This is a genomic window from Microbulbifer echini (genome assembly GCF_041447225.1).
Lineage (GTDB): Bacteria > Pseudomonadota > Gammaproteobacteria > Pseudomonadales > Cellvibrionaceae > Microbulbifer > Microbulbifer echini.
Genome location: NZ_JBGMEL010000011.1, coordinates 55717 through 169319, shown reverse-complemented (window position 1 = coordinate 169319; position 113603 = coordinate 55717). Strand labels below are relative to the sequence as shown.

The window sequence follows — 113603 nt, the reverse complement described above, 5'->3', positions numbered from 1 at the left end:
TATGGTAGAGCCCTGTACCACGATAGAAAAGAGCACCACGCCATAGGTCATGATTACCCATAGGTAGCGCAGGTCCTGCCCCTGTACAAAAGCGCTGCCCGATGGAATAGACATGGCCAGGGCCAGGGCCAGGCCGCCTTTGAGGCCGCCCCAGATTAATATTCGGTTGGTATAGGGGTGGTAGCGGCGGCGTCTTTTCAGGTACAGGAAGGGCACACACACCGCCATTACCCGAGCCAGCAATACGATGACAATACTCGCCACCATCAACAGGTAGTCCGCCGGGCGCAGGTCGATGGTGATCAGGAACAGACCCACCAATAGGAATAACAGGCCGTTGAGGAAATCCTCGGTGATATTCCAGAAGTTATCCAGTTCGTGTTGGCTCACACGGGAAAAACCCCGCTCGCGAGTAAAATTACCGATGATGATGCCGCTTACCACCATTGCCAGGGCACCCGATACCCCGAGAATATTGGCCAGGGAGAATCCGGCAGTGGGGATTACCAGGGTGAGCAAAAGCTCCAGGCTGTGGTCGTCGGTACAGCAAATCAGCCAGTGGAAAAGCCCACCGATAATCAGGCCGAGTAAAATACCACCCACAGCTTCCAGTAGGAAAAGCTCTGCTACCGCCGGAACCGTTGGCTGGCCCCCTTCGAAGGCCACAGCATAAATTACCGCGAATACCACAATACCGAAGCCATCGTTGAACAGAGATTCACCTTCCACCTGAATGGAAACCTGCTCTGGTGCCTTCAGGTTTTTCATAATGGCCAGTACTGCGATGGGGTCGGTGGGGGAGATCAGAGCGCCGAATAATAGGCAGTAGACAAAAGCCACGGGCATATTGATGAGCATCAGGAACCAATACAAAAGCGCGCCCACGACAAAGGTCGAAATCAGGGTACCGACAATGGCGAGCAGGCCAATTTCGAGCTTTTGATTGCGTAATTCTAATAGGTCGATGTGCAAACTGCCGGCGAAGAGCAGGAACCCCAGCATTCCTTTGAGCAGGATATCCTCTAGATTGAGCAGCGGAAGCAGCTGATCTGCCCAAATGCGCAGCTCCACAATCCCCAACTTACCCAGGCCGGTAACGATGAGCGACAGCGCCAGGGCGCCAGCAGTAATGGCGATGGTGGTTTGGGCACGCAGTACATACTGGTTTAGGAAGCCGAGAAAGACCGACACCGCGGCAAGAAAACAAAAGGTGTAATAGACTTCCATGCCGTGCGTGAACTCCAGAGATTAAAATTGCGGGGCTTTTCCCCGCCCTCAAAAGGAGCGGCTTGCTGCTCTTTAGTGGGCGAATTGATCGGTTGGTGAGCGTGCCGTTATTGTAGTCGCGCAGGGGCCGCCCGAATCTCCCTGACAGGGGGCTGTTCTCGGGAGTATTTTCTGGAAATAACCGCTAGTCCCCTAGATGGGGGCGCGCAATTGTAACGGCTCCTGTGTGCGGTACAACCGCATTTGTTATTTAAATCCACAACTGCCCGGCGGTGTCTGCCCAAACTGTCATTTGTTAATTTTCTGCCTGCTTTGTTCTCCATAAGCCCCACCATTTCACCACTTTGGCGCCTCCTGATACCGGTTTTCCTGCAGTTTCTACACAAGTTCCCAACTACACTGGATGCAGCTGATGATCTCCGATATTCAACAGGAAGGGGGAAGACTGTGACAACGCACCCTGTTTTATGTGACACGTCTAAATTGGTTGGGCGGGTATTGATGTCCCTGCTGTTTATTTTTGCCGGATGGAACAAAATTGGCGGTTACAAAATGACCGAGGCCTTTATGGTCTCCATGGGGATTCCAGCGCTGCTGCTACCTTTGGTCATTATTGTCGAGTTACTTGGGGGCCTGGCGATACTACTGGGCTTCTTTACCCGCTTCTCCGCGATCATACTTTTTCTCTTCTGCCTGGCCAGCGCCTGGATAGTGCACTATTCCCCCGAGGATCCGGGAGAGATGACCAGCTTTATGAAAAATATCACCATTGCCGGGGGTTATCTGATCCTCGCCTGTGCCGGCGCTGGACGCTTTAGTCTGGATCATTGGATTCGCAAAAAATAGTAGCGAACTGGGGTGTGGCGGACCACGATGGGTTGATCGGCACTCAACACACCAGTCAATACCGTATATTTCTATTAGCTTCAGGGGGCAACCTGACCGAGGACTTAGGCCAATAGCCCGGTAAAAGCACACCTATACTGGCTGGTGCCGCGCAACCGATAACAGGAGGATCACTATGAAACTCTTCTACTCACCCGGTGCCTGTTCCCTATCCCCTCATATCGTCGCCCTCGAGGCGGGTATTGATCTGGAACTATCCAGGGTCGACCTCAAGACCCATACCCTAGAAAACGGTGATGACTTCAGCCGGATCAATCCGAAGGGGTATGTGCCGACCCTACAACTGGAAGGTGGTGAGCTGCTCACGGAAGGCGTCGCGATTGTTCAGTTTCTCGCCGAACAAAAACCCAATGCGAATCTGGCACCGCCGCTGGGAACACTGGACCACTATCGGTTATTGGAGTGGCTGAATTTCCTCAGCAGCGAAGTCCATAAGTTGTTTGTGCCACTGTTCTGGAATGGCTCGGAGGAGGAAAAGAACAAGGCCCGGGAGAAAATATTGCGGCGGATGGATTACATTGATCAGCGCCTGCAGCGAGATTACCTGTTGGGGGACTCTCTGTCGGTGGCAGATGCTTATCTCTACACCATTATTCGTTGGTTGCAGGCCAAGCATTTCGATATGTCGCGTTGGCCCAAATTACAGGCGTTCCAGGAGCGTATGGAGGCGCGGCCCGCGGTGCAGCAGGCTCTGCGCAATGAAAATGGCGGTGATGCTTGACCCCGCACCTACGCATTAGCGAGGGGTGAAACGCCGGGTGACCGGTATATCTGATTCTATCGGTTTGCGCGCCTGAGCGATCACCAGTGTTGAAAACAGAGCCGCTATTGCACAGGCGAACATGGAGCCGGCGATGGGAATCAGAGTGCCCGTATGCAGGCTGCTCACCAGTCCGCCGAGTACTCCTCCAGTAATAAAAATAGTGGCGCCGTAGAGGGCGTTGGCGCTGCCACTGATTTTGGGGAAAAACTCCAAGTAGCAGGCCGCGGCATTGGGCCCAGTAATACCGATACAGCTCATTACCAACACCAGTGGCACCATCCACAGGGTTAGCTCCCTGATGCCCGTCATAGTACCCAGTAACAGCAGTCCACATCCGAGCATTTGCAGGGTAACGCCCGCAAGCAAAATGTTGCGCGGTTGAAATAGATTAAGCAGGCGGATATTGACCTGCACCATGCAGATCAAACCCAAAATGCAGGTGCCAAAAAATAAGGGAAAACGGTTGGCGCTGACGTTGAAGTAGTCCATAAACACGAAGGGTGCCGTGGTGATATAGATAAACATCGAGCCACTGACACAGGCCTGGGCGCCGAGGAACCCGAGGGCGCGGCGGTTGCGCAAAACCTGGCCGTAAGTGGAAACGAGAGTACCGAGAGGCATCAACTGGCGCCGTGCGCGAGTGAAGCGCGAGACGGTTTCCGGTAACAGTAAGCGCACCAGTACCAGCATGGCGATGGCGTACAACAGCAGGAAAACAAAAATACTCTGCCAGCCTCCCACTGCCAGCAGCAGCGAGCCGATTACCGGCGCAATCAGTGGAGCGATCAACATAATAGTGCTGATCATGGAAATAATTTTGGCGGCCTCACGGCCGCTGTGCAGGTCGCGCACGATGGCCGCGCAAATCACCGTGGCAAAGCCACCACCTACCGCCTGCAGGAAGCGCAGAATAATCAGGTGATCCACATGGTCGCTAAAGAGTATTAGTAGTGAGCTGACAATATAAATACACAGCCCAATTGTACCCACCAAGCGCCTTCCCCAGCGATCGGAGAGCGGCCCCCCGAAAAGTTGGCCCAGGGCAAAGCCCAATAAAAAACTGGACACCGAATACTGCACCCGCTCCACCTCAGTATCCAGTGCTGCGGCCATAGCGGGAATTGCCGGCAGGTAGCTGTCGATGGAGAAAGGCGTCAGAGAGACAAGGGCGGCAAGCCAAACCACCAGCCAGCGCGGTGCTTTCTGCTCAGCGGATAAAGCCGTGGTTGTCATGGAGTAGCTCTGGTGCGGCCTAGAGGAATTTAGCGGCTGTGGCTGTGTGCTGCCGGGTACTGGCCATGGTAGAGGTGCTGCGGCACATTATCCAGTACCGCAATCCCAGAAGCTTTTTTAATGCTTGTCTTCCCGCAATGTATACAGGCCCTGTTTCAGTTTTAGCAGGTGTTCCTGGAGTTCCGGCCCCTTGCGTTGAGCCACGCCGATAGCGAGTACATCGATCACTACCAGGTGGGCGATGCGGGAGGACAACGGGGTGTATATCTCGATATCCTCCTCCACATCGACTTCCAATGGGATACTGGCCTGCTGCGCCACCGGCGAACCGCTGGGGGCGAGGCCGACCACCAGGGCGCCCTGCTCTTTCGCCATACCCATGGAGCGCAACAAAGCCTTGGTGCGCCCGCTCTGGGAGATCGCCACCACCACATCGCCGGGCTCCATGGACATGGCTGACATATTCTGGATGTGATGGTCGGAGTGGGCCGCCGTGGCCAGTTGCAGGCGGAAGAATTTGTGTTGGGCATCGGCGGCAACGGCACCGGAGGCTCCGAAGCCGAAAAACTCCACGCGTTTGGAGGCCGCCATAGCGGTCACCACAGCTTCCAGGGCGCGGTCGTCGATACGGTCGCGCACCTTGAGCAGTGTATCGACGGTGGAGTCGAATACCTTGCGCTTGTACTCGGCGATGGTGTCGGTTTCGGTCACCGCGATCTGGCCAAAACTAGGGCTCGAGGCCAGCTGCTGCGCCAGATTCAACTTGAACTCCTGGAAGCCCGAGCAGCCAACGGCGCGGCAGAAACGCACCACTGTGGGTTCACTCACCTGGGCTTCAGTGGCCAGGTCGACAATTCTCATATGAATGATTTCGTCGGGATTGGCGAGAATATATTCCGCCACCTTGCGCTCAGATTTGCGCATGGATGACAGTTGTTCGCTGATTCTTTGCGTGACTTCCGCCGGTTTCACAGGACTTCCTTCTCTATGCCAGATGGCGCAGTTTAGCCGCTGCACACTCTGCTGGCGAGCGGCTTGGCGTTGTCAGATTGGGCAAAATCCTGTTTATTTACACAGGTCCTACGCTGCAGCTCTGGTACAATCTTCGCCCATGGACGTATCTCAGATTCTAGACCCCCTCAACGACGCCCAGCGCGAAGCGGTAGCCGCCGCGCCCGGCAATCAATTGGTTCTGGCCGGTGCCGGCTCGGGCAAGACCCGTGTACTGGTGCATCGCATCGCCTGGCTGATGCAGGTGGAGGGCGCCTCGCCCTACTCCATTATGGCAGTGACCTTTACCAACAAAGCGGCCCGCGAGATGCGCGCGCGTATCGAGGAGTTGCTGGGGGTGAACACCTTCGGCATGTGGGTGGGCACCTTCCACGGCCTCGCCCATCGCCTGCTCAAGGCCCACTGGCAAGAAGCCAAGTTGCCGCAGAACTTCCAGATTCTGGATTCCGACGATCAGCTGCGTTTGATCAAGCGCGTTCAGGCAGATCTGGGACTGGATGACAAAAAATGGTCGCCGCGGGAAACCCAGTGGTGGATCGGAGCGCAGAAAGACGAAGGACTGCGCCCCCAATATATCAATGCCGGCGCCGACCCCTGGCTACAGACCATGGTACGTATTTACTTCGCCTATGAAGAGGCCTGCCAGCGTGGCGGGCTGGTGGATTTTGGCGAGTTGCTGTTGCGCGCCCACGAGCTCTGGCTGAATAACGACAGTATTCTCGCCCACTATCGCCGGCGATTCCCCTTTATCCTGGTGGATGAATTCCAGGATACCAACACCATCCAATACGCCTGGTTGCGTCTGCTCGCCGGTGAGCAGTGCCATATCACCGCAGTGGGTGACGACGACCAGTCCATTTACGGCTGGCGCGGCGCCAAGATTGAGAATATCCAACACTTTTCCGCGGACCTGCGCCAAGTGCAGACGGTTCGCCTGGAGCAAAATTATCGCTCTACTTCCACCATATTGAAGGCTGCCAATGCGGTGATTGCCAATAACAGCGGCCGCCTGGGTAAGGAATTGTGGACTAAGGGGGAAGAGGGTGAGCCCATCGCCGTCTATGCGGCGTATAACGAACAGGATGAATCGCGCTTTATCGTCGAGCGAATCAATGACTGGGTGCGCGATGGCAATCGCCGTGACAGCATTGCTATCCTCTATCGCTCCAATGCCCAATCCCGGGTGCTTGAAGAGGGGCTTTTGCGCGAGCAGGTGCCCTACCGTATCTATGGTGGTCAACGTTTCTACGACCGCCTGGAAATTAAGAATGCCTTGTCTTACTTACGCTTGATTACCAACCGCGATGACGATACGGCGTTTGAGCGGGTGGTCAACACACCTACTCGCGGCATCGGAGCGCGCACGGTAGAAATGGTGCGCGCCTACGCCCGTGAGCAGGGATGCTCCCTGTGGCAGGCGGCCAAGTTGATGTTACAGCAACGGGTACTCGCTGCCCGCGCTGGCAATGCCCTGCAGGCCTTTCTAGATCTTGTGAATCAGTTGGCCGCAAATGCCGAAGACAAAGAGCTGGATGCCATCGCCGAGGACGTGATTGAGACCAGTGGCCTGTTGGAATTCCACGGCAAGGAGAAAGGTGAGAAGGGGCAGACCCGAGTGGAAAACCTCAAGGAACTGGTCAGTGCCTGTCGAGCTTTTACTGGCGTGGGTATGCCGGAGGGCGAGGAAGGTGAAGAGGAAATTCCTCTACTCAATCAGTTCCTCGACAGCGCTGCGCTCGATGCCGGCGAAGGCCAGGCGGATGAGTTTGAAGATGCCGTTCAACTCATGACCCTACACTCGGCGAAGGGCCTCGAGTTCCCTCTGGTGTTTATGGCTGGTGTGGAGGAAAACCTGTTCCCGCACAAGATGTCGGCGCAGGAGCCGGGCCGCATGGAGGAAGAGCGGCGCCTCTGCTACGTGGGCATCACCCGTGCTATGCGCAAGCTATATATTACCTACGCGGAAAACCGCCGCCTGTTTGGCAGTGAAACCTATAACAGCCCGTCTCGTTTTATTGCTGAGATTCCGGTGAATCTGGTGCATGAAGTGCGCCTCAAGACGGAGATTTCCCGACCGCTGTACCAGGCCGATTATGGCAAAGTGGGCAAGTTTTCTGATCCAGCTCCGGATTTTGATGACCTGCCGCCACTGTCTTTAGGTGGCCGTGTGGAGCATGCCAAATTCGGCGAGGGCACCGTGGTGCAGTTTGAGGGCAATGGTCCGCGCGCCCGGGTACAAGTGAACTTCGACGATGCCGGAAGTAAATGGTTGGTGGTGACTATGGCGAAGTTACAACCGCTGTAGATTTTGCCTTCTCCAATACACGAAATATATTTTAAACAAGTGAACTTACCGAGACTCCGGTTTTGCCGGAGTCTCGGAAACTATAAAAATAGTTAGCTGACATTCAGTGCGCTAAAACAATAAAAGATAATTAATAGCGATGAAAAAAATTAACTGGTATCCCGCCATTATTTTGGGGCTTCTCGCGCTGCTTGTAGTGACCTTCGCCGCGTTGGTAACCTCCCGTGCATCTCTTGGGCCCGCGCAACACTTTTCTGATAGCGGCGCTAGAGAGCTATTTGAGTGGAAACTGGTTACTACCTGGCCAAAAAATTTTCCCGGCCTCGGCCAGGCACCGGAGCGCTTTGCAAAAAATGTTGAGTTGATGTCGTCCGGTCGTCTCAAAATTAAAGTTTATGGTGCCGGTGAACTGGTGCCTGCTTTGGGTATTTTCGGAGCGGTGTCTGAAGGCGCTGCGCAGATGGGGCATGGCGCCGCCTACTATTGGAAAGGCAAGATTCCGGCCGCCCAATTTTTTACCGCGGTGCCTTTTGGTTTAAATGCCCAGGAAATGAACGGCTGGCTCCATCACGGTGGGGGACTGGAACTCTGGCAGGAAATTTATGAGCCTTTTAATTTAATACCCCTGGCCGGAGGCTCTACCGGGGTACAGATGGCTGGCTGGTTTAATAAACCGATTAACTCGGTTGAAGATCTACAGGGCTTAAAAATGCGTATTCCGGGGCTCGGTGGTGAAGTATTAAACCGGGCTGGCGGCACCGCGGTTACTATTCCCGGTGGAGAACTCTACACCGCCCTGCAGACCGGTGTCATTGATGCGACCGAGTGGGTTGGCCCATACAATGACCTTGCCTTCGGCTTCCATCAGGTTGCCGAGTACTACTATTATCCCGGCTGGCATGAGCCAGGCTCGATGATGGAATTTATTGTCAATAAAAAAGCCTTTGATCAATTGCCTGAAGACTTGCAGGTAATTGTGCGTGTGGCAGCCCGCGAAGCAAACCAGGATATGCTGGATGAGTATACCGCGCGCAATAACCGCGCCCTGCGTGAATTGGTGCAGGAACAGGGTGTAAAACTAAGGCGTCTGCCGGATGATGTGCTTTCTCATCTGAAGCAAATCAACACGCAGATCATGCAGGAAACCGCAAACCAGGATCCAGAATTCGCGCGCATCTATAAGGCCTTTAAGGACTTTGAACGGGATGTGCGGCCCTATCACCAGATCAGTGAAGAGGCTTATTACCAGGCGCGGGAGCTGGATGAAAGGGATAAGGAAGAGTAAAGAAGGGTCTGAAGGGAAACTGCTTTAAAGCCAGTTTCCCTGAACAAGTTTTATAAATAGCCTAAGGCAGCGGTCTGGTATGTCCGCTATCGTCTATTGCGACAAAGACAAACTCACCTTCGGTGACCTTCACCTGCTCACCGGAATCCACCCGTGTCAGCCACACCTCAACCATTGTTCTAATGGAAGAGCGACCCACTTCAATAGCCTCGGCATAGCAGCTGACCGTGGAGCCAACAGGTACCGGGCGTAAAAACACCATACTGCCAACTGCGACCGTGGTTACTCTGCCGCGTGCGATACTCTGGGCCAGGATTGCACCAGCCAGGTCCATCTGCGACATCAGCCAACCGGCGAATACGTCTCCCTGAGGATTGGTATCCCGTGGCATGGCCAGAGTTTGCAGGGTCAGGGTTCCTGAGGGTTGTGGATTCTCATCGAGTGCTGGGAGTGCGGACATCGGCTGCTCACAAATTGTTAGAGTTATTGATTTCCACCTGGGAAAGGTGGCGCATTCTAGCACAAATTGCGCAGTAAATAACCAGGCTCGCGCGGCAAAAAGCCACGCTTACCAGACTATTCGGACAAAGCTTTAACTACGTAATGTCCCCGGTAACCATGTGACCAGCGCTGGCCAGAGTGCCAATAGGCACAATAACAGCAACTGAATCGCGATAAATGGCGTGACACCGCGATAGATCGCCGAGGTGGCCACTGAGCTGGGGGCGACACCGCGCAGATAAAAAAGGGCAAAACCAAATGGTGGTGTGAGAAAGGAGGTCTGCAGGTTAATGGCGATCATGATACCCAACCACACGGGGTCGACGCCCATAGCCAGAAGCACTGGGCCCACAATAGGCACCACGACAAAGGTAATTTCGATAAAATCGAGGATAAAGCCGAGCAGGAATATCACCAGCATCACCAGCAGTGTTGCCCCGATAACACCGCCGGGGAGGCTGTGGAAAATACTGGTAACCAGTTCCTCGCCGCCATAACCGCGAAACACCAGGGAAAACAGCGAGGCGCCGATCAGGATTGCAAATACCATGGCACTGACCTGCAGAGTGCTCCGGCCAATCTCTCCCGCGCGACCCCAGCTCAGGGCTCTGCGGCTGTAGGCCAAGAGTGCAGCACCCAGGGCACCTACGGCGGCGGCCTCTGTGGGTGTGGCCGCACCGGTAATGATGGAACCCAGCACCACCAGCATCAAGGTAATCGGTGGAAACAAGCTGCGCAGCAGAGGCCAGATTTCAAGTGGCTCGCGTTCTGCGGGTGGGGCTAGAGCCGCTCCGCGGCGCGCCACGAATAAGAGATAAATAATGTAGGCTGCCACCAGCAATACGCCTGGAATAATGGCCCCGATAAACAGGTCGCCGACGCTGACGGGCTTGGGATTGAATATCCCCGCGGACAACTGGGCCTGCTGATAGGCGTTGGAAAGGGTATCTCCCAGCAAGACCAGGGCGATCGAGGGAGGGATGATCTGTCCCAGGGTGCCAGTGGCACAAATGGTCCCGGTGGCCAGTGTGGGTGAGTAGCCTTTTTTCAGCATGGTGGGCAGGGACATCAGGCCCATGGTCACCACCGTGGCTCCGACAATACCGGTACTGGCAGCGAGCAGTGCGCCCACCACAACGACAGAGATCGCCATACCGGCCGGTGCACCCATAAACACTTTGGTCAGATTGATGAGTAGGTCTTCGGCTATCTTGGCCCGCTCCAAAATAACCCCCATCAACACAAACAGCGGAACTGCCACCAGGGTGCCGTTTTGCATAATGCCGTAGAGCCGGTCGGGAAAGGCGCGCAGGAACTGCCCATCAAATGCGCCAAAAATAATCCCTAGACCGGCGGTAATCAGGGCAGTGCCGGCGAGGGTAAATGCCACCGGGTAACCAAACATCAGCAGTGCGCAGACGGCCGCAAACATCAGCAGTGGTATCAGCTCAATCATGCCTCGACCTCCTCTGCCTGTTTCAGCAGCTGGGGCTTGGCCGACGCCCTGGTTGCCGGGGCCGGTATTTCCATCAGCTCAAGGAGTGCGCGTATAAACTGGGCGACGCCAGCCAGGGCAAGGGTGACCGCGGCCAGGGGGATGAGGCTTTTAAGAAAGAATACGCCTGGCAGGCCGCCCGCATTGGCGCTCCCCTCATATACCGACCAGCTATTCATGGCAAATTGCCAGCTGCCAGCCAGAATAAAAGCACACACTGGCAGCAAAAACATGAGAGTACCCAAGGCGTTAACCCAGGCTCTGCCCAGGGGTTGCATCCGCCGGTAGAAGACATCCACGCGCACATGGGCATCAGTTTGCAAGGCGTAGGCCAGCCCCAGCATAAAGGCCGCACCGTGCAGATAGATAACGGATTCCTGCAGTGCTATCGAACCACTGTCGAACAGGTGACGAAGTACCACGACGCAGGATTGCAGTAGGACCATGGCCCAGGTGAACCAGGCGAGCAGGTGGCCGGTGCGACTGGATAGACTCTCCAATACACGCGCACCACGCAACAGAAATGGCATGGGGGCTTCTCTCTCTACATCTTATTGTTATCTTGTTTGTGAGCAGGTTACCGCTTTGCCCGCCCCCGCACCAGTGGAGTAAATTTTCACCTGTAACCTTTTTGTCATCTTTTATTCATAGAATCGTCATCCGTTGTTCCTAGCATCGCCGCGTGAAATAAAAAACACTCATCGGAGTTCCACATGAACAAGCAAATTCTGGCCACTTCCCTGGCGGCACTGACCCTCGCCACTTCACAGGTGGCTATGGCGGCGCGCGACTACATCAGTGTTGTCGGTTCCTCTACGGTTTACCCATTTACCACCACTGTGGCGGAGCGTTTCAGCCGTGCTACCCAGTTCAAGACCCCGGTAGTTGAGTCCACCGGTACTGGCGGTGGTATGAAGTTGTTCTGCCAGGGCGTCGGTGAAAGCACCGCGGATGTTACCGGGGCATCCCGCCGCATCAAGCAGTCTGAGCTGGAGATGTGTAAAGGCAACGGCGTCGATGTTGTGGAAGTACAGATTGGCTACGACGGCATTGTGCTGGCCAATGCCAAGAAAGCGACACCTTTCAAATTGACTCGCAAAGATATCTTCCTGGCCCTGGCCAAAGAGGTGCCGAACCCCAACGGTTCTGAAACTCTGGTGGCCAACCCTTACAAAACCTGGAAAGACGTAAACCCTGCACTGCCCAATACTAAAATCGAAGTGCTCGGCCCGCCCCCAACATCAGGTACCCGCGATGCCTTCGCTGAATTGGCGATGGAAGGTGGCTGTAAGAAGTTTGGCTGGATCAAGGCCATGAAGAAAAAAGACAAGAGCGCTTACAAGGCAATTTGTCATAACGTGCGTGAAGACGGTGCTTATGTCGAGGCCGGCGAGAACGACAACCTGATTGTGAACAAGCTAGTTGCCAACCCGAACGCTCTGGGTATCTTCGGTTTTAGCTTCCTCGACCAGAATGCAGACAAGGTTCAAGGCTCTCTGATTGAAGATCAGGCCCCGACTTTTGACTCCATTGCCGATCAGAGCTACCCGGTATCCCGCCCGCTGTTTATCTACGTGAAAAAGGCACACGCTGACGTAGTACCGGGTATCAAGCAATTCCTGGCGGAATTTACCAATGAGCGTGCCTGGGGTGATGAAGGTTACCTGGCCGACAAGGGCATGATCCCGCTGCCTACCGAGAAGCGCCAGAAAATTGCCACCGACGTGCGCAAGATGAATGCCCTGAGCAATCTCGCAGCGAAGTAGCTTTATCTTGGAGTAGTACAGTCAAAGGGAATTGACGGCCAAGCCCGAGAGGGCTTGGCCGTTCTTTATAAAAGCCAAGTGGAAACACCAGGAAAAGTCGGGATAATGCCGACATCGACATTTTTAGCACGGTAAAGTAATGCAAACCCCCACACTGTTCGCCCTTCTGCTGCTGTTGATACTAGTGGCCTACGGTACCGGCTTTAGCCGTGCACTGAGTGCTGCGCGCAGCCGCGGAGGCCTGCGCAATCTGGCTTCACTGCCCAGTTATCACGGATTATTTGCTGCGCTTTGGTGTGGCCTACCGGCGCTATTACTGCTTGGGGCTTGGCTGATTTTTGACGATGCGATTATCCGCTCTATGGTGATGCACAGTATCGCGGATAAGCCCGATACCATTGCCGGGCAGAACCTGCTCTATGCTCAAATTCAAAACCTGTCCGCTGGCCACCTGATCGGCGAAGCCTCCCCCCAATTGCAGTCTGCGGCAGAGCACCTCAATCAATTGCGCAGCAATGCAAATACACTGCAGGCCTTCTTGATTCTTGTGTTGGCAGTGGGCTTGGGGGCATTCGCATTACTGCGTTTCTCCCCGGAACTGCGCGCTCGCGAAAAAGTGGAAAAAGTCCTGCGGGTTATTCTGATTACCTGTGCCTGCGCAGCAATTTTCACCACGGTTGGTATTTTATTTTCAGTATTATTTGAGTCCCTGCGTTTCTTCCAGTCGGTACCGGTGAGTGAGTTTCTCTTCGGTCTGCACTGGAGCCCGCAGATGGCTCTGCGCGCTGATCAGGTGGGCTCCAGCGGCGCCTTCGGTGCGGTGCCGTTGTTTACCGGCACCCTAATGGTCTCTGCTATCGCCATGCTGGTGGCGGTGCCGGTGGGCCTGATGGCCGCGATCTACCTGGCAGAGTATGCCAGCAAGCGGGTGCGCAATGTCGCCAAGCCGATTATCGAAATTCTCGCCGGTGTACCCACGGTGGTGTACGGCTTTTTTGCGGCGTTGACTGTGGCCCCGTTTATTCGCGAACTGGCCACTTCTGTCGGCCTGCAGGCCTCCAGTGAAAGCGCCCTCGCCGCCGGGTTGGTGATGGGCATTATGATCATCCCGTTCGTCTCCTCCCTGTCCGACGACGTGATCAATGCGGTACCACAATCCCTGCGCGACGGCGCTCTGGGGCTCGGTTCAACCCAGTCGGAAACTGTGCGCAAAGTGGTTATTCCCGCGGCCCTGCCAGGTATTGTCGGCGGCGTGCTGCTGGCGGTGTCCCGTGCAATCGGTGAAACCATGATTGTGGTGATGGCCGCTGGTCTCGCCGCCAACCTGACCGCCAATCCCCTGGAGTCTGTCACCACCGTTACCGTTCAGATCGTGACGCTATTGGTGGGCGATCAGGAATTTGACAGTCCCAAGACCCTCGCCGCTTTTGCCCTTGGCTTGATGCTGTTTATCTCCACTCTGGTGCTGAACTTTATCGCCCTGCACGTAGTGAAAAAATACCGGGAGCAGTATGACTAACCTCACCCAGACGCAGGTTCGCGAGCGTATTGAAAAGAACCTCGCCAGCCGCCATCGCACAGAAAAGTTATTTCGCGGGCTGGGTATCGCCAGTATCGCCTTCGGTGTGCTCGCGGTTGTCATTCTGTTCAGCGATATTATCGGTAAGGGCAGTGGTGCCTTTATGCAGGCTTCGATTCAGTTGGAGGTGCATTACGACACAGAGGTGCTGGGTATTGATCAGGTCGATGATGAGAGCCTTACTTGGGCTAACTTCTCCGGTGTGATCCGCCAGGCCCTGCGTGAGCGCTTCCCCTCCGTGACTGGTCGCAGCGACAAGCGAGAACTTTACACCCTGGTTTCCTCCGGGGCGCCCTTTACCCTGCGCGATCGCCTGGCCGAAAACCCGGAATTACTCGGTAAGAGCGAGGTCGTCTGGTTTGCCGCCGATGACGATGTGGATACCTTTATCAAAAGCCTAAAGGACTCGAAAGAGGGATTCCGCGGCCGCACCTCTGACCAGAAAGCTGGCTGGATTGAGCAACTGCTGGAGACTGGTGAGCTGAAGAAACGCTTTAACACCATCTTCTTTACCAATGGGGATTCCCGCGAACCGGAACAGGCGGGTATCCGTGCGGCCCTGATGGGCTCCCTGTTTACACTCCTGGTGACCCTGGCGCTGTCCTTCCCAATTGGGGTGGCCGCAGCTATTTACCTGGAGGAGTATGCGCCTAAGAATCGTTGGACGGATCTGATTGAGGTCAATATTAACAACCTCGCAGCCGTACCTTCTATCGTTTTCGGCCTGTTGGGGCTGGCGATTTTTATTAACTTCTTTGAGTTGCCCCGTTCGGCGCCGTTGGTCGGAGGGCTAGTACTCACTCTGATGACACTGCCGACCATTATTATTTCGAGCCGCGCGGCGCTGAAGGCGGTGCCACCCTCGATTCGAGAAGCGGCTATGGGCATGGGGGCTTCGCGTATGCAGGTGGTGTTTCACCATGTGCTGCCGCTGGCGATGCCGGGCATGCTCACCGGTGCAATTATTGGTATGGCCCAGGCTCTGGGTGAGACAGCCCCATTGCTGATGATCGGCATGGTTGCCTTTATTGTCGATGTCCCCGGTGGGGTTACCGATCCGGCCACCGTGCTGCCTGTACAGATTTTCCTATGGGCGGACAGCCCGGAGCGCGCCTTTGTGGAGCGCACCTCGGCGGCGATTATGGTGCTGTTGAGTGTATTGATTTTAATGAATGCCAGCGCGGTAATGCTGCGCAAGAAACTTGAGCGCCGCTGGTAACAGAGCGCGGACAATCAGAAAGCGGGATTATTTATGAGTACCATGACCCTGGATGCCGCCGAACGCACCGAGTCGGCGCGTTCCGAGCTGACCGGTAAAAAGGTTTCAGTGAGCCAAGCCGAGGTGAGGAAAACTGTGGGCCAGCCCTTCTCTGACACCGCCAAGTTGCGCATGCGCGATGTGAATGTGTTCTATGGGGAAACCCAAGCTATTCACAACGTGAGCCTGGATATCGGCCGCAACGAAGTGGTAGCCATGATCGGCCCGTCCGGTTGTGGTAAATCCACTTTTCTGCGCTGCCTCAATCGTATGAACGACACCATTGAGGGTTGCCGGGTGGAAGGCGAACTGAGCCTGGACGGCGAGCCGATCTACGGGGCTAAGGTGGATGTGGTGCCCCTGCGTGCGCGGGTGGGGATGGTGTTTCAGAAGCCCAACCCCTTCCCCAAAACCATCTATGAGAATGTGGTCTATGGGCCCAAAATTCATGGTATTGCCAGCCGTCGTGCGGACCTGGACGAAATTGTGGAAAACAGCCTGCGTCGTGCCGGCCTCTGGAATGAGGTCAAGGATCGTCTGGATAAGCCGGGTACCGGCTTGTCCGGTGGTCAGCAGCAGCGCCTGTGTATCGCCCGTGCTATCGCGGTGAGCCCGGAAGTTATTCTGATGGATGAGCCCTGCTCCGCCCTGGACCCGATTGCCACTGCGCGTATTGAAGAGCTGATCGATGAGCTGCGTGAGAACTACACTATTGCCATTGTGACCCACTCGATGCAACAGGCGGCACGAGTCAGCCAGCGCACGGCCTACTTTCACCTGGGCCATCTTGTCGAGGTCAATGATACCGAAACCGTGTTCACCAATCCGGAGCACGAACTAACCGAAGCCTATATCACCGGCCGCTTCGGCTGAGCCAGTTTTGCTCCGAGGGATAACTATGGAAATGCACTTCGATCAGCATATTTCCCGCCAGTTCAATGAGGATCTGGAGGGTATTAAGACCGAGATGTTGGAGATGGGCGGCATGGTCGCCCGCCAAGTAGCCGACGCTGTCGACGCGCTGTCGAATGCCGACAGCCAACTGGCCGAGGAAGTCCTGCGTATCGAAGAGGAAATCGATAGGAGGGAGATGGCTCTGGATGAGCACGCGACCCTGATTATCGCCAAGCGCCAGCCCGCCGCCTCAGACCTGCGTATGGTGATGTCGGTAATACGCATCGCCCGCGACCTAGAGCGTATCGGCGATGAGGCCAGCAAGATCGCGAAAATGGCTATTGCCTTGACAGACGAGGGCACCTCACCGCGCGGTTACACAGAAATTCGTCATCTGGCTAATGCGGTGCGCAAGATGCTCAATGATGCCCTTGACGCTTATACCCGCTTCGATGTGGAATCAGCCATGCACACTCTGGCTGAGGATGAACAGGTGGATATGGACTACCGCACCGCTGTTCGCGAGCTGGTGACTTATATGATGGAAGATCCACGCAGTATCTCCCGAGTCATCAATGTTCTGTGGACTCTGCGCGCACTGGAGCGAATCGGCGATCACGCGAAGAATATTTGCGAGCAAGTGGTATATCTGGTCGAGGGCGCGGATATTCGCCACGGCCACTTGAGAAATCTAAAGCAGTCTTAAGCTTTCAAACCCGAAAAAGGTCGCACAATGCGGCCTTTTTTATTGCAGATTTGTTTTCAACAAAATGCCAGGTATCTGACTCATGAAATATATTTTCGAAGTGCAGATCAAAGCAGGCTTTACAGCGGAGGAATATGCGGAAGCCTGGGTGCAGGCGTCCCAATTGATCCAGCGGGCGCCCGGGGCCCAAGGTACGGAACTTCTACAAAAAATTGGTGACCAAAATACTCTGCTCGCTATTGCTTGTTGGCACAGCAAAGCCGAAAGAGATGCAATGCACAGTCGGCATACCGATGAAATTGATAGAATTATTCGGAGTGTTGCGCCTTTTGTTGGGATACGTCTTTTGGGTGAGTTCAATGAGTTCCGAAAAGTTATTAATAATGCATAAATGTATTTATGTTGATTTTGGTCGAGTAAAGCTGAACCTAAGCTGAATGTCTGAATTATTTTTTTCAGTAAAAGAAAAAACGGGAAACAGTATCAGAAAATATTTTATAGGTAATTTATTTTCCAATTACACTGAATTACGCCGTTCTTCATTTTTTATTCTATCCGTCCTGTTTTTTCACTCTCTTCGCCGCATAAACTTTATAAACTGACTTTGTGTAATTAGCTGTTGTTGCGTCCAAAAAAACCTTTGTTACAATCCGCATCCCAATTTGGATCCAAAGTTAACGAAGGATTTTGTAATGAGATTCAAGCTTGCAGCTCTTCCCCTAATGCTTTTCGCGGCTACTGCTGGTGCTGAGGAATACAATTCATTCACCAAAGCAAATTACTTTGATACAGAGTTTGGCGCTTCAGATGCAGATACTTTAAATTTTGAAACGATTTATTACTTTGGTGGCAAAGAAACGCTCGGTCCACTGAAAGAATTTGAATATATTAATAAGGTCAGTAACTTTTCCGCAGAATTTTCTCATGTAAACACCGGGAGCATTGACCACGACACTTTTTCCGTAGGTGGCGAATACTTTACGTCTAGTGGCTTTGTTGTTGGTGCGGGAATTGTTGACCTTTGGGAGAACAATGTAGATTATCAATCTATTGGATATCTATTTTCTCCTGATTTTTTAGTAACTTTGAAGCATATAGATTATGATAGCGACAATGAGTTTTCAGTAGATGCTCGATACAATCATCAGTTAAACTCTACGGATTACATCGGTTTTAATCTATTTGTTGATGAAGAGTTTGATACCCGCTCACTGTCTTCCAAGTACTTTACTCACTTAGGCGGTGAACAATACCTAACCGCAGAGTTGACTTATACGAACTTTGATGAATTTGATGACCACTGGAAGCTGGATTCTGAATTCTTCTTTACTCAGCGCACTTCCATCGGCTTCTCTTTCGATGAGAATGAAGTATATAAGTTGGGTATGAATCACTTCTTCAATCGCCACTTTGCTGTTGAAGCGGCTTATGTTTCCAACACGGATAGCGATGATGATTACGATATCTACCAAATTGGTATGACCGTGCAGCTGTAAGCTATACCTAGATATTGTAAAAAGGGACTACCATTGGTAGTCCCTTTTTTTCTAGCTCAGTTAGATTTGGAAAGGTTCAACTTAACCTTTTCCCGTCAGTGCCTGTATCCGGGCTTGCGCCTTAGAACCAATCTCCCCTCCCGCCCCAGCTGCAGTTTGGTAGTGTTTGAAAGCACTTTGCTTGTTTCCCTGTTTTTCGTAGACCTCCCCCAGATAGTAGTGCGCATAGGCGGTATCCAGGTAGCGCAGCGAGCGGTTTAAGTCTCTCTCCGCCGCGGTGTAGTCTTTTAACTGCGCACTGGCCATGCCGCGCTTTAACCAATGGGAAAACAGTGCTGGATTTTTTTGTACCGCACGGTCGTAGGCTTGATGCGCCTTATCGAACTGATTTTTGTGGGTGAGTAAATCCCCTTCCAGGGCGAAAAAATGAGCTTCTTTTGGCTGTTGCTTTTGGGCCTTGCGTGCCAAGTGTAATGCCGTGTCGAATTGCTTTTTGTTCGCCGCCTTTAATGCATCATCGTAATTATTGTAGGCGTCGGCATCGCGCTTCAGCTGGGCTATCGCTTTTTGATAGGCAGCGCGATTGGTGACGCCGCCCTTGGGCAGTGATTTACTGTGTTCAATATTCGCACTTACGCGAGATTGTGATGGCGGGTGGCTGGCGAAGAGGGCTTCCAGGCCATTGCTTTGACGCCCTTTGGAAAGTTCGACGAACTTGCGTTGCAGGCGCACGGCGCCCTGGGAGTCGTAACCCGCTGCGGTCATATATTTCATGCCGTATTTATCCGACTCCAGCTCGTTGCCGCGGCCGTAGCGGGCGATGTAGGCGGATCCCCCCAGTTGGCTACCGGTAGAGATCAGATCTGCATAGGCGGAATCTTTGGCGGCGACGCCTAGGACCGCAAGTCCAGCACCGAGCACCTGTTGTTGGGACATGGCAGTGGCGGAGTGGCGCGCGGCGGCATGCACTATCTCATGGCCGAGCACTGCGGCGAGTTCGGCCTCATCCTCCAGCAATACCAATAAGCCCCGGTTTATCGCGATTTTGCCTCCTGGCAGTGCCCAGGCGTTGGGCACGGAATTGTTCAGCACCACAAATTCGTAAGGGAGTTGCGGCTGGTCGGAGACCTTCGCCAATTTTTGCCCGACTCGGTTCACATATTCCTGCAAGCTGGGGTCTATGGTGTATTGGCCGCCCTGTTGCTGTTGGTTTATCGGGTATTGCTGCTGTCCTAAGTTCAACTCTTGCTGGGTTGATAGGAGGGAGAGCTGTTGCTCCCCGGTAACTGGATTAGTGACACAACCATTGAGAACTGAGGTTGCTGTCAGCGCCATAGCCGCGAAGAAAGCCTGGTTGCGCGAGATCATTGCTTGCCTCCCTGTATAATGCCGGTTATTCAACGATCACCCATTGTACACAGTCCGGGAATAGAGGTTATGACGGCACTTCAGGTAATCGAATTATTTGCAGGCAACAACCCCGATGGCGAGCCGGTGGTGGAGCGCTTACAGGTGCGTGTCAACGAGGATGACAGCTGCCAGTTGGTGCGTTCTCCTGCATTTATAAAAGGCATCGCCAGTGGCGATAGCATTAAAGTCGATAAGGATACACAGCAGTTTGAACTGGTAAAGCGTTCCGGCAATTTGGCAATCCGCATCTTTTGTCGCGGAGACAGTGCCGAACTCTCTGACCGCTTGAGCCCACAATTGGAGAAACTTGGAGGAGAGCTGGATCTGGAAGTTCCGCGTATGCTGGTATACAGCATCCATGTCAGCTGTGGTTTCGATAAGATTGAGAAGATTCTCAATAGTATCTGCGATGGGGCCAATAGCGTCTGGTACTACGGTAATGTTTATGATCCTAAGGATGGCCAGACACCGCTCAATTGGTGGCAAGACATCTTGAAACCCGAGTAGAAACAGAACGGGCCAGTAGAGTTAAAACCGGTAGCAAAGCAGCGATAAGTAAGGCATCCGATGTTAATAGTGATTTCTCCAGCCAAGACGCTGGATTATGAGAGCGATATTCCCGCGCTGGAAACTACCCAGCCGAACTTCCTCAAGGAGTCTGCCGCGTTAATTCAGGAATTGCGCGCACTGAGCCCACAACAGATCTCCAGTTTGATGAAGGTTTCCGACAAACTCGGTGTTTTGAATTACGACCGCTTTCAGACTTGGAAGCGCCCTTTCACCGATAAGAACGCACGACCGGCCCTGCTTGCCTTTAAGGGGGATGTCTATACGGGGTTGGCCGCTGAGACTATGGGGAAGCGGGATTTCAGCTATGCGCAAAAGCACTTGCGGATGCTTTCCGGACTCTACGGCCTGCTGCGCCCGCTGGACTTGATGCAGCCCTATCGCCTGGAAATGGGTACGAGGTTTGCCAATAGCCGCGGTAAGAATCTGTACGAATTTTGGGGCGAGGAGATCACAGAGGAACTCAATGAACAGCTGCACAAGTTAAAGAGCCACGAACTAGTTAACCTCGCGTCCAATGAGTATTTCAAGTCTGTTAAACCCAAGGTACTCAATGCTGAGGTGATCACGCCTCACTTTAAAGACCTAAAAAATGGCCAGTACAAAATGATCAGCTTCTTCGCCAAAAAAGCGCGGGGTATGATGAGTCGCTGGGCTATTGATCAGCGTGTAAAGAAAGCGCAGGAACTCAAGGGCTTTGATGTGGCGGGCTATCAATTCAACCCGGACATGTCGAGTGAGCGCGACTGGGTTTTCACTCGGGATGAGGCGCAATGAGCGACGCGAGCTTGCCGGATGCGCCGGCCTGTGCGCGCAATCGCGATCCAATTTTATCCCACCTGCGTCGCTTGTTGGCCAATAGCCGGCAGGTGTTGGAGGTCGGTAGCGGTACGGGCCAACATGCAGTCTATTTTGCCCCGCGCCTTCCCCATTTGATTTGGCAGACCTCGGAGCGGGCTGAGATATTGCCCGGTGTGCGCGCCTGGCTGGATAGCGAACCCGCACCAAACCTGCGTCAACCCCTGACCTTGGATGTCGATGCGGAATGGCCCGAGCTCAGTTTCGATAGTGTCTTTACCGCGAATACTTTGCACATCATGTCGCGGGAGTCTGTGCAGCTTTTTTTCCGCAAGCTGGCCAGGATACTGCAGCCCGCTGGATTACTGGTTGTGTATGGCCCCTTCAAGATAGATGGTGGCTTTATTGGGCCCACAAATGCCGATTTTGATGCGCAGCTTAAAGCGCGCAACCCAAACAGCGGTCTACGCGATCTGGAGTGGCTCGATCAACTGGCAGCTGAGGCGGGTATGTGTCGCGAAGAATTCAATTACTTGCCCGCCAACAATCAACTGGCCGTTTGGCGCAAAGATGATAATAAGGAGTGATTATGCCCGTGTGGTTTGAAGTATCTGTTGTTGTGGCATTTGCCATAGGGGCGGTGTTCTTTTTCGCTAAATACCGCGAAACCGCGGCCGCGCTACACGAGAGTGAACGTATGAAAACGCGCCTCTCCAATGACCTGAATCGCTACAAGGACGTGCCGCGCCTGCGCGCTGTGCGCGAGGCGCTGTTGGGCGCTAAGCCCCTGCCCATAGATGATGATGGCAATGAGCATCTGTTGTTGCGGGATGGCGATTTGCAGTTGCACCATTTGATTCTGCGCCGGGAGAGCACACCGGTGCACGATGAAGAAGAGGCTACTTACCTTAAAAATGGTGAGCCGGTAAAACTATCGGAGTTTGAATAGTTTCAGGGGGGAGCGGATCAGGAATCCGCCGCCATTTCCTGTACCAGTGCAGGCGTTTTTTCTAGCTTCCCGTAGGGAAAGTGCAGGGTGAAAGTACTGCCCTGGGCGGGGACGCTCTGCACACTCATCTCTGCGCCGTGGCGTATCAGCACATGCTTGACGATGGCGAGGCCCAGTCCGGTGCCACCGCTGTCCCGCGAACGACCGGGATCCACCCGGTAGAAGCGCTCCGTCAGGCGCGGAATATGAATCGGGTCTATACCGATGCCCTGATCCCGCACACTGAAGTGCCCGCCGCGATCGTCCAGCCACCAGCACAGCTGGATCTCCCCTTGTCCCGGACTGTATTTCACCGCATTTTGGGCCAGATTGGCAAAGGCGCTGTGTAATTCGCTGGCATCGCCGCGGAGGCTGCAATCCCCTTTGCAGTCCACGCTGATCTGGTGGCGATCGCCACTAAAGCTGCGCGCCTCCCGCGCAACTCGCTCTATCAATTCGCGCACATTCACAGAGACATCACCGCTTTTACGCTCTGAAGTCTCCAGTCGTGCGAGTAACAGCAGATCGTTGACCAGGATAGTCATGCGCGCGGCTTGCTCTTCCATCTGTTCCAGGGGGCGCCGCCAAGCGGGGGGCGCCATATCGCTGCTTTGCAGAGTCTCCAGATAACCCGCGATCACGGTCAGGGGGGTGCGCAGTTCATGGGAGACGTTGGCAACGAAGTCTCGGCGCATCTGCTCAAGGTTGTGTAATCGGGTGATGTCGCGGACGATCACCAGCGCTTCGTCCTTACCGTAACGGGTGACTTCCAGCTGCAGGTGTAGGGCTTCATTGCCCGGTGAGGGCAAAGTCAGTGGTTCGCGGGGGGTGCTGTCCTCGCTGTGCATATAGCTGACAAAGCCGGGATCGCGCACAAAGTTCACCAGGGATTGTCCCTGATCGCTGGATTGCAGGCCGAGCAGTTCGCCGGCGGCGGGATTCCACCAGGCCAAGTGGTCGCCATTTTCCAGTGCCACAATACCTTCGCGCAGGGCACTGGTACTGTCCTGAACCCGGCGCAGCATGACGTGTAGCTTCTGCCTTTCGCGGCGATGGCGGCGCTGCATGCGGTAGAAGTCGTCGTAGATGTCGCCCCAGATACCAAAAGCGGTGGGGGCTGGGCCGCGGCGGCCATTGGCCAACCAGCGATTGAAGCGGTGCTGTTGCAAGAGCACAGAGATCAGGTAGATAGCCAGCCCCGTAATCAGGGCGAGCGTCCACTCAGCGGTACTGAAGCCGAGGGTCAAGCAGCCCAGAGTAATGATTAAAAAGCGCGAAAATTCGCCAATACTGCGATCCAACATAGGCTTGCTGTGTTACCTGGCGGTCGTCGGGAGGGCTGAAGTCAACCCCCCGCACTCAGTACATCTTAGAAACCCGGCCTACTGTGAGTAAATGACCAAGGGTTGTCGCGAGAGTCAGTGTCGATCCTGAGGGATTGTCACACTTTTTCGACAGTTTGCACAGAAAACCGATAGCCGGTGCCGCGTACTGTTTGGATATATCGGTCGTGACCATCCAGTGCCAAAGCTTTGCGCAGACGCCGAATATGCACATCTACGGTGCGCTCCTCCACATAGACATTGCCGCCCCAGACGTGATCCAGCAACTGGGTGCGGGTATAGGCGCGCTCTTGGTGAGAGAGGAAAAAAGTTAGTAGGCGAAACTCGGTAGGACCCATCTCCACCGGCTGTCCTTTAATGGTGACTCTGTGACTCAGTGGATCGAGCAGTAATTCGCCGGCGCCGAGGGGGTCTTCCGGGGTGGCCGGACCCGCGCGGCGCAGCACCGCCTTAAGGCGTGCGACCAGCTCGCGGGGGGAGAAGGGCTTGGTGATGTAATCGTCGGCTCCTGTCTCTAACCCTTTGATTTTATTATCTTCTTCGCCTTTGGCGGTGAGCATGATAATGGGGATTGAGGTGGTCAGCTCGTCGCGCTTAAGGCGCCGAGCGAGCTCGACGCCGGATACATCGGGCAGCATCCAGTCGAGAAGAATCAGGTCTGGCTTTTCATCGATGACCAGGGCGTGGGCCTCCTGGGCGTTTTCCGCTTCCAGGCAGCGGTAATCCGCCATTTCCAGTGCCACACGCAACATATCGCGTACTGCGGTTTCGTCGTCGACAATCAGGATCGTTTTACTGTGCATTTGGCTGCCATACCCGTTCTGTTGTCAGAATTTCCCATTTATGGGCGGGGATTAAACGGGATTTATATGACAAATATATGACGGTCTCGTCTGAACCCCCAGACCGGGATCAACTCAGGACATAATGCAAAGATATTCCGGCAAACAGCGCCAACCCAACCCAATTGTTGTGGAGAAATGCCTTGAAACAGGCATCTCGGTCGCGATTGCGGATCATCCACTGTTGCTGGGCGAAAAGTACTGCTACTACAGCCATGGCCAAGTAGTAAACGGTGCTGAGGTCGAAGCGCTGACCGATCAACAGTAATGCCAGCAACACCAGCAGTTGCAGGGCCGCCGTCATGACTCTATCCATTTCGCCGAACAGGATTGCCGTGGATTTAACGCCGATTTTAAGATCATCATCCCGGTCCACCATGGCGTAAAAGGTGTCGTAACACAGGGTCCATAACAGGTTGGCGGTATAGAGCAGCCAGGCTTGGGGCGGCACGTCGCCAGTGACCGCGGCAAATGCCATAGGAATCCCCATACTGAACGCCGCCCCTAATACCACCTGTGGCAGGTGCGTATGGCGCTTGGCGAAGGGGTAGCAAAAGGCCAGTAACAATGCTGGCAGCGACAATAAAATTGTGAGCGGATTAGTCGTGAGCACCAGCAGGAAGGCTGCCAGGCTGAGCCCGCCAAATAAGCCCAGGGCCGCTTTGGGTGTGATCTGGCCGGTAGCTAAGGGGCGCGTCACGGTGCGCTTTACATGACCGTCAATCTCCCGGTCGGCGAAGTCATTCACCGCGCAGCCGGCCGCACGCATCAGGATCACCCCCAGGGTGAATACCGCAAAGAGGTGGATTCCAGGCCAGCCACCTGCGGCGAGCCACAGCGCTGCCCAAGTGGGCCACAGCAACAGCAGGGAACCGATGGGCCTATCCATGCGCGCCAGCTGCCAGTAAGGCATGGCGGCGGGCCAGCGTGTGGCGATTTGTTGGCTGATCACGGTGGCTTCTCTCTCTGTGTCGTTTATTGGTTATTGGAAACTATGGGCGGACCTTCGGGGCGGAAATGCGAGAGGAAAGCTTCGGCGACCAGCAGGGGTTTATCCCGCAGCCAGAAAGTCGAGCGGCGTCCCCAGGCACAGTTGTCCTTGTCGCAAAGCCCCTTCAGTTGCAGGTCGGTGTTACGTCGCAACTGGTTCAATTCTATCTCGCCGCGGCGGATACCTGGCTCACTGAAAAGCAGCTCGCCCAGGGGGCGGTTGTCCAGGCTGCGCAGATTGCGGGACTTCCCCTGCAAGCTGCGCAGGGGTAGGACACTGCGGGCGTAGACCCAGGGTTGGCCGCAGCCCAACAATAATACTTCCCGCACCAGGGCGCGGCTGCGGCGCTTTAAATGCAATGCATGGCACTCCTCGGGGCGAGGCAGTTGCCAGCTCTGGCCGAGCACCTGCACACTAAAGTCCCCTCCGCTTAAGTGCTTCAGCGCAGCCGTGAGTGAGCCGGTGTACGCCAGCCATGGCAGCAGGTATTGCGGTGGCTGGGGTTGGGCCGGCCCGAAGGGCTGCCCACGCCAATCACCCGCAGGTACAAATGGAGATTGGTGCAACGATAACTCCGCAGTCTGGAAAAGCCGCATTGTACCCTGCCCACTGGCGGCTGGCGCCTCCCCGTTGGATTTTTGCTCACTGGTGCGGCAATGGATATAGTGCTCCTCTGAATGAAAACAATGAATTTATAAAAGAGAAGCTTGTTATGGGGCTTACGAAGAAAATTCTTCTGGGGATGTTTGCAGGTGCTGTGCTGGGGTGCCTGATTAATTACCTAAATATGAGCCAGTTGCTTGGCGAGGGCGTAACCAGCGCCATTAACCTTTACCTGACAGGCGGTCTGTTTGACATTATCGGTCGAATTTTTATCGCCTCGCTGAAGTTGATGGTGGTGCCACTGGTACTGGTTTCCCTGATTAGTGGCGCCTGTGCCCTATCGGAGGGCAGTCGAATCGGGCCGCTGGCCGGAAAAACGGTCCTGCTCTATATGTTGACTACCGCAATCGCCATCACTTTGGCGCTGTGTTTGGCACTGATCTTTCAGCCAGGTGTTGGAGTGAGCGAGGCCGCGGCCACGGTGAACTCGAACTTCCAGCCGAAGGAATCCCCGCCCCTTTCCGAAGTGCTGGTCAATATCTTCCCTACCAATCCGGTAGCGGCTATGGCCGAGGGCAATATGTTGCAGATTATTGTGTTCGCCCTGCTGATGGGCTACGCAATCTCCCGCTGTGGCGAGTCGGGTCAGCGTATTGCCGCTTTCTTTAACGACCTCAATACGGTTGTTCTGCGCATGGTGGGGGTACTCATGGTATTTGCTCCATACGGTGTTTTCGCTCTGTTGGCAAAGACTTTTGCCCAGTTAGGACTCGATGTACTTTTACAATTGATAAAGTACTTCCTAGTGGTTTTAGGAGCTTTGCTTTTACATGCTTTGGTTGTTTATTCAGCACTTTTAAAACTTCTGAGTGGCCTCAATCCATTAGAACTGCTGAAGAAGATGCGGCCTGCGATGATATTTGCCTTTAGTACAGCTTCCTCTGGGGCAACTCTTCCGGTAACCCTGGCGACAGTGGAGAAGCGTCTTGGTGTAGATAATAAGATTGCTTCATTCACTATTCCCCTGGGCGCGACAATTAATATGGATGGCACGGCAATTATGCAGGGTGTGGCCACCGTATTTATCGCCCAGTTCTATGGCATCGATATCGGTCTAACGGGTTATCTCACTGTTATTTTGACCGCAACCCTGGCCTCCATTGGCACCGCGGGCGTACCGGGTGTGGGTCTGATTATGCTCGGTATGGTTCTGCAGCAAGTGGGGCTGCCATTAGAGGGTATCGCCATTATTATCGGGGTCGACCGCCTGCTGGATATGGTGCGCACCGCGGTGAATATCACCGGCGATGCGGTGGTGAGCAGTGTGGTGGCGAAGAGTGAGGGCGCGCTAAATGAGGAGGTTTACTATGACTCCAACTACAACAGCGTAAATGCCAATGATTCACAGAGTACGATTGGCGCCCATTGACTCCGCTCAATAGTGCCCTGCGAACAGGGCAACGCCATCAAGCCTCGGCGAAACGGGGCTTGTTTTGCAGCCAGCGTTTGATCAGCAGGCGTTGCATCTCCTGATCGAGCACCGGGGATGCGGCAATTCTCTGTACCAGTGGCAACAGCTCGGCGTCTCGCTGCAGGTCGGCGATACGGTGCTGGATTTCGCCGGTCTGGCGGGTGCCGAGAATCTCACCGGGGCCGCGCAGGCGCAGATCTTCTTCGGCGATGGCGAAGCCGTCGCTGTGCTCGCGCAGCGCCTGCAAGCGCGCGCGCCCGTTTTGCGACAGCGGCGTACCGTAGAGCAGCACGCAGTGGCTGGCGATAGAGCCGCGCCCCACCCGACCGCGCAGCTGGTGTAATTGCGCCAGGCCGAGTCGCTCCGGATTCTCGATAATCATCAGGCTGGCATTGGGTACATCAACCCCCACTTCGATTACGGTGGTGGCCACCAACAGGTCGATTTCTCCCGCCTTGAAGGCGCTCATTACCTGCTCTTTCTGCTTCCCTTTGAGGCGCCCGTGTACCAGTGCCACGCTTGCGCCTTCGAGCATCTCCGCCAATTCCTCGGCGGTGGATTCTGCCGCCTGGGCCTGCAGGCTTTCGGACTCCTCGATCAGGGTGCAGACCCAGTAGGCCTGGCGCCCCTCGGCGATGGCACTGTGCACCCTTTCCATTACCTGATCGCGCCGGTCGTTGGAGATTGCCACGGTGTTGATGGGCTGGCGCCCCGGGGGGAGCTCATCGATGATGGAGCAATCCAGGTCGGCAAAGGCCGACATGGCCAGAGTACGCGGGATAGGCGTTGCGGTCATGATGAGCTGGTGGGGTTGCAGCCTGCCGGTGACACCGCTGGCGGCGCCCTTCTCGCGCAGTTCCAGGCGCTGGCGCACGCCGAAGCGGTGTTGTTCGTCGATAACCACCAGGACCAGGTTATGGAAAACCACCTCTTCCTGAAACAGCGCATGGGTGCCCACCACCAACTGGGCTTCGCCACTGGCAATCTTTGCCAGCTGCTCGCGCCGCTCCGCAACCTTCAGGCTGCCGGTGAGCTGGGCCACCTCTACACCAAGGGGCTCGAGCCAGTTATAGAAATTGATCCTGTGCTGCTCGGCGAGAATTTCTGTGGGTGCCATAACCGCTACCTGGGCCCCCGCGCCGATGCCCTTCAGCGCCGCCATAGCGGCCACCAGGGTTTTGCCTGCACCGACATCCCCTTGTAAAAGACGCATCATAGGGGTGCTCTGGGCGAGATCTTCGGCGATTTCTTTGCAAACGCGCTGCTGCGCGCCGGTAAGTGAGAATGGCAGTCGTGAGAGAAAATCCCTCTCCAGGGACTCATTCGCGGGTAGTGCGGGTGCCGCAACCCTGGCGCTGTTGCGACGCAGCTCCAGCAGGCTTAAGTGGTGGGCGAGTAACTCTTCCAGTGCCAGGCGCTGTTGGGCTGGGTGTATGCCAGCGGCGAGTTGTTCGAGCTGGGTCCCAGCAGGGGGGGAATGCAGGTATATCAGGGCGTCTCTGAGGGGGTAGCGCAATGTCTTGGGCAATAACTCTGCGGGGAGGAGTTCGGTAACTGCTCCGCCCTGTAAAAGTTTGATGGCTTGTTGCATCAGCCCGCGCATGCGCCCCTGGCTTACCCCTTCGGTTAAGGGGTAGACCGGGGTCAGGGTTTCCTCCGTGGTCGCGTTTTCACTACCGACCACTTCGGTTTCCGGGTGGTAGAGTTCCAGCCCGGCGGCGCCGCGGCGGGCTTCGCCGAAGCAGCGAAGGCGCACACCGCGCACAAACCGATTTTTCTGTGCCGCAGAAAAATGGAAAAAACGCAGGGTGATAGAGCCGCTCATATCCTGCAGTTTCACGACCAAGCTGCGTCGGCGGCCAAAGACGATATCCGCCGCGCTCACCTCCCCCTCAATTACCGCGTCCATGCCGGCGGTCAATCCGGCAATCGGTACTACGCGTGTGCGATCCTGGTAGCGCAGAGGCAGGTGAAACAGCAGGTCCTGCAGGGAGTGGATCTGCAGCTTGGCCAGCACCTGGGCAAACTTGTCCCCCACCCCTTTGAGGGCGGTGACCGACTGATCCGCAAGACTGCTTATGGCTCGATCAGATGACACTGGCTGATAGCCTCACGCAATATATCAATAGCACGGTGGCGTGGAAAACTGGCGCGCCAGGCCAGGGCAACGGTGCGGCGTGGGCCGGGCGCAGTAAAGGGGCGAGTCTCCAGTAGACCGCTGGCGTATTGTGAGGCATTGGCTGCGGAGAAGGGTAGTACCGTGATGCCGAGCCCAGATGCCACCATGTGTCTCAGGGTCTCCAATGAGCTGCCGTCGGCCGCCGTGCGAATACCGCCACCACCACTCTCTTTCTCCATGGTTACCTGCAAATGCGGGCAGGCCTCTAGCACCTGGTCGCGGAAACAGTGGCCCTCACCGAGCAGGAGTACATTGTCTTCGGTGAGTTGTTTGGGGTCGATATGTTCATATTGGGCGAGAGGGTGTCCTGCCGGCATCAACACTACGAAGGGCTCGTCATACAGGGGCTGGGTGACGACATCGGGCTCGGTAAAAGGGAGCGCGATAATAATGGCATCCAGCTCTCCCTTGCGCAGTCGCTGGCGCAGAATTGCCGTGTACCCCTCCTCCACGTACAGGGGCATATCGGGCGCCAAGTGCTGTAACTGCGGGATAAAGTGTGGGAATAAATAGGGTCCGATGGTAAAGATGGCCCCAACCGAAAGGGGGCTCGCCAACTGGTCCCTGCCCTCGCTGGCGATATCTTTGATGGTCGCGGACTGCTCCAGGACCAATTGGGCCTGGGCCACGATACGCTCCCCCAGCGGGGTGGCCTGTACCCGGGTCTTGGAGCGTTCGAAGAGAGCTACCCCCAGCTCTTTTTCCAGCTTTTTTACCGCGATAGACAGGGTTGGTTGGCTGACGAAGCAGCGCTCGGCCGCTCGGCCAAAGTGCTGTTCCTGAGCGAGAGTAACGATATAGCGCAGTTCATTGAGAGTCATGGTAAAGACAATTAGCTGGTCTGATTTGATAGCTATTATTCATAAATAATAGCCGCTGGCCAATAGTGCGCTTGAACCTGCCTCCTAAAGCACAAAGTTGGAAAAAAATACCAATTGTGGGCGCGCATATGGGATTGAGGCGCAAAATTTTGCTATATCTTATGGGGGGCAACAGAATGGAGAAACGCCATGGGAGTTTTATCCTGGATTATTCTTGGACTGATAGCCGGCGCCTTAGCAAAATGGATTATGCCGGGTAAAGATCCCGGTGGTTGGATAGTGACCATGGTGATTGGCATTATCGGTGCCTTTATTGGCGGTTGGCTGGGTGCTCTGATCGGGTTCGGTGGACCCGTGACCGGTTTCGGGTTTGGCGACATAATAACAGCCACCATTGGTGCGATTATCTTTCTCGCTGTCTACCGCCTACTCAAACGACGCGGTAATTAGTTCAACACCAGAGAGGCAGAATGAAATGGCGAGGCACAAGTTGCCCCGCACCAGTATTCATGGATGGTTACGCCGCAATCGTTTGCGGATCAATTTTGGGGTGTCGCTCAATCCTTGAGTGAACAGGATCAGGGTTCCTCTGGCTGGGTTTCTCCAGCGGGACTCAACAGCATAAAATCAAGGGAATATGGTAATTGACGCTATCCCAGGCGTCGGATTGCCGGGAACTATATGACAGAAAAAGAGAAGCTTTGGATCCTTGGGTGTGGTGACCTCGGGGCGCGTTTGGCGCTGAATATAGATCGCAAGCAATACAGCGTGTATGGAATGCGCCGCAACCCGCTTGTAGCGCTGGCCAGTAAACGTCGCGCAGATGCGGTCAACTGGCGTCGAGGGGATGCTACCCGAGTGGGGGATATCGAGCGTTTGTTGGCGGATGGTGCAGATATTGTTCTCGCCACATTCACCCCCGATGAGCACACTCCCGGCGGTTACCAGCGCGCCTATGTGGAGACAGCTCGGGCGCTGAGTGAGGCCATTCCCCGCCTGCCGAAGCCACCGCGCCTGGTGATTTGGGCATCCTCGACCCGGGTGTATGGTCAAAGTGGTGACGATTTCCTGGATGAACAGACGCCACCCGCCCCGAGCGGTTTTCAAGGGGAGGCTCTGCTCGCGGCGGAGGATATTATCCGCTCCGCCCTACCCGCGGCGTGCATTGTGCGCTTTGCCGGAATCTATGGGCCTGGGCGCGACCGCCTACTCTCCCAGGTGCGTGCCGGGCGCTGCGCGCCGCCCCAGCCACCGCAATTCAGCAATCGTATACACGTGGATGACTGCATTGGTTTCCTGCTGCACTTGGTTGAGCGGCACAAGCAGGGCTGGGCACCAGAGCCCCTGTATATCGGTGCCGACAGCAAGCCGGTGCCCATGTATGAATTGCAGCAGTGGTTGGTTAAAGCGATGGGGTACACCAGTGCCCATTTGCGCGAAATCGTACAAACCAGTGAGCGCCGCTCGAAAAAACTCAGTAACCAGCGCATGCTCGCCAGTGGCTACCAGCTCAAATATCCCGATTACAAAGTGGGTTACAGCGCGCTGCTGGAGGCGGAGGGGTGAGAGAAAAAGCGTAGTCCGACAGAGGAGCCGGGCGCCGGCCCGGCTTTAGTTGCTGGTTAAGGCACCATGACCCCTTCGGCCTCAAATTGGGCCCCCAGTGGCAACTCTTTGACCACCACGGTGGCGCGTGCCGGGTAGGGTTCTTGAAAAAATTCTGCCATCACTTCATTAACCGCGGCAAAATTCTTGCTGTCGGTAATGTAGAGGTTGAGTTTCACAATATGCTGCAGGGAGCCATCTGCGGCCTCACAGACGGCATTAAGGTTGCGGAATACCTGATGTGCCTCATCGGCGAAGCTGCCGGAAATCATCTGCTGGGTCTTAGGGTCCAGTCCTATCTGCCCGGACAGATACACCGTATTGTTGACCTTTACCGCCTGTGAGTAGGTTCCGGCTGCCGCCGGAGCCTTGTCTGTTTTGATGATCGCGCGGTTTGGCATGAGGCACTCCATTACTTATTACTATTTGCGGAAGGAAAGCGGGTAAATATAGCCTGCTTTGCGGCAGATGACAGCAGCAGTAGAGCCGGGTAAATGTGGGTAGCTAGTTTCGGCCGGTTACGGTCGCGAGATGCGGATGACCGACGGCAGATTGCGCAGCCTTTTCATCACCCGCGCTAGGTGAACACGGCCGCTGACTTCCAGGGTCAGAGAAATCACGCTGTTGTGCGCGTCCTTCTCGTCCACGTTGATCTGTTCAATACTCGCGCCCTCTTCGGTGATACGGGTGGCCAGACGCGCGATAATGCCGCGCTCGGATTCCACTTCCACGCGCACGTCACCGAGGAACTCCCCGCGTACATCTGGCGACCAGTTCACCAGCATCAGGTTTTCCGGGTGTTCGCGGAATTCATTGGTATTGCGACAGGTATCCCGATGTACCACGACACCTTTGCCCGAGCTGATATGGCCGATAATCGTATCCCCGGGAATTGGCCGGCAGCAGCGTGCAAAGCTGATCATCATGCCCTCCTGGGCGTCGATGGTCAGCGGTGAGGAGATATTGCTCGCTTCCGCCTCTTCGCTGTGTACAGGTGCCAGCAGTTTGGCTGCGGAGAAGGCAACCTTGTTGCCTAAGCCTATCTCCTCCAGCAGTTTTTCCAGGGTTGCACACTTGGCTTCCTGCAGGCCCTGCTCAATCTGTTCTGGCGTCAGCTCTTCGAGGCGTGTATTGAACTTACCCAGGGCCTTTTCCAGCAGGCGCCGCCCGAGGGCAATGGAATCGTGGTGGCGCTGGTGCTTGAGGAAGTGGCGAATGGCGCTGCGCGCCTTGGCGGTGACGACAAAGTTGAGCCAGTTGGGATTTGGCTGGGCGTTTCTACGGGTGAGAATTTCCACTTTTTGCCCACTGGCGAGCGGTTGCGAAAGCGGTGCCAGGCGCTGGTTGATACGCACTGCAACACAGGAATTACCGATGTCTGTATGCACCGAGTAGGCGAAATCTACCGCGGTGGCGCCGGCGGGCAGGTCGACAATCTGTCCCTTGGGGGTGAAGACATAGACTTCGTCAGGGAACAGATCAATTTTGACGTTTTCGATAAACTCGAGGGAATCGCCGGCGCGCTGTTGCATCTCCAGCAGCCCCTGCACCCAGCGGCGTGCGCGTACCTGGCTGGTGCCGCCGGTGTTGATTACCTCGTCACCAGAGGCCTTGTACAGCCAGTGGGCGGCGATGCCGCTGTTGGCCATCTCGTCCATTTCCTTGGTGCGGATCTGCACTTCGATGGGTACCCCGTGCATACCCAGTAACACGGTGTGCAGCGACTGGTAGCCGTTGGATTTGGGGATGGCGACATAGTCCTTGAACTCGGAAATGACCGGCTTGTATAAGCTGTGCATCACACCGAGTACCCGGTAACAGGTGTCTACGCTATCCACAATAATGCGGAAGGCGTACACATCCATAATTTCCTTGAAGGACTTCTTCTTGGTGCGCATCTTTTGGTAGATGCTGAACAGGTGTTTCTCGCGGCCGATCACCAGGGAGCTGATGCCCTCCCGCTGCAGACGCAGTTCTATGGCGTTTTGGATTTTTTCCAGCAGCTCTTTACGATTACCGCGCGCGGCCACAAGTGCGGCGCGCAGGCGACTGGCACGCAGTGGATGGGTGGCAAAAAAGGCGCGATCTTCAAATTCGATACGCACATCGTTCATGCCCAGGCGGTGAGCGATAGGGGCGTAGATTTCCAGGGTTTCGCGGGCGATGCGCTGGCGTTTTTGCGGCTTTAGCGCGCCGAGAGTGCGCATATTGTGCAGACGATCGGCCAGTTTAACCAGAATCACGCGGATATCGCGCGCCATGGCCAGTGCCATTTTCTGGAAGTTCTCTGCCTGCTTCTCCGCGGCGCTATCGGTTTCAAACTGGGTCAGTTTGGAGACGCCGTCGACGATCTCGGCAACCTCACCACCAAACTGTTCTTCCAGCGCGGCCTTGGGTATACCGGTGTCTTCGATCACATCGTGGAGCATGGCCGCCGCCAGGCTCTCGTGATCCATATGCATGCCCGCGAGGATAGTGGCCACTGCCAATGGGTGGGTCACATAGGGCTCACCCGAACGGCGCTGTTGGCCGTCGTGGGCTTGCTCCGCATAGAAATAGGCGCGACGGACTATCTGAATTTGCTCGGGAGGCAGGTATGAGGAGAGGCGGTGGGCCAGACTATCGATGGTGTGCAATGCCGCGTGCGCCTCTCATATAACTCACAAAACTCTCAGCCAGAACGGACTGATATCAAATATCCTGGTCGGATAGATAGGCCGGAGCTGCCATTGGCGCGGGGGCCTCTTCGCGATCTGGTTGGTCGAGGATGCTCGCATCCACCAAGCCCTCCTCGATTTCGCGCAGTGCGAGTACCGTGGGCTTGTCGTTCTCTTCTGGAACCATCGGATCGTGGCCGCCGGTAGCGATCTGGCGGGCGCGCTTGCTGCCCACGATAACGAGTTCGAAGCGGTTGTCTACGTGCTCCAGGCAATCTTCAACAGTAATACGTGCCATAAACTTTCGGTTCCATTCGCTGTGCCCGGGGAGGGCGAATTCTGTTCGGAGGGCCGGTTATTTTACCGGACCGCGGAGTGTACGCAATTCGATCAACCGCCTCAATGGCGTAGCAGTGCCTGCAAGAGCGCACCGTGGCGCTTTTGTTGCTGTAGCAGGCGCTGGCGCTGGGCGGTGAAGATGGAGCGCAGTTCGGTCAAGGCTTGTTCGAAGTCGTCGTTGATGACCAGATAATCGGCTTCTACGTAGTGTGCCATTTCATCGATGGCCTGGTCCATACGGCGTTCGATGACCGTTTCATCATCCTGACCGCGGCCGGTGAGGCGATCGCGCAGGGCCTCCTGGGAAGGCGGTAAAATAAAGATACCGATGGTTTCCGGGTGCAGCCGGCGCACTTGTGCAGCGCCCTGCCAGTCGATTTCCAGGATTACATCGCGGCCGCTGGCGAGAATTTCTTCGATACTGCCCTTGGACGTTCCGTAGTAGTTATCACCATACACCTGGGCATGCTCGAAAAAAGCATTTTGATCAAGCATCGCCAGAAACTCTTCCCGCCCCACGAAGTGATAGTCGACACCATTTACCTCGCCAGGGCGCATGGGCCGAGTGGTGTGGGAAATAGAAACGGTGACCTGGTTGTCGCTATCCACCAGCGCTTTCACAAGGCTGGTTTTCCCCGCACCGGAGGGAGCGGATACGGTATAGAGGGTTCCTGTTTGCACAACTGATCCTGTTCGAGGGCAAAGCGTGCATTATAACCGAAGCGGCTACCCGAGCGGAGGCTAGCAGTCGCGGAAGATTGAGTGAAAGGCTAAACCCCGGCCGGAGTTGGGGGGTAGGTGTTGGGAGTTTCAGGAGGCGCTACAAACTGCCACCTGAACCCGGCCGGGATCGCCCAGCGGGAGTTTGTTCAGCCACCACCAAAAATCTGCGGCTGAGACTCACCCCTTGTTGCTAATCGCAAACGACAGCGACTGTATCCTCTTTACCACTGATTGCCAACCACCCCCAGGCCAGAGCACTGATAGTGATATAGATGGCCAAAATTGGGACAAATTGTGCATTTAACAGTGTCAGCCCCCCGGCATAGAGTGCCAATCGCAGAGGCTCCAGGTACTTTGTCAGTGGGTGGTTGTCGAGGATGCGGCCGTTGATCACCAAGCTAAAAACCAAGAGGGCAACAATTGTCAGCAGCGCGCCTGAGGCTAGGCTTTGGTAGTACCACAATAGAGCCAGGGTGGCGGTGGAATAGCATAGATGTTGAGCAAAGGCGTAAAAGCGCAGGCCCCGGCGGATCTGCGGATCAAAGCGCTGGAAGTGCGCCAGGTCGGTGGAGGGTACCGGCATTGCCGCCTCGGCGTCGGCGGGCCGGTAACCGGTGGGGCGGAACCAAAGGGTAAATTTGTCCCACCAGTTTTTTGTGTACCAGGCGTCCTGGGCCATACGTTTCAGATGCTGCAGGTTGGCTGCAAGCGGATCGAAAGTGTTGAGGGGTTTGCGCACACCATAAATACAGGGTTCCTGCTCCAATTCTTCCTGGTAGGTGCCAAACAGCCGGTCCCATAAAATCAGGATGCCGCCGTAGTTTTTATCCACATATACTTGGTTTTGTGCGTGATGCACACGGTGGTTGGAAGGGGTAATCAGCAGCCATTCCATCCAGCGAATTTTGGGGATTTTTTGCGTATGTACCCAGAACTGGTAGATCAGATCGATGGCACCGGCCGCGATCACCATCTCCGCGGGTAGGCCAATGAGTAGGAGGGGCAGGTAGAAAACCCAATCCAGTTGCAAACCACCGCTGGATTGGCGCAGAGCGGTGGTCAGGTTGTAGTCCTCGCTCTGATGATGCACTAAGTGTTCTGCCCAGAACACATTCACTTCGTGACAGAGGCGATGCTTCCAGTAATAGCAAAAATCGTAGGCCAGGACGGCCAGTAACAGATGCCATCCATTGTTCAGGGACCAGTTGAAGCCGACGGCTTGATAATAGGGCTGTAACAGTTGAAAAAGCGGAAGGTAAATTATCAGAAATAGGCTTTTGTAAGTCAGTCCGAGTGTGCGGCTGAGGATACCCGTACTTAAATTACCCAGGGCGTCATTGAGGCGATAAACCCCCCACCCTTTCCAGCGGTCCAGGGCGAGCTCTGTGAGCACGGCGATCAGAAAAAAAGGGATAGCGAAGGTAATTAGATCCACGGCGACCTCTTATTGTTATTGCGCTTTGGTCTACCTCGAACTGTGCCACACAGATCCACTCGGACAAATATTCACAGGAGCTGGATTCCGAAATCCGTCAGTGTTCGCTCGCAAAAATCAGTCTCCCCGCCATAAATCTCTTTAACCTGTTGTTCGTGCAGTGGCCGAATCGAACAACTTCAAGATCATGTGTTCAACTGCTGCACGGTCAGCAGTGGCACGGAGAAAGGTGCGCAGCCCGATCATCTGGACCTGCAATTGTCGGGCAAGCAGGTCTGAATCTGTATCTTCCGACAGCTCCCCATTGGCCATCGCCTCTTCTACATATTGGCGGAATTTGGCCCCATGTGCAGCCAAGAGGGTGCGAGCTTCGCCCAGTAGCTCCTCCTCACTTTCGTCCAGTTCAGAGATGGCCTTGGCCAGCAAGCAGAGCTCATTCGGGGTATTAGCGTCGCCGTCCAATAGCATGTGACGAAAATAAGTGCGCAAGCCACCTATGGTGGTTTTTCCTCCGTCGATACACTGCTGAAGAAGTTCAGTGCGATTCTGGGCATAAAAGCGAAGAGCTTCTTTGAAAAGTCCAGACTTACTGCCGAAAGCAGCATAAATGCTGCCGGGACGCAGGTTGGTGGCCTGCTGTAGGTCACGGGTTGAGGTGGCGTGAAATCCCCTTTGCCAGAATAGCCAGGTTGCCTTTTGTAGAACCTCCTGACGATTGAATTTCGCGGTATTGGCCATACTGCCTCCAATTGAGCGACTGCTCAAATTCTACCCTGCTGGGGGGAATACGCCAATTACCATTTGTTATTGAACGACCGCTCAAAATTCTATAGCCTGAGCTTAGTTGATCGATCGCTCAATTATTTAACCCAGAGAGAGAAGGTAGGTTTAGCGATGAAAGAGTTCCAAGTTTATGATCTCGACAGTGCGCCAGAAGGCAGTAAACCCTTGTTACAGAAATCCATCAAAGCTTTTGGGTCTATCCCCAACCTGCACGGGGTGATGGCGGAGTCGCCCCAGGCCCTGGCGGCCTACCAGGACCTGCATCAGCACTTCATTGATAGTTCATTTAATGCTGAGGAGATGACGGTGGTGTGGCAAACTATCAATGTTGAACACAATTGCCATTACTGTGTTCCGGCGCATAGTGCAATTGCCAAGGCTATGAAAGTGGATGATGCAATTAACGAAGCGTTGCGTAACAAAACTCCTCTACCTACCAAAAAGCTCGAGGTGTTGAGAGATACTACTTTGGCGATTGTACGTGAGCGCGGAGTGGTATCTGATCAGGTATTGGAGCGCTTTTATGGTGCCGGTTATAACCGGCAAAATATGCTGGACATTATTGTCGGCGTTGCGCAGAAAGTGATGAGCAATTACATCAATCACCTTGCCGATACACCGGTAGATGCCCAATTTGTTTCTTTTGTACGTTAATTTGGCTGGTGCTGTTGTGGGAGAGTGAGAAAAAGGCCGGCCTATGCCGGCCTTTTTCTATGGCGTTAAGTTCAGTTTGCCACTTAAGGTGCGGCTTCGGCTTCTAGAGTTGCACCTGTATAGGATCTGTAGCCGTATACGGTGATAGTCCAGGTACCTGACTGAGGATTACTGATGGTGCAGCTCTCATTATTGTTTGAATTCCCGGAAGTGCATGCCCATTGTGAAGAATTGCTATGCCCCACGTACAAGTCTGCATCACCCTCGCCACCGTACATCTGCACGTTCAGGGAGGAGGTGCCTGATCCCACTTCGATAGTGAAGTCCCTCCGGCTGCGCCAGCCGCCGGAGAGGTTGGTTTCCGTCCAGCTGGCACCAGTGCCTTCTCCATCACCGCCATCACCATCACCACCACTATTGCCGCCAGTGGCCATGGCCACTGCCGCTGCGGCATCGACAATACCTGCACCGCAGCCGCTGCAGGAGGCCGGGAAGCTACGTGCTGTAGTGGTCAGAATAGACTCGACGTCGTCCGGGGTGAGGCTGGAATTCACTGAATAGAGCAGCGCGGCGGCACCGGCCACGTGAGGCGCGGCCATACTGGTGCCCTGCATGTAAACGTAGCTATCGCTACCGGCGACGGTAGCACCGCTATTGTGCGTGGAGAGGATCCCATCGGGGTCGTTAGAAAAACTCTGTGCCCCCCCCGGTGCCGCAATGTCGACCACGCTGCCGTAATTAGAGAAGTAAGAGCGACCGCCATTACGATTGGTGGACGCAATTGTAATCACCCCATTACAGCTCGCGGGGCTGTATTGGCTCGCGTTATCCGTTTCATTACCAGCGGCAACAACTACGGTAGCGCCGAGACCGCGCGCGGTATTAATGGCATTTTGCGTGGTGGTGTCGCAGCTACCGCCACCGCCGAGGCTCAGGTTAAGTACCTGGGCTGGGTTGGTGTTGGTTGGCAGACCACTGACAGATCCGCCGGCACCCCAGATGATGCCGTCGGCGATATCCGAGGTATAGCCACCGCAGCGGCCGAGCACGCGAATGGGGACAATCTTAGCTTTGTAGGCGACGCCTGCAATGCCCATATTATTGTTGGAGACCCCTGCGATAGTGCCGGCTACATGGGTGCCGTGCCAGCTGCTGTCACTTTCAGAGGGGATACGCGGATCGTCGCCACAGGCCTTATCGGTGTACCAGTCGCCCGGATCGGTGGCATCGCTATCGCGACCGTCGCCATCCACGGAGACAAAGGTGTCGGAAATCATGTCGTAGCCCGGCAGTATATTGCCTACCAGATCGGGGTGAGGGCGGTAACCGGTATCGAGGACAGCGACAACAGCACCTTCGCCCTGGGTTACATCCCAGGCGGCGGGTAGGTTCAAGCCACCGGTGGATTCGAAGTAATGCCATTGATTGAGGTAGCTGGGGTCGTTAGGCACCGCCATAGCGCGCATAATCCGGTCCGGCTCGGCATACTCCACATCCGGGTCCTGTTTGAGGCGGCTAATAATCGCGTTGATTTCCGCCTTATTTTTGCGTCCTTCCAGGCGCATTACTTGTGCTCCAGTGGCCATGCGGCGCAGGTGGCGCATCTTGTGACCGGCACGACGTGAGGCCTTGTCCACCGTCTCCTTGGCCATGGTCGCGGTCCGACCGGCCTTGGCGCTCTCTTTATATTTGACGATGATCCGATCGGTGAACAGCTGATTGTCGGTTTCCTGAGCCTGGGCGGCGAAGGGGGTCGTACACAACAGTGAGAATATGCTCGCTAGGGCCGTCTTTTGCAGCAAACCTTTCAGTGGTGATGTCATTATTGTTATTTCTCCAAAATTGTTGTTAACCGGTTGTCGGCCGCTATTGCGGCAAACCGGTCACTCCTGAGTAGCCTTCCGGGTAATAGAAAAAAATCTATCAACCGAGCGCTCCAAATAAACCCAAAATGGGGAATTGGCAGCTAAAGAAAGCAATTTTGGTACCAGAATTTCAATCTGGTACGAATGTATAACGATGTCGAAATCATTGTCCTCAGCCGAGACATGACAACTTATGTGTCTTAAAGCGACAAATTTATAAAATTTGAGAAATAAGTCCGGTATTGAAAATTTATCTATCGGAAAAATGTGTCGCAGTTCGCAGGGGACGTGTTGAGGGGAGCGAGAAAAACCCTAAAAAAAACGATCACAATTTTTCTTTTAGGTAGGAATTCACGTTATGTCTTTGGGGGCTTTGTAACTCTGGATTTTTCGATCTACGGGATCAAGGCCTTTTTTTCTGGATCGGTGCCTGGCGGAGAGAGGATGAGCTTTTCATCAGGAGATAAAGGGCGTTTGGAGTTTTCTTAAAAGTGCCATTGGAGCATTCATATTTTTTCTGCTGGAAAATTATATGAATTCTACTGAGTGCTCGCTGCGTGTGACGACCCTAAATGCTGAATAGCTCGTGATTTAGGTTTGGGTTCAATTTATCGGGCCATGCTGTAACTAGGGGCGTGTGCCCAAAATTTCGCAGCTAATACGCCGAAAATAAAACCAAAGAGGTGCGATTCCCAAGAGATATAATTTCCTTGCGGTAGCACGCCAAAAATAAGGCCGCCATAAACCAATCCTACAAAAATAGATATGATTAATCGACTGAAGTGCTTACTGATAAATCCGGCCAGTAGTAAAAACCCTAGGTAGCCATAGACTACGGAACTTGATCCCAAGTGGTTTCCGCCTCTAGCAAAAAGCCAAACGGCAAGCCCGGTGGCAACAATAATGGTCAGTGTCACTTTCAGGTAGGTTTTAACTCCGTACTGTAATACTAAAAAGCTAAAAACACACAGGGTAAATATGTTTGATAGAAAGTGCCAAATACTTCCGTGCAGCAAAGGAGCGGAAAAAATATGGGGTAGATGATTGAGAGATCTTGGGACCAGACCAAAATAGTTTAGCGATCGGCCAGTCAGTATATTGACTATCTCAATCGTGGCTAATACTAAAAATATAGCTCCAACCCATTTAATATTCTTTCGCATACGTTTTGCTATTTATTTAGAGGCGGGATAGATAGTGGAAAGGTTCTCTCGAAGAGTGTGACTTTGGGGCTTTCATTTGTATTCCGAAAGCCCCTATTACTTTCTTACTCAATATTCTGCACTTGCTCGCGCATCTGCTCAATCAGCACTTTCAGTTCTACGGCGGCTTGGGTCGTGTCAGTCACAATGGATTTTGACGAAAGGGTATTGGCCTCGCGATTAAATTCCTGCATCAGGAAATCCAGGCGGCGACCAATGGCGCCGCCACCGGCGAGTACACGGCGGGTTTCTGCTGTGTGGGCACTGAGACGATCCAGCTCCTCATCCACATCGGCCTTTTGCGCGAGAAGTACAATCTCCTGCTCCAGGCGGTCTTTGTCCAGGTCGACAGAGAGTTCCTCCAGGCGGGTGCGCAGTTTTTCCCGTTGAGCTTCCAAAATTTGTGGCAACAGCTGGCGCACCAGGGCAACCTGCTCCTCGATACCTTTGAGGCGGGCCTCGATAAACTTGGCCAGTTCTGCGCCCTCGCGCTCGCGGTTTGCATGCAGCTGTTCCAGCGCCTCGCGAAACGCGTGCAATATTGTGGCGGATTGTTGCTTGGTATCGGCTTCCGGTTCGCTGATCACGCCGGGCCACTGCAGGATTTGTAAAGGGTTGAGTGGTTGGGTGTCCTCACTGGCGGCCACCTGTTTGGCGGCGTGAACCAGTGCCTGTGCCAGTGGCTGGTTGATTTCGAGGCCAGTGCTTTCCACGCTGTTGGCTTTTACCGTAAGGGTGAGTTCCAATTTTCCGCGGGATAAATTTTTGCGCAAAATATCGCGCAGCTGAGCTTCCAGGGGACGCGCGACTTCGGGTAGGCGAAAATGGGGTTCCAGGTAGCGGTGGTTAACCGAGCGCAGCTCCCAAATGGCGGTTCCAGTGGCATAGGTGGCTTCGGCGCGGCCGAAAGCTGTCATGCTTCGCACCTTGTTCTGTTCCCGGTTATTGGCCATTGCTGATCCCCTGCAGGCGTATTTATCGGCCCGGCATGATAGCACAGCGTTCGGATATCTATGTGGGGGTATATAATGCTGGGCTTTCATTCATTGTCTGAGGTGAGCTATGCAGCGTCCCAGTGGTCGCGCAGCCGCGCAATTGCGTCCGATTAAAATAACCCGAAACTATACCCGCCACGCCGAAGGCTCTGTGCTGGTGGAGTTCGGCGATACTAAAGTCCTTTGCAATGCCTCAGTATCGAGTGAAGTGCCGCGCTTTTTACGCGGTCAGGGCAGCGGCTGGATCACCGCTGAGTACGGCATGTTACCGCGCTCTACGGGCTCGCGAATGCCCCGTGAAGCTGCCAAGGGCAAACAGAGTGGCCGCACCGTAGAAATTCAGCGCCTGATTGGCCGCTCTCTGCGTGCGGCGGTGGACTTGGAAAAACTCGGCGAAAACCAGATCACCATAGACTGCGATGTGATCCAGGCCGATGGCGGTACTCGTACTGCGGCGATCACGGGCGCTTGTGTGGCACTGGTAGATGCGCTGCGACACATGCAAAGGGAAAAATCCCTCGATAAAGATCCATTACTCAATCTGGTCGCTGCTGTTTCTGTAGGTATTTACGATGGCGAGCCGGTGCTGGATTTGGATTATCCGGAGGACAGCACGGCCGATACCGACATGAATCTGGTGATGGCGGCGGACGGTGGCATGATCGAGGTTCAGGGGACGGCGGAGGGCAAGCCTTTCACCGAGAAGGAATTTGCGCAGATGCTGGGGCTGGGCAAGGCGGGTATTGATGAATTGATCGCCCTTCAGCAAGAGGCGCTGGATCAATAGTAAGTTGGCGGTACGTCATTACCCCTTTGGGGATAACACAATCCGCTGATTGGCTCTGCGAATCAGCGGATTGAAGGCGCCCGGAGCGCCCTGGCCCCAGAATAGTTACACTTCGATATCGTAATCCATCATCACTGGCAGGTGACTTGAAAAATTTACGTTTTTATTGATCGCGCCGTATTCGATACGGTTTTTCAGGCCGTGTGACACGATCTGCATATCGGTGCGCCAGCCATCGCCCTCGCCCACCACACCGCTGGGCCACCAGCTAAATTCATCAGTGTCTTTGACTACGCGGCGGAAGGCATCGACATAGCCGATTTCATTGAACAGTTGGTCCAGCCAGCGTTGTTCATGGCGCATAAAGCCGGGATTGTCCTGGTGATCGGACCAGTTCTGCACATCGGCGCGGCGGTGTGCCATGCCCCAGTTACCGCAGAAAATAAAATCCCGGCGCTTGCGACTGATTTTATGGAGATGCGCCTGCATATCGTCGAAAAACTGAACTTTTTTCTCCAGCGATGCCTCGTCGGTGGCCACTGGGGCGAGTAGGGATCCGACACTCAAGCGCTCAAAGTCCGCCTGTAAATAACGCCCGTACATATCCTCGCCATTGGCAAAACCCATGCCGAAAATAATCGCTTTGGGTTGGCTGCGAGTATAGATCGCCACGCCGTTTTCATGGGGCGTTCCCGAGTCGAAGAAATAGCTGTAATAGCCATCGGGGTGGAATATCGGGTGGTCGAGATCGGGCTCCAGGGCACGGAGGTCCTGTAGGCAGATGATATCTGCATCCTGCTCGGCCAACCAATCGTAAAGGCCGCGTTGTGCGGCCTGATGAATGCCGTCAACAGACAAGCTCACTATTCGCATTATTAGCCCCTTACCAGCGGACTGTGTATCATTAGAAACATTATTTGCATGCCTATCCCCGGAAATGCTACGGGGAGGTCTCCCTTCACCTTAGCTAATAGTTAACAATTTTCCATGCAGCAATATCAGCGCAATTTTATCCAACTGGCCCTGGATCATCAGGTGTTGTGTTTTGGTGACTTCACTCTGAAGTCAGGCCGTCAAAGCCCTTATTTTTTCAATGCCGGCCGTTTCCACACCGGTGCGGCATTGGCCGCACTTGGGCAGGCCTATGCCGAGGCGATTATCGCTTCGGGAGTTGAATTTGACGTCATTTTTGGGCCGGCTTACAAGGGTATCCCGCTGGGTGCGGTGACTGCCGTGGCATTGGCACAAAAGGGCATTGATAAGCCTTTCTGTTACAACCGCAAAGAGGCCAAGGATCACGGCGAAGGCGGAACCTTAGTGGGTGCGCCGCTTAATGGCAAGGTTTTGATTATCGACGATGTAATTACCGCGGGCACTGCCGTGCGTGAAGTAATGCAAATTATCGAATCCCATGGTGCCGAGGCGGCCGGAGTGGTGATTGGTTTGAACCGCCAGGAAAAAGCCAGTGAGGATTGTGAATTCTCCGCTATTCAGCAGGTCGAGCGACAGTTTAATATCCCGGTAGTCAGCATTGTGCAGCTGGACAACATTATCAGTTTCCTCGAGCAGGAATCTCAAGACAGCGAGACTCTGCAAAAAATTGTGAATTATCGGCAGCGTTACGGCGTAACGGGTTAATAAAATAGTCCACCGTCCTAACGGGCCGCACCACTTAGTGAGAAGAGCGATGCGAATCGCCCCTATAGCGCGCTTACTGTTCACCGTTACTCTGCTGCTTAGCGCCCTGGCGAATGCCGCGGGTAGTGGGCAGGTGCTCTACCGCTATACCGATGAGCAGGGCATTACGGTGCTCAATGAAGCGATTCCACCGGGGTATGTGGCCCGGGGCTACGAGATTCTCAATTTCTCTGGCCGGGTGATCGAGGTGGTTCCCCCGCAATTGAGTCCGGAAGAGTACGAGGCGCAGCGCCAACAGCAAGCGCGTGAAGAAGCGGATCGCAAGTTGCTCAAGCGCTACAACAGCCTTGCCGACATAGAGAGTGCGCGCAAACGCAAGCTGGCAATTGTCGAGCAGGATATGGCAATTATGCACTCAAATATCACCAGCCTCAGTCGCCAGATCGCCCAGGAAGAGGCGCAGGCAGCACGCACTCAGCGCGGGGGCCGCGAGGTGGCCCCTGAGCTTCTACAGCGTATCGCCGATTTGCAAAAAGAAGTTTCCGTTTTGCGCGAGAGACTCCAGCGGAGGGCTGAGGAGGAGAGTTCCATCGCGGCGGAGTTCGACAAGGCCGCGGCCCGCTACGCGGAAATCACCTCCAGGTCCTGAGTATTTGCGGACTTTCCCTTGCATTGCACAAGTGCGTGTCCGCTTATCCCTATCCCACTGAATTGTTAACGAGTGCAGTCGCGCAGCCAGTTATGTTACCTGGCTGCAGCGACGGTTTCGCGGAAAAAGCCGGAGGTCAGTACCGGCCACTGCTCGGCCCAGTACTCGGTGGGCTTGCGTTTAAAACCGCTGCGCACATATTGCACGATGCGACCCTCAGCGCTGGCCAGCAACAGGTTGGCGGCACCACCCAGGGGCAGTGTCGGGCGCAGGTGCTCGCGCAGTTCCGCCTCGCGCAGAATCTGGCGAATCTGGGTTTCCAGACGATCGAATAGTTGCAGGATACGCCCGTGCAGGCGCTCGGTCTCGCCGGTTAACGCATCGCCCGTCAGCAGGCGAGTAATGCCCGGATTGCGCTCACAGAATGCCAAGAGAAGGTGCAGGATTTTCTGGCAACGCTCCAGCGCCGAGGGCTCCTCCTGTAGGATCAGTGCGATACGGCTGAAAATGGTCTCCTCGATAAATTCTATTAGACCTTCGAACATTTTTGATTTACTGGGGAAGTGGCGGTATAGCGCCGCTTCAGAAAAGCCAACTTCCTTGGCTAGGGCTGCAGTTGTAATACGTGCGCCGGGACTGGCCTCCAGCATATGTGCCAGAGCTTCCAGTATTTGTTGACGCCGATTGATTTTTTCGCTGCTCATTGACTGCCTTTAGTCCACTTGGGGGGCGGACGGTGGTTTTTGCTCTTGTCGCCTTAATATTACGGCGGCGGAATCCTACCCATTCGTACGTCTGTCTTCAATTGCCAAGCGCAAATACGCGGCGGCTTTATGTCTCACTATTGGTAATCAATGTGCCGACGCCGGTATCGGTAAATATTTCCAGCAGCACTGCGTGGGGTACCCGCCCGTCAATGATGTGGGCAGAAGTAACCCCGCCTTTAACGGCATCCAAAGCACAGGTAATCTTGGGTAACATGCCACCGTAAATGGTCCCGTCTTCAATCAGGCCCTCTACCTGGGGCGTGGTCAGGCCGGTGAGAACCTCCCCCTCTTTGTCTTGCAGCCCTGCCACGTTGGTCAGCAGCATCAACTTTTCAGCTTGCAGGCACTCGGCAATCTTGCCGGCCACCAAATCGGCATTAATGTTGTAGGAAACTCCCTCTTTGTCGACGCCAATGGGAGCGATCACCGGAATAAAGTCACCTCGGGTGAGCATGTTGATTACGTCGGTATTGACCTTTTCCACTTCGCCGACCTGGCCGATATCAATAATTTCAGAGGCGTGTAGACCTGCGCTCTCATTTTTTCGGGAGAGCTTGCGCGCCTCAATCAACAAGCCGTCTTTACCGGTCACGCCCACAGCGCGGCCACCATTTTTGTTGATCAGATTGACGATTTGCTTGTTGACGGTGCCTCCCAGAACCATTTCCACCACGTCCATCGTCTCGCTGTCCGTCACCCGCATGCCGTCGACAAAGCGAGATTCGATATTGAGCTTGTTCAACAGTTGTCCAATTTGTGGGCCGCCCCCATGTACCACCACAGGATTCATACCAACCAGCTTCATCAGGATAATGTCGCGGGCAAAACTGTTTTGCAGCTCGGAATCCACCATGGCGTTACCACCAAACTTCACCACTACGGTTTTATTGGTAAATTGCTGGATATAGGGCAGGGCCTCGTTCAAGACCTGGGCGACGCGCAGTGCGGACTTCTTATCGAGGGACATGGCAATTCCTTTCTGGTGGAGTGCGAATGGGTGGACTCTCCCTGCCACCGACTCGACGTAAAGATACCGCGCAGCTGTGCGGATTTTCTTGAGCAAAATACACCGATGTTGAACCGGTGGCGGCACCTGCCTGTGCCGCGTTGGATTGAAAAAGCACCCGCTAGTCGAGCAATTCCCAGTTGGGAACCACAACCGTTGGAGCAATTTTCTTTAATTGTTCCATGACTATTTGGCGAATGCGCTCCAGGGCTTCTTTATTCTCTGCCTCGAAGCGTAGTGTCAGGGCGCTAGTGGTGTTGGAGGCGCGAACCAGCCCCCAGCCATCGGAAAATTCGATGCGCAGACCATCAATGGTATTGATATCCGCATTGGCGAAATCGCCCTGCTCGCGCAGCTGCTCAATCAGTGAAAATTTCTCCTGCTCGTCGACCGGTAGCAGTATTTCCGGAGTGCTCTCCATTGTTGGTAGGGAGTCGAGGAGTTCATCCAGGCTCTGTTCGCGTAGGGCCATGATTTCGAGAAGGCGCGCAGCTGCGTAAATGCCATCGTCGAAACCAAACCAGCGGTCGCGGATAAAAATGTGCCCGGAAAGCTCGCCGCCTAGGATTGCTTTGGTTTCGAGCATTTTGGTTTTCATTGGAGCGTGGCCGGTTTTCCACATTACCGGGCGGCCACCGTATTGGCTCACCAGTTGTTCGAGGCTGCGGCTGCTCTTCACATCGAAGACAATATTTTCTCCGGGGTGGCGCCCCAGGATATCCCGTGCCAGCAGCATGACCAGTTGATCTGCCCAGGCGATGCGCCCACTACTGGAGATCAGAGTCACGCGATCGCCATCGCCGTCCAGGGCTACGCCGAGGTCCGCACCGGTTTCGGCCACCTTGTCGATCAGCGCCTTAAGATTTTCTGGGCGCGAAGGGTCGGGTGGGTGATTGGGGAAGTCCCCGTCCACTTCGCAAAAGAGTGGTGTTACCGCGCAGCCTAGTTGCTCGAACAGGCGCGGCGCCAGTGCCGAGGTGGCACCGTTGCCCGCATCCACCACCAGGTGCGGTTGCCCGGCCAGGGCTACGTTGTTGAAGATCTCATCGATATACTTGTCGGTAATATCCTGTTCGCGATTACTGCCTTCACCACTCTGGAAGGGCCCCTGTTGCATCAGCTGGTGCAGGCCCTGGAGCTTTTCCTCAGCCAGTGGGCGGCCTTTGAGTACGATCTTGAAGCCATTGTACGCGGCTGGGTTGTGGCTCGCGGTTACCATGACGCCGCTGTTGGTGTTCTTTCCTTTGGCGCAGGCGTAGTAGAGCAGCGGAGACGGTACCAGGCCCAAATCGATGCTGTTGCAGCCGCTATCGAGAATCCCCTCCTTCAAGCAGCTGCTGAGCAGTGCACTGCTGTTGCGGCCGTCTCGCCCCACCAGCAGAATTTTTTCGCCGGCGTGTTGCGCCAGCGTGCCGAGGGCGCGCCCCAGTTGGTAGGCAAAGGGCTCGTCGAGCTCATCACCGGCGATGCCGCGAATATCGTATGCGCGAAAAACCTGCAGGGGAAACTCGGGGGTGAGAGGGTGCCGTGGCTTGCCCGAGGCCCCGGGGGCGTTTTCAGCGGCACGGCTGTCAACACCCTGCGGCGGGGCCTCTGGGGCGATGCTGGGCGCTGAAGCCAGGCCCTCGGGCAGGGCTTCTCCCTCCAGCGGGTCGCTGGGCACTGGAAGTTTTTCGCCGCTGGCTTTTGCATCGCGTTGGCTGCGTTCCCAGGGCGCGCGGCGGTCGCGGGGCAGGAAGCGAATTAACAGCAGTAGGGTTAGCAGCAACCCGGCGCCGGCGGCGAGATAAATCCACAGTAGCGGCAGGCTGTGCTGCTGGGTAAACGCGCTGGAGGGGCTGAATTGCACTCGCAGATAACTATTTTGAAGAGCTACCGAGCTGTTGAACCCACTGCCCTGCCCGCTGCGCCAAAGGGTTTGCTCCGCGGCGTCAGGGAATTTTTGAATGAGTTGGATTTGCCCGTGGCTTTTATCGAGAGCCTCCAAAAACCTCTGTAAAATGCGGAAGGGCTGGCTGACCAGTAGTTGCTCACCGGCCAAGTTCATTACATTGTGCAGTTGCCAGCTGTTATCGATGCCGGTGCGCAGTATTTCCAGTGGTTGTTGGGCGCCCTGTCGAGCGCGTTTGAGCAGGTCCACCAGGGCGAAGTTCAGGGTTGGGTTTGCGCCTGCGCCCACGCGAACTCGCGGTGTTGAAAATACCTGTGTCCTCGACTGTTCTGGCCACTGTGCTGTTTGCAGCAAGTTCTCAACGGTTTGCCCGCTTTCCTCGATTCGCTGCAGTTGCCGTGCGCGCTCGCTCAGGCGTGCGTTCACACTCTGCGCAAATGCTGCCCCCTGTACCTGGGCTGCCGCCTGCACCTGGGCCTGGTTGTAGGGACTGACGATATGCTCGATGATTAAATAGGCTCCACAGAGCCAGGCGACAGCGGCCAGCAGAGAAGGTAGTAACAGCCCTTTGTGCAATAGCGTGTCGCCTTGAATTTTTTTGTTGGAAGCCACGGATTTTCCTGTCGGTAACTCTTTTTACGGCTGCGCTTTTGCGGCAATTATCTCAATTAATTGCCGAGCCAGGTCGGCCTTTAGGGCCTGGGGCAAGTGTGTACTGCTATGGCGATCGATCACAGTGACCGCATTGCGATCACTGTTAAAGCCGCTGTTAGTGCTGCTCACATCATTGGCGATAATCATATCGAGGTTTTTGCGCTGTAGTTTGTCCTGCGCATAGTGTTCAACCTGTTGGGTCTCCGCGGCAAAGCCGACAGTGAAGGGGCGCCGCTGGCTGCGCGCGGCGATACCGGCGACGATATCCGGGTTTTTTACCAGGGCGATGGCGCTCTCGTCGCAGCCTTCGCGCTTTTTGATTTTCTGTTCTGCCATAGTGGCGGGGCGAAAGTCGGCGACGGCGGCGGCACCGATAAAAATATCGCAGAGATCGGCCGCGCGCTCGGCGGCTGCGCGCATATCCCGCGCATCGACTACGTCGACCCGCTTCACCTGCGCGGGGGTAGCGAGATTTACGGGCCCTGCAATGAGGGTCACTTGAGCGCCGGCTCTCTGGGCAGCCTCGGCCAGGGCGAAGCCCATTTTACCGGAGCTGTGGTTACTCAGATAGCGCACAGGGTCGAGGGCTTCGCGGGTCGGACCGGCAGTGATTACCACGCTTTTACCGCGCAGGCAGTCGCTGCTGCCGCTGAGCAGGGATTCGGCCTGTTGAGCCAGGTCGGCGGGCTCGAGCATGCGCCCAGGGCCAACATCGCCGCAGGCCTGGCTGCCGGCTGCGGGTCCCCACAGTTGCACCCCGCGCTCGCGCAGGGTCTGCGCATTGACGGCGGTGGCCGGGTGGCGCCACATGGCCTGGTTCATGGCTGGGGCCAGAGCTACGGGCGCCTCGCTGGCGAGGCACAGGGTCGTGAGCAGGTCGTCGGCCATACCGCAGGCCAGTTTTGCCATGACCTGGGCGCTGGCGGGGGCGATCAAGATCAGCTCGGCCCATTTGGCCAGCTCGATATGTCCCATGGCGGCCTCCGCTGCCGGGTCGAGGAGGTCGGTGTGTACCGGGTTGCCGGACAGGGCCTGGAAGGTTAGCGGCTGCACAAACTCACGTGCGCCGGCGCTCATCACCACCCTCACCTGGGCGCCGCGATCTTTCAGGCGGCGAACCAGGTCGGCGCTCTTGTAGGCGGCAATACCGCCACTGATACCCAAAAGTAGGCGTTTATCGGCCAGCGAGGACATAGATACAGTTTCCGATTGTATGCGAGCGGGTTAGATTAGCATTTATGCGTCTGCACTTCCTAAGGCGGAGAATAGACGCGAAAAACGTGGTTGGGGTGTTGGGGTGTTGGGGGGAGAGTGTTCACAGAAAAAGGGTGTCAGGGAAGACGGAGATAGGCCTATGAAGATCAAGGATTGGCCGGCGGCAGAAAGGCCCAGGGAGAAACTGCTGGCGAAGGGCGCCGGAGCGCTGTCGGATGCGGAATTGCTGGCCATATTTCTGCGTGTGGGTCTACCGGGAGTTTCCGCGGTAGACCTGGCGCGCGGCCTATTGAGCGAGTTTGGTGGCTTGCGCGCACTGCTGGAAGTGGACAGAGAGCAGTTTTGCCGCGCACGCGGGCTGGGAGACGCCAAATTTGTGCAACTGCAGGCGGCGCTGGAGATGGCGCGGCGTCACCTCGCCGAGGTCGTACAGCAGGGCAGCGCGCTATGCAGCCCCGCAGCGGTACGCGACTATCTGGCCATGCAGTTGCGCCACCGGCGCCGGGAGGTTTTTTGCTGCCTGTATCTCGATACCCAACACCGCGTTATTACCTTCGAGGAATTATTCGAGGGCACGCTCAATGCAGCCAGTGTCTACCCCCGTGAGGTGGTGCAGGCCGCCCTTTACCGGGGTGCGGCGGCGGTGATTTTGGCGCACAACCACCCCTCGGGGGTCAGCGAGCCCAGCCAGGCAGATATTTGGATTACCGAGCGTTTGGTCCAGGCCCTGGAGCTGGTGGATGTCAAAGTGTTGGATCACCTGATCGTGGGCGAGGGCAGGGCCCTCTCCTTTGCCGAGCAGGGACTGCTATAGTCTGGTCGCGATTGATACAGAAGTGCTGTACAAAACTTGCTCCCTAGGGGCTCTTTTGGTATAAAACGCCGCTCTTTGCGGCCGGGCCAGATTCTGCACAGGTTCCGCCGCCATCCAGGAACCGGATTAGAATCCCGATTTTTAAGTTCCCGCACTACCTTTCCCTCTTCAGGATTGGAGCCAAGCGGGCACAAGCGTTTTGAAGAGGCCAACAGATGTCCAAGGTATGTCAGGTAACCGGTAAGCGTCCGGTAACCGGAAACAATGTATCCCACGCCAAGAACCGCACCAAGCGTCGCTTTGTGCCAAACCTGCACAGCCACCGTTTCTGGGTTGAATCCGAGAAGCGCTTCGTGAAACTTCGTGTTTCTGCGAAAGGTATGCGCGTTATCGATAAGAAAGGTATCGATACTGTTTTGGCTGAGCTGCGCACCCGCGGCGAAAAAGTGTAACTGGCTGTATCCAGCTAACTGATTGGAGATTGAGCAATGCGTGAGAAGATTCGTCTGAATTCCAGCGCCGGTACTGGCCACTTCTACACCACTACCAAGAACAAGCGCAACATGCCTGAGAAGATGGAGATCAAAAAGTACGATCCCGTTGTTCGCAAGCACGTTATGTACAAGGAAGGCAAAATCAAGTAATTGCCCTTCGCGTACTCGTAGAAAAAGCCCGGTATACGCCGGGCTTTTTTGTTTCCGATTGCCGGGGCACCCCGCGCCGTAAGATAAAAGATGCCTGAACTTCCCGAAGTAGAAACTACATGTCGCGGCCTTGCACCTCACCTGGAGGGACACAAGGTGCGATCTGTACAGGTGCGCCAGCCGCGCCTGCGCTGGCCGGTGGACCCGGACTTCGCCAAGCACATAAAGAACGCGCGTATTCTCAAGCTGGAGCGTCGCGCCAAGTATCTGTTGGTTCACACCGATAGGGGTTGCGCTATCTGGCATTTGGGTATGTCCGGGAGCCTGCGCCTGATCCAAAGCGAGGAGCGGGCCGAGAAGCACGACCATATCGACTGGCGCCTCGACAGTGGTCTGGTCCTGCGTTATAGAGACCCGCGCCGTTTCGGTGCGCTGCTATGGACTGCGGGAGACCCGCTGAGCCACGATCTGCTCAGCCATTTGGGCCCCGAGCCTCTGTCGGAGGCGTTTACTGGCGACCACCTGTTCTCATCTTCCCGCAGGCGCAAGCAGTCGGTGAAAACCTTCATCATGGATGGTCGTATTGTGGTGGGAGTGGGAAACATTTATGCCAGTGAATCTCTGTTCCTGGCGGGTATCCGTCCCGATCGCGAGGCCGGATCCATATCCCGGGCCCGCTATCTGCGCCTGGCTGAGGTAATCCAACAGGTATTGAGGCGCGCTATTGCCCAGGGCGGCACCACCCTGAGGGACTTTATCGGTGGCGATGGCCAGCCGGGTTATTTTGCCCAGGAACTCAATGTCTACGGCCGCGCGGGACTGCCCTGCCCCACTTGTGGGCGCCCGGTGCGCGATATCACTCTGGGGCAGCGCAATACCTTCTTCTGCGTCCGCTGCCAGCGCTGAATTGGGGCGGTGATGGGGAGTTACTACTAGTATCAAAGTATTGCTGTCTGTGGAGATGGCCTGTGGTATTGGTACTGCCTTTTCTCACCGTTCTGATTGCCGCCTGGTATATATGGAAGCGCCGCCAGCGCACCGCCACCGTGTGGTGGCTGCTAACCATGGTGATCTACATCATCTGGTTCATTTATCAGTCGACCAATACGCTGAATCTCTCCTTCTAGTCAGAGTGTCGCTATGGTGTATATGGTTCGAAGACTCGATGCCCTAGCCCTCCTCGTGCTTACGGCGGTCCTCTGGGGCGCGTTTCTTATTGAACTGTATCAGCATCAACTGCCCTGCCCTTTGTGCCTGTTACAGCGCGTCGCTTTTACGATGGCGGGTTTGGGCCTGCTGATGAATCTGCGTTTCGGCGTGCGCCCTGCCCACTATGGGGTTGTGATTCTGTCGAGTATTGCCGGCTTGGTCGCTGCTGGGCGCCAGGTGCTGTTACATATCGTGCCCGGTGATCCCGGTTTTGGAGAGCCCTTTCTCGGCCTGCATCTCTATACCTGGGCGGCCCTGGCATTCTTTGGCTTACTCGCTTACTGCGGGGTCGCGTTAATGCTGGGCTTTTTGCGGCGCAATCTCTCCCCGCGCCGATTTACCTTCCCTGAGAAATTTATTGCCATAGCGTTTCTTACTATCGCTATGGCGAATTTGGTTAGTACTCTGCTTGAGTGTGGTCTCGGCCCCTGTGTCAGCGGCTCATTCGGCTATCACTGGCTCTGGCCCATAGGGTGAGCGGCCGGTGAAGCGGTTATCTCATTGTGCGAGTGGACATGCCTGAGTTTTTGTTTGGGAAGGGATATGCGCCTGCTGTGTTTTTTATCGATATTTTTACTGTTGTCTTGCGACCCCCGGGAAAAGCGCGCGGCTCTCGACAGTACTCTCACACAGCCCGCGCAGCTTATTTTGCGCAATGCCACAATTTATACCGTGGACAGGGCCCGATCCCTGGCATCGGCTATAGCGATCAGAGATGGACGTATTGCCTTTGTCGGCAGTGAGAAAGGTGTAGAAGCATACATCGGGCCAAAAACAAACATTAAGGACCTGGATGGCAAGCTGGTATTGCCGGGTTTTTTCCAGCGGGTAAAAGTCCGTGGTAGTGCCGGGAAAATTAATTTGTTTTCAGGCAAATCTATAGAGGACTATTGCCTGTCGGTATCGCGCTATATTCGGGAAAATCCCCAACAGCAGGTAATTGTTGGGGAGGGCTGGAATATGCAAGCCTTTTCCGGCGAGCCTCCACACAAGGGAATCCTCGATCAAATCAATGATCTTATCCCGATTATTTTATTTTCCTCAGATGGCAATAATATCTGGACAAATTCGGAGGGATTGGCCGCTGCTGGAATCGACAGTGATACTGAGAATCCGCGTGGTGGAGTTATAGAAAAAAATGAACACGGTCTCGCCACTGGTTGGTTGCACGGACGCGGTGCTAAGGACCTATTGCAGAGATTAATACCAGAAAATTCAAGTAGTAACTATCGTGATGATCTGTTGCGTATACAGCGTTTGGCAACTAGGAATGGGATTACCACGCTTTATGAAGCAGCTTTGCACTCTGTGGATGAGATTTCGTGGAAAAATTATAAGGATCAATTATCAACAATCGGTGCGATGGATATACGCCTGCGCACTTCTTGGCCGGTTTCCGCGGATTTTACCGATAAAGAATTCTTACTACTTCAGCAGAGAATCGGACAAATACGCAGTGATGACTTCAGTGTTGATTCAGTCAGTTTTATCGGTTGGGCTGCGGAAATTGCTGAGACGCAGAATGTGAAGGATCGAGCTGCATCACAGGATTACTCGCAGGGGGCGGTGGCTGATTTGGCGCGTCGAGCCAATCACTTTAATCTGCCACTACAGATAGTGGTTTCAGGGAAAGAGTTTACGGCAAGCGCTTTGGAAGCATTGGAATCACTCAAGCCGTTAGGTAGCGATTCCATTCTGCGTAATGTCATTATCAATGCTTCTTTTGATCGTGTTGATTTACAGAGATTAGCACAGGCGAATACTGTCCTATTTATTCAGCCGGAAACCATGTTTGCACACAACATGGCGCTGTTCAGAGTGTCGCAGGAAGATGAATTGAAAGTCCAAAAAAAATATTTCCCATTGGGTTTTTCTCTGTTGTCTGCAGATTTATCCGCGAACCATGCAATGGTGAATCCTCTTGAGGTTATTAAACAGGGATTGGTTTATAAAATTCCTGTCTCTGAAATGATCGCGGCATTTACTATTAATGCCGCCTATGCTGGCGGCCTGGAAAAAGAAACGGGAAGTTTGGAGGCTGGCAAATGGGCTGATTTTATCGTTTTGGATCGGAATATGTTTGGGCTGGAGGAAAGTGAGCAGAGAGGTTTGAAAGTACTTGAAACTTTTTACAAGGGACAATTAGTTTTCGATATAAATAATGAATATGAAAATTAATTTTCGCATGAAATAAAAATGCTAAAGCTATTCATGCCGAAGAGCCATTTTTGTTAACAATAAGGGGGATATTCAGCCTTGTAGCTGTGCTCCTGGATAAACTTCAGCATATCTTGCGGTGGCTCCATGTCACTGATCCCAAGTTCAAAAATTTTACGGCCTACTCTTGCGGCGGTATTGAACGAAATCTGTAATATTTGTGACTGTGGTGGGAATAGGCAGCCTTTCTGCAAAAGCGCCTGGTCCACTTGCTCGGCCACGCCGCGGGCTGCCTCAATAAACAGCGCATCCGATACCCGGTTTGCTCGAGTGACATAAATGGCCATCGCCACAGCTGGGAAAATATAGAAATTATTGGCTTGGCCCGGCAAATAGGTTTTGCCATTCAGAGAGACTTCGGGGAATTGCACTCCGGCCGCATAAATAGCCCGTCCCTGGCTCCAGCTATAGGCCTGCTCGGCAGTGCACTCGGCATGCTCAGTGGGATTGGAGAGTGCGAAGATGATTGGCCGCGGGTTGAGTGCGGCCATGGTTTCCACCACCTCCTGGGTAAATAATTGGCCGACAGTGCTGACGCCAATCAACGTGGTGGGCTTGTGAATTTTTATAGCCTCGACCAATTGCATGGTGGGTGCTTGGTCGCAGGCGTAGGGCTTCTGAAAATCGAAAAGATCCTTGCGGCTTTTTACCAGGAGTCCTTTTTCATCGAACATAATGATATGGTTCTGCGCGTCTTCCCTGCTGAGCCCTTCATTAATCAGTTCGCTGACAAATAGATCGGCAAGCCCTATACCGGCGGAGCCCGCTCCGGCGAAGAAGATTTTTTCATCCTTTAACGTGCCCTGTTTGATTTTCAGGGCGTTAATCATACCGGCCAGGGCTATGCCCGCGGTGCCCTGAATATCATCGTTATAGCAGCAAATTCTGTCACGATAGCGCTGCAGCAGGTGGACGGCATCACTACCGGTCCAGTCCTCAAAGTGCAGACAGCAGTGCGGGTAGCGCTGCTGTACCGTTTCCACAAACTCATCCACAAAGCGATATAGCGTCTCCGTATCTGGGCGTTTGCGGCGCAGGCCCACATAGAGGGGGTCTGCCAGTACTTGTTCATTATTGCTACCGGCATCCAAAAATAGCGGCAGTAAATGCTCTGGGGGCACACCGCCTGCGGCGGTATAAAGTTGCAACTTGCCGATCGGTATTCCCATGCCGTTTGCGCCGATGTCTCCGAGCCCCAGAATTCGTCCACCATTGGTGACACAAATAAAACGTATATCCCGGTCCGGCCAGTGGGACAGGCACTTGGCGACACTGTCCTTTTGTGCAATCGACAGATAGACACCCCTGACCCTGCGAATGATATGGCTGAATTTGGTGCAGGCTTCGCCGATGGTGGGGTCGTAAATAATGGGCAGGAAGCGCACCGGATCGGACATGACTACCCGGTAAAAGAGGGTTTCATTGGTGTCCAGCAGGCCGGTCAGGTAGACAAAACGATCGATATTCGAGTGCTTGTGATCCAGTTGCATCAATACCCGTTGCACCTGGACTTCGATAGTTTCTACGGCGTCGGGGATTAAGCCACGCAAACCAAACTTGTCGCGCTCGGCTGTGCTAAAGGCGGTGCCTTTGTTGAGGGTGGGGTTGTGCAGGAGTTCGATGCCTGTGGCATGCACTTTGCTTTGATCCAAGAGAGTCCCCTCCAATTGCACCGTGGGTTTTCGTTAGCTAGGGGGAAGTATAGGCGGCTGCCACGATGCCTATGTGCTCACCTGCGGGGGTAGCATATGAGGGGATTGCATTTGGAGAGGAAGCTTGCAGGGGGCGAAGGATACGCCCCCTGCGTGAGAATCAGCGCCCCAGGGCACTGCCTTCGCGGCGGGGATCGGCGCCGCCATAGAGTTTATTGTCTTTCAGTGCGATGGCGTGAATGCCGCTGTTTAGATCCCTTTCAATGACCCGGTGACCGCGCGCCTCGAGTTTGTCGATCGTGTCCCGGCTGAAGAAGCCTGGCTCCAGTTCTACGCGCCGCCCGATGGCGCCAATATTACCTGCGGCGATGGCCTCGGCAATGGGGATATTCAAGCCCAGGTGATAGAGGATGGTGCGGGCGGTGTAGTCGATGATACGTGAGCCTCCAGGAGAGCCGACCAATAGGCGCAGACTGCCGTCTTTGTTAAAAACCGCCGTCGGCGACATAGACGAGCGCGGTCGTTTGCCGGACTGAATACGATTCGCCACCAACTGGCCGCTGGCGTTGCGGGGAGTGAAAGAAAAGTCGGTCAACTGGTTATTCAGCAGAAACCCCTTTACCAGCAAACGCGAGCCAAAGCCGGTTTCAATGCTGCTGGTCATGCTCACGCCATTGCCGTAGCGGTCCACAATCACCAGGTGGCTGGTATTGGGCATCTCCGGGGATTCCGCCATCAGGCGTTCGGCAGTATCGGTATTGGGGTTACCGGGTTTGGCTGTGCTGGCGCTGTCGGGATCAATCAGCATCGCGCGCTTACTCAGGTAAGCGGGAGAGACCAGGGCCTTACTGGGCACACTGACAAAATCGGCATCGGCGGAATAGGTGTTACGATCGGCAAAGGCCAATTCGGAGGCCTCGATAAACAAGTGGGTGAGCAGGTCATCTCCGACCTCCATTTTGGCGAAGGGAAACTGCTGCAGCATACCCAGTATTCCCCCCACCGTGGTGGCGCCGGAGGAGGGCGCATCCGCACCGCAAATTTGATAATCGAGGAAGTTTGAGCAGAGCGGCTGGCGCTGCTTGGCTCGGTAATTTGCCATGTCCTCCAGGCTGAGTAGGCCGGGATTGCCGGTATCATTCTGTACGGCGTTGACGATGGCCTCGGCGATATTGCCTTTGTAAAAGGTGTCGGCACCGCCCTTGGCAATTGCCCGCAATGTGCGGGCATATTCCGGGTTTTTCAGTCTGTGCCCCACCGGTACCGGGTTGCCATCGCTGTCAAAGAAGTAGCTGGCAATCGCCGGCCTCGCGGCCACTTTAGGCATTTTGCGCAACAACTGGTGCAGCCGCGGTGAAACTTCAAAACCATTCTCGGCTAGCGCTATAGCCGGCTGGAATAGGGTTTCCCACGACAGTTTGCCGTCGCGTTGGTGGGCCATTTCCAGCATGCGAATGACCCCGGGAACCCCCACGGAGTAGCCGCCGATGACCGCCTGTATAAAGGAGCGCGGTCTGCCTTCGTGCATAAAGTAGTTTTCATCCACTGCCGCCGGTGCGGTTTCCCGCCCATCGTAGTAACGCAGCTGCTTTTCGTTTGCGTCATAGCTCAGCATAAATGCGCCGCCACCGATGCCCGATGACTGAGGTTCTACCAGCCCCAGTACCATCTGCGCGGTGATCGCTGCGTCAACGGCGCTGCCGCCCTGGGCGAGGATCTGCTTGGCGGAACGGCTTGCGTGGGGGTTGGCGGTGACCGCCATATACGAGTTGGCGCTGGCGGATTTTATCGCGCTACGGCCGGTATTGACTTCCGGTTGTGGTTCATCGGCCATGGCCGGGGTCAGAATGATGGCGAAGGCGAGGAGAAGGTGACGCACAAAACACTCCGCGGATTGTGGAAAAATCCGCTCGAGTGTATCAGAAATAGCCAATTGCGGGCCTAGCGGAATTTCTCCTTGAGTGCCGCCTGTACCGGGGCCGGAACAAACTTGGTCACATCCCCGCCAAGGGAGGCAATTTCCCGCACTAGGGAGGAGGAAATGTAGGACAAATGTTCTGCCGGGGTCAGGAACAGGCTTTCCATATTGGGCGCCAGTTGACGGTTCATATTGGCCAGCTGGAATTCATACTCAAAGTCGGATACTGCGCGCAGGCCGCGCAGTACACCGTAGGCATCCACCTGGCGTACCAGGTCAGCTAACAAGATATCGAAGCCGATCACCTCTACATTGGGCAGGTGGCCGAGCACTCGCTGGGAGAGCTCTACACGCTCATCCAGAGTAAAAAGTGGATTCTTGCGATTGCTAGCGGCGACGGCCACGATGACATGGTCAAACAGGCGACAGGCCCGCTGCACCAGATCTAGGTGACCATTGGTGATGGGATCGAAAGTTCCGGGGTAGACAACTTTTTTCATACGCCAAGACTTAATGCGGGCCGAAAGGGATGCGAATGGTAAACAATTTACGGCTAAGGCTCAAAACCGAATGTGTCCAGCGGCCCGAGGTCCGGTCAGTATTCCGCGGAGTGGGTGGGGCTGTTGCTGTACAGTCGCATACAGACTTGGCCCGCGCGTTTTTCTTTAATGGGTGACCAGCTGGGGGGGGGAGACAATAGGTTGTTGCGGGGAGTCTCGATATAAATTAGAGCCCCCTGTGAGAGCTGGCCCGCGAGGGCACTGAGGCTCTCCTGCCAAAGGTCGTCCGCAAAGGGCGGGTCTACAAAAACGATATCGTAGGGTTTCCCGGCGTCGCTGAGAAAATCCGTTGCCCGGCAGTTATGCACCTGGCCGTCCGTCGCTTCGAGTAGTTGCAGTTGTTGTTTTAGGGTACGCGCCGCCTGGGGGTTCAGCTCGATGAAATCCACCGAAGCGGCGCCGCGTGATAGAGCCTCCAGACCCAGGGCGCCGGAGCCGGCGAAGAGATCCAGACAGTGTGCGCCGGGCAGGTAAAACTGCAGCCAGTTAAATAGGGTTTCGCGCAGCCGGTCGCCGGTGGGCCTCAGGCCTTCCACCTGGGCGAACTGCAATTTGCGTCCGCGCCACTGCCCTCCAATGATGCGCAACTGGGATAGGGGTTGTGGGCTTTGCTTGCGGGATGAACTTCTGGCCAAGGTAACTCTCTACTGGGGGCTTAGCGATGCTAAGATTAGCGTCTTTCTCCCAGCGGTACACCCGGATAAACGAATGATCTTTGATTTCCTGCGCAAAAAGAAAAAGCGTAAGCCCGAACAAAGCGAGCCCCAGCGGGAGCAGGCTGAAGCCATCGGCGCACCCGAGGAGGCACCGGCCGAGGAATGGCAGGAGCCATCGGTTGCTGAGGAAGAGCTCCCCGCCACTCCCTCGCCTATAGTAGAGCCCTTACAAGAGCCAGCCGCTGTGGAGGTGAAGCCCACCGCAGATGTGCAGGAATTACCTTCAAGTAGCACGGAACCTGCGCCCGCAGCCAGTGATATCGCTGTGCAACCCGCCGAGTCCACAGTCGCGGTTGCCCAGGAACTGGAGCCCGCACCCCGAGTAGCGGAGCCTGTACCCAAGCCCACTTCCGTTCAGGAAAAAACGACAGAGAAAAAGAAAGAAGGCTTCTTCGCCCGTATTCGCCGCGGTCTCAGCCGTACCAGCGATCAGTTTGTCGAGGGCATGGGTAACCTGTTCCTCGGTGCCAAAGAAATCGATGAAGACCTTCTGGAAGAACTGGAAACCCAGCTATTAATGGCGGATGTCGGTGTTGAGGCCACCAGCGAAATTGTCGAGCGCCTCACCGAGCGTGTGTCGCGCCGCGAGCTGGCTAATGGCGATGCGCTGTACAAGGCGCTGCAGCAGGAATTGGCCGAGTTACTCAACAGCGTTGATGCGCCGCTGGTGGTGGACACCAGTAAGAAGCCCTATGTGATTCTAGTGGTAGGGGTCAACGGGGTCGGTAAGACGACGACCATCGGCAAGCTGGCGCATCGCTTCCTCGCTGAGGGTAAGTCGGTGATGCTCGCCGCGGGTGATACGTTCCGTGCGGCGGCGGTAGAACAGCTGCAAGTTTGGGGGCAGCGCCACAGTGTCCCGGTGGTGGCTCAGCACACCGGTGCCGACAGCGCCTCGGTGATTTACGATGCCGTGCAGTCGGCTCAGGCCCGCGGTGTGGATGTGGTGATTGCAGATACCGCCGGGCGGCTGCACACCAAATCCAATCTGATGGAGGAGCTGACCAAGGTGCGCCGCGTGATGGGCAAACTGGACCCCAGCGCACCCCACGAGGTACTGCTGGTGCTGGATGCTGGCACTGGGCAAAACGCGATCAATCAGGCCGCCCAATTTCGCGAATCGGCCGGTGTCACCGGGTTGGTACTCACCAAGCTCGACGGTACCGCTAAGGGCGGGGTGATCTTCGCCCTGGCGCGGCGTTTTGGAATTCCGGTGCGTTTTATCGGCGTGGGCGAACAGGCAGAAGATCTACAGCCCTTCCGCGCGCGCGAATTTGTTTCGGCGCTGTTTGGTCGCGACACGGCCTGATCGGCTTCACAGGGAATAACAAGAACTCCATCGTGATCACCTTCGACAATGTGAACAAGCGCTACGCATCGGGGCAGGATGCTCTGGTGCGTATTAGTTTGGAAATTCCACGCGGCGATATGGTGTATCTCACCGGCCACTCCGGTGCCGGTAAGAGCACCTTGCTAAGATTGCTCACTGCTATCGAACGGCCAACCAAGGGCTCTATCCTGGTGGCCGGGCAGAACCTCAACCGCCTGCGCAATAGCCAGATTCCCTATTACCGACGCAATCTGGGTATTGTGTTTCAAAACCATCAGCTGCTGTTCGATCGCAGTGTTTTCGATAATATCGCCCTGCCCCTGGCTGTGGCTGGTTGCAGTAAGCGTGAGGTGGGTCGCCGTGTGCGTGCCGCGCTGGATAAAGTGGGACTGTTGCAGAAGGAAAAAGAAAACCCCATCACCCTGTCCGGTGGTGAGCAGCAGCGTGTGGGCATCGCCCGTGCGGTGGTCAATAAGCCGGCAATACTGGTGGCAGATGAGCCCACCGGCAACCTGGATCCGCAGTTGTCCCAGGAGATAATGCAGCTATTTCGCGACTTTAATGCGGTGGGGGTTACCGTATTGGTAGCCAGTCATGACCTGGAACTGATTGCGCGTATGCGCCGGCGGGTATTGACCCTACAAGCTGGCCAGTTGATTTATGACGGAGTCCCAAGTCGTGAAGCACACCCAGTCTAGAGTTCGGCGCCCTGCCAGCAGTGGCCCCGAAAAGCGCTCGCGCAGTAGTGGCGCGGTGGCTGCCCGCACCGGTATAGGGGATCGATGGCAGGCCTGGATCGACCATCATCGCCATGTGGCGCGCGAATCTTTACATCGTTTTTTGGCGACCCCCATGGCCAGTGCGATGACCGCATTGGTCATCGCTATCGCTCTGGCCCTGCCGGCGGCCCTGCAACTTGGGCTCGCAAACTTTCAGCGCGCGGTGGCCGGCTGGGACGGGCAGCCTCAGATTTCTGTATTCCTGCACAAAGACGCGAGGGCGGCGGTAGTGGAGTCCTTCGCCACTAAGCTGCGCGGCGATCCCGCGATTGCAGAGGTGACCTACATCTCTCCGGAAGAAGCCCTGGCGGAGTTCGAACAGGCATCCGGGCTCGGCGATCTGCTAGTCGGGCTCGACGCCAACCCGCTGCCGGCGGTGTTGCTGCTGCGTCCGCGGGATACCGGGAACAGCGAAAAGATGCAGGCCCTGGTGGAAAACCTGCGCGATCACGCCCTGAGTGACTCTGTAGTTCTCGATCTGGCCTGGGTGCAGCGCCTTACTCAGCTCACCGAATTGGGACAGCGGTTGTCCGCGGGGCTCGCGCTGTTGCTGGCACTGGGGGTGATCTTGGTGGTGGTTAACACCATACGTCTGCATATCGAGAGCCGCCGTGAGGAGATCCTGGTGGTAAAACTGGTGGGTGGTACCAATGCCTTCGTGCGCAGACCCTTCCTGTACAGTGGCCTCTGCTATGGGGCATTCGGCGGTCTGCTGGCCTGGTGCCTGCTACTGGGCGCGGTCCTGTTACTGTCCGGGCCTATTTCGAGCCTGTCCTCCAGCTATGGCAGTAGCTATACCCTCGCAGGCCCTGGAATCAGCTACTTCACCGGCCTTATCGGGGGAGCCGCCCTGCTCGGGCTGCTGGGGGCCTGGCTGGCGGCAAGCCGCCATCTGCGTGCGATAGAACCAAGCTGAGCTTCGGGTTAAGCCAAGAAGCGTAAAGCTGCGCTAAAATGGGGAACCTCGGGGGCATTAGGGCCCTCTAAAGTCTCCGAATACAATGGAATACGGCACTTGGCGGCGGACTTTCTTATCCGCTGGTGCAAGTGCTACACTGAGTCCAGCCTGTCGCCGGATACAGTGTTCGATGACAGTGGCCAGTGGAAGCGGCCGACTAATAATGAGAGGAGAGACCTGAATGGGAACCAGCCTACAGCCAGTGCATACGCTGTCTCCGGGCGCCAACCTGGGAGCTTACATCCAGACGGTCAGCAGCTTTGATGTGCTGTCCGCCGAGGAAGAAAAGCGCCTGGCAGAGGACCTCTATTATCGCGAAGATATCAACGCCGCACGACAACTCGTCATGTCCCACCTGCGCTTTGTCGTGCATATTGCCAAGTCCTATTCCGGCTATGGCCTCAACCAGTCTGACCTGGTGCAGGAAGGCAATGTTGGGCTGATGAAGGCGGTAAAGCGCTTCAACCCGGAAAAAGGGGTGCGCCTAGTCTCCTTTGCGGTTCACTGGATCAAAGCGGAAATTCACGAATTTATTCTGCGCAACTGGCGTATCGTGAAGATTGCCACCACCAAGGCGCAGCGCAAACTGTTCTTTAACCTGCGTGGACAAAAGAAGAAGTTGGCTTGGCTCAGTAACGCTGAAGCCAAGGCTGTGGCAAAAGATTTGAACGTGGATGTCGCCCAGGTCCAAGAAATGGAGGGTCGCCTCGCCGCCCACGATGCTGCATTCGATGCGGGAGTGGATGACGATGACGACACCGCCTGGCAGGCGCCGGCGCACTACCTGGAGGACCGCAGTTTCGACCCGGCGGCACAGCTGGAGCGTGATAACTGGCAGGAAACCAACTTCAACAGCCTAACGATGGCTATGGAACAGCTCGATGAGCGCAGCCGCGATATTATACAGGCGCGCTGGTTGACCGAGGAAAAGTCCACTCTGCATGAGCTGGCAGACAAGTATGGCGTTTCCGCCGAGCGTATTCGCCAGTTGGAAAAGAACGCCATGAAAAAAGTGCGCGCGGCCATGGAGGCCTGATTTCGCCCACTGGCAGTTCGGAAAAAAACCGCGCAGTAGCGCGGTTTTTTTATTTCTGTAATGACCGGCCCGCTGCATGCCCAGGGCACTAGAAGAGAGACGATTCATGGCCAAAGTTTATCTGTTGCTCGCCGCGCTGTTTGGCGCCAGCGGCGTTGCCCTCGGTGCTTTTGGCGCCCACGGGTTGCGCGGTAAGGTAACCGACTCGCTGCTGGAGGCCTATAAGACCGGAGTGCAATATCAGATGATTCACGCCCTGGCATTGCTGGGTGTAGCACTACTCATACAGAGTTGGGGTGACCGTTTGTCGCTGACCTTGAGTGGCGCTTTCTTCGTATTTGGCCTGGTATTCTTTTCTGGCAGCCTCTATGCGCTCGCTCTGGGTGGGCCGCGTTGGCTGGGGCCAATTACACCAATAGGCGGGTTACTGATGATCGCCGGCTGGGTGGCGCTTTTTATCGCTGCCGCCAGCACCTCCAGATAGCTGGGCAATGGCCCGCCTGAATTTGATTGATAGAAAACCGTTTCGCATAAGAGGTCGCGAACAATGCAAGACGAATCCGCGGAAGAGTTTCCCTACCGCACCGAATACAAAAAAAAATCTATCCGCAGCTACGTGATTCGTGCGGGGCGGATGACCGAGGGGCAGCGCCGCGCCTTTGATACCTATTGGGTGCAGTATGGGCTGTCGCTCTTCGACGGCCCCTTGAATCCACTCGAAGCCTTTGGCCGCGAGGCCCCACTCGCGCTGGAAATCGGTTTTGGGATGGGTGACTCCCTGCTCGCCATGGCACAGGCGGAGCCCGACAAGAACTTTATCGGCATTGAAGTTCACCCCCCCGGAGTCGGTAGGCTCATTAATAACGCCGGTAAAGCCGGGGTTGAGAACCTGAAGATCTATATGGCCGATGCGGTAGATGTTCTGAATGACTGTATTGGCGACGCCACTCTGGACAGGTTCCAGCTGTATTTTCCCGACCCCTGGCATAAAAAAAAGCACCATAAGCGCCGTATCGTACAGGCGGAATTTGTGCGCCTAATCTGCAGCAAACTGAAAACAGGTGGTGCGATGCATATGGCAACGGACTGGCAGAACTACGCCGAGCATATGCTGGAGGTATTGCAGGCGGAGCCGTTACTGGAGAATACATCTTCCACTAACGATTATGTTGAACGCCCTGAGTGGCGCCCGGAAACAAAATTTGAGCGCCGCGGCCAGCGCCTAGGACATGGCGTTTGGGATCTTGTCTACCGCCGTCGGCCGGGAGAGGCCAGCATACTGGAGCCTGTCGAGGTCACAGCCAAGGATTCAGACACCCCGGTATCCGAGGCCGAGTAGTGCCCCAGTTACCGAGAGATAGTTATCCGACCAATTAATTGGTTTACGAATTAGTGCGATACAGGGGGGTGCAGCGGCCGGTCACCGGCCGGCTGTGCCCAATGGGGGGTCGCTTTAAACGTATTGCTGCCAGTTCCTCTTAAAAGCTTCCCAGCGTTGTTTGTCGGCGCTGATGCGGATATTTCTGACTGAATTTTCGTTGTAGTACATCCAATCAGACAGCACGATATTGCTCTGACTGCCGGCATAGTAGCGCATGCGGAAACGGCGAATATATTGATTGGGGATTGCCATAAAGGCCACTTCACGGCCGGGAGTGACATTGGCGACCTCTACACATTCATGCCCGCTCTTATCGAACTCATAGATAAATCCGGCGATGGCCTTATCCAGTTTGTCGGTATGGTGCAAGTAGTAGTAGCGCACGGGACAATAGGTCTTATTATGCCAGGCAAAGCGTGCTACCACGTTGGCGTTGTTGGTACTGGATATAACCTGGCAGGAAGCGCCGCTACCGAGATGGGGGTCATGCCGATGGCTGTTGTCCATTTTTGGGAAAAAGCCCCCGGATTGCCATAGCATCTGCGGCGGTCGAGTATCGCCACGATACAGGCGTCCCGGCGTCATATGCAGATTAAATCCCGAACGGCTAAAACGGTATCGATAGAGATTGAACGGGACATCGTTGTGGTTTTGTATATTACCCAGTGCCAGGGGTTCTGATAGCGCGGCCTCACTGGCCTGGCGATACCAACAATAAGCGCCACCCAGCAGTGTGGTAACGGCTGTCTGACGCCGCTGTATTCCATTCGAGTGGAGCTGTTGCACGGGGTTGGAGGGGTTGAACCCGGTCAGCCAGGTGTACATTGACTCAACTAGGCTCTGGGATACATTGGATATACGGGTGTAATCCAAGGTCTGGATCTGTGCGGCCTGATTTACCAGTTGATCGATGCGCGTTAGTCCATCTTTACTGCGGCTGTATTTCCAACTGCAGCTGGAGTCGCGCAGAAAATCGGTGGCATATTCCCGAATTGTTTTTGGTGGGCGGCATGAGGTTTGTATAAGCTCGGGTCTTACCAGGTTTCTTACGTAGTTATCGATGTTTGGCGCCAGCATCGGTGATCTCTCCGCTATTTATAGGTATCTTTTTTATTTCCCGTCTATGATTTTCATATTGGGCGCGGCATTAAATAGGAGTTTTGTCGGAAAGTGCAGAACAAATAACACAAATATAATCAAATAAATTTGGCTTTTATGCAGTTCATAAAGTGAATAAAAATTGATAGTGGGGGATGATTTAAAAAGGAATTCCGGTGTCATCAATGGGAAAGCGCCACAGCCCCCTTCCAACCCTCTGCAGTGTTACATTTCTTCTTGTTGTTAGTAGTGTTGAAGTGTCTGCAGATTTTGTCGGAACATTAAATCTCTATGCCAATGGCGGCAAACACTGGTTTAACAGTGATCGTTTAAATGGAACGCCTTTTTATGGGCTAACTCTTCAGGATACGACCGGTGGTGGCGGTGGCCTGGGATTCAATATGACCAACTATTGGGCGATGGAGGGCGTAGTAGATTACTTTGTGGTTGGGATAGAAGAAATTCCCGAAAAGGTCGAAGTATATAATTATCACCTGGACCTTCTTTATCAATTCGGTGGACAGTTTTGCGGAGATTTTTGCTGGCAACCCTATGTGGCCTTCGGGGTAGGGGAGATACGTATCAATTATGATGACGCGCCAAAAAAACATTATAAAGATGAGGATGGCAAGTATCGCTACGACTGTGAGTATAAATATCGGCACGACTATAAATATCCCGATGGCCACTACTACCCTAAGTATGTTTGCAATTGGCATGATCGCCAAACCATGATCAATCTCGGCCTGGGAGTAAAGTACAGTCTCGGGCCCCGCTGGCAAGCCCGTGCAGATGTGCGTCTATTTCAAGGGGTAGATGAAGGGGGATTGGATGGCTTTGCTAGTGTTGCGATTGGTTATCAGTGGCTAGAGTACCCGGATTTTTGGTATGACGAAGATGCGGATAGTGTTATTGATGCCACCGATCAGTGTCCGCAGACACCGGTAGCGGTCGATGTTGGGCCCGATGGCTGCCCCATTGATTCAGATTTCGATGGCGTTCCCACTTATATTGATCAGTGTCCAAACACGCCAATTGGTATCGCCGTCGATGAATACGGGTGTATACGCAGGTAATTTGTGAGCTGTATAGGCGCTCTAAGAGCGCCGCTTCGCCGGGCGGGAAAGGGGCTGTAGAAACGGCAAGGGCCGACAACGGTTAAAATTACTCTCCGCGCAGTTGCTCCAATTGTTCGGAAATCTCCAACCACTCCATTTCCAAAAGGTCGAGAATTTCGCGCTGCTCGGACTGTTCTTTATTGAGGCGTTCAATCTCTTCTTGTTGACCTCCGCTATAGAGTTGTTCGTCAGCAAGTTTGCTCTGGACCTGTTGAAGTCTTTCTTCAGCTGCAGTTATTTTGCGCTCGATATTTTTTAACTTATTTGTTAAAGGTTTTAACTGATCACGCAGTGCGGCTGCGGCGCGGCGCTGAGCTTTTTTATCCTCGGTGGGTTTTCCCGGGTTCTCACCGACGTCCACCGACTTCTCTTCGCGACGTTTCTCGCGATTAAAACCCAGCAGCCATTGCTTGTAGTCGTTGAGATCACCGCTATAGGGTTCGGCGCGGCCGTTGGCGACGAGAATAAATTCATCGGCGGTGTTGGCGAGTAGGTGGCGATCATGGGATACCAAAATGACAGCGCCGGGAAACTCTGCCAGTGCCATGGTCAGGGCGTGACGCATTTCCAGATCGAGGTGGTTGGTGGGTTCATCAAGCAGTAAAAGATTGGGTTTCTGCCAGGCCAGAATGGCCAAGGCCAGTCGTGCCTTCTCCCCTCCGGAAAAGCCTGCCACCGTTTCAAACACTCGGTCCCCGATAAAGCCATAGCCGCCGAGAAAATCGCGCAGAGATTGCTCACTGGCCTCGGGGCTCAACCGCTGCAGGTGCAGCATAGGGGAGGCTTTTCTGTCGAGGGCCTCCAGCTGGTGCTGGGCAAAATACCCGATTGCCAGATGCTCACCGCACAGACGTTCGCCGCCTAAGGGCTCAAGCTCACCGGCGAGCGTTTTGATCAGTGACGACTTACCAGCGCCGTTGGGACCGAGCAGGCCGATACGACGACCGGGTTGAATACCCAACTGTACTTTCTTTACAACCACTTTCTCGGCATAGCCGATATCGGCTTCGCGCAGGTCGATCAGCGGGTTGGACGTTTTCTCAGCAGATGGCAGAGTGAAGTGAAAGGGTGAGTCCACATGGGCCGGGGCGATCTGGGCCATGCGGTCTAGTGCTTTCAAACGGCTTTGAGCCTGCTTCGCCTTGCTGGCTTTGGCGCGGAAGCGTCGCACAAAATCCTCCATGTGCGAGCGCTCAACTTGTTGCTTCTCGTATTGTATTTGCTGCTGTGCCAGGCGCTCGGCGCGGGTGCGCTCGAAGGCGCTGTAATTGCCACTGTAGAGTACAAGCTTTTGTTGCTCGAAACTGACAATACCGTCGACCACCGCATCGAGAAAATCACGGTCGTGGGAAATAATTAGCAAAGTGCCGGGAAAGCGTTGCAGCCATTGCTCCAGCCACAGGGTGGCATCGAGATCCAAGTGATTAGTGGGCTCGTCTAAGAGCATCAGGTCAGCGGGACACATTAGCGCCCGGGCGAGATTGAGGCGTATGCGCCAGCCCCCGGAAAAACTACGCACTGGGCGCTGTTGCTCGGCATGGGAGAAACCGAGCCCATCGAGGAGCTGTGCTGCGCGCGCAGGCCCGCTGTAGCCATCGATATTTGCCATATGCTCGTGCAGCTCAGCAAGCTTGTGCCCATCAGACTCGCCACTGCTCTCCGCCTGTGCCAGTTGTTCTTGCAGCTGGCGCAGTTCTCGATCGCCATCGAGCACGTAGTCGAGGGCCGACTGCTCGCTGGCTTCGACCTCCTGGGCCATATGGGCAATCCGCCAACCACTGGGTATATCCACCTGCCCGGCGTCGCTCTCAAGTTGGCCGAGCAGCAGCTTGAAAAGTGTTGACTTGCCGCAGCCATTCGCGCCGATGATTCCCACTTTATGGCCGGGGAAGATACGGCAGTCCGCACCATTTAATAGGTCGCGTTCACCCCGATGCAGGGAGACACCTTGCAAATTGATCACTGGAAAAACCTCTTATGAACAGGCCGATGAGTGCTAGGCTATTCGACGTATTTGAACGCAATGGCCGTCGCTGTAACGCGCCGATCCGCAAAAGGTCTGGATTCTAACGTGACAGATAACGCACCTCCATCCTCTTCCCAGGAAAACCCGCTGTGGCAATTCAGTTTGGACTTCTATCGGCATGAAGGGGTCGAGGCCTTCCTGCTCGACTGCCAGGACGAAAAGGGGGCCGATGTGTGCCTAATGCTGTGGGCCAGTTACGCCACCGTATGCGGCCATCAGTTGAGTGAAGAGGGCTGGAGGGTGGCCGATCGCGGTCTGGCACCGCGCAGGCGTATGATTATCACTGTGCGTCATCTGCGTCGTCTGATGGGGCGGTTGCGCCCACATACTTTGCGGGTGTATGAAATGTGTAAGCGCTACGAGCTGAATCTGGAGCGCTTGCAGTTGGCGGCGCTGTGGAAAATCTGTATGGAGGAGTGGCCGGGGGACCGACCGGCCCTGCAGCTTGCGGGCCAGCAGTATGGGTTGTTACAAAAAGAGCTGGGCCATTGGGCACACCTGATCGAGGGTTTTATGGCCTCGGCTGAAAACCCCGATGCGGTTTAAGTGCGCGTACAAATAATTCACAGTCAGGGCTTGGGGTGAAAGTAAAGATTGTTTTAGTGCAGATTGCGCTTAATACCGCTGCTGAGCGGGTAAGCGGCAATAAGATTCCAGGGCGGGTTAGTTTTCCCTTCCGTCTTTTTCGTCTCTCGTCACGCTGTGGAGAGAATTCTGAACGGGCGATAGTGTCTCTGAAATAAAAGGGCGCAGGTCGGTTGAATATGCCGACCTGCGCCCTTTTTTTCAAACGGCGTTCACCGACCTGGCAACATTGGGTGCCGGCTGGAGGCGTAGCGCCTAGTCTCCACGGTGCCTCTCTGTGGAAAACAGGCTGTTGGCCGGTGTGGCCGGGGTAATGGTGGGTGCTTGATCAAGGGGCTTTTGTTGTTCGTCGGAAGCCTGGTCCTTTGTTTCTACTGAAGGCTGGGCCTGGATGACAGTTTCACTGGGCTCAGCCTGCTTGGATTTTTCCTCTTGTGAGCTTGGCGCCTGGGCGTTTGCCTGCTCAGGTTTAACGGTTTGCAAAGGTTTTTCAGGTGTTTTTGTGGCGGCCTGCTTAGCGGCGGGTTTTGTCTCTTTTTGTGTTTTCGCGGGTGCCGCTTTTGCAGAGGTCTTTTCTGCTGCTTTGACCGCCGTTTTCTTCGGGGCCTTAGTGGCGCTGGCCTTTTTCTTAACGACCTTCTTCTCTGTGGTTTTTTCGGCCGTAGGTTTTTTTGTGGACTTTGTAGCAGCTGCCTTTAGGGATTTGCCACTACTTTTTGTTGTGGCTTTTTTGGGCGCAGAGACTTTTCTCGCTTTAGGTTGAGCTTTGAGCAGCGCCTTCTCCGCTTTGGCTGCAGTCTTGCGAATAGACTCCGCAGCTTTCAATTCGGCTTTAGCCTTGGCCTGTATGTATTTCGCATCGGCGAGGACCTGCTTGGCTTGTTGGAGTGCTTCGCTAAATTTTTCAACGTTGCTTTTGGCTGTCTCCACACGCTTTTGGTTTGCAGCGGTCTTGGTAATTTTGGCTTTTGCGTGGGCCTCACTCAGTTTGGCTTTGGCCTTGGTCTGCTTGTCTTTTGCCGAGGTCAGGGTTTTTTCGGCTTTGAGTACCGCTTTGCCGGCATCGGCGACTTGCTTATTGCGGGCTTTGTCTAATTTTGCGGTGAGTTTGGAAATTTGTGCTTCCAGCTCTGCGACCAGATTGACAGCTTTTTGTTTGGCAGCCATGAGTAAATGTCCTGACGTTTATTATCGATTGGCACTTCCGGGCGGTGCGCTTATCTTCCTTAAATACGATGGATACCGTTCTAACTAGAGATCTGCGCACTGTCCCAAACTGAAAAGCACCTCAAACAGTCTGAAACAATAACCGGTTACTGGCCGATAATAGCGCTGTTTTTATAAAAAATGTATGCCGTGAACAGCGAAAAAAGCACTGGCTGCGTATTTTTTACAGTGTGACAGGAACCTGCATGGGGAATGTGGTGTCCTGCACAGTGTGCGCGTCACCAGTATGCACTTGGAGTCGCCTTAGGTTAGACTTGAGCGCACTAGCGGAAACCCTGCACCTAGGTGGCTTAGGGCCTATACAGAGCTGCTTGAGATACCGCTGATGGCGTTGGACCAAGGTCAAGCGCGAATCTATAAACGCAATACGGACAAAGAGACAACACCCATGAATAAATACCCTTTGGCTGCAGCAATTGCCCTCGGCCTGGCGCTGACCGGCTGTAACGAACAGGGACAGAAGCAAGAAAAAGAAGTTGCTCTGGACACTCAAGAGAAGAAGGTCAGCTATATCATTGCCGAAGATATGGCCAAGCGCCTTCAGGCTCAGGATGTAAAGCTGGACCCTAAAGTGGTCATGATGGCACTGAATGATGTTTCTAGTGGCCGCGAAACTCGCTTGTCCGAAGAAGAGAAGCAGCAGACTATTACCGCTTTCCAGGAGCAGATGCAGAAGAAGCAGCAGGAAATGCTGGCCGAGCAGGAGAAAGAATTTAAAGAGAGCGCCGATAAAAACCTGCAGGAAGGTAAGACGTTCCTCGAAGAAAATGCTAAAAAGGACGGTGTGATCACCACCGATTCTGGCCTGCAGTACAAAGTGATTAAAGAAGGTTCCGGCAGCAAGCCGAGTGACAGCAGCACCGTTGAGGTGGACTACAAGGGTACTTTGATCAATGGTGAGGAGTTTGATAGCTCTTACGCGCGTGGCGAGCCGGTCCAGTTCCCGGTCAACGGCGTTATCAAAGGTTGGACTGAGGCTTTGCAGCTGATGAAAGAAGGCTCCAAGTGGGAACTTTATATTCCCTCTGAGCTGGCTTATGGACCCGGTGGTGCAGGCGGCAAGATTGGCCCCAATGCCACCCTGATTTTTGAGGTGGAGCTGCATAAAGCCAATGTCGCTGGCGAAGCAGGCACCGAGAAAAAAGAAGAAAAGAAAGAAGAAGCCAAATCTGAATAATCTGACTTTTCAGACTTTGCTGAAAAAAAGGGCGCCTGTAGGGCGCCCTTTTTTATTTTGCAGCTACATGAATTCGCGGGTTAATTATTGAATTAAATCATTTTTGATTATTAACCGGGCCATAAAATGACTGAACACTCACCATAATTTATGGCTACTCACTACCGCAAAGAGACGAGGGGCTAGGTCTGCTAGTCAGGCAAAACTAGTAGAAACGGATTGGGCCTATCTAAGCTAAACCGTTTTGTGTGCGGTGTGTAACAGAGCGATCATTGAATCTTCGGAGCTAAAGCGGGTTTCCAGTGCCTCTCCCAATTCGGAGAGATCCGGCGCCAGGCTGGATAGATCATCCGTTTCCAGATATTTATCGTTGAAGTCTACGGCGATGTCCGTGGTTGTATCAATATCCCGGTAGAGTTCACAGGCTTTTTGCAGACCGGATTTATCATCAAAGGCTTGGCCTTCGCGCATAAGCTGCTCATACACCTCAAAATGACCGGCGGACACATAGTCCACCAGCAGCTGACATAACTGGCGCACCCGGTCTTCGGTCTCGGGGTCATCTTCACTAAATTCTTTTTTTTCGGAAAGGTGGTAGAAGCTTACCAGCAGGTTTTGTCGCGATTGAAGCCAGCGGTCAATAATCTCGCTGACACCACCCCAGCGCTCACGCGCCGACTTACAATTTTCCAGCATCGCCAAGATGTCCTTTTGTTACGGTTGCCACAGCGGCAGCGTATTGCCGATCTCGAAGGCCCTAAGGAAGATAGGAGATTCCCCCGCCTGCGGCAAGGAGGAAAGCGCATAGTACGCCAGAATACTGTGACTGACGTGGGAATTCCGCAGCCGGTGCTGACAGGCGCCTTAAGCCCCGATAATTAGTGGCAATATCAATGCACTCAAGGCGCCACAAAGCCCCATGGCGAGGGCGGCGCAAGCGCCACAGAGAGCGCTTATTTCCAGTGCTCGCGCTGTGCCCACGGCGTGCGCATTGATACCGAGTACCACGCCGAGAATGCGGTCGTCGCGTATTCCCAGGCCGCGCAAAAGCGGCGGTCCTGCCAGCGCTCCGACCACACCGGTGAACACCACAATGCCGGCAGTCAGACTGAGTGCTGCATGGATCTTCTCGGCGAGTGCCAGTGCAATCGGTGTGGTAATGGATTTTCCACTGAGGGCGAGCAAAACAGATTCCCCGGCCCCCAATAGGAAGGCGATTACTACGGCTATCGCTGGCGCCAACAGGGCCCCCACCACAATGGTGACCAGCAGTGGCCAGCCGGCGCGGCGAATGATGGCCAGGTTTTGTTTTAATGGTATGGCCAGTGCCACCACGGCGGGGCCGAGCAGTGCGTAGAGGAGTGCGCTAGAACTCTGATAGTCCCGGTAGGGGATATCCAGGGCATACAATATTGCGAATACCAGCAAGCTCGCGGTCACTATCGGGTGTAGCAGTACCGTGCCGCTGCGCCGATACAACAGGACACCGAGCCAGAACGCGATAATACTTAACGGCAGGGCAAACAGCGGGCTGTGTAGCAGGTCAACGATCATGTGCTGCCCCAGTTTTTCTGAGTAGCCGGCGCAGTAACAGTGCACACAGAGTGATACTGATCAGGGTGCCCACAGTAATCGCGGCGAGCAGTGCGAACCAATCGGGCAGGGTGAGATTGCGCAGGAAGAAGACACCAGTGGCAGCAGGCAAAAACAGTAACGGCAACAAGAACAGCAGCTGCGAGCTGACTTTTGCCAAACCGCGGGGCACGCCGCCATAGATCATCAGGCCAACCAGCAGCAGTAGCATGCCCACTACGGAGCCTGGTATTGGCAGAGCGAGAACGTCAGTAATCAGGCTGCCGATACACTCGCAGGCAAGCAGGGTTGCGATACCGAGCAACCATTGGATGACATTGCGCAAGATCGGCGTTTTCATTGGGGAGGGCAACCTGCAGAGCCGCCGCTGGGTATCCAGTTTTTATCGGGCTTTACGGAATGCCTGCCAACCGCCAAATAAGATCAGCCCGGCAAAGCCAATGGCCGACCAACCGGGGATACTGAGCCCCATCATGGTCCATTGTACTTCGGCGCAATTCCCGTCACCGGTGAGCAGCGCCTTGAGTACATCGGCCATGGGAAAGGCTTCCAGCATATAGCTGACGCTGGGGCCGCAGGCGGGCACCTGGCCCTCCGGCAAACTTTGCAGCCACAGCTGTCGCCCGGCAAAATAGAGCCCTCCCAGTGCCCAGATAGAAACCAACAGCCCGTAGACACGTCGACCAATGGTGGCGGGGTTGTGTAGGAAAGCAACCAGGGAGATGAGCCCAATACCGAGTAGCATCACCCGCTGAGTAATGCACAGCTTACAGGGCTCCAAGCCGCGAGCGTACTCCAGATAAAAGGCGGAGCCGAGCAGAAAAGCGACGATTAGAAAGACCAACAGAAAGGTTGTGCGCGGATTGGGTAAAGTCATGGTTTATCGGATCCTGAATAGTGCTGCCGAAACCGTAGGGCTTCGAGATTCAAGTCGGTTAATAATTTATTAAAGTTGTGTTCCAGATTTTCCCGCCCGCTACTGAGTTCAGGCAGTATCTCCTGTAGCGCAACCGGCCGGCGCAGGCGCTGCCCCACCCGCTCCAGGGTGAGGCCAATCACTCGCTCCTCGCGGTAACTCTGCAGCAATTTTATTTGCTCGGCGCGCGCCATAAATGCTTTCGCATGCGGCGGAATATACCGGCTGTGGCCGCGAAAGTCTCTCCAGCATTGCTCACAAAATTCTTCCAGGCTCAGCGGGTGCCACTTCTGCCAGTCTTGCGCCAATAGGTGGTCGAACCAGATATCCAGAGCGATACCGGCGTAGCGGCGCCATGCTGGGTCCAACTGTGCCAGGGCATCGCGGTAGGCTGCATTGTTATCGGTGCTGGCATCGATGCGACGGTGCAGCTTGATACCCGCCTCGATCGTTGCCGGTCGCTCTCCCTTTAGCGGGCCTTTGACGAAGTCGCCCAGGAGCCCGCCCAGGCGCCAGCGGGCATCCGGGCCGGAGAGTAGCAGGTGGGCGAGATAGTTCATTCGCTCGATCCAGAAGGGCCCGGCAGGGGCCCTGGGCCGGTGGTCAGTTATGCCAGCATTAGTCCTGGCAACACATATATTGTGCGTAATAGTGGCTGAGAAACGCTTCGAAGGAACCTGTATCTTCCGCTTCCACCTGCTTCTGCTTGAGCAGCGACTCCTCCGCTTCGCGTGAGAAGCCGCGGACCGAGTCGCTATCGAGGGGGCGCTCGAGAAAATAACGGCGGTGTTGCTCGGCTTTCTGCATGGCCCAATGGTAAAAGTTCAGGTTTTGCTCCTGCATTTCTGCCAGCATCTGCTGAGCCGGAGTGGCAACTTCCCCTTTGACCTTGCCCCGCTGTACACCGACGGCACCGCGGTACTGGTCGCCGCCCCAAGCGCTGTCGAGCAGTTCGGCGACAGTGTCTATTTCTCCGAGTAGCTGAAAGGCCCACTCTTTCAGTTCACGCTCGTCGCCATTGCAGCGCAGTTTTAGGTCGGGTTCATGGCCGCGATAAACAATGCGCTGCTGGTTTTCCTGGGTTGTGCGGTAATCGGCTTCGTCGGTCTCGGGGCTGTCTGTGAGCAGGCAGTGCAGCAGGAAGCTGTCGATAAAACGCATCTGTTGTGCATCGATACCCAGCGGCATAAAGGGATTGAGGTCGAGACAGCGGACCTCGATATATTCAACCCCGCGGTTATTCAGCGCGGCCAGGGCGGTTTCGCCGCGCTTGGCTGGGTTTTTTGGCCGGATCGGCGAGTAAAACTCATTTTCGATTTGCAGCACGCCGGGGGAGAGTTGCTGGTACTTCCCTTCGCTGTCTTTTACCCCGAGTTCCCGGTAGGGGCCATAGGGTCGGCTGATGGCCGAGCACAGGGTGGACAGGTAGCTGCGCAGATTGTTGTAGCAAACGACAAGTGATTGCTGCACCTCGCTGTTGTACCCCAGGTCGCCCATGCGCAGTGAGGTGGCATGGGGGGCGTGCAGAGTGTGGCCATCGTCGTTAAAGGCTTCGAGCTTGTGCTGGCGCCCCTCCACAAAGGAAGAGCACACTGCGGGTGCGGCCCCGAACAGGTAGATTAGCAGCCAGTAATTGCGACGGAAATTGCGGATCAGGTCGAAGTAGCGTCGCGTTTTGAATTCACACAGGGCTTCGCTGCTGCCCTCGAGCTCGTGCAGGTACAACCAGAAGGCATCGGGCAGAGAAAAGTTGTAGTGGATGCCGGCGATCGTCTGCATGGCGCGGCCGTAGCGCAGGCCGAGCCCCAGGCGGTAAATGGTTTTCATGGTGCCGCTGTGGGAATTGCCGTAGCGGGCCACTGGGATATCGCTGTCGGTGCCGATAACACAGGGCATACTGTTAACCCACAGGCGCTCGTCCCCGATCTGGCTGTAGGTATAGCGATGAATACGGTCGAGAATTCGCAGGGCTTCTTCTGGGGTCGCCACCGGCGGCGTAATAAACTCCAGCAAAGCCTCGGAAAAATCGGTGGTGATACTTTCGTGGGTTAGTGCCGAGCCCAGTGTCTGCGCATGAGGCGTCTGCGCCAGGGTGCCGTCGTTGGCAACACGCAGGCTCTCTTTTTCTAGGCCGCGGCGTATGCCCTTGAGCAGTTGCACAGGCTCGGCCTGGGACAGGGCGGCGAGATGGGGAATAGGCACTCGAATCTCCTTGGTACTACCGGAACTCTCTTTTTCTGTCGCGCTTGGGCGACTTGTGCCGGTGCTGAAAGAATCCCCGCTCAGGCGGCTGATTCCGATTCCGATTTGTGCTCGCCGGGTTGTGCGGGCGTTTCTTCCGGGGCTTGTTGTGGCGCGACCTCTGGTGCCTGCTCTGGGGCCACTTCAGGTTCCGCCTGCGGCTCCAGCTCGGGGTTATCCTGCGCGGGCATTTCTTCCGGTGCGGGGGGCGCAACTTCGGGATCCCCCGAAGCCGCGGAAGGATCGGCCAGGGCCTCTTCCGGGATCAGCGGCTGGGCCTTTGTGTTCAGTGCACACCGGAGTAATTCGATGCGCAGGCTGACATCACGTGTATTGGCCTCGAACATCTGATTGATGGCGACATCCTTAAATTCGCTGCGAAACAGTTTATTGGGCTCACGGCCGTCGAGCCATTCGCCGCTTTTGCTCAGGAATTGCTGGTGCTGGTTGGTCAGCACGTACACGTGACTCATTATGTTGGGCAACTTTGATGCTGTGACAGAAAGGCAGTTTAGCGACGGGTGCTGTGCGGCTCAAGAAGTCTGTGGGGACGAACGCGGCAAACGCACGTCCCGGAGGGATAAGGCGGGTTCCCTAGAGTGTTTTCAGTGGGTAGTGATCGGGATAGGGAAGTCGTGCACAGCCGCTGTCCACCGCTGCGCGCGCCACCGCTGAGGCCACTTCCGGCAGCAGGCGGGGGTCTGTGGGCTTGGGCAGGATATAGTTTGAGCCAAAGCTCAGTTCCACACCGCCGTAGCCCTCGCGCACCGAATCCGGCACCGGCAGGCGGGCGATTTTGCGGATGGCTTCAATCGCGGCCAGTTTCATGTCCTCGTTGATACGCGCAGCGCGCACATCCAGTGCGCCGCGAAAAATAAAGGGGAAACACAGGACATTATTGACTTGGTTGGGGTAATCGGAGCGCCCGGTGGCCATGATCAGATCGTCGCGTACACTGTGGGCCAGTTCCGGTTTGATCTCCGGATTTGGGTTCGAACAGGCGAATACCACCGGTTTCGGTGCCATGCGTTGCAGTTGTTCGGCGGAGAGGAGATCCGGACCGGACACGCCGAGAAATACGTCGGCGCCGTGGATTGCGTCGTCGAGGGTGCGCATATCGGTATCCCGCGCCCACTCGCCCTTGTAGGCGTTGATATCGGTGCGCCCAGAGTGAATCACGCCACGACTGTCGAGCATGGTGATCTGCTCCTTGCGCGCCCCGGCGGCCAGCAGCAGCTTACAGCAGGCGGTGGCGGCGGCGCCGGCGCCCAGGCACACCATATGGACTTCGCTGATCTTTTTGCTCTGGATCTCCAGGGCGTTGAGCATACCGGCGACCGTTACAATCGCGGTGCCGTGCTGGTCGTCGTGGAATACCGGCACCGGGCAGCGCTCAATCAGCGCTTCTTCAATATGGAAGCATTCCGGCGCTTTGATGTCTTCGAGATTGATACCGCCAAAGGTATTGGCGATGGCGGCAACCGTCTGAATAAACTGCTCTGGGCTGTTGACGTCCACCTCGATATCCACCGAGTTGATGTCGGCGAAGCGCTTGAACAGTAGCGATTTACCCTCCATCACCGGTTTGGAGGCCAGTGGACCCAAGTTGCCGAGGCCGAGGATGGCGCTGCCGTTAGAGATTACCGCCACCAGGTTGCCCTTGCCGGTATACAGGTAGGCCGACTCCGGGTCCTTGGCAATTTCACGCACCGGCTCTGCCACGCCAGGGCTATATGCCAGAGACAGGTCTTCCTGGGTTTCGGCGGCGGTGGTCAGCTCAACTGAAAGTTTGCCGGGACTGGGGAGCGCGTGGTAATCGAGCGCTGCCTGGCGCAATGAATCCGTCATTTGGGGGCTGTTCTCTCGAAAACTGGGGGTGACACTTAAGGTGTCATCCGGGTTACTGCGGGTCTCAGAGAATAACCGAGGGTCACTTGCTGCCACAAGCGCACACTGGGGATGGAACTGCCACCTATTACTATTTTGCCCTTAATATTTGGCTAATTTCAGGATGATCAGTCGCGAGAAAAGCTATTTTAAGGATATTTTTACTGCCCATAACGAATATATTAAGCGATACAAATCGATTTTACCCCATTGAACTATCGCGGTGCAGAGAGGGGAATTTGGGGTATAAAAAAAGGCACCGAGGGATTCCTGGGTGCCTTTTGCGAGACGCCGCAGCGTCTCGATATTCGGATTACTTGCTGATGCGGCTGCCAAAACGCTTCTTGAAGCGGTCCACACGTCCACCGGTAGTCGCTTGCTTTTGCTTGCCGGTGTAGAACGGGTGGCACTGGGAGCAGACGTCGATCTGCAGGTCTTTGCCCAGGGTGGAGCGAGTTTTGACGACATTGCCACAGGAGCAAGTGGCATTGATGTCGGTGTAGTTAGGATGGATATCTGCTTTCATGATTGCCTCTTTCCGAAACCGCCACTCGATCTTTTGCCGGGCACGGCATCGTCGTTGGAGCAGGAACCGGATTGGTTCCAGGCTGATTAAAAAGTCGGCGCATACTATCAGATTAGCGCCGGGGTTCAAGCCCAAATGCCGTGCTCCGGTGCTGCCGCTAGCTTGCCGAGGAGATGAGTGGTTGCAGGGGCTGTAGGTGTTTGTGCAGTGCCTCACGTCCCGCCCCTGTGAGGTGGTAGCAGGCGATGGGCTTGCGCTCGACAAAATCTTTGCGCCGGGCGATGTAACCCCGCTCATCCAGACGTCGTAGCTGTGCGACTAGATGGCCATCGGTTGCCTGTAGCTGATTCTTAAAACGGGAAAAGCTGATTTCTTCGTACTTGGCCAGCATCATACAGATTGCGAGGCGCACCCGGTGCTCGAGTACTGGGTTTAACGCATTAAGGGCTTTCTAGGAGCTTTCATCGCGATGCTCCGCTACCCTGCTTGGCCGCTGTGCCAAGCCTGTCCACAGAAGTCCGAAGCCGATCACCAAACCGGCCAGGACCCAGGCATAAGGAGGTTTCAGTAAAAGGATCAGCGGGTAACTGGCTAGCATCAACTGAGTTTTTCTCTATCGGTCATAACGTTCATCCTTGTCGAATTGAGTAACTCTAAATAAGAGTGGGCAACTAAATTTGGCGCTCTCTGTACCTCGCTGTGTCAGCCAGTACACTAGCGCCCTTTATGTAAGGCGGTTTATGGGGGCGGGGTGCAACAGACGGTAGAACAGAAGGTCATCTTACGGCTGGCGGTACCGGTGCCGTTGCGGCGTCTCTTCGACTATTTGCCTCCAGAGGGCCTCGACCCGACTGAATTACAGTCCGGCCAGCGTCTGTGGGTGCCCTTCGCCGGGCGCAAACTGGTGGCGGTGCTGGTGGATATGGTGCGGGAATCTCCACACGCCAAGCTGAAGCCGGCGGAAGCGTTGATCGACGGAAGCGCCCTGTTTGCCGAGCGCGACCGCAAATTCCTGAACTGGATCGCCGACTACTATCAAGCGCCGGTGGGGGAGGTCTACGCCGCTGCCCTACCCGCTGCATTGCGCAAGGGCAAGCCCGCGGATCACTGGGCCGAGCAGTGGTTGCGGCTCACCACCGAGGGCAAGGGCTTGCCGGAATCGGCACTGGCGCGGGCACCGAAACAGCAGGCGCTACTGCAGCAGCTACTGCGCGGAGGCGAGCAGAGCCGCACCCACCTGAAGGCCCAGGGCCATACCCCGGCCGTGATCCGCGCGCTGCAGGAGCGCCATCTGGTGGAGTGGGTCTCTGGACCCACGGTGCCACCGCCACTGCCGGCGGCGGAGGCCACTGTGCCGCCGTCGCTGAATAGTGAACAGCAACAGGTGCTCGATACGCTGGAGTGCAGCCATTTTTCCGCCACCTTGCTGGAGGGCACCACCGGTAGTGGCAAGACTGAGATCTACCTGCGTTTAATAGAGCGGGTGTTGGCCGAGGGACGCCAAGCTTTGCTACTGGTGCCGGAAATCGGTCTCACCCCGCAGACCTTGCGACGTATCGCCGCGCGCTTTCCCGAGCGCAGTATTGCCGCCCTGCACTCGGGCTTGGGCGAGGGGGAGCGCGCGCAATCCTGGCTCGCCGCGGCTGGAGGTCAGGCGGATATTGTGATCGGCACCCGCTCGGCGATTATGACGCCGTTGCCGAGGCTCGGCGTGGTGATGGTGGATGAAGAGCACGACGCCTCTTTTAAGCAGCAGGATGGCGTGCGCTACTCGGCCCGCGATCTCGCGGTGGTGCTGGCGCGCAATAGCGATGTGCCGGTGCTGCTGGGTTCCGCCACACCCTCCCTGGAAACTCTGCACAATGCGCTCAGCGGTCGCTATCAGCATCTGCGTATGCGCCAGCGCGCCGGCGATGCGCGCCCACCGCAGATTCATGTGGTGCCCACCCTGCGCGAACCCCTTGAGGAGGGATTTGCGCCACAGGTGTTGCGCCATATCGGCGATACCCTGGCGCGAGGTGAGCAGGTGCTGGTGTTTATCAATCGGCGTGGCTTTGCGCCGGCACTCAATTGCGATGACTGCGGTTGGATCGCCGACTGCCCGCACTGTTCCAGCAAACTCACCATGCACCGGCGCCAACGCCAGTTGCGCTGTCACCACTGCGACTATCGCCGCCCTCTGGTAGACAGCTGCCCGCAGTGCCACAGTCGCTCCATCTCCGCTCTGGGAGGCGGGACCGAACGCAGCGAAGAATTGCTGGTTCGGCGTTTTGCCGACTACCCGGTAATTCGGGTCGATAGAGATACCACCGCTACCAAGCAGGCCCTGGACCGATTGTTGGCACCGGCCCGCGATGGCGAGCCCTGCCTGCTACTGGGTACTCAGATGCTGGCCAAGGGACACCACCTGCCGAGAGTGACCCTGGTGGTGATCCAAGATGCTGACGGCGGCCTATTCAGCGCAGACTTTCGCGCTCCCGAGCGCACCGGTCAGCTACTGGAGCAGGTGGCGGGCCGAGCCGGGCGCGGCAGCTTAAGCGGCCGGGTGCTGGTGCAGAGCCGCTTCCCCGAGCACCCGTTGCTACAGATGCTGTTGGAAAAAGGTTACGGCACTTTTGCGCGCCAACTGCTGCGTGATCGTGCGGTGGCGCAGCTGCCCCCGATCCACGCGATGGCTCTGGTACGCGCTGAGTGTGAGGAACCGGCCTGGGCGGAGGAGTTCCTGCAGAACGCACGCCTGTTTATGCAATCACTGGTGCCGCCCTCCCCCGAGTTGCAGTACCTGGGGCCTGTGCCGGCGCTGCTGGAGCGCAAGTCGGGGCGCTACCGTTTTTATGTGCAGGTAACTGCCCAGAATCGCGCCCAGTTGCAACCCTTGTTGGCCCGGGTGTGCGCCTGGGCCGAGGGCAATAAGAATCGGCGTCTGCGCTGGGCAGTGGATATGGATGCACAGGAATTGTCGTGAATTTTGCAGGGAGACAATGCCCACGCAGCAATTGGCGGTACAATTCGCCGGTTGAGCAGACAACCCAGGGAAGAAATCCGCAATGAGCCGTCGCAATACCAAACGCCGCACTAAGAGTTCCTCGGGCAAGCCCGCCTGGGTTTGGTTTCTCCTGGGCAACGCCATCGGCGGTTTCACCGTTTTTTTGCTTCTGCAATACGGTGCGGCCGGCGGTGGCAACAAAGCCGCTGGTGCTGAAAGGGGGCAGACGGCCAGTTCTGAGGCGCAAAAATCCTCCGAGCCGCGCTTTGATTTCTACACCATGTTGAAAGAAAACGAAGTCACGGTGCCACCGCCGAAAGTGGCCAAGCCCGCCAGCCGGGGCGAGGCCTCATCGTCTGCGCGGGGCGCCGCGGAGAAGACCAAAAAACAGGTCTTTATTCTGCAGGCCGCCTCCTTTCGCGAGGCGGCGGAGGCGGAGCGCCTGCGCGCGCAGCTCACCCTCGCGAACCTGGATGTCAAAGTAGAGTCCGCCAGCGACAGTCGCGGCACTTGGCACCGGGTATTGGTTGGTCCTTTCAGCAACCGTTCGCGCATGGCCAAGGCCCGCCAGATACTGGCGGAGCATCGCCTGATGCCTCTGGTATTAAAACGCCCGGCCAATTGAGTCGTGAGCCGGACACCCGCTCGGCACAGTCAGTTTATTCGGTAATTTTTTCCGGGTTGCGGGCGGTCATTCCAGCCTGAACATGGCTGGGCAGAAGTGGCTTGAAATACTGCGCGGGGAGGGTGTCTGAGAGGCGCATCCGCGGTGAATAACGGGTTCTCGGTTTAGCAATTGGCCGGTCTCTTATTGAAATCGGCGCGCCCCGTCCTCACTTATCTAACCTGAATGAAATTCCCGGCGCGGAAGACCACAGATCTTCTGCAGCCAGAGCACACGCGTAATCCGAGAGGTCTCCATTGGAACAGTATCGCGGAACCACTATTTTATCCTGTCGCCGCAACGGCAAAGTTGTGATTGGCGGCGACGGCCAGGTGTCCCTGGGTAACACGATTATGAAAGGCAACGCACGCAAAGTGCGCCGCCTGTACAAAGACAAGGTAATCGCCGGTTTTGCCGGTGGTACAGCTGATGCTTTTACCCTGTTTGAGCGCTTCGAAGCCAAGTTGGAAGCTCATGGCGGCCAGCTGACCCGCGCCGCCGTGGAGCTGGCCAAAGACTGGCGCACAGACCGGGCTCTGCGCCGCTTAGAGGCGTTATTGGCCGTGGCGGACGCCAGCGCCAGCCTGATTGTGACTGGTAACGGCGACGTGATTCAGCCAGAAGATGACCTGATTGCCATCGGTTCCGGCGGGCCCTTCGCCCAGTCGGCGGCTCGAGCACTGCTCGACAACACCGATATGGATGCGCGCTCCATCGTCCAGCAGGGCCTGAAAATTGCCGGTGATGTCTGTGTATACACCAACCACAACAACACCATCGAAGAATTGACTTATTGAGTGCCCGGCGCTGTTAACAGCGCTTGAGGCCCGGCGGGCTGTAATCAGGCCCGCGCAACTGTTTTGCAGGAATTTGTATGTCCCAGATGACCCCCCGTGAAATTGTCCACGAACTCGATCGCCACATCGTCGGCCAACAGGATGCCAAGCGCGCTGTCGCTATTGCGCTGCGCAATCGCTGGCGCCGCATGCAGGTGAGCGAGGATCTGCGTGCCGAAATCACCCCGAAAAATATCCTGATGATCGGCCCCACTGGCGTGGGTAAAACCGAAATTGCGCGCCGTCTGGCGAAGCTGGCGAATGCGCCCTTTATCAAGGTGGAAGCGACCAAATTTACCGAAGTCGGCTATGTGGGCCGCGATGTGGAGTCCATCGTACGCGATCTTGTTGAGACGGCAGTGAAGCAAGAGCGCGAACAGGCGATGTCCGGTGTACAGCAGCGCGCTATGGATGCCGCCGAAGAGCGCATACTCGATGCCCTGTTGCCGCCGGCGCGCTCCAGTGAGCCGAATGACAAGGATTCCAGCACTCGCCAGCTGTTCCGCAAGAAGTTGCGCGAGGGCGAGCTGGACGATAAAGAAGTGGAAATCGATATGGCCGCCGCCCCTATGGGCGTGGAGATCATGGCCCCTCCGGGTATGGAGGAAATGACCAACCAGCTACAGGGTATGTTTTCGAATATGTCCCAGGGCAAGACCCGCAAGCGCAAGCTGCCGGTCAAACAGGCAATGAAACAGCTTACTGACGAAGAAGCCGCCAAGCTGGTCAACGACGAAGATGTTAAAACTCGCGCGATTCGCGCCGCCGAGCAAAACGGTATCGTCTTTATTGACGAAATCGACAAGGTGGCGAAACGCCAGGAGAGCGGCGGTGCCGATGTGTCCCGCGAGGGAGTGCAGCGCGACCTGCTGCCGCTGATCGAAGGCAGCACCGTCAACACTAAGCACGGCATGATCAAAACGGATCATATTCTGTTTATTGCTTCCGGTGCTTTCCACCTGTCCAAGCCGTCGGATTTGATTCCCGAGCTACAGGGGCGCCTGCCAATCCGCGTGGAGTTGAGCTCGCTGACATCCGCGGACTTTGAGCGCATCCTCACCGAACCATCGGCCTCTCTGACCGAACAGCAGAGAGCGTTGCTCGCCACCGAAGGCCTGGAACTGCAATTTACGGAAGATGGTATCCGCCGTATTGCCGAGGTTGCTTTCGAGGTGAATGAGCGTACCGAAAATATCGGCGCGCGCCGTTTGCATACGGTACTGGAGCGTCTGTTAGAGGAAATTTCCTTCGACGCCGGTGACGGCGATAAATCGCTGAATGTGGATGCTGCTTATGTCGATAGCCATCTCGGCGAGCTCAGCCAAAACGAGGACCTTTCGCGTTTTATCCTGTAAATGAAACTGCAAAAAATCCGTTTAAATCGCGCAGAGAAAAACCTGTTGCTGGTGTACGCCGACGGCGAATTCACCCTGCCGGCGGAATATCTGCGCGTCTACTCCCCCAGTGCCGAAGTGCGTGGCCATGGCAATAGCCCTGCGCTGCTGGTGGATGGGAAACTAAATGTAGGTATTGACAGAATTGAGGCTGCCGGTCGCTATGCGCTGAAAATCGATTTCGATGACGGCCACGACACCGGCATTTACACCTGGGAATATCTGCGCGATCTGGCCGAAAAATACGCGGTTAATTGGGAGGCCTATCTGGCGCGTTTACGCGCGGCAGGCAAAGGCCGCGATCCCGATGAGAGTGTGGTGAAATTTATCGGTTAGTGCTGAAGTGCGCTCTCTGCAGCGCACTTTTTATTTTTTTATTTGCGTAAAAAATCAAAAAAATAATGGAATTTCGGCATTTTTTCTCACTCCTGTAACAAGGGTATAGCTGCTCTTTTACAGTTGTAGCGCCGTACAAAGCGGTTTGGCAAAGAAAGCGAGAAGTTAATCGGCGCGTAATTCTTTTGTCACATTTCCGGACTTTAATGCTCGCCAAATTCACGAGTTCCGGAGGCCCACCGTGGCAAAAAAACTTGCCCGCGCACTCAGCGCCTTTTACTTAATCCCTCTCGCTTCTGCGGTTTCAGCTGCGAGCCTGCCCGACTATCAAACCAATAGCGACTGGTTCACCGAGGCGTCTGACCGCCTGGAGCAGCGCGCTTCTCTCTCCCGCGAAGCCAAAACCGCAAAAAATGTCATTTTGTTTGTGGGCGATGGTATGGGAATTGCCACGCTGACCGCCGCACGTATCTTCGAGGGCCAGCGCCGCGGTCAAACCGGTGAGGAAAATAGCCTCTCTTTTGAAGAGTTTCCCCACAGCGCTCTGATCAAAACCTATAACACCGACCAGCAGACACCAGACTCCGCCGGTACCATGACCGCGATGATGACGGGTGTGAAAACCCGCGCCGGTATGATCAACGTGGATGGCCAAGCGCTGAAAGGCGATTGTGCGGCGAGCCAGGATCTGGGCCTGAACAGTTTTCTCGAAATGATGGAAAGCCGTGGCAAGGCCACCGGTATCGTTTCCACCGCGCGCCTCACTCATGCCACCCCGGCGGCGACTTACGCCAAGAGCCCCAACCGCAAGTGGGAAGCGGAGGCGGATGAGGGCTGTACCGACATCGCCACGCAGATGGTGGAAATGGGTATTGGTGACGGCATGGAAGTGATGCTCGGTGGTGGGCGCGATTTCTTCACTCCAGTAGCCGACGGTGGTCTGAGAGAGGATGAGCGCAACCTAACCGGTGAGTGGCTGCTGCGCTACGAAGGTGAGCAGAGCGCGGTCTATGTCGAAAACGGTTTCGAGTTGGCGGCGGTGGATATCGCCAATACCGACAAACTGATGGGGCTCTTTACCGGCGATCATATGAGCTACGATGCGGATCGCATCGCCAAGAACAGCGAAGAACCCGGCATCGTCGAGATGACCACCACCGCCATCGATGTGCTGCAAAAGGATGAAGACGGCTTCTTCCTGATGGTGGAATCCGGCCGGGTCGATCACGCCCACCATTCCGGTAACGCCTACAACGCCCTGAACGAAGCTATCGAACTGTCCGATGCGGTCAAGGCGGCGCTACAGAAAGTGAATCTGGAAGAAACCTTGATCCTGGTGACTGCTGACCACAGCCACGTAATGAATATGGCGGGCTATCCGACCAGGGGTAACCCTATCCTGGGCAAGGTGATCGGTAACGATGACAGCGGCGCGCCAAATGAGACGGTCTCCCTGGCCGAGGATAACAAGCCCTACACCACCCTCACCTACACCAATGGGCGCGGCTTTGCTTATGTGGATTCAGGTGAAAACACCGATGCGGATAAGCGCGATGACTATGATATCGCCGCCGGCCGCCATGATTTGGCAGGGGTGGACACCGAAAAGCCCGGTTTCCACCAGGAATCTCTGGTCGCTCTGGGTGGCGAGAGCCACGGTGGTGAGGATATCAGTTTGCACGCGATTGGCGCCGGTGCCGAAAAAGTACAGGGACACCTGGAACAGAGCGCGGTTTTCCACATAATGACAGCCGCGACCGACCTGTCGCTGTCAGAAGAATAATTGGGGGCATTGATTATGAAATTGTTTAAAAAGACCCTGCTGGCCTTTTCCATTGCCGTGCTGGCCAGCGCCTGTAGCGACGACAACTCCGACTCCAACAACCCAGCTGAGTTGCCGGACAGCACCGGAACACCGCAGCAACAGGAAGACCACCTAGGTATTTCCAACGCGCAGAGTAAAAGCAGTTGGTTTGAGGAGGGTCAGAAAGCGGTAGCAGCGGCGAGTGCCGAGGAAATCAATAATACGCCGGGAGCCGCGAAAAACATTATTTTGTTCGTCGGTGACGGCATGGGTATCTCCACGGTGACCGCCGCGCGTATTTTTGCCGGGCAGAAACTGGGTCTCGACGGCGAGGAATACCAGCTGAGCTTTGAGAAAATGCCCTACGCGGGCCTGGTGAAAACCTATAACACCAACCAGCAGACCGCGGATTCCGCCGGTACCATGACCGCGTTGGTCACCGGGGTGAAAACCAAAGCTGGCGTTCTGAGTGTGGCCGAAGATGTCGCCCGCGGTGACTGCACGGCCAGTCTCGACCGCCCGCTGACCACCTCCCTGGAGCTGGCTGAAGAGTTGGGTAAAAGCACCGGTATTATCAGCACCGCGCGTATTACCCACGCCACGCCCGCAGCCACCTACGCCAAGGTGCCCGAGCGCGAATGGGAATATACGGCTCCCGACGGTTGCCGCGACATTGCGACTCAGCTGGTCGAGCTACAGGCCGGCGATGGAATCGACCTGGTGATGGGGGGGGGGCGCCGCAACTTCCTGCCGAGTGATCAGAAGGATTTGGAAGATAAAGATGGCAAGCGCACAGACGGCCGCAACCTGATCGAGGAGTGGAAGGAGCGCTACAGCGATGGAGTGACTACGTCTGTGTATGTGGAAGACAAAACGGCATTTGATCAATTGGATGTGGCCAACACCGACAAGCTGCTCGGTCTGTTTAATGCCTCCCATATGCGTTACGAGGCGGATCGCGCCAATGATGTGGCCGGTGAGCCCTCTCTGAGTGAGATGACCGCCAAAGGGCTGGCGATGATGCAGAAAAACGATAAGGGCTACTTCCTGATGGTGGAGTCTGGTCGTATCGACCACGGCCACCACGCCAACAATGCCTTCAATGCCCTCAGCGATGCAGAGGAGTTTGCCAAGGCGGTTCAGGTCGCTATGGATAGCACCAATGCGGAAGATACCCTGATTATTGTCACCGCCGACCACAGCCACGTGATGACCATTGCCGGTGGCACCACCCGCGGCAATCCAATCCTGGGCAAAGTGATCAAAAACGATGGCAGCGGCCTGCCCGAGGAGACCCCCAAGCTGGATAAAGAGGGCCTGCCCTACACCACCCTGAATTATGCCAATGGCCGCGGTTTCGCGGATAACGGTGAAAATACCGACGCGGATGACCGCTATGATGGCGATATTGTGGCAGGGCGTCAGGACCTCACCGGTATCGACACGACCGCGCCGGGCTTCCACCAGGAGGCTCTTATTCCCCTGTCGGGTGAGACTCACGGCGGTGAAGATGTGGGCGTCTGGGCCCGCGGACCCGGTGCGCACCTGGTGAGCGGTACCAATGAGCAGAACTATTTGTTCCATGTGATGGCCCGCGCCGGCGGTCTGCTGGAGCAGAGCGCCGAATAAATCGGCGGCCCTGGAGGCGCGGGAATACGACCCGCGCCTTTTTCGATTCCCTAAAGCCTTTTCGTCTCTCGGCACCCTGCCTCCGCCCCCTTTTTTATACACTTGCTTTCCTCTCGGAGAATGTCTTGTGGGAGAAGAGTGCCCGGCAGCGAGCGTCTATTTCTCGACGCAATCGTTCCTTTTGCCAGTCTGTCATTTCGAGTAATCGGATTAATTCTTTTCCCAGGCTCTTACTGGTGGTGATGGCCAGGCTGCGGAGCAGAAAGAGGTCGCGCCAGTCTCCCAGTATTTGGGCGAGTTGCCCGAGGGGTTCACAGCGAATCTCTATCGATTGTGGGTACCTCCCTCCGAGAAGGCGGCTGTGATACCAATGGCTTTTCACCCGTTTTCGCAACTGATGTAGCTTGTGGGCGTTGTCCCCATAGCGCGTGGCCATCCAGGCTTTGCGCGCGCGCCGATAATCTCTTGAATAGGCAGAGGCGATATCTTCCCAGTGGATATTTTGCGGGGGCCATTTGTGGATATCCGCTTGTGCCTGTGTCAACAACTCTTCGACTCGCTGAAAGCTCCCTTGTTCGGGCTCTGCGTTGAGCATCTGTTGCAGCAACCTGTGCATCTTTTCGAAGTGGGCGGGGGGCGCGAGGGAGAGTAGTGCGGCACGCACAGAGACCAGGTCGCGACTTGCCGAGAGGCGCTGCGCGATGTTGCGATAACGATTATTCTCGAGCTTATAACGCAGGTTTTTATCCCGGTACACCAGGCGCAGCAGCGCGCGGAGCTTTTTGCAGTGCTTGCGCAATTCGTGCACGGCGTGTGCCTCTGGCAGCTGCCGGGCATTGTCGAGTGCGGTATGGATTTCTGCGCTGGCCACCAGGCGTAGGCCCAGTTCAACCGGTGTGCCGCTTTCGAGGCGGTAATCCATGGTTTTTTCCCAGCCCTTTCTCTGCTCCCGTAATACCCAATTTTAGCGAGTTGCTGCTGTGCACAGCATGGACGCTGTTCCACCGGCGCCGGCGATGTACAATGGCCCTCTGAAATTGGCTCAGCAGGCAGCACAGCATGAAGGATCGCAAGACCACCCACTTCGGCTACCAAGAGGTCCCGGTGGAGGAAAAGGCCGGTCGTGTGGCGGAAGTGTTCCACTCAGTGGCGGCGCGTTACGACGTCATGAACGATTTGATGTCCGGGGGTATTCACCGCCTCTGGAAGCGCTTTACCATCGAATTGTCCGGCGCGCGGCCGGGACAGAAAATTTTGGATATCGCCGGTGGCACGGGCGATCTCACCGCGCGTTTCTCGCGTATTGTGGGCGCCAGTGGCCAGGTGGTGCTGGCGGATATCAACGAATCAATGTTGCGCGTCGGCCGCGATCGGCTGCTCGATCGAGGTATCGCCGGCAACGTGGTACCGGTACAGGCGGACGCCCAATACCTGCCCTTCCCCGACAATACCTTCGACTGCATTACCATCGCCTTCGGCCTGCGCAATGTCACCGACAAAGATCTGGCCTTGCGCTCCATGTTGCGGGTGTTGAAGCCCGGTGGACGCCTGCTGGTACTGGAATTTTCCAAACCGGAATCGAAGTTGCTGGAAAAAGTCTACGATCAGTACTCTTTTCGGCTGCTGCCATTCATGGGCAAATTGGTGGCCGACGATGCGGAAAGCTACCGCTACCTGGCGGAGAGCATCCGCATGCACCCGGATCAGGAAACTCTCAAGCAGATGATGGCGGATGCCGGTTTTGTCGATTGTGAATTCCACAACATGACCGGCGGTATTGTGGCGCTGCATCGGGGCATTAAGCCCTGAGTGATATCTGACATGATCTCCCCCCAAGCGTTGGCACGAGGCCGAAAAGCGCCATGAGCGACCCCACTTATCGCGCGGGTTTTGACGCCGCGCTGGAAACCGCCATCAATACTGCCCTGCAGTACGACCCGGCAACCCGTACGCGTCTGCAGGCACTGGATGGCACAGTCATGGCGCTCGATCTGAGCGCACCAACGTTGCAATGCTGCCTGTGTATTGAGGGCGATCAGGTACGTGTGCGTCAGCACTGGGCGGGGGATGTCACTACTTCTATCCGTTGTTCCGCCATTTCTTTAGTGCGCCTGTTGAAAGACTCGGATGCCACACCGGCGGCGCTGGGGGTATCGATCAGTGGTTCCAGTGCCCTGCTGGCGGAATTGCAGTGGATTATGAGTGACCTGGATATCGACTGGGAGGCGCCGTTGGCACAACTGTTCGGTGATATCCCGGCTCACTCCATTGGCAATGTACTGCGCAGTGCGGGCAGTTGGTTGAGCGCGAGTCTCAGTCGCGCACCGGTGGCGGCGGCGGAAACGATCAGTGAAGAGTGGCAGCTGACCCCACCCCAGGCACAATTTGAAGCCTTTGCCGACGACCTTTCCGAGCTGTCCCTGGCGACCGAACGCCTCGAGGCGCGTGTGCGCCTCTTGCAGGCACAGTTTTCCCGTGGGGAGGCCGAGTAGTTTTGCCGTTATTTCGCAGTGTTACCATCGCGCGGGTTTGCCTGCGTTACCGCCTCGATCAATTATTGCCAACCGAGCGCCGCCCGCTGTGGCTGCGCGGGTTACTCGCACCTCTCAAACTACTGCCGCAACCGAAGATGGAGCGCGGCGAACGCCTGCGCCGCGCCCTGGAAGAGTTGGGACCGATTTTCGTCAAATTTGGCCAGCTGCTTTCCACCCGCCCGGATCTGCTACCGCCGGATGTCGTCGAACAGCTCGATTACCTGCAGGACAAGGTACCGCCCTTCTCCAGCGACCAGTGTCGAGGGTTGATCGAGGAGGCTTTGGGTGCGAGTGTCGATGAAGTCTTTGCCAGCTTTGAGCGCGAGCCCCTGGCGGCGGCCTCGGTGGCACAGGTGCACGCGGCGGTGCTCAAGAGCGGTGAATCGGTAGTCGTGAAAGTGCTGCGCCCAGGCATCGGCGAAGTCATCCAAGAGGATTTGCGCCTTTTGCGAGTGATCGCCGGAGCTATCGAGCGCTTTGTGCCGGAGGGCCGGCGCCTGCGCCCGGTGGAGGTGGTGGAGGACTACCGCCACACCATTGAGGGCGAACTGGATCTGACCCGTGAGGCCGCCAATGGCACTCAGCTACGGCGCAATTTCAGTCAGTCGCCACTGCTGTATATCCCTCAGGTCTACTGGGACTACACCCGCGAGAATGTCTTGGTGTTGGAGCGCATCGACGGCATTCCGGTTACCGACATGACTCAGCTGCGCGCGCAGGACACTAATATGCCGTTGTTGGCCGAGCGCGGTGTGGAAATTTTCTTTAAGCAGGTTTTCGAATACAACTTTTTCCATGCGGATATGCATCCGGGCAATATCTTTGTCTCCCGCGAGCATCCGCAGCGCCCGCAGTATGTCGCCATCGATACAGCGATCGTCGGCAGCCTGTCACGCGAGGATCAGTACTACCTGGCGCGTAACCTGCTGGCCATGTTCCGCCGCGACTACCGCATGGTGGCGGAGCTGCATGTGCAGAGCGGCTGGGTCCGGGCCGATACCCCGGTCAACGCCTTTGAGGCGGCAATCCGCGCTGTGTGTGAGCCCATCTTTGAAAAGCCACTCGGCGAGATCTCCTTTGCGCGGGTGCTGATCAGCCTGTTTCAGACCGCGCGCCGCTTCGATATGGCGGTGCAGCCCCAACTGGTGTTGTTGCAGAAGACCTTACTGAATATTGAGGGGCTGGGTCGTCAGCTTTATCCTGAGTTGGATCTGTGGAAGACTGCTCATCCATTTTTGGAGCGATGGATGCGTGAACGCATTCACCCGAAAACTCTGCTGGGCGAGATCAAGCGCTACGGGCCGGAGTGGCTGGAAAAGTTTCCGCAGATGCCGCAACTGGTGTATTCCGCCCTGGAGCAGTCGCGGGAACTGGCGCCGCAATTGGAAAGTATTGGTGAGAAACTGGCGAGTGGCCAGCGCCGTGGGCGCTGGCAATATCTGCGCCGCGTTGGTGGGGTATTGCTCGGTGCCGGTGCACTGGCGATAAGCCGCCCACAATGGCTTGAACAGTTGCCGCCTTCGGGGTGGCTGCTGGGGATCGCCGCTTTGCTGCTGTTGCTCTGGCCCTAGAGCTGCGGCGGGAGTATTTGCCGGCGGTGTGTCGGCCTACACTTGGAATTCTGATGGAAGAGACATTGACTCAAGCGAAACCGACCAGCGGCTTTCTCGATCAGGTCCGTTGGAACAGCGACGACTTGGTACCCGCCATTGCTCAGGACTTTAAAAGTGGGCGGGTGCTGATGATGGCTTGGATGAATCGTGAGTCCCTGGCACTGACGGCCAGCGAGGGCTACGCCGTCTATTGGTCGCGTTCACGCAAAGGCCTGTGGCGCAAAGGGGAGTCCTCTGGCTTTTTACAGAAGGTGCGCGAGATACGCCTCGATTGCGATGGCGATACGGTACTGCTGCTGGTGGAGCAGGAAGGAGGCATCGCCTGCCATACCGGCCGCAGCAGCTGTTTTTACAACCTTTTGCAGGACGGCGATTGGCAGGTTTCTCAGCCGGTCCTGCAAGACCCCAAAGCGATTTATAAGTGAGTCCCACCATGAGCGATCTGCTACAGCAACTCGACGCCGTATTGGAAAGTCGCAAGTGTGGGGAGGACACCGATCAATCCTATGTTGCCAGCCTGCACAGGAAAGGCCTGAATAAGATCCTAGAGAAGGTTGGCGAAGAAGCGACCGAAACTATTCTCGCCGCAAAGGATGCACAGATCAGTGGCGACAACCGGGATATGATTGCCGAGACTGCGGATCTGTGGTTTCACTCGATGGTGATGCTCTCGCATCTGGGGGCGGACTCCCAGGATGTGGTGCATGAACTGGGGCGGCGTTTTGGCCTCTCTGGGCTGGAGGAAAAAGCATCCCGCTGCAAAGAGGGATGACAGTTCTCCCAGGGGTAATGGCGTAACAATCCCCTGGTAAATTGCGGTTTGACCCATGGCAACCGTTGGCTGTGTACTGTCAACGGCTGCCGTATTAAATGACATGGAGACAATTATGGGATTCGGTGGAATTAGCATCTGGCAGCTGTTGATTATTTTGGTCATTGTCCTGCTGCTGTTCGGAACCAAGCGCTTGAAAAACCTCGGTGGTGATCTGGGCGGTGCAATTAAAGGCTTCCGTAAAGCGGTGAAGGATGAGGATAAGAACAAGGATAAGGACGAAGAAAAAGATCCCGAACGCCTGCAACACGACGAGGACGAAAAGCCAGAGCAGGGCAGCGTCTCCAAGGAAAAAGACAAGCAGTCTCAGGACAAGTAATTCGGTACTGTTAACGCGAGAAATGCCCTGTGTTTGATATAGGCTTTTTTGAACTGCTGCTGGTCGCTGTGGTGGCGTTACTTGTGGTTGGCCCAGAGCGCCTACCCGATGCCATTCGTACCACGGCGCGCTGGTGGTCCGGTTTAAAGCGCACTTTGCAAGGTGCCCGCGAGGAGCTTGAGCGGGAGGTGGGCGCCGATGATATCCGCCGCGAACTGCACAATGAGCGCATCCTGCGCGAGATTGAGGAAAGCCGCCAGGAAATGGAGAAGACTTTCAGCGAGGCCAATCGCGAGATTAACGAGTCTCTGCAGGCTCCCGAGGAAGACAAATCCACTCCCAGTGAAACATCTGTGCCTGAGGAAAAAACTGCAGCCAAGGTGCAGCAAGAGCCAGCCCACCCACGTGCGGAAAAAGAGGATTATTTACCCGAGCAGGACGAAACGGTGGAAGAGCTGCAGGACCCAGAATACCCGGAGCACTGGCACGAATTCGGCGACCCCGAGTTAAATCCGGATCATCCGGAGAACGTCCCCCCGGTTGAAGAAAAAGAATCGCAACAGGAAAAAGACAAACAACCATGAGCGATCAAACGCAAGACAGACACCAGCCATTTATCGATCATTTGATCGAATTGCGGGATCGCCTGCTACGCACCCTGTTGGTCGTGGTGGTCTTGTTCGCCTGTCTCGTGCCCTTTGCCTCGGATATTTATAACTTTATTGCCAATCCCCTGCAGGAACGCTTGGTGGGCGATGCTGGAATGATTGCCACAGAGGTGACTTCCACTTTCCTTACGCCATTTAAAACTACCTTTATTGTATCGTTTTTTATGGCAATTCCGTTTGTGCTTTATCAGGCCTGGGCTTTTATTGCTCCCGGCTTGTATAAGAATGAAAAGCGCATCGCAATTCCAATCCTAGTGACCAGTGTCTTGCTTTTTTACGCAGGTGTTGCTTTTGCGTATTTTGTAGTATTTCCCATTTTATTTGATTTCTTCGTTGGTTCGGCTCACGCGGATATCAAAGTAATGCCGGATATGCGCAGTTATCTGGATTTAGTGTTGAAGCTGTTTTTTGCCTTCGGCTTTGCCTTCGAAATCCCTATCGCCACAGTGCTGTTGATCTGGAGTGGCGCGGTGGACGCTAAGACTCTGGGCAGTAAACGTCCCTACGTTATTGTGGGTTGCTTTCTGATCGGCATGTTGCTCACACCACCGGATGTTATATCCCAGTCCTTGCTGGCTTTCCCTATGTGGCTATTGTTTGAGGTAGGTATTTTATTTGGGCGTTGGATTACTTCGCGCAAGGCAAAAGAAGAAGCTGAGAAGTCTTAACTGGTAGGCCATAGGCTACATCGATGTAAGTTAGCACTCATTGATGGTTTGCCCTGTTTGATTGTTCAGACGAGCGAATTCCATCCGTATGGAACTGAGCTGGTTAGTAGAGCTTGGAGAGAATCGGCAGAGTCAAAGAGCATTACCGCTATATTAAAATGCCCCGGCAGTTTCCACTGCCGGGGCAATCACCCTGTTGTTTTATCTGCTCTGCCCAAAACTCATCCCATGCTCTCAAAATGGGACTATTTGGACATCGACAGTCTGCGTTCCATGCAGGAAAAGCCAATCGATATTGGTTTTTGCGCCATTTCTGGCAAGCCCCCATCGCAACAAAAACCAAACGGTCGGCTGAGTAATGGCCGAGAATCAAGAGAGCGCCTAAGGCTCGAATGAATGCCGGCGCTGCAAACAAGTTGTGGCAATTATGCTAACCCCGAGACCCTAGATATTAGCGTGGTAACGTGGCTCCGGTGGGCTTGCTCACCCTGGAAGCTGCCGCCCGCTCTCTCTGCTCCTGTTCTGCAACTTCCCTCTCCACATTGTTGCGAATCAGGCGATAAAAGTAGACTGCCATCAGGAATATAAACGCGATTACGGCGAGGCTGAGCAGGCCGGAAAAGCTGGTAAATAAATCAATCAAAGCGTCCATCTTTCTCTCCAGTACGCCAGTGCTTCAGCTATGCAGTTTAGGCCGTCACCGGGTAAGGCTCTTGACCTAAATCAACTGAGGTCGAGTTACTAAAAAGAGGGGCGAAAGGCGTTCAGGCGGTAACTTGTGAGAGATGGATACGGCCTACGGCAAAGTAGGGATATATTCCCGCTCTAGCGCCGTGAAAGGCTTCCTTATCTTATGACCTTTTGGTCTGCTGTCGCTGGTGAAACAAATAATTAAGCTGAGGCGGTGTGAGCTTAACAATAAAGAAGGGCTATTGCAGGGCAAAGCTTAGGATTATACAGACCATGGCGGCACCCAATAATTGATAAAGTTCTTTTTCCCGTTGCCATTGTGGCAAAACAAGCAGCAGTGCCAGAGGCGGAAAAAATAAGGCCAGAAATCCAGCCAGGGTGCTATCGGCAAAGCACACACACAACAGACGCAGCCAGGCGATGGCGATAAACACCAGGGCAAATACCGTCAGGATCGCGCTAACCGGCATCATGCTATAACCCTTAGAGGCTTTTTGTGGGATGAGAATGCATCCCTGGCTGGACACTTATAAAAATGAAAACCGGAAAGAGAGTGTATATCAGTATGCTGATCACAAGGTTGTTTAGGCGCCAGGGAAGCTGGTGTATTTGGATGCTGGTTGCCTCTGCATTTCTGGTCGGCTGTGAAACTGTGGGCTACTACGCCCAGGCTGCTGCCGGTCAGTGGCGTATTTTATCCGCACGAGAACCCATAGAAGAGGTTATCAACAAGCCAGGTACCAGTGAACAACTACAACAGCAGTTACAACTTATACTAGAGATCAGAGCGTATGCCGCCGAAGTTTTAAAATTGCCGGTAGGGAATGCCTACAGCGCCTATGTACAACTTGATGACACCTATCCAATCTGGAATGTGCTCGCCGCTCCAGAATTCTCCCTAGCGCCAAAGCGCTGGTGCTATCCAATAGCCGGCTGTGCCAGCTATCGTGGCTACTTTCGCAAGTCTGCCGCAGAGGCCAAGGCTAACAGCCTGCACGCACAGGGCTACGATATTTATCTGGGCGCAGTCCCCGCTTACAGTACGCTCGGCTGGTTCGACGATCCGATACTTTCTAGTTTTGTAAACTGGCCCCAGGAGCGTCTGGCCGGTCTTTTATTTCATGAGTTGGCGCACCGACGAGTATATATTTCCGGGGATACCCAATTTAATGAGAGCTTTGCCACCGCCGTCTCTGAAATTGCCCTGCCCGGTTGGCTCCGTAGCCAGGGGCTGGTGAGCTCCGCAGACCGTGCGCGTGCCGAAACCCTGTCTGTACGCCAACTGATGGCGGCTACGCGCAGGCAACTGAAGCCTATCTACCAATCTTCAGAAGCAGACGATGTAAAACGAGAGCAAAAAGCTCAGGTTTTATCCCGGCTGCGTCAATGCTATAGAAAACTCTCCGCGAACTGGCCCAATCCCGCACGCTATCAGAACTATATAGAAAAAACCAACAACGCCACGCTGGCTTTGGCTGCAGAGTATGAATCCCAGGTTCCAGCCTTTAAGCAGCTTTATTTGGATAGCGGTAGTTGGGAGGTTTTTTATGATGCGGCGCAAAGGCTGGGGGATTTAGATAAGGTTTATAGACAGGAAAGTTTGCGTGTGCTTGGGGATAGATATCGAAGAGAACTCTCACCCAGAAATTTTGGCTCTTCTTTTGATGCAGAGAGATGTATGGAAATTTAATTTAGAAGGTATAGATTCCAGGTTTTGATAAAAACTCTAAATTAAATGTTTCTTGAAAAGAATGAATAAAAATTTGAAGCTAGATGCCCGTTAAGTTTGGATGGTTTAATCCGAGACACACTCCATAGTGTTAGCAGCACCACTTTTATGACTTTTATGACTTTTTATTTGTGTTTAGGGTTCAATCCCTAAAATATATGGCACTTCTTATTTAAAGAAATTATAGTTGCGGAGAATTTTCTGCGTATATTTTTGTTAAGGAGAGGTGTAATTAAAATGCGCCGATATGGACTTTTTAGATTAATAGGTGTTTGTGCTCTCTGTGTGTTGACCGCATGTAGCGGAGGCAATGGAGGCAATGGAGGCAATGGAGACAGCGAAGACAGAGAAGGAGCAGCCGAAAATACTGTCCGCCTTACAATTGAAGGAAAGGTAGTAGATGGACCTGTGTCTAATGCACAAATAGACTTCGTTATCGGTGATACTCAAGTTTCCACTGAATCTGATAGTAAGGGTAACTATTCAATTGCTATAGAGGTGCTTGAGGGGGAAGCGGAAAACATAGTAAAGGCCGTGGCTTACTCACCTGATAATGGCAGGGTTGAATTTGTTTCTTTAATGGGATCCATTACATCACTGGTCGAATATGCTGGGGAAGATGGTGTCCTTGAGCAATCTGAGCACTATGCGGTAAATATAAGTAGTATCTCTACATCAATTTCAGCCCTTTTGGAAGAGGGAAGTAATAGTGAGGTTAACTCGGAATCTTCTCTACAAAAGGCCTTAAAGAAAATTGACGCTGAAAGAGCTTTTTCAACTGCAGCGTCAATTAAATTTATGTTGGAATATTCTGAAAAAGGAATATCTTTGCCTTCCGATATACAAACTACTTATGGATATGCGAAAAGTTTCGAACTATCAGCTAAGTATGTAAGTATGATGGATATGCAGTTTTCGGAGCTGTTTAATGATATCAAAGCGGGTATTGTTAATGATACTAATCTAGTTAGCCTTTTCCCCAATCAAATAACGTCAGTAGCAGATACATATTATTTTGATTCCCTAGAGTCACAGCTCACCTTGAGTGAAGACGGAACTGGTGTGTACTCTTACAGTGGCGGTAGTATCGATTTGAATTGGTTTCAAGAAACAGATGGTATTAGGCTTGATTTTAAAGATTCAATTTTCGGAATGGAGGAAACTATAATTGATGGGGAGTCAATTTATACCGACCTTAAAAGAAAGCCTAGCCGGCTATTTTGGATGCTAGATGGAAAAACTCAGGGCATTATGGTTATAGAGGTTTCTGATACCTTGAGTTATCCATATCATGATGATATCCCTGAAAGTACAAAAGTAAGATATATTGCAGATACTGCTGTTCGCTCTGCAGGATTATTAAACCCTAAAGATGTGTTGTTAATTGGGCGTGACTATAGCTTTCCTACATCAGTTAGAAACGGGGAAGTTGTTGATTCGGATAACTCTGATGCAGTTCTTTATTTTACAGCCTTAAGTTTGAAGTTGTCTGGTGATTTTGAGAATGGTGGTAGTGCCATAATAAAAGAGCCAACTATCACTGGTAGCGGGGAAAGAGCTGAGAATCTTTCATCTGGGGAATGGATTGTCGATGATAAAAATCGATTAATAATTAATTTATCTGATGGCTCTCAATTTATATACTCATTGCTAAATCTTTCTGAAAAGGATGAGGTGATCTTTTCATCCGTTCTAACGAAATCGGAAAATGACGAGGATAAAGCCCTCTTTGATCCTATCCTTTTAAAACAGGTGATGGGCTGGACCGACAACGACGTAATTGGTCAGTATTCTGGTGGATCAGATTTTCATTCGCCGTTATCTAGATACCTTCAGGATTTTAAAGCAGATGGAACTATGGATCTTGATAATTCCAGAGACTCCAATGGTAATGGTGTCTTAGAAGATAGTGAGATCACTAAGAATACCTGGCGATGGAAGCTTAGCGATAATGGTAATTTACTTATTCGGGAATATAAAACTAAAAATCGCACTGATTGCTTACCTGAAATTTGGGATACTGAGGATGGGGCAGAGTGTGTCCTCTATCGTGCGAGAGAGTGGGAGCTTTACCAAGTTGATAAGGATAATCGTTATTGGTTTAAGCAGTACTTGGACTCTTTCTCAGATTATCAAAGAGAGACGTTAAGTGGGATAGATGATCCTGGCGGTCACCTTCTATTATCAGGATATATTATGAATACAAATAGGGAAAAATTTTCTAGTGTAAAGTAATCAAGACGATACGCTAAAAATGGACATCGATGGCTTGATCAAGGTCGTCGATGCCCCCCCTGCAAATAGGTACATAGAACCGAAAAGTGGAATGCTCAAAGTAACCTTTAGGTTATGGAGGAAAATATATGCTTATATTTTTTAGCCACATCCAGCATCCGGTTCGCAAATCCCCACTCATTATCAAACCAAATCAATATCTTCACTAATTTTCCACCGGCAACTCGTGTCTGGCTGGCATCAATAATGCCCGAGCGCGGGTCGTGATTAAAATCGCAGGAGGCGAGTGGTTCTTCGGTGAAGCCGAGTACGCCTTTAAACTCTGTCGCGGCTATGGATTTTAGTAAAGTATTGACTTCACTTTGGCTCACGTTTTTATTTAATTGCACAGACAGATCTATGGCGGAGACGTTGACGGTGGGGACGCGCATAGCTTGAGCTTCGAACTTCCCAAAAAGGTGCGGAAGTATGCGTTCGATGCCGCGGGCGAGGGCGGTGTCGACGGGAATTATTGAAGTAACGGCGGAACGGGTTTTTCTTAAATCGGTGTGGTGGTAGGCGTCGCTCACCGGTTGGTCGTTCATAGCGGAGTGGATCGTGGTCAGCACACCGGCTTCGATGCCAAATGCCTGATCCAGTGCCGCGATCACCGGTACGCTGCAATTGGTGGTACAGGAGGCGGCTGAAATAATGGTCTCACTGCCGGTTAAGGTGTGATCGTTCACGCCATAAACAATCGTGGCATCTACATCGCGACTGGCGGGTTGGGAAAATAAAACTTTTTTGGCTCCGGCGGTCAGGTGTAACTCCGCTCGCCGGCGCTCTTTAAAGCTACCGGTGCATTCGAGCACGATATCGACTTTTTCCCGCCTCCAATCCAGATCCTCCAGTCGTTGATAATGCGTGACCGCGATACGGTCGCCATTAACGGTAAGAGTGTCACTTTCCACCGATACATCACCGCCAAAACGCCCGTGAACCGAATCGTATTTGGTCAGGTGGCCGATGGTGGCACAGTCGGCCAGCTCGTTGATGGCGACAATCTGTAGAGCGTCGCGGGCACCGGATTCGTACAGGGCGCGTAGAACGGAGCGGCCGATGCGGCCGTAGCCATTGATGGCGAGTCGGGTCGTCATAGCGGTAATGCCGGATAGGATTTGAGGGTGACACTGTGACACCCCCTGCGCTATTAAGCGACAGGGGGCGCCTGGCTGGAGCCTGTTGCAGGGGTTAGTTCAGCACTTTTTCGACGGTTTCTACCACATTTTCCACGGTGAAGCCGAAGTGTTGCATCAGTTCACCGCCGGGGGCAGATTCGCCGAAAGTACTCATGCCGATAATGGCGCCGTCGAAGCCGACGAACTTGTACCAGTAATCCTGATGGCTGGCTTCCACGGCCACACGTGCGCGAACGTCGGAGGGCAGTACAGACTCTCGGTAGGAGGTGTCCTGCTCCATAAAGGCTTCGGCACAGGGCATGGAAACTACGCGTACTTTCTTCCCGGTCAGTTGTGCTTTCGCGGCCATAGCCAGTTCCACCTCGGAGCCGGTGGCGATAATGATCGCTTCCGGGGTGCCCTCGCAATCGGACAACACATAGCCACCCTTCTCCACTTGAGCGAGCTGTGCGTTATCGCGTTCTTGCGGCGCCAGGCCCTGACGGCTGAATACCAGAGTGCTGGGGCCCTCTTTGCGCGCGATGGCCATCTTCCAGCTTACGGCGGACTCAGTGGCATCGCAGGGGCGCCAGGTGTGTAGGTTGGGGGTAGCGCGCAGGGCGCTGAGTTGTTCAACGGGCTGGTGGGTGGGGCCGTCTTCACCGAGGCCGATGGAGTCGTGGGTGTAGACGAAGATCACGCGCTGTTTCATCAGTGCCGCCATGCGCACGGCGTTGCGGGCGTATTCCATAAACATCAGGAACGTAGCGCCGTAGGGCACAAAACCGCCGTGCAGGGCGATGCCGTTCATCATGGCGCTCATGCCGAACTCGCGTACACCGTAGTAGACGTAGTTGCCGGAGGCGTCTTCGGCACTCACGCCCTTGGAGCCAGACCAGATGGTGAGGTTGGAGCCGGCCAGGTCGGCAGAGCCGCCGAGAAATTCGGGCAGCATTGGGCCAAAGGCATTGAGTGCGTTTTGGCTCGCTTTGCGCGAGGCAATTTTCTGCGCATCTTCCTGGCACTGTTGGATGTAGTCGTCGGCTCGGGCGAGGAAGTCTGCAGGCAGTTCACCGTTCATGCGGCGTTCGAATTCGGCGGCCAGCTCGGGAAATTCTTCGCGGTAGTCGGCGAAAATATCTTTCCACTCGTCTTCCTGGGCCTCGCCCTTGGCTTTGGCATCCCAACCGGCATAGATATCTTCGGGAATTTCGAAGGGCGGGTGGGTCCAGCCGATGGTTTCGCGGACCAGAGTGATTTCATCGTCGCCGAGCGGGGCGCCGTGGCACTCTTCGCGCCCCTGCTTGTTGGGGGAGCCGAAGCCGATCACCGTTTTACAACAGATAATGGTGGGCTTATCGCTGTTGGCGCGGGCTTCTTCGACCGCGGCCTTAATCGCGCTGGCATCGTGACCATCTACATTGGGGATCACGTGCCAACCGTAGGATTCGAAGCGCTTGGGCGTGTCGTCGGTAAACCAGCCTTCCACCTCACCATCAATGGAGATGCCATTGTCGTCGTAGAACGCGATCAACTTACCCAGGCCCAGGGTCCCGGCCAGGGAGCAGGCCTCGTGGGAGATGCCCTCCATCAGGCAGCCGTCACCTAAAAAGGTGTAGGTGTGGTGGTCGACCAGTTCATAGCCGGGGCGGTTAAATTGGGCGGCCAGAACTTTTTCTGCCAGTGCCATGCCCACGGCATTGGTGATGCCCTGGCCGAGGGGGCCTGTGGTGGTCTCTACACCGGGCGCATAGCCGTATTCCGGGTGGCCCGGGGTTTTGGAGTGCATCTGGCGAAAATTTTTCAGCTCTTCGATCGGCAGGTCGTAGCCGGACAGGTGCAGCAGTGAGTACAGCAGCATGGAGCCGTGGCCATTGGAAAGCACGAAGCGGTCGCGGTCGGCCCAATGGGGGTTGGCCGGGTTGTGCTTCAGGTAGTCATTCCACAGGACTTCGGCGATATCCGCCATACCCATAGGCGCACCGGGGTGCCCGCTGTTGGCTTTCTGGACTGCGTCCATAGACAGGGCGCGGATGGCGTTGGCCTTGTCTGTGCGAGAGGGGGTAGAAGACATAGGAAGAGCTCTCTGGTTTTCGGGTGGCCGCGGTGCTGCTCTGCAGGCGGTTTCCCGCAGCGACAAAATGGGGGCGTATTTTCCCGTAAAGGCCGGCCCTGCGCAAAGGCTTGCGGGGGAAATTGCAGGTAAGTGAAGCATTAATTACTCGCAGCATAAGCCGGAATTGGCTTTCTGACATCTACATCAAAATAATTTTATGAAGCTATATCAAAATTCTTTGATATAGCTTTGTGTGCCTGCTAGACTCGTCCGCATGTCTGAATCCCAGCCCATCCCTGAGCCCGATAGCAGCGTAGAAATCCCCCAGTTGGCGGCGACCTTGAAGGCCGCAGGTGATCCCCTGCGCCTGGAGATACTGCGCCTGCTCAGCCAGGACTCCTATAGCGTGCTGGAACTGTGTCGTATTTTTGAGTTGCGCCAGCCGGCCCTGAGTCACCACCTCAAGGTGCTCGCCCAGGCGGGGCTGGTGAGCAAGCGCCGCGAGGGCAATAACCTTTTTTACCGGCGCACAAGTGCTACCCCGCTGCTTGCGCAGTTGTTCACTAATTTGGACCAGTTGCCCTTGTCCTGCGCGCGGGTACAGTCGGTGGCGCGTATCTCCGAGGAGCGCGCCGAGGCTTCTCGCCGTTTCTTTGCCGATTACGGCAACCGGTTCCGCGAACAGCAGGAGCTCATCGCCAGTTACAGCGCATATGGCCCCCAGGTGGCGCAACTGCTGAACGCCGGTCGCCACGCTCTGGAAGTAGGGCCCGGTGAAGGGGAATTCCTGCAGGAATTGTCCCTGCGTTTTGCCACGGTAACGGCACTGGACCTGTCCTCAGCCATGTTGGAGCGGGCGCAGGCATTCGCCGATGAGCAGGGCCTGGCCAATATCGAATTTGTATGCAGCGATACCCGCGCCGCAGCGGCGCGCCCGGCCAGTGCCGACAGCATCGTCGTGAATATGGTGCTGCACCACACCCCCGACCCCGCGCAGATTTTTCACGACCTGCAAGGTGCATTGAAAAGCGGCGGTCAACTGCTAGTGGCAGAGCTCCAGGCGCACGGTCAGAACTGGGCGCGGGAAGCCTGTGGTGATCTGTGGTTGGGTTTTGCTCCGGAGCAGTTGAGCGACTGGGCACAGAGTGCCGGTCTGAAAGATGGGCGCAGTGTCTACAGCGCCTTGCGCAATGGTTTTCAGATCCAGATAAGAGAATTTGTAAAGCCCTGACGACAGCCCGATCAATCGCCAGGACCAGAATTTTGCTAACCGCCCGCGGCGGAACACATGGAGACTCTCACATGAGTGAATACAAACTGTTTACATCGGAATCCGTGTCTGAAGGGCACCCGGATAAAATTGCCGACCAGATTTCCGACGCGGTATTGGATGCTCTGTTGGCCCGCGATAAACAGGCACGCGTTGCCTGTGAAACCCTGGTGAAAACGGGTATCGCGGTCATCGCCGGGGAAATTTCTACCTCTGCCTGGGTGGATCTCGAAGAGTTGGTGCGCAAGGTAATTACCGATATCGGTTACACCTCTTCCGATGTGGGTTACGACGGGGAGACCTGTGGTGTGATCAACGTGATTGGCAAGCAGTCCCTGGATATCGCCCAGGGTGTCGATCGCGCCAAGCCGGAAGACCAGGGCGCTGGAGACCAGGGCCTGATGTTCGGCTACGCCACCAACGAAACCCCGACCTTTATGCCGGCGCCGGTCTACTACGCCCACCGTTTGGTGGAGCGCCAGGCAGAAGCTCGCAAGTCCGGTCTGTTGCCCTGGCTGCGCCCGGATGCCAAAAGTCAGCTCACCTTCCGCTACGACGAGCAGGGTCGTCCCTGTGCCATCGACGCGGTGGTGCTCTCCACCCAGCACAATCCCGATGTGAGCCAGGCCGACCTGCGTGAGGCGGTAATGGAGTTGATCGTGCACCACACCCTCCCGCTGGAGTGGCTGCACAAAGACACCAAGTTCCATATCAACCCCACCGGTAATTTTGTGATCGGCGGCCCCGTTGGCGACTGCGGCCTGACCGGGCGCAAGATTATTGTGGATACTTACGGCGGCTCCGCACGCCACGGCGGCGGCGCCTTCTCCGGGAAGGACCCCTCCAAGGTGGATCGCTCCGCAGCCTACGCCGGCCGTTACGTAGCCAAGAATATTGTTGCCGCAGGCTTGGCCAAGCGCTGTGAAATCCAGGTGTCTTACGCGATTGGGGTAGCCGAGCCCACCTCGGTTGCTATCAATACGTTTGGCACTGGTGCGGTTTCTGAAGACAAGCTGGTGGAGCTGGTGCGCGAGAATTTCGACCTGCGTCCCTATGCTATTTCCAAGTCTCTCGACCTGCTGCACCCCATGTACCAGCTGACGGCGGCCTATGGCCACTTTGGTCGCGATCCCTTTACCCACACCTACAACTGGGTGGATGGCAACGGCCAGGCACGTAGCGAAACCTTCACCGCCTTCCCCTGGGAAAAAACCGATAAGGTCGATGCCCTGCGTACTCAGGCGGGCCTGTAACGTTTGAGAGTACCGCGGAGCAGTATTTTTGAAGCAATCTCTACTGTGTCGCGGGAAGCAAGTACCAAATAACTGGAACCGATAAAGAATGAATCAAATGAGCACTGAATTTAAAGATTTTAAAATTGCGGATATTACTCTGGCCGAGTGGGGTCGCCGCGAAATCGAAATTGCCGAAGGGGAAATGCCGGCGCTGATGACTCTGCGGGAAAAATACCGCGCAGATCAGCCCCTCGCTGGTGCGCGCATCATGGGTTGTATCCACATGACAATCCAGACCGCGGTGCTGATTGAAACCCTGATTGCGTTGGGCGCCGAAGTACGCTGGTCTTCCTGCAATATTTTCTCCACCCAGGATCACGCCGCTGCCGCCATTGCCGCGAGTGGTATCCCGGTATTCGCCTGGAAAGGTGAAACCGAGGAAGAGTATGAGTGGTGTCTGGAGCGGACGGTGGGTGCCGATGTCGCCGGCTGGCGACCGAATATGATTTTGGATGATGGTGGCGATCTCACTGAGCTTCTGCACCGCAAATACCCCGGAATTCTGAACAACTGTCACGGTATCAGTGAAGAAACCACCACCGGCGTACACCGCCTGCAGGATATGTTGCGTGACGGCGCTCTGAAGGTGCCGGCGATCAACGTCAACGACGCGGTGACCAAGAGCAAAAACGATAATAAATATGGCTGTCGTCACAGCCTCAACGACGCTATCAAGCGCGCTACCGACCACCTGCTCGCCGGCAAGAAAGCGCTGGTAATCGGTTATGGTGATGTGGGTAAAGGCTCCGCCGCCTCTCTGCGTCAGGAAGGCATGATTGTAAAAGTTTCCGAAGTAGACCCCATCTGTGCCATGCAGGCCTGTATGGATGGCTTCGAATTGGTATCTCCCTACATCGATGGGATCAACACCGGCACCGCAGAAGGCATTAATAAAGCGTTGCTGGCCAATACCGACCTGATCGTCACTACCACCGGCAACGCCGATGTGTGTGACAAGCATATGCTTTCTGCCCTGAAAAGCGGCGCCGTGGTTTCCAATATCGGCCACTTCGATAACGAAATTGACACCGCCTTTATGCGTGAGAACTGGGAGTGGCAGGAAGTAAAACCCCAGGTGCATAAAATTGTGCGCAACAGCGAAAACAATGATCACTTACTGCTGTTGTCCGAAGGCCGTCTAGTTAACCTGGGCAATGCCACCGGCCACCCCAGCCGTATTATGGATGGCTCTTTTGCCAACCAGGTGCTCGCTCAGATCCACCTGTATGAAGAGAAGTTTGCCGACCTGCCCTCTGACCAAAAAGTGCCTGCTCTGTACGTCAAAGTACTGCCCAAGCACCTCGACGAAGAAGTGGCGCGCTACATGGTAGAAGGTTTCGATGGCGTGATCACACGCATGACGGAAGAGCAGGCTAAATATATCGGTGTTTCCGTAGAGGGCCCGTTTAAGCCGGAAAGTTATAAATACTAATACCCTCAGCAAAGGTGCCGGCTGTGCTGGCACCTGAATTTCGGAGGGCCTGGAAAATATAATGAAAAACCCCATACGCATCAGTTTCGAATTTTTCCCACCCAAAACCCCCGAAGGTCGCGCAAAGCTGTACAAAACTCGCGAGGCTTTACAGGCGTTTAATCCCGAATTTTTTTCCGTCACCTATGGTGCTGGTGGTACCACACGCGAAACCACCGCCAATATTGTTACCAACATGCGCAAAGATGGCATTTCTATTGCGCCGCATTTGTCGTTTGGTGGTGATAATGAAGAAACTATACTTGGTCTTTTAAATACCTATAAAGAGGCTGGAATAAACCGCATCGTAGCCCTGCGCGGCGATATGCCCTCGGGGATGGGCGCAGTGGCTCAATTGGTCTATGCGAATGAGCTGGTCGCTTTTATTCGCCGCCATACTGGCGATCACTTCCACCTGGAAGTCGCTGCCTACCCGGAAATTCATCCGGAGTCCAATAGCTATGACGATGATATACGCTATTTAAAAGGTAAGTTTGAGGCGGGAGCCAATAGTGCCCTGACCCAGTATTTTTATAATCCGGACTCCTATTTTTATTTTTTAGATCAATGTGAGAAGGCGGGAATCGATGCACCGATTTATCCCGGCATTATGCCAATTCTCAATTTTGATAATTTGGTGCGCTTCTCTCGTAACTGCGGAGCTGAAATCCCACGCTGGATGAAAAAGCGCATGGAGAGTTATCGCGATCCAAGTGATGCCCGCAAGTTGGGTATGGAAGTGGTTACCGACCTGTGTGAAACGCTGTTGGAAGGTGGTGCACCAGGGCTTCATTTTTATACGATGAATCAGGTGGGAGCCTCAGAGAGCATTTTGCAGGCTTTGGGCTTAGATGCACGCTAGCCCACTAATGATATTTAGTTGCACAGAGTGTTGGCAGTATTGTTCTGCATGTTGTGAGATCTAATCAATGCGAAAATATTGCCCGCCTATTGAGCCTTTCCTCTCGATAGTTTACGAAGACTCCTCCTTGTTGGTTTTAAATAAACCCAGTGGACTTCTCAGTGTGCCCGGGAGGGATTTGGCTCACAAAGACAGCCTGACAAGCCGGGTGCAACAAAGTTATTCAGAAGCTTTAACAGTGCATCGACTGGATATGGATACTTCAGGGCTAGTAGTTATGGCGCGGAGTCCGGAAGTCCATCGAAAGCTCAGTCGTCTTTTTCAAAATCGCGAAGTCGATAAGACCTACCTTGCCAGGGTATGGGGTGTCCCCGCTGCGGACTCGGGCGAGGTGGATTTGCCGCTGATCTGCGACTGGCCCAATAGGCCGCGGCAGAAAGTGGATTTTGAGGTGGGTAAGCCCTCTTTTACCCGCTGGGAAAAAATTTCCAGCTCGAAAGAGAGCAGTCTGTTGCGCCTGCTACCGGTCACCGGTCGTTCTCATCAATTAAGGGTACACATGCAGGCGATAGGTCACCCGATACTGGGCGACCCATTTTATGCGAATTCAGAGGCCCTGGCTGCGGCGCCCAGATTGTTGCTCCATGCTGGCGCTCTGAGTTTTAATCATCCGGAGACGCAGGAGCGATTACACTTTACCAGCGAATTGCCAGATTCTTTTTCTGCTTGATATTTTCAGTAATCGCTCACAGTACATGATTATGTTAGGCAATAAAAAGGGCGATCTACTGATCGCCCTTTTTATTGTTTGTCGATACTATTTCTTATTCTTCATTGCCGCCATCAACAGGTCGCCCATACTGCCATTGCCACCGTTCTGGTTGCCCTTTTGTTGCCGATTACCCTGTTGCTTGTTATAGCGTTGGGCTTGGCGGTTTTCGCGCTGATCACCTTTCTTAACGCCGCCACTGCCCTGCTCTCCGGGTTCGTCGGAGAGGCGCATGGAGAGGCCGATGCGTTTGCGTGCCACGTCCACTTCCATCACTTTTACTTTGACGATATCGCCGGCTTTTACCACTTCGTGGGGGTCTTTGACGAATTTCTCCGACAGCGCGGAAATATGTACTAGGCCGTCCTGGTGCACGCCGATATCCACAAAGGCGCCGAAGTTGGTGACGTTGGTGACGGTGCCTTCGAGCACCATGGCGGGGCGCAGATCTTTAAGTTCCTCGACGCCCTCTTCGAAGCGGGCGGTGCGGAATTCTGGGCGAGGGTCGCGGCCAGGTTTTTCTAATTCGGCGATGATGTCGGTAACGGTGGGCACGCCGAACTTCTCATCGGTGTAGTCGGCCGGATTGAGGCGCCGTAGGAAGGCGGAATCGCCGATCAGGCTATTGATCTCGCGGGCGTTTTTCTCGGCGATACGTTTCACCACGATATAGGATTCGGGGTGTACACCGGATTTATCCAGGGGGTTTTCGCCGTTATTAATACGTAGGAAGCCGGCGGCTTGTTCGAAAGCCTTAGGTCCCAAACGCGGTACTTCCATTAACTGCTTGCGGTTTTTAAAGGCACCATTCTGGTCGCGATAGCTGACAATATTGCTGGCAATAGAAGCGCTAAGGCCCGATACCTTGGCCAGTAATGGTGCTGAGGCGGAGTTGAGTTCTGCGCCGACGCCATTTACACAATCCTCAACGACGGCGTCGAGGGAGCGTGCCAGCTGGGTCTGGGATACATCGTGCTGGTACTGGCCAACGCCAATGGATTTGGGTTCGATTTTCACCAGCTCCGCCAGCGGATCTTGAAGACGGCGGGCGATAGAAATGGCTCCGCGGATGGTCACGTCCAGGTCGGGGAATTCCCGCGCGGCGAGTTCGGAGGCGGAGTAAACAGAAGCGCCCGCCTCGTTAACGACGACTTTCTGCGCACTCAACTGATATTGCTTGATCGTTTCTCCGACGAACTTGTCGGTTTCGCGGCTGGCGGTGCCATTGCCGATAGCGATCAGCCCCACATTGTATTTATTGCATAGCGCGGCGATGACTGCGGCAGATTCTTGCAGTCGATTTTGCGGCTGGTTGGGGAAGATTGCGGTGTGATCCAATATTTTGCCGGTGGCATCGACCACGGCTACTTTAACCCCGGTGCGCAGTCCGGGGTCTAAGCCGATGGTGGCTTTGTGCCCGGCGGGCGCCGCTAGCAGCAGGTCTTTGAGGTTGCGGGAGAAAACCTTGATGGCCTCTTCTTCCGCTTTCTCACGCAGCTCACCCAGCAGGTCGGTTTCCAGTGCGGTGAGTAGTTTGATACGCCAGGTCCAGCGTACAACTTCGCCGAGCCACTTATCCGCCGGGCGCCCCTCATCACGGAGTTCGAAGTGCCTGGCGATCATGGTTTCGCAGGGGTGTCCGGCAGTGGCTGGGGCTCCCTCCTCTTCCGGCAGGCCCACGCTGATGGCGAGGATACCCTCGTTGCGGCCGCGGAAGATGGCCAGAGCGCGGTGGGACGGCACCCTAGACCAGTCCTCGGCATATTCGAAATAATCGCGGAATTTGGCTCCTTCTTCCTCTTTGCCATCCAGCAGTTTGGACTTGACCTGCCCCTCGGATTTGAGGAAATCGCGCAGTCTGCCCAGCAGTTCGGCGTCCTCGGCGAAACGCTCCATCAGGATAAATTTGGCTCCGTCGAGGGCGGCCTTGATGTCTTTCACCTGTAAGGAAGTGTCTTCGCACTCGGCATTTAGATATTGCTGTGCTTCTACGGCTGGGTCTAGGCTGGGGTTGTTAATCAGCGCATTGGCCAGAGGTTCGAGACCCGCTTCGATAGCGATTTGTCCCTTGGTGCGGCGTTTGGGCTTATAGGGAAGGTAGAGGTCTTCGAGGCGGTTTTTGGTGTCGGCGCTGTTGATCTGCTGAGTGAGTTCTGCAGTGAGCTTACCTTGATCATCAATACTCTTGAGGATGGTTGCGCGGCGCTCTTCCAGTTCGCGCAAATAGCGCAGGCGCTCTTCCAGATTGCGCAACTGAGTGTCGTCCAGAGCCCCTGTCACCTCTTTCCGGTAGCGGGAAATAAATGGCACTGTTGCGCCTTCATCCAGCAGGGATACTGCAGCGGTGACTTGTTGGGGGCGTACGTTGAGTTCTTCGGCGATGCGAGCGTTGATATCCAGCATTTGATGTTTATATCCGTTTTCCGGGGGTTCGTACCTTAAGGAGCGGCGTTTGACCGGGAAACAGCCTGTCGGTTTCCTTGGCTTTGCGCGGCCCGCTGTCTCTGCTGCAGCGGTCAATTGGGTCGGACATTATGCGTTACCAGGGCGTCGCGAGGAAGGTTTGCGGTAGGGCACAAACTCTTGCGGCGACCTGCATCCAAATCGACCCTTATCGGCGTCGAACTCCAGTAGAATGCGCGCTAATTAAAAATTGACCAGTTTGGGTCACAGAATGGGGTAGAGGGTGCCTGTGAAAGTGTCGAACAAGAACAAGCTTTTATTTACCGTTTTGGCTATTGGAATGGTCGCCATTGCTGTGGTGGTGGCATTGAAACCCAAGCCGGAAGAAAAGCCTCCCGAAGCGGTAGTGCCACCGGTGGCGGATGTTCTCTATGCGGAGCCGGGGCGCCAGACTCTGCTGGTACCGAGCCAG

111 protein-coding genes (2 of these 111 only partly in view) are annotated in these 113603 nt (G+C 55.1%); 61 read left to right on the top strand and 50 right to left on the bottom strand.

Going from position 1 to position 113603, the window contains the following annotated elements:
- Nucleotides 1-1227 carry the 5' portion of a cation:proton antiporter gene (locus ACCI51_RS12690; protein ID WP_371843878.1) on the bottom strand. 81 nt of this gene lie to the left of the window's left edge, so only the first 1227 of its 1308 coding nucleotides appear in the window; it begins with the start codon at nucleotides 1225-1227; its stop codon lies off the left edge, out of view.
- A 447-nt stretch (nucleotides 1228-1674) separates the two neighbouring features.
- Here ACCI51_RS12690 and ACCI51_RS12685 point away from each other — a divergent pair, with 447 nt between their 5' ends.
- Together ACCI51_RS12685 and gstA are read left to right on the top strand one after the other, a co-directional pair.
- A complete protein-coding gene (locus tag ACCI51_RS12685) occupies nucleotides 1675-2073 on the top strand; it encodes a DoxX family protein (protein ID WP_299584006.1) in 399 nt (132 codons plus the stop codon).
- A 175-nt stretch (nucleotides 2074-2248) separates the two neighbouring features.
- Nucleotides 2249-2854 carry a glutathione transferase GstA gene (gstA, locus tag ACCI51_RS12680; protein ID WP_371843876.1) on the top strand — a complete coding sequence of 202 codons (606 nt, stop codon included), beginning with the start codon at nucleotides 2249-2251 and terminating at the stop codon, nucleotides 2852-2854.
- Between the two features lie 15 nt (nucleotides 2855-2869).
- Here the strand turns inward: gstA and ACCI51_RS12675 are convergent, their stop codons facing one another.
- Together ACCI51_RS12675 and hexR are read right to left on the bottom strand one after the other, a co-directional pair.
- Entirely contained in the window at nucleotides 2870-4129 is a 1260-nt protein-coding gene (locus tag ACCI51_RS12675; RefSeq protein ID WP_371843875.1) for a multidrug effflux MFS transporter, read from the bottom strand.
- Between the two features lie 117 nt (nucleotides 4130-4246).
- Nucleotides 4247-5101 (bottom strand): transcriptional regulator HexR, encoded by an 855-nt coding sequence (hexR, locus tag ACCI51_RS12670; protein WP_299584015.1) that lies wholly within the window; start codon nucleotides 5099-5101, stop codon nucleotides 4247-4249.
- A 139-nt stretch (nucleotides 5102-5240) separates the two neighbouring features.
- Here hexR and uvrD point away from each other — a divergent pair, with 139 nt between their 5' ends.
- Both uvrD and ACCI51_RS12660 read left to right on the top strand, forming a co-directional pair.
- Nucleotides 5241-7445, top strand: a complete 2205-nt coding sequence (gene uvrD / locus ACCI51_RS12665) for a DNA helicase II (protein WP_299584018.1) — start codon at nucleotides 5241-5243, stop codon at nucleotides 7443-7445.
- 139 nt (nucleotides 7446-7584) lie between these two features.
- The gene (locus tag ACCI51_RS12660) at nucleotides 7585-8730 is read left to right on the top strand and encodes a TRAP transporter substrate-binding protein (protein ID WP_371843873.1); all 1146 of its coding nucleotides are present in this window, start codon (nucleotides 7585-7587) and stop codon (nucleotides 8728-8730) included.
- Between the two features lie 61 nt (nucleotides 8731-8791).
- On the opposite strand, the gene ACCI51_RS12655 is transcribed toward ACCI51_RS12660, so the two are convergent.
- The 3 genes from ACCI51_RS12655 to ACCI51_RS12645 all read right to left on the bottom strand — a co-directional run bounded on the left by ACCI51_RS12655 (nucleotide 8792) and on the right by ACCI51_RS12645 (nucleotide 11256).
- On the bottom strand, nucleotides 8792-9190 hold the full coding sequence (locus tag ACCI51_RS12655) for an acyl-CoA thioesterase (RefSeq protein WP_299584023.1): 399 nt from the start codon (nucleotides 9188-9190) through the stop codon (nucleotides 8792-8794).
- Between the two features lie 132 nt (nucleotides 9191-9322).
- Entirely contained in the window at nucleotides 9323-10687 is a 1365-nt protein-coding gene (locus ACCI51_RS12650; protein ID WP_371843871.1) for a TRAP transporter large permease, read from the bottom strand.
- Nucleotides 10684-11256, bottom strand: a complete 573-nt coding sequence (locus ACCI51_RS12645) for a TRAP transporter small permease subunit (protein ID WP_371843869.1) — start codon at nucleotides 11254-11256, stop codon at nucleotides 10684-10686. Before ACCI51_RS12645 ends, ACCI51_RS12650 begins: the two co-directional genes overlap by 4 nt.
- 183 nt (nucleotides 11257-11439) lie before the next feature.
- Here ACCI51_RS12645 and ACCI51_RS12640 point away from each other — a divergent pair, with 183 nt between their 5' ends.
- The 7 genes from ACCI51_RS12640 to ACCI51_RS12610 all read left to right on the top strand — a co-directional run bounded on the left by ACCI51_RS12640 (nucleotide 11440) and on the right by ACCI51_RS12610 (nucleotide 18425).
- Nucleotides 11440-12492: a PstS family phosphate ABC transporter substrate-binding protein gene (locus ACCI51_RS12640; protein ID WP_299584032.1), complete on the top strand. Its 1053-nt coding sequence runs from the start codon at nucleotides 11440-11442 to the stop codon at nucleotides 12490-12492.
- Between the two features lie 139 nt (nucleotides 12493-12631).
- Nucleotides 12632-14011, top strand: coding sequence for a phosphate ABC transporter permease subunit PstC (pstC, locus tag ACCI51_RS12635; protein WP_371843868.1), 1380 nt, complete (start codon nucleotides 12632-12634; stop codon nucleotides 14009-14011).
- Nucleotides 14004-15290, top strand: a complete 1287-nt coding sequence (pstA, locus tag ACCI51_RS12630; RefSeq protein WP_299584038.1) for a phosphate ABC transporter permease PstA — start codon at nucleotides 14004-14006, stop codon at nucleotides 15288-15290. The genes pstC and pstA overlap by 8 nt, the downstream gene beginning before the upstream one ends.
- 33 nt (nucleotides 15291-15323) lie before the next feature.
- On the top strand, nucleotides 15324-16202 hold the full coding sequence (pstB, locus tag ACCI51_RS12625) for a phosphate ABC transporter ATP-binding protein PstB (RefSeq protein ID WP_371843867.1): 879 nt from the start codon (nucleotides 15324-15326) through the stop codon (nucleotides 16200-16202).
- Between the two features lie 25 nt (nucleotides 16203-16227).
- Nucleotides 16228-16929, top strand: coding sequence for a phosphate signaling complex protein PhoU (gene phoU, locus ACCI51_RS12620; RefSeq protein WP_299584044.1), 702 nt, complete (start codon nucleotides 16228-16230; stop codon nucleotides 16927-16929).
- A gap of 82 nt (nucleotides 16930-17011) precedes the next feature.
- Nucleotides 17012-17320, top strand: coding sequence for an antibiotic biosynthesis monooxygenase family protein (locus tag ACCI51_RS12615; protein ID WP_299584047.1), 309 nt, complete (start codon nucleotides 17012-17014; stop codon nucleotides 17318-17320).
- A gap of 301 nt (nucleotides 17321-17621) precedes the next feature.
- Complete coding sequence (locus tag ACCI51_RS12610; RefSeq protein ID WP_371843866.1) at nucleotides 17622-18425, top strand: putative porin; 804 nt, start codon at nucleotides 17622-17624, stop codon at nucleotides 18423-18425.
- 81 nt (nucleotides 18426-18506) lie between these two features.
- Here ACCI51_RS12610 and ACCI51_RS12605 read toward each other — a convergent pair whose 3' ends face one another.
- Nucleotides 18507-19793, bottom strand: a complete 1287-nt coding sequence (locus tag ACCI51_RS12605) for a M48 family metalloprotease (RefSeq protein WP_371843864.1) — start codon at nucleotides 19791-19793, stop codon at nucleotides 18507-18509.
- A 69-nt stretch (nucleotides 19794-19862) separates the two neighbouring features.
- On the opposite strand from ACCI51_RS12605, the gene ACCI51_RS12600 reads away from it, so the two are divergent.
- Genes ACCI51_RS12600 through ACCI51_RS12585 form a run of 4 tightly spaced genes read left to right on the top strand, consistent with a single transcriptional unit; the run spans nucleotide 19863 to nucleotide 22149 of the window.
- A complete protein-coding gene (locus tag ACCI51_RS12600) occupies nucleotides 19863-20342 on the top strand; it encodes a DUF4265 domain-containing protein (RefSeq protein WP_299585123.1) in 480 nt (159 codons plus the stop codon).
- A 60-nt stretch (nucleotides 20343-20402) separates the two neighbouring features.
- Nucleotides 20403-21179 (top strand): peroxide stress protein YaaA, encoded by a 777-nt coding sequence (yaaA, locus tag ACCI51_RS12595; RefSeq protein WP_371843862.1) that lies wholly within the window; start codon nucleotides 20403-20405, stop codon nucleotides 21177-21179.
- A complete protein-coding gene (locus ACCI51_RS12590; RefSeq protein WP_371843861.1) occupies nucleotides 21176-21787 on the top strand; it encodes a DUF938 domain-containing protein in 612 nt (203 codons plus the stop codon). The genes yaaA and ACCI51_RS12590 overlap by 4 nt, the downstream gene beginning before the upstream one ends.
- Before the next feature lie 2 nt (nucleotides 21788-21789).
- Nucleotides 21790-22149, top strand: coding sequence for a hypothetical protein (locus ACCI51_RS12585; protein WP_371843860.1), 360 nt, complete (start codon nucleotides 21790-21792; stop codon nucleotides 22147-22149).
- Between the two features lie 17 nt (nucleotides 22150-22166).
- On the opposite strand, the gene phoR is transcribed toward ACCI51_RS12585, so the two are convergent.
- The 4 genes from phoR to ACCI51_RS12565 form a co-directional block, all read right to left on the bottom strand.
- The gene (gene phoR, locus ACCI51_RS12580; protein WP_371843858.1) at nucleotides 22167-23492 is read right to left on the bottom strand and encodes a phosphate regulon sensor histidine kinase PhoR; all 1326 of its coding nucleotides are present in this window, start codon (nucleotides 23490-23492) and stop codon (nucleotides 22167-22169) included.
- Nucleotides 23493-23629: 137 nt separating this feature from the next.
- On the bottom strand, nucleotides 23630-24334 hold the full coding sequence (gene phoB, locus ACCI51_RS12575; protein ID WP_299585132.1) for a phosphate regulon transcriptional regulator PhoB: 705 nt from the start codon (nucleotides 24332-24334) through the stop codon (nucleotides 23630-23632).
- Nucleotides 24335-24443: 109 nt separating this feature from the next.
- A complete protein-coding gene (gene ubiA, locus ACCI51_RS12570; RefSeq protein ID WP_371843887.1) occupies nucleotides 24444-25286 on the bottom strand; it encodes a 4-hydroxybenzoate octaprenyltransferase in 843 nt (280 codons plus the stop codon).
- Nucleotides 25287-25348: 62 nt separating this feature from the next.
- Nucleotides 25349-25930, bottom strand: a complete 582-nt coding sequence (locus tag ACCI51_RS12565) for a chorismate--pyruvate lyase family protein (RefSeq protein ID WP_371843857.1) — start codon at nucleotides 25928-25930, stop codon at nucleotides 25349-25351.
- Between the two features lie 146 nt (nucleotides 25931-26076).
- Here ACCI51_RS12565 and ACCI51_RS12560 point away from each other — a divergent pair, with 146 nt between their 5' ends.
- The gene (locus tag ACCI51_RS12560; protein ID WP_371843856.1) at nucleotides 26077-27396 is read left to right on the top strand and encodes a dicarboxylate/amino acid:cation symporter; all 1320 of its coding nucleotides are present in this window, start codon (nucleotides 26077-26079) and stop codon (nucleotides 27394-27396) included.
- Nucleotides 27397-27433: 37 nt separating this feature from the next.
- Here the strand turns inward: ACCI51_RS12560 and recG are convergent, their stop codons facing one another.
- On the bottom strand, nucleotides 27434-29536 hold the full coding sequence (gene recG, locus ACCI51_RS12555) for an ATP-dependent DNA helicase RecG (protein ID WP_371843855.1): 2103 nt from the start codon (nucleotides 29534-29536) through the stop codon (nucleotides 27434-27436).
- A complete protein-coding gene (locus tag ACCI51_RS12550) occupies nucleotides 29515-30438 on the bottom strand; it encodes a hydrogen peroxide-inducible genes activator (protein WP_371843854.1) in 924 nt (307 codons plus the stop codon). Before ACCI51_RS12550 ends, recG begins: the two co-directional genes overlap by 22 nt.
- A gap of 189 nt (nucleotides 30439-30627) precedes the next feature.
- On the opposite strand from ACCI51_RS12550, the gene ACCI51_RS12545 reads away from it, so the two are divergent.
- Nucleotides 30628-30888 (top strand): GlsB/YeaQ/YmgE family stress response membrane protein, encoded by a 261-nt coding sequence (locus tag ACCI51_RS12545; RefSeq protein ID WP_020413961.1) that lies wholly within the window; start codon nucleotides 30628-30630, stop codon nucleotides 30886-30888.
- Between the two features lie 231 nt (nucleotides 30889-31119).
- Nucleotides 31120-32004, top strand: coding sequence for an NAD-dependent epimerase/dehydratase family protein (locus ACCI51_RS12540; RefSeq protein ID WP_299585142.1), 885 nt, complete (start codon nucleotides 31120-31122; stop codon nucleotides 32002-32004).
- 56 nt (nucleotides 32005-32060) lie between these two features.
- Here ACCI51_RS12540 and ACCI51_RS12535 read toward each other — a convergent pair whose 3' ends face one another.
- The 6 genes from ACCI51_RS12535 to ACCI51_RS12510 form a co-directional block, all read right to left on the bottom strand.
- Entirely contained in the window at nucleotides 32061-32444 is a 384-nt protein-coding gene (locus tag ACCI51_RS12535) for a Rid family detoxifying hydrolase (RefSeq protein ID WP_371843852.1), read from the bottom strand.
- 117 nt (nucleotides 32445-32561) lie between these two features.
- The gene (spoT, locus tag ACCI51_RS12530) at nucleotides 32562-34679 is read right to left on the bottom strand and encodes a bifunctional GTP diphosphokinase/guanosine-3',5'-bis pyrophosphate 3'-pyrophosphohydrolase (protein WP_299585146.1); all 2118 of its coding nucleotides are present in this window, start codon (nucleotides 34677-34679) and stop codon (nucleotides 32562-32564) included.
- 55 nt (nucleotides 34680-34734) lie between these two features.
- A complete protein-coding gene (gene rpoZ / locus ACCI51_RS12525; RefSeq protein WP_299585148.1) occupies nucleotides 34735-34998 on the bottom strand; it encodes a DNA-directed RNA polymerase subunit omega in 264 nt (87 codons plus the stop codon).
- Nucleotides 34999-35099: 101 nt separating this feature from the next.
- Complete coding sequence (gene gmk, locus ACCI51_RS12520) at nucleotides 35100-35720, bottom strand: guanylate kinase (protein WP_371843851.1); 621 nt, start codon at nucleotides 35718-35720, stop codon at nucleotides 35100-35102.
- 232 nt (nucleotides 35721-35952) lie between these two features.
- Nucleotides 35953-37197, bottom strand: a complete 1245-nt coding sequence (locus tag ACCI51_RS12515; RefSeq protein ID WP_371843850.1) for a sterol desaturase family protein — start codon at nucleotides 37195-37197, stop codon at nucleotides 35953-35955.
- 141 nt (nucleotides 37198-37338) lie between these two features.
- A complete protein-coding gene (locus ACCI51_RS12510; protein WP_371843849.1) occupies nucleotides 37339-37935 on the bottom strand; it encodes a TetR/AcrR family transcriptional regulator in 597 nt (198 codons plus the stop codon).
- A 156-nt stretch (nucleotides 37936-38091) separates the two neighbouring features.
- On the opposite strand from ACCI51_RS12510, the gene ACCI51_RS12505 reads away from it, so the two are divergent.
- Entirely contained in the window at nucleotides 38092-38634 is a 543-nt protein-coding gene (locus tag ACCI51_RS12505; protein ID WP_299585156.1) for a carboxymuconolactone decarboxylase family protein, read from the top strand.
- Between the two features lie 83 nt (nucleotides 38635-38717).
- Here the strand turns inward: ACCI51_RS12505 and ACCI51_RS12500 are convergent, their stop codons facing one another.
- The 3 genes from ACCI51_RS12500 to ACCI51_RS12490 form a co-directional block, all read right to left on the bottom strand.
- A complete protein-coding gene (locus ACCI51_RS12500; protein WP_371843847.1) occupies nucleotides 38718-40457 on the bottom strand; it encodes a S8 family peptidase in 1740 nt (579 codons plus the stop codon).
- Between the two features lie 650 nt (nucleotides 40458-41107).
- Nucleotides 41108-41662, bottom strand: coding sequence for a rhomboid family intramembrane serine protease (locus ACCI51_RS12495; RefSeq protein ID WP_371843846.1), 555 nt, complete (start codon nucleotides 41660-41662; stop codon nucleotides 41108-41110).
- A 104-nt stretch (nucleotides 41663-41766) separates the two neighbouring features.
- Entirely contained in the window at nucleotides 41767-42654 is an 888-nt protein-coding gene (locus tag ACCI51_RS12490) for a YicC/YloC family endoribonuclease (RefSeq protein WP_371843845.1), read from the bottom strand.
- A 109-nt stretch (nucleotides 42655-42763) separates the two neighbouring features.
- Here ACCI51_RS12490 and rph point away from each other — a divergent pair, with 109 nt between their 5' ends.
- Nucleotides 42764-43483, top strand: a complete 720-nt coding sequence (gene rph, locus ACCI51_RS12485; RefSeq protein WP_299585164.1) for a ribonuclease PH — start codon at nucleotides 42764-42766, stop codon at nucleotides 43481-43483.
- Nucleotides 43484-43588: 105 nt separating this feature from the next.
- On the opposite strand, the gene ACCI51_RS12480 is transcribed toward rph, so the two are convergent.
- Nucleotides 43589-44356: an exodeoxyribonuclease III gene (locus ACCI51_RS12480; protein ID WP_299585166.1), complete on the bottom strand. Its 768-nt coding sequence runs from the start codon at nucleotides 44354-44356 to the stop codon at nucleotides 43589-43591.
- 114 nt (nucleotides 44357-44470) lie between these two features.
- Between ACCI51_RS12480 and pyrE the strand changes: the two genes are divergently transcribed.
- Together pyrE and ACCI51_RS12470 are read left to right on the top strand one after the other, a co-directional pair.
- Nucleotides 44471-45121: an orotate phosphoribosyltransferase gene (pyrE, locus tag ACCI51_RS12475; RefSeq protein ID WP_371843843.1), complete on the top strand. Its 651-nt coding sequence runs from the start codon at nucleotides 44471-44473 to the stop codon at nucleotides 45119-45121.
- A 49-nt stretch (nucleotides 45122-45170) separates the two neighbouring features.
- On the top strand, nucleotides 45171-45770 hold the full coding sequence (locus ACCI51_RS12470; protein WP_371843842.1) for a hypothetical protein: 600 nt from the start codon (nucleotides 45171-45173) through the stop codon (nucleotides 45768-45770).
- Nucleotides 45771-45865: 95 nt separating this feature from the next.
- Here ACCI51_RS12470 and slmA read toward each other — a convergent pair whose 3' ends face one another.
- The 4 genes from slmA to coaBC all read right to left on the bottom strand — a co-directional run bounded on the left by slmA (nucleotide 45866) and on the right by coaBC (nucleotide 51282).
- Nucleotides 45866-46474 (bottom strand): nucleoid occlusion factor SlmA, encoded by a 609-nt coding sequence (gene slmA / locus ACCI51_RS12465; protein WP_299585172.1) that lies wholly within the window; start codon nucleotides 46472-46474, stop codon nucleotides 45866-45868.
- A 127-nt stretch (nucleotides 46475-46601) separates the two neighbouring features.
- Entirely contained in the window at nucleotides 46602-47504 is a 903-nt protein-coding gene (gene argB, locus ACCI51_RS12460) for an acetylglutamate kinase (RefSeq protein WP_299585174.1), read from the bottom strand.
- A gap of 160 nt (nucleotides 47505-47664) precedes the next feature.
- Complete coding sequence (locus tag ACCI51_RS12455) at nucleotides 47665-50046, bottom strand: phosphomannomutase/phosphoglucomutase (RefSeq protein WP_371843841.1); 2382 nt, start codon at nucleotides 50044-50046, stop codon at nucleotides 47665-47667.
- A gap of 24 nt (nucleotides 50047-50070) precedes the next feature.
- The gene (gene coaBC / locus ACCI51_RS12450) at nucleotides 50071-51282 is read right to left on the bottom strand and encodes a bifunctional phosphopantothenoylcysteine decarboxylase/phosphopantothenate--cysteine ligase CoaBC (protein ID WP_299585178.1); all 1212 of its coding nucleotides are present in this window, start codon (nucleotides 51280-51282) and stop codon (nucleotides 50071-50073) included.
- Nucleotides 51283-51442: 160 nt separating this feature from the next.
- Here coaBC and radC point away from each other — a divergent pair, with 160 nt between their 5' ends.
- From radC to ACCI51_RS12415, 7 genes are all read left to right on the top strand, one after another.
- Complete coding sequence (radC, locus tag ACCI51_RS12445) at nucleotides 51443-52117, top strand: RadC family protein (RefSeq protein WP_371843840.1); 675 nt, start codon at nucleotides 51443-51445, stop codon at nucleotides 52115-52117.
- A 215-nt stretch (nucleotides 52118-52332) separates the two neighbouring features.
- A complete protein-coding gene (gene rpmB, locus ACCI51_RS12440; RefSeq protein ID WP_299585182.1) occupies nucleotides 52333-52569 on the top strand; it encodes a 50S ribosomal protein L28 in 237 nt (78 codons plus the stop codon).
- A 36-nt stretch (nucleotides 52570-52605) separates the two neighbouring features.
- Nucleotides 52606-52761: a 50S ribosomal protein L33 gene (gene rpmG / locus ACCI51_RS12435; RefSeq protein WP_020413983.1), complete on the top strand. Its 156-nt coding sequence runs from the start codon at nucleotides 52606-52608 to the stop codon at nucleotides 52759-52761.
- Nucleotides 52762-52851: 90 nt separating this feature from the next.
- On the top strand, nucleotides 52852-53667 hold the full coding sequence (mutM, locus tag ACCI51_RS12430; RefSeq protein WP_371843838.1) for a bifunctional DNA-formamidopyrimidine glycosylase/DNA-(apurinic or apyrimidinic site) lyase: 816 nt from the start codon (nucleotides 52852-52854) through the stop codon (nucleotides 53665-53667).
- A gap of 62 nt (nucleotides 53668-53729) precedes the next feature.
- Complete coding sequence (locus ACCI51_RS12425; RefSeq protein WP_299585186.1) at nucleotides 53730-53888, top strand: DUF5993 family protein; 159 nt, start codon at nucleotides 53730-53732, stop codon at nucleotides 53886-53888.
- Between the two features lie 13 nt (nucleotides 53889-53901).
- A complete protein-coding gene (locus ACCI51_RS12420) occupies nucleotides 53902-54447 on the top strand; it encodes a disulfide bond formation protein B (RefSeq protein ID WP_371843836.1) in 546 nt (181 codons plus the stop codon).
- A gap of 171 nt (nucleotides 54448-54618) precedes the next feature.
- Nucleotides 54619-56148, top strand: coding sequence for an amidohydrolase (locus ACCI51_RS12415; protein WP_371843834.1), 1530 nt, complete (start codon nucleotides 54619-54621; stop codon nucleotides 56146-56148).
- A 53-nt stretch (nucleotides 56149-56201) separates the two neighbouring features.
- Here the strand turns inward: ACCI51_RS12415 and ACCI51_RS12410 are convergent, their stop codons facing one another.
- From ACCI51_RS12410 to rsmD, 4 genes are all read right to left on the bottom strand, one after another.
- On the bottom strand, nucleotides 56202-57839 hold the full coding sequence (locus ACCI51_RS12410; protein WP_371843833.1) for an NAD-dependent malic enzyme: 1638 nt from the start codon (nucleotides 57837-57839) through the stop codon (nucleotides 56202-56204).
- A 160-nt stretch (nucleotides 57840-57999) separates the two neighbouring features.
- Complete coding sequence (ggt, locus tag ACCI51_RS12405) at nucleotides 58000-59718, bottom strand: gamma-glutamyltransferase (RefSeq protein WP_371843832.1); 1719 nt, start codon at nucleotides 59716-59718, stop codon at nucleotides 58000-58002.
- Between the two features lie 62 nt (nucleotides 59719-59780).
- Nucleotides 59781-60257, bottom strand: a complete 477-nt coding sequence (coaD, locus tag ACCI51_RS12400) for a pantetheine-phosphate adenylyltransferase (RefSeq protein ID WP_299585196.1) — start codon at nucleotides 60255-60257, stop codon at nucleotides 59781-59783.
- 95 nt (nucleotides 60258-60352) lie between these two features.
- Entirely contained in the window at nucleotides 60353-60952 is a 600-nt protein-coding gene (gene rsmD / locus ACCI51_RS12395; RefSeq protein WP_371843830.1) for a 16S rRNA (guanine(966)-N(2))-methyltransferase RsmD, read from the bottom strand.
- Nucleotides 60953-61298: 346 nt separating this feature from the next.
- On the opposite strand from rsmD, the gene ftsY reads away from it, so the two are divergent.
- From ftsY to trmB, 6 genes are all read left to right on the top strand, one after another.
- Nucleotides 61299-62342 carry a signal recognition particle-docking protein FtsY gene (gene ftsY, locus ACCI51_RS12390; RefSeq protein ID WP_371843886.1) on the top strand — a complete coding sequence of 348 codons (1044 nt, stop codon included), beginning with the start codon at nucleotides 61299-61301 and terminating at the stop codon, nucleotides 62340-62342.
- Nucleotides 62343-62374: 32 nt separating this feature from the next.
- The gene (ftsE, locus tag ACCI51_RS12385; RefSeq protein WP_371843829.1) at nucleotides 62375-63061 is read left to right on the top strand and encodes a cell division ATP-binding protein FtsE; all 687 of its coding nucleotides are present in this window, start codon (nucleotides 62375-62377) and stop codon (nucleotides 63059-63061) included.
- Entirely contained in the window at nucleotides 63042-64058 is a 1017-nt protein-coding gene (gene ftsX, locus ACCI51_RS12380; protein WP_371843827.1) for a permease-like cell division protein FtsX, read from the top strand. Before ftsE ends, ftsX begins: the two co-directional genes overlap by 20 nt.
- Before the next feature lie 223 nt (nucleotides 64059-64281).
- Nucleotides 64282-65136, top strand: a complete 855-nt coding sequence (rpoH, locus tag ACCI51_RS12375; protein ID WP_371843825.1) for an RNA polymerase sigma factor RpoH — start codon at nucleotides 64282-64284, stop codon at nucleotides 65134-65136.
- 106 nt (nucleotides 65137-65242) lie between these two features.
- The gene (locus ACCI51_RS12370; protein WP_299585207.1) at nucleotides 65243-65620 is read left to right on the top strand and encodes a DUF423 domain-containing protein; all 378 of its coding nucleotides are present in this window, start codon (nucleotides 65243-65245) and stop codon (nucleotides 65618-65620) included.
- Between the two features lie 63 nt (nucleotides 65621-65683).
- A complete protein-coding gene (trmB, locus tag ACCI51_RS12365) occupies nucleotides 65684-66475 on the top strand; it encodes a tRNA (guanosine(46)-N7)-methyltransferase TrmB (RefSeq protein ID WP_371843823.1) in 792 nt (263 codons plus the stop codon).
- 114 nt (nucleotides 66476-66589) lie between these two features.
- Here the strand turns inward: trmB and ACCI51_RS12360 are convergent, their stop codons facing one another.
- On the bottom strand, nucleotides 66590-67594 hold the full coding sequence (locus tag ACCI51_RS12360) for a hypothetical protein (RefSeq protein WP_299585211.1): 1005 nt from the start codon (nucleotides 67592-67594) through the stop codon (nucleotides 66590-66592).
- A 206-nt stretch (nucleotides 67595-67800) separates the two neighbouring features.
- On the opposite strand from ACCI51_RS12360, the gene ACCI51_RS12355 reads away from it, so the two are divergent.
- On the top strand, nucleotides 67801-68691 hold the full coding sequence (locus ACCI51_RS12355; RefSeq protein ID WP_299585302.1) for an outer membrane beta-barrel protein: 891 nt from the start codon (nucleotides 67801-67803) through the stop codon (nucleotides 68689-68691).
- A gap of 88 nt (nucleotides 68692-68779) precedes the next feature.
- Here ACCI51_RS12355 and ACCI51_RS12350 read toward each other — a convergent pair whose 3' ends face one another.
- Entirely contained in the window at nucleotides 68780-70696 is a 1917-nt protein-coding gene (locus tag ACCI51_RS12350) for an ABC-F family ATP-binding cassette domain-containing protein (protein WP_371843822.1), read from the bottom strand.
- A gap of 108 nt (nucleotides 70697-70804) precedes the next feature.
- Between ACCI51_RS12350 and ACCI51_RS12345 the strand changes: the two genes are divergently transcribed.
- Nucleotides 70805-71305: a TIGR02444 family protein gene (locus tag ACCI51_RS12345; protein WP_371843820.1), complete on the top strand. Its 501-nt coding sequence runs from the start codon at nucleotides 70805-70807 to the stop codon at nucleotides 71303-71305.
- A gap of 294 nt (nucleotides 71306-71599) precedes the next feature.
- On the opposite strand, the gene ACCI51_RS12340 is transcribed toward ACCI51_RS12345, so the two are convergent.
- Nucleotides 71600-72511 carry a hypothetical protein gene (locus ACCI51_RS12340; RefSeq protein WP_371843818.1) on the bottom strand — a complete coding sequence of 304 codons (912 nt, stop codon included), beginning with the start codon at nucleotides 72509-72511 and terminating at the stop codon, nucleotides 71600-71602.
- 448 nt (nucleotides 72512-72959) lie between these two features.
- Here ACCI51_RS12340 and ACCI51_RS12335 point away from each other — a divergent pair, with 448 nt between their 5' ends.
- Nucleotides 72960-73748, top strand: coding sequence for an FKBP-type peptidyl-prolyl cis-trans isomerase (locus tag ACCI51_RS12335; protein WP_299585219.1), 789 nt, complete (start codon nucleotides 72960-72962; stop codon nucleotides 73746-73748).
- A 234-nt stretch (nucleotides 73749-73982) separates the two neighbouring features.
- Here ACCI51_RS12335 and rsd read toward each other — a convergent pair whose 3' ends face one another.
- The 10 genes from rsd to ACCI51_RS12285 all read right to left on the bottom strand — a co-directional run bounded on the left by rsd (nucleotide 73983) and on the right by ACCI51_RS12285 (nucleotide 81323).
- Complete coding sequence (gene rsd / locus ACCI51_RS12330) at nucleotides 73983-74444, bottom strand: sigma D regulator (protein ID WP_299585221.1); 462 nt, start codon at nucleotides 74442-74444, stop codon at nucleotides 73983-73985.
- A gap of 168 nt (nucleotides 74445-74612) precedes the next feature.
- Nucleotides 74613-75302 (bottom strand): LrgB family protein, encoded by a 690-nt coding sequence (locus ACCI51_RS12325; protein ID WP_371843816.1) that lies wholly within the window; start codon nucleotides 75300-75302, stop codon nucleotides 74613-74615.
- Nucleotides 75292-75681, bottom strand: a complete 390-nt coding sequence (locus ACCI51_RS12320; protein ID WP_371843814.1) for a CidA/LrgA family protein — start codon at nucleotides 75679-75681, stop codon at nucleotides 75292-75294. Before ACCI51_RS12320 ends, ACCI51_RS12325 begins: the two co-directional genes overlap by 11 nt.
- 42 nt (nucleotides 75682-75723) lie before the next feature.
- Nucleotides 75724-76218: a disulfide bond formation protein B gene (locus ACCI51_RS12315; RefSeq protein WP_299585227.1), complete on the bottom strand. Its 495-nt coding sequence runs from the start codon at nucleotides 76216-76218 to the stop codon at nucleotides 75724-75726.
- Nucleotides 76215-76817, bottom strand: a complete 603-nt coding sequence (locus tag ACCI51_RS12310; protein WP_371843812.1) for an acyl carrier protein phosphodiesterase — start codon at nucleotides 76815-76817, stop codon at nucleotides 76215-76217. Before ACCI51_RS12310 ends, ACCI51_RS12315 begins: the two co-directional genes overlap by 4 nt.
- A 58-nt stretch (nucleotides 76818-76875) precedes the next feature.
- Complete coding sequence (gene gshA, locus ACCI51_RS12305) at nucleotides 76876-78459, bottom strand: glutamate--cysteine ligase (protein WP_371843811.1); 1584 nt, start codon at nucleotides 78457-78459, stop codon at nucleotides 76876-76878.
- A gap of 80 nt (nucleotides 78460-78539) precedes the next feature.
- Nucleotides 78540-78971, bottom strand: a complete 432-nt coding sequence (locus ACCI51_RS12300; RefSeq protein ID WP_371843809.1) for a hypothetical protein — start codon at nucleotides 78969-78971, stop codon at nucleotides 78540-78542.
- 121 nt (nucleotides 78972-79092) lie between these two features.
- Nucleotides 79093-80346 carry a malic enzyme-like NAD(P)-binding protein gene (locus tag ACCI51_RS12295; RefSeq protein WP_371843807.1) on the bottom strand — a complete coding sequence of 418 codons (1254 nt, stop codon included), beginning with the start codon at nucleotides 80344-80346 and terminating at the stop codon, nucleotides 79093-79095.
- Between the two features lie 352 nt (nucleotides 80347-80698).
- Complete coding sequence (gene rpmE, locus ACCI51_RS12290; RefSeq protein WP_299585237.1) at nucleotides 80699-80911, bottom strand: 50S ribosomal protein L31; 213 nt, start codon at nucleotides 80909-80911, stop codon at nucleotides 80699-80701.
- Nucleotides 80912-81068: 157 nt separating this feature from the next.
- Nucleotides 81069-81323, bottom strand: coding sequence for a transcriptional regulator (locus ACCI51_RS12285; protein WP_371843805.1), 255 nt, complete (start codon nucleotides 81321-81323; stop codon nucleotides 81069-81071).
- 339 nt (nucleotides 81324-81662) lie between these two features.
- Between ACCI51_RS12285 and ACCI51_RS12280 the strand changes: the two genes are divergently transcribed.
- The 7 genes from ACCI51_RS12280 (at nucleotide 81663) to ACCI51_RS12250 (ending at nucleotide 90560) form a co-directional block, all read left to right on the top strand.
- A complete protein-coding gene (locus tag ACCI51_RS12280) occupies nucleotides 81663-83876 on the top strand; it encodes a primosomal protein N' (protein WP_371843803.1) in 2214 nt (737 codons plus the stop codon).
- 82 nt (nucleotides 83877-83958) lie between these two features.
- Nucleotides 83959-84522: an SPOR domain-containing protein gene (locus ACCI51_RS12275; RefSeq protein ID WP_371843802.1), complete on the top strand. Its 564-nt coding sequence runs from the start codon at nucleotides 83959-83961 to the stop codon at nucleotides 84520-84522.
- Between the two features lie 296 nt (nucleotides 84523-84818).
- Nucleotides 84819-85358, top strand: coding sequence for an ATP-dependent protease subunit HslV (gene hslV, locus ACCI51_RS12270; protein WP_299585246.1), 540 nt, complete (start codon nucleotides 84819-84821; stop codon nucleotides 85356-85358).
- A 77-nt stretch (nucleotides 85359-85435) separates the two neighbouring features.
- The gene (gene hslU / locus ACCI51_RS12265) at nucleotides 85436-86752 is read left to right on the top strand and encodes an ATP-dependent protease ATPase subunit HslU (protein ID WP_299585248.1); all 1317 of its coding nucleotides are present in this window, start codon (nucleotides 85436-85438) and stop codon (nucleotides 86750-86752) included.
- Complete coding sequence (locus ACCI51_RS12260) at nucleotides 86753-87127, top strand: gamma-butyrobetaine hydroxylase-like domain-containing protein (RefSeq protein WP_371843800.1); 375 nt, start codon at nucleotides 86753-86755, stop codon at nucleotides 87125-87127.
- A 241-nt stretch (nucleotides 87128-87368) separates the two neighbouring features.
- Nucleotides 87369-88910, top strand: a complete 1542-nt coding sequence (locus ACCI51_RS12255; RefSeq protein WP_371843799.1) for an alkaline phosphatase — start codon at nucleotides 87369-87371, stop codon at nucleotides 88908-88910.
- A gap of 15 nt (nucleotides 88911-88925) precedes the next feature.
- Nucleotides 88926-90560: an alkaline phosphatase gene (locus ACCI51_RS12250; RefSeq protein WP_371843797.1), complete on the top strand. Its 1635-nt coding sequence runs from the start codon at nucleotides 88926-88928 to the stop codon at nucleotides 90558-90560.
- A 94-nt stretch (nucleotides 90561-90654) separates the two neighbouring features.
- On the opposite strand, the gene ACCI51_RS12245 is transcribed toward ACCI51_RS12250, so the two are convergent.
- The gene (locus ACCI51_RS12245; RefSeq protein ID WP_371843796.1) at nucleotides 90655-91482 is read right to left on the bottom strand and encodes a CHAD domain-containing protein; all 828 of its coding nucleotides are present in this window, start codon (nucleotides 91480-91482) and stop codon (nucleotides 90655-90657) included.
- A 137-nt stretch (nucleotides 91483-91619) separates the two neighbouring features.
- Here ACCI51_RS12245 and ubiE point away from each other — a divergent pair, with 137 nt between their 5' ends.
- From ubiE to tatC, 8 genes are all read left to right on the top strand, one after another.
- Entirely contained in the window at nucleotides 91620-92369 is a 750-nt protein-coding gene (gene ubiE, locus ACCI51_RS12240) for a bifunctional demethylmenaquinone methyltransferase/2-methoxy-6-polyprenyl-1,4-benzoquinol methylase UbiE (protein WP_299585257.1), read from the top strand.
- 53 nt (nucleotides 92370-92422) lie between these two features.
- Complete coding sequence (locus ACCI51_RS12235) at nucleotides 92423-93052, top strand: ubiquinone biosynthesis accessory factor UbiJ (RefSeq protein ID WP_371843795.1); 630 nt, start codon at nucleotides 92423-92425, stop codon at nucleotides 93050-93052.
- Between the two features lie 2 nt (nucleotides 93053-93054).
- The gene (gene ubiB / locus ACCI51_RS12230) at nucleotides 93055-94665 is read left to right on the top strand and encodes a ubiquinone biosynthesis regulatory protein kinase UbiB (protein WP_371843793.1); all 1611 of its coding nucleotides are present in this window, start codon (nucleotides 93055-93057) and stop codon (nucleotides 94663-94665) included.
- A gap of 53 nt (nucleotides 94666-94718) precedes the next feature.
- The gene (gene hisI, locus ACCI51_RS12225; protein WP_299585263.1) at nucleotides 94719-95132 is read left to right on the top strand and encodes a phosphoribosyl-AMP cyclohydrolase; all 414 of its coding nucleotides are present in this window, start codon (nucleotides 94719-94721) and stop codon (nucleotides 95130-95132) included.
- A gap of 8 nt (nucleotides 95133-95140) precedes the next feature.
- Nucleotides 95141-95479, top strand: a complete 339-nt coding sequence (locus ACCI51_RS12220) for a phosphoribosyl-ATP diphosphatase (RefSeq protein ID WP_371843792.1) — start codon at nucleotides 95141-95143, stop codon at nucleotides 95477-95479.
- Nucleotides 95480-95594: 115 nt separating this feature from the next.
- Nucleotides 95595-95858, top strand: a complete 264-nt coding sequence (gene tatA, locus ACCI51_RS12215; RefSeq protein ID WP_299585268.1) for a Sec-independent protein translocase subunit TatA — start codon at nucleotides 95595-95597, stop codon at nucleotides 95856-95858.
- A 29-nt stretch (nucleotides 95859-95887) separates the two neighbouring features.
- Nucleotides 95888-96442: a Sec-independent protein translocase protein TatB gene (tatB, locus tag ACCI51_RS12210; protein WP_371843790.1), complete on the top strand. Its 555-nt coding sequence runs from the start codon at nucleotides 95888-95890 to the stop codon at nucleotides 96440-96442.
- The gene (gene tatC, locus ACCI51_RS12205) at nucleotides 96439-97194 is read left to right on the top strand and encodes a twin-arginine translocase subunit TatC (RefSeq protein WP_299585272.1); all 756 of its coding nucleotides are present in this window, start codon (nucleotides 96439-96441) and stop codon (nucleotides 97192-97194) included. Before tatB ends, tatC begins: the two co-directional genes overlap by 4 nt.
- A gap of 451 nt (nucleotides 97195-97645) precedes the next feature.
- Here tatC and ACCI51_RS12200 read toward each other — a convergent pair whose 3' ends face one another.
- Together ACCI51_RS12200 and ACCI51_RS12195 are read right to left on the bottom strand one after the other, a co-directional pair.
- On the bottom strand, nucleotides 97646-97846 hold the full coding sequence (locus ACCI51_RS12200; protein ID WP_299585274.1) for a DUF3149 domain-containing protein: 201 nt from the start codon (nucleotides 97844-97846) through the stop codon (nucleotides 97646-97648).
- Between the two features lie 277 nt (nucleotides 97847-98123).
- Nucleotides 98124-98357 (bottom strand): hypothetical protein, encoded by a 234-nt coding sequence (locus ACCI51_RS12195; protein WP_299585276.1) that lies wholly within the window; start codon nucleotides 98355-98357, stop codon nucleotides 98124-98126.
- A 140-nt stretch (nucleotides 98358-98497) separates the two neighbouring features.
- Between ACCI51_RS12195 and ACCI51_RS12190 the strand changes: the two genes are divergently transcribed.
- Complete coding sequence (locus ACCI51_RS12190) at nucleotides 98498-99574, top strand: aminopeptidase (protein WP_371843788.1); 1077 nt, start codon at nucleotides 98498-98500, stop codon at nucleotides 99572-99574.
- 276 nt (nucleotides 99575-99850) lie between these two features.
- Nucleotides 99851-101848, top strand: a complete 1998-nt coding sequence (locus ACCI51_RS12185; protein ID WP_371843786.1) for a hypothetical protein — start codon at nucleotides 99851-99853, stop codon at nucleotides 101846-101848.
- Nucleotides 101849-101955: 107 nt separating this feature from the next.
- On the opposite strand, the gene gap is transcribed toward ACCI51_RS12185, so the two are convergent.
- A complete protein-coding gene (gene gap, locus ACCI51_RS12180) occupies nucleotides 101956-102984 on the bottom strand; it encodes a type I glyceraldehyde-3-phosphate dehydrogenase (RefSeq protein ID WP_371843784.1) in 1029 nt (342 codons plus the stop codon).
- 94 nt (nucleotides 102985-103078) lie between these two features.
- Nucleotides 103079-105079: a transketolase gene (gene tkt, locus ACCI51_RS12175; RefSeq protein WP_371843782.1), complete on the bottom strand. Its 2001-nt coding sequence runs from the start codon at nucleotides 105077-105079 to the stop codon at nucleotides 103079-103081.
- A gap of 256 nt (nucleotides 105080-105335) precedes the next feature.
- Between tkt and ACCI51_RS12170 the strand changes: the two genes are divergently transcribed.
- The 5 genes from ACCI51_RS12170 to ACCI51_RS12150 all read left to right on the top strand — a co-directional run bounded on the left by ACCI51_RS12170 (nucleotide 105336) and on the right by ACCI51_RS12150 (nucleotide 110689).
- Nucleotides 105336-106292, top strand: a complete 957-nt coding sequence (locus tag ACCI51_RS12170; protein WP_299585284.1) for a metalloregulator ArsR/SmtB family transcription factor — start codon at nucleotides 105336-105338, stop codon at nucleotides 106290-106292.
- Nucleotides 106293-106363: 71 nt separating this feature from the next.
- On the top strand, nucleotides 106364-107584 hold the full coding sequence (gene metK, locus ACCI51_RS12165; RefSeq protein ID WP_299585286.1) for a methionine adenosyltransferase: 1221 nt from the start codon (nucleotides 106364-106366) through the stop codon (nucleotides 107582-107584).
- Nucleotides 107585-107681: 97 nt separating this feature from the next.
- Nucleotides 107682-109058 (top strand): adenosylhomocysteinase, encoded by a 1377-nt coding sequence (ahcY, locus tag ACCI51_RS12160; RefSeq protein WP_299585288.1) that lies wholly within the window; start codon nucleotides 107682-107684, stop codon nucleotides 109056-109058.
- 61 nt (nucleotides 109059-109119) lie between these two features.
- Nucleotides 109120-109959 carry a methylenetetrahydrofolate reductase [NAD(P)H] gene (gene metF, locus ACCI51_RS12155; RefSeq protein WP_299585290.1) on the top strand — a complete coding sequence of 280 codons (840 nt, stop codon included), beginning with the start codon at nucleotides 109120-109122 and terminating at the stop codon, nucleotides 109957-109959.
- A 67-nt stretch (nucleotides 109960-110026) separates the two neighbouring features.
- On the top strand, nucleotides 110027-110689 hold the full coding sequence (locus tag ACCI51_RS12150; protein ID WP_299585292.1) for an RluA family pseudouridine synthase: 663 nt from the start codon (nucleotides 110027-110029) through the stop codon (nucleotides 110687-110689).
- A gap of 87 nt (nucleotides 110690-110776) precedes the next feature.
- Here ACCI51_RS12150 and ACCI51_RS12145 read toward each other — a convergent pair whose 3' ends face one another.
- Nucleotides 110777-113131, bottom strand: coding sequence for a Tex family protein (locus ACCI51_RS12145; RefSeq protein ID WP_371843779.1), 2355 nt, complete (start codon nucleotides 113129-113131; stop codon nucleotides 110777-110779).
- Nucleotides 113132-113420: 289 nt separating this feature from the next.
- Between ACCI51_RS12145 and ACCI51_RS12140 the strand changes: the two genes are divergently transcribed.
- Nucleotides 113421-113603 carry the 5' end (the start) of an efflux RND transporter periplasmic adaptor subunit gene (locus tag ACCI51_RS12140; RefSeq protein ID WP_371843777.1) on the top strand. It continues 1065 nt past the right edge of the window, so only the first 183 of its 1248 coding nucleotides appear in the window; the start codon lies at nucleotides 113421-113423; its stop codon lies beyond the right edge, outside the window.

What these genes read in the sequence shown, in the direction of transcription:
- ACCI51_RS12540 (WP_299585142.1), top strand. Translation starts at nt 31,120, where the DNA reads ATGACAGAAAAAGAGAAGCTTTGGATCCTTGGGTGTGGTGACCTCGGG.
- rpmE (WP_299585237.1), bottom strand. Translation starts at nt 80,911, where the DNA reads ATGAAAGCAGATATCCATCCTAACTACACCGACATCAATGCCACTTGC.
- phoU (WP_299584044.1), top strand. Translation starts at nt 16,228, where the DNA reads ATGGAAATGCACTTCGATCAGCATATTTCCCGCCAGTTCAATGAGGAT.
- pyrE (WP_371843843.1), top strand. Translation starts at nt 44,471, where the DNA reads ATGCAGCAATATCAGCGCAATTTTATCCAACTGGCCCTGGATCATCAG.
- yaaA (WP_371843862.1), top strand. Translation starts at nt 20,403, where the DNA reads ATGTTAATAGTGATTTCTCCAGCCAAGACGCTGGATTATGAGAGCGAT.
- ACCI51_RS12360 (WP_299585211.1), bottom strand. Translation starts at nt 67,594, where the DNA reads ATGCTGGCGCCAAACATCGATAACTACGTAAGAAACCTGGTAAGACCC.
- ubiA (WP_371843887.1), bottom strand. Translation starts at nt 25,286, where the DNA reads ATGCCTTACTGGCAGCTGGCGCGCATGGATAGGCCCATCGGTTCCCTG.
- ACCI51_RS12235 (WP_371843795.1), top strand. Translation starts at nt 92,423, where the DNA reads ATGAGCGACCCCACTTATCGCGCGGGTTTTGACGCCGCGCTGGAAACC.
- ACCI51_RS12490 (WP_371843845.1), bottom strand. Translation starts at nt 42,654, where the DNA reads ATGGCCAATAACCGGGAACAGAACAAGGTGCGAAGCATGACAGCTTTC.
- ACCI51_RS12480 (WP_299585166.1), bottom strand. Translation starts at nt 44,356, where the DNA reads ATGCGAATAGTGAGCTTGTCTGTTGACGGCATTCATCAGGCCGCACAA.
- pstB (WP_371843867.1), top strand. Translation starts at nt 15,324, where the DNA reads ATGAGTACCATGACCCTGGATGCCGCCGAACGCACCGAGTCGGCGCGT.
- ACCI51_RS12185 (WP_371843786.1), top strand. Translation starts at nt 99,851, where the DNA reads ATGCGCCGATATGGACTTTTTAGATTAATAGGTGTTTGTGCTCTCTGT.
- ACCI51_RS12310 (WP_371843812.1), bottom strand. Translation starts at nt 76,817, where the DNA reads ATGAACTATCTCGCCCACCTGCTACTCTCCGGCCCGGATGCCCGCTGG.
- coaD (WP_299585196.1), bottom strand. Translation starts at nt 60,257, where the DNA reads ATGAAAAAAGTTGTCTACCCCGGAACTTTCGATCCCATCACCAATGGT.
- ACCI51_RS12260 (WP_371843800.1), top strand. Translation starts at nt 86,753, where the DNA reads ATGAAACTGCAAAAAATCCGTTTAAATCGCGCAGAGAAAAACCTGTTG.
- rpoZ (WP_299585148.1), bottom strand. Translation starts at nt 34,998, where the DNA reads ATGGCACGTATTACTGTTGAAGATTGCCTGGAGCACGTAGACAACCGC.
- ACCI51_RS12675 (WP_371843875.1), bottom strand. Translation starts at nt 4,129, where the DNA reads ATGACAACCACGGCTTTATCCGCTGAGCAGAAAGCACCGCGCTGGCTG.
- ACCI51_RS12510 (WP_371843849.1), bottom strand. Translation starts at nt 37,935, where the DNA reads ATGGCCAATACCGCGAAATTCAATCGTCAGGAGGTTCTACAAAAGGCA.
- ACCI51_RS12220 (WP_371843792.1), top strand. Translation starts at nt 95,141, where the DNA reads ATGAGCGATCTGCTACAGCAACTCGACGCCGTATTGGAAAGTCGCAAG.
- ACCI51_RS12245 (WP_371843796.1), bottom strand. Translation starts at nt 91,482, where the DNA reads ATGGATTACCGCCTCGAAAGCGGCACACCGGTTGAACTGGGCCTACGC.
- ACCI51_RS12300 (WP_371843809.1), bottom strand. Translation starts at nt 78,971, where the DNA reads ATGAGTCACGTGTACGTGCTGACCAACCAGCACCAGCAATTCCTGAGC.
- tatA (WP_299585268.1), top strand. Translation starts at nt 95,595, where the DNA reads ATGGGATTCGGTGGAATTAGCATCTGGCAGCTGTTGATTATTTTGGTC.
- ACCI51_RS12275 (WP_371843802.1), top strand. Translation starts at nt 83,959, where the DNA reads ATGAGCCGTCGCAATACCAAACGCCGCACTAAGAGTTCCTCGGGCAAG.
- ACCI51_RS12170 (WP_299585284.1), top strand. Translation starts at nt 105,336, where the DNA reads ATGTCTGAATCCCAGCCCATCCCTGAGCCCGATAGCAGCGTAGAAATC.
- coaBC (WP_299585178.1), bottom strand. Translation starts at nt 51,282, where the DNA reads ATGTCCTCGCTGGCCGATAAACGCCTACTTTTGGGTATCAGTGGCGGT.
- ACCI51_RS12335 (WP_299585219.1), top strand. Translation starts at nt 72,960, where the DNA reads ATGAATAAATACCCTTTGGCTGCAGCAATTGCCCTCGGCCTGGCGCTG.
- ACCI51_RS12655 (WP_299584023.1), bottom strand. Translation starts at nt 9,190, where the DNA reads ATGTCCGCACTCCCAGCACTCGATGAGAATCCACAACCCTCAGGAACC.
- ACCI51_RS12320 (WP_371843814.1), bottom strand. Translation starts at nt 75,681, where the DNA reads ATGAAAACGCCGATCTTGCGCAATGTCATCCAATGGTTGCTCGGTATC.
- ACCI51_RS12420 (WP_371843836.1), top strand. Translation starts at nt 53,902, where the DNA reads ATGGTGTATATGGTTCGAAGACTCGATGCCCTAGCCCTCCTCGTGCTT.
- rph (WP_299585164.1), top strand. Translation starts at nt 42,764, where the DNA reads ATGCAGCGTCCCAGTGGTCGCGCAGCCGCGCAATTGCGTCCGATTAAA.
- phoB (WP_299585132.1), bottom strand. Translation starts at nt 24,334, where the DNA reads ATGCACAGTAAAACGATCCTGATTGTCGACGACGAAACCGCAGTACGC.
- ACCI51_RS12585 (WP_371843860.1), top strand. Translation starts at nt 21,790, where the DNA reads ATGCCCGTGTGGTTTGAAGTATCTGTTGTTGTGGCATTTGCCATAGGG.
- ACCI51_RS12615 (WP_299584047.1), top strand. Translation starts at nt 17,012, where the DNA reads ATGAAATATATTTTCGAAGTGCAGATCAAAGCAGGCTTTACAGCGGAG.
- ACCI51_RS12145 (WP_371843779.1), bottom strand. Translation starts at nt 113,131, where the DNA reads ATGCTGGATATCAACGCTCGCATCGCCGAAGAACTCAACGTACGCCCC.
- ACCI51_RS12295 (WP_371843807.1), bottom strand. Translation starts at nt 80,346, where the DNA reads ATGACGGATTCATTGCGCCAGGCAGCGCTCGATTACCACGCGCTCCCC.
- mutM (WP_371843838.1), top strand. Translation starts at nt 52,852, where the DNA reads ATGCCTGAACTTCCCGAAGTAGAAACTACATGTCGCGGCCTTGCACCT.
- rpoH (WP_371843825.1), top strand. Translation starts at nt 64,282, where the DNA reads ATGGGAACCAGCCTACAGCCAGTGCATACGCTGTCTCCGGGCGCCAAC.
- ACCI51_RS12315 (WP_299585227.1), bottom strand. Translation starts at nt 76,218, where the DNA reads ATGACTTTACCCAATCCGCGCACAACCTTTCTGTTGGTCTTTCTAATC.
- rsd (WP_299585221.1), bottom strand. Translation starts at nt 74,444, where the DNA reads ATGCTGGAAAATTGTAAGTCGGCGCGTGAGCGCTGGGGTGGTGTCAGC.
- uvrD (WP_299584018.1), top strand. Translation starts at nt 5,241, where the DNA reads ATGGACGTATCTCAGATTCTAGACCCCCTCAACGACGCCCAGCGCGAA.
- ACCI51_RS12355 (WP_299585302.1), top strand. Translation starts at nt 67,801, where the DNA reads ATGGGAAAGCGCCACAGCCCCCTTCCAACCCTCTGCAGTGTTACATTT.
- ACCI51_RS12600 (WP_299585123.1), top strand. Translation starts at nt 19,863, where the DNA reads ATGACGGCACTTCAGGTAATCGAATTATTTGCAGGCAACAACCCCGAT.
- ACCI51_RS12250 (WP_371843797.1), top strand. Translation starts at nt 88,926, where the DNA reads ATGAAATTGTTTAAAAAGACCCTGCTGGCCTTTTCCATTGCCGTGCTG.
- hslU (WP_299585248.1), top strand. Translation starts at nt 85,436, where the DNA reads ATGTCCCAGATGACCCCCCGTGAAATTGTCCACGAACTCGATCGCCAC.
- metK (WP_299585286.1), top strand. Translation starts at nt 106,364, where the DNA reads ATGAGTGAATACAAACTGTTTACATCGGAATCCGTGTCTGAAGGGCAC.
- radC (WP_371843840.1), top strand. Translation starts at nt 51,443, where the DNA reads ATGAAGATCAAGGATTGGCCGGCGGCAGAAAGGCCCAGGGAGAAACTG.
- ACCI51_RS12640 (WP_299584032.1), top strand. Translation starts at nt 11,440, where the DNA reads ATGAACAAGCAAATTCTGGCCACTTCCCTGGCGGCACTGACCCTCGCC.
- rpmB (WP_299585182.1), top strand. Translation starts at nt 52,333, where the DNA reads ATGTCCAAGGTATGTCAGGTAACCGGTAAGCGTCCGGTAACCGGAAAC.
- phoR (WP_371843858.1), bottom strand. Translation starts at nt 23,492, where the DNA reads ATGTTGGATCGCAGTATTGGCGAATTTTCGCGCTTTTTAATCATTACT.
- ACCI51_RS12650 (WP_371843871.1), bottom strand. Translation starts at nt 10,687, where the DNA reads ATGATTGAGCTGATACCACTGCTGATGTTTGCGGCCGTCTGCGCACTG.
- ACCI51_RS12500 (WP_371843847.1), bottom strand. Translation starts at nt 40,457, where the DNA reads ATGACATCACCACTGAAAGGTTTGCTGCAAAAGACGGCCCTAGCGAGC.
- tkt (WP_371843782.1), bottom strand. Translation starts at nt 105,079, where the DNA reads ATGTCTTCTACCCCCTCTCGCACAGACAAGGCCAACGCCATCCGCGCC.
- ACCI51_RS12340 (WP_371843818.1), bottom strand. Translation starts at nt 72,511, where the DNA reads ATGGCTGCCAAACAAAAAGCTGTCAATCTGGTCGCAGAGCTGGAAGCA.
- ACCI51_RS12190 (WP_371843788.1), top strand. Translation starts at nt 98,498, where the DNA reads ATGCTGGTTGCCTCTGCATTTCTGGTCGGCTGTGAAACTGTGGGCTAC.
- ACCI51_RS12325 (WP_371843816.1), bottom strand. Translation starts at nt 75,302, where the DNA reads ATGATCGTTGACCTGCTACACAGCCCGCTGTTTGCCCTGCCGTTAAGT.
- ACCI51_RS12505 (WP_299585156.1), top strand. Translation starts at nt 38,092, where the DNA reads ATGAAAGAGTTCCAAGTTTATGATCTCGACAGTGCGCCAGAAGGCAGT.
- gstA (WP_371843876.1), top strand. Translation starts at nt 2,249, where the DNA reads ATGAAACTCTTCTACTCACCCGGTGCCTGTTCCCTATCCCCTCATATC.
- ACCI51_RS12470 (WP_371843842.1), top strand. Translation starts at nt 45,171, where the DNA reads ATGCGAATCGCCCCTATAGCGCGCTTACTGTTCACCGTTACTCTGCTG.
- trmB (WP_371843823.1), top strand. Translation starts at nt 65,684, where the DNA reads ATGCAAGACGAATCCGCGGAAGAGTTTCCCTACCGCACCGAATACAAA.
- ACCI51_RS12660 (WP_371843873.1), top strand. Translation starts at nt 7,585, where the DNA reads ATGAAAAAAATTAACTGGTATCCCGCCATTATTTTGGGGCTTCTCGCG.
- metF (WP_299585290.1), top strand. Translation starts at nt 109,120, where the DNA reads ATGAAAAACCCCATACGCATCAGTTTCGAATTTTTCCCACCCAAAACC.
- ACCI51_RS12560 (WP_371843856.1), top strand. Translation starts at nt 26,077, where the DNA reads ATGGGGCTTACGAAGAAAATTCTTCTGGGGATGTTTGCAGGTGCTGTG.
- ACCI51_RS12550 (WP_371843854.1), bottom strand. Translation starts at nt 30,438, where the DNA reads ATGACTCTCAATGAACTGCGCTATATCGTTACTCTCGCTCAGGAACAG.
- ACCI51_RS12200 (WP_299585274.1), bottom strand. Translation starts at nt 97,846, where the DNA reads ATGGACGCTTTGATTGATTTATTTACCAGCTTTTCCGGCCTGCTCAGC.
- ubiE (WP_299585257.1), top strand. Translation starts at nt 91,620, where the DNA reads ATGAAGGATCGCAAGACCACCCACTTCGGCTACCAAGAGGTCCCGGTG.
- ACCI51_RS12195 (WP_299585276.1), bottom strand. Translation starts at nt 98,357, where the DNA reads ATGATGCCGGTTAGCGCGATCCTGACGGTATTTGCCCTGGTGTTTATC.
- ACCI51_RS12610 (WP_371843866.1), top strand. Translation starts at nt 17,622, where the DNA reads ATGAGATTCAAGCTTGCAGCTCTTCCCCTAATGCTTTTCGCGGCTACT.
- argB (WP_299585174.1), bottom strand. Translation starts at nt 47,504, where the DNA reads ATGTCCCTCGATAAGAAGTCCGCACTGCGCGTCGCCCAGGTCTTGAAC.
- ACCI51_RS12545 (WP_020413961.1), top strand. Translation starts at nt 30,628, where the DNA reads ATGGGAGTTTTATCCTGGATTATTCTTGGACTGATAGCCGGCGCCTTA.
- ACCI51_RS12495 (WP_371843846.1), bottom strand. Translation starts at nt 41,662, where the DNA reads ATGCGAAAGAATATTAAATGGGTTGGAGCTATATTTTTAGTATTAGCC.
- ACCI51_RS12535 (WP_371843852.1), bottom strand. Translation starts at nt 32,444, where the DNA reads ATGCCAAACCGCGCGATCATCAAAACAGACAAGGCTCCGGCGGCAGCC.
- pstA (WP_299584038.1), top strand. Translation starts at nt 14,004, where the DNA reads ATGACTAACCTCACCCAGACGCAGGTTCGCGAGCGTATTGAAAAGAAC.
- ACCI51_RS12150 (WP_299585292.1), top strand. Translation starts at nt 110,027, where the DNA reads ATGCGAAAATATTGCCCGCCTATTGAGCCTTTCCTCTCGATAGTTTAC.
- ACCI51_RS12370 (WP_299585207.1), top strand. Translation starts at nt 65,243, where the DNA reads ATGGCCAAAGTTTATCTGTTGCTCGCCGCGCTGTTTGGCGCCAGCGGC.
- ahcY (WP_299585288.1), top strand. Translation starts at nt 107,682, where the DNA reads ATGAGCACTGAATTTAAAGATTTTAAAATTGCGGATATTACTCTGGCC.
- ACCI51_RS12605 (WP_371843864.1), bottom strand. Translation starts at nt 19,793, where the DNA reads ATGATCTCGCGCAACCAGGCTTTCTTCGCGGCTATGGCGCTGACAGCA.
- pstC (WP_371843868.1), top strand. Translation starts at nt 12,632, where the DNA reads ATGCAAACCCCCACACTGTTCGCCCTTCTGCTGCTGTTGATACTAGTG.
- tatC (WP_299585272.1), top strand. Translation starts at nt 96,439, where the DNA reads ATGAGCGATCAAACGCAAGACAGACACCAGCCATTTATCGATCATTTG.
- ACCI51_RS12645 (WP_371843869.1), bottom strand. Translation starts at nt 11,256, where the DNA reads ATGCCATTTCTGTTGCGTGGTGCGCGTGTATTGGAGAGTCTATCCAGT.
- rpmG (WP_020413983.1), top strand. Translation starts at nt 52,606, where the DNA reads ATGCGTGAGAAGATTCGTCTGAATTCCAGCGCCGGTACTGGCCACTTC.
- ACCI51_RS12590 (WP_371843861.1), top strand. Translation starts at nt 21,176, where the DNA reads ATGAGCGACGCGAGCTTGCCGGATGCGCCGGCCTGTGCGCGCAATCGC.
- hisI (WP_299585263.1), top strand. Translation starts at nt 94,719, where the DNA reads ATGGAAGAGACATTGACTCAAGCGAAACCGACCAGCGGCTTTCTCGAT.
- slmA (WP_299585172.1), bottom strand. Translation starts at nt 46,474, where the DNA reads ATGAGCAGCGAAAAAATCAATCGGCGTCAACAAATACTGGAAGCTCTG.
- gap (WP_371843784.1), bottom strand. Translation starts at nt 102,984, where the DNA reads ATGACGACCCGACTCGCCATCAATGGCTACGGCCGCATCGGCCGCTCC.